This window comes from Pseudonocardia terrae, from assembly GCF_021343995.1.
Classification (GTDB): Bacteria; Actinomycetota; Actinomycetes; order Mycobacteriales; family Pseudonocardiaceae; genus Pseudonocardia; species Pseudonocardia terrae.
This window is the reverse complement of sequence record NZ_JAJTTE010000011.1, coordinates 1-112,065: the sequence shown is the minus strand read 5'-3', so window position 1 is coordinate 112,065 and position 112,065 is coordinate 1. Positions and strand designations below refer to the sequence as shown.

The window sequence follows — 112,065 nt, the reverse complement described above, 5'->3', positions numbered from 1 at the left end:
CACGGGCCACCCGGCAGCCCGAAGCATGCTCGGCCAGGTACTCCAGTAGCGCAGTCTTACCGACGCCTGCTTCCCCGTGCAGTACCAGGGCCTGACTTGTTCCGACGTGCGCAACCGTCTCCACCAGCCGGTCGAGCACGCCGCACTCGTTGCGGCGGCCGGTGAGTCCCGTCCCCGGCCGCCGTACCGGCGAGCTGTCGGGCACCTGCACCGACTCACGCTATCGCGCTGGGCGGTGACGAACTACCCGTCGTGGCTACTCACCAGGGGATTCGGCCGGCCCGCCGGCCGAGGCAGGCTTCACCTCGGGCCCGCGGCTGGCAGCTATCCAGTGGAACGGCTTTCCAGAGCTGCTCTCGCCCGGGCGGCGAGTTCGGAGGAGGCAGAGATGGCACGGGTCCACCACCGTCATGCCACCGTGGACGGCCAACGCTTGTTCTACCGGGACGCGGGCCCGCTCGAGGCTCCGGCCGTCGTGCTGCTGCACGGCTTCCCTGCCAGCTCGTTCATGTTCCGGCACCTGATCCAGCTGCTGGCGGATCGGTACCGCGTCATTGCGCCCGACCACCTGGGATTCGGCCTGTCGGACGCGCCGTCTGTCGACGACTTCACCTACACCTTCGACGCCCTGGCCGGGCTCACGGCGGACCTGCTGAGTGAACTGGCGGTCGACCGGTACGCCCTCTACGTGCAGGACTACGGGGCGCCGGTGGGTTGGCGGCCGGACGCCTGGGAGCACGACTTCGCCCAGGTGTCCCGGCCGGGCAACGATCTCGTGCAGTTGGCGCTGTTCGCCGACTATGCCAGCAACCTGCCGCTGTACCCGAAGCTGCGCGCCTGGCGGGACATGGGTGTACCCGTGCTGGCGGTCTGGGGGCCCAACGACGAGATCTTCCGGCAGGAAGGCGCGTTGGCGTTCGCACAAGACGCCCCCAGCGCCGAGATCCACCTCTTGGACGGGGGGCACTTCCTGCTGGAAAGCCACCTGGATCCCGCCGCGAGCCTCATCCGTGGCTTCCTGGCCCGAACACTGTCGTGACCGGGCTGCTGCACAGTCAGGCCGTCCTGGTGATCGGCCGGGGCAGCGGCATCGCCCGCGCGGCGACGCTGACCGCCCGCGACGCCGGGGCGAAGGTCATCGTCGCCGATCGTGACAAGCACGCCTTGGCTGCCGCCTACCTCGGCGAGCCCGCCATCTGCACCGAGACCGTCGACCTGACCGACGACGACTCCATCCGCGCCCTCGGCGAACGGCTCGGCCAGGTCGACCACGTCGTGGTCACCGCATCCGCGCCGGCCCGGGGCCGCCTGCAGCAGTTGGAGCGAAGCGCGATGCGGCTGTCCTTCGACACCGAGGTGATCGGCCCGCTCCTGATGGCCAGGCATCTGGCGCCCAGGATGAACGAGGCCGGATCGTTCGTCCTCTTCTCCGGCGTGGCCGCAGTGAAGATCGCGGTCGGCGCGCTCGGGGTCGCCATCACCAATGGCGCCGTCGACGTCCTGACCCGTTCACTGGCACTGGAGCTGGCGCCCGTCCGGGTCAACGCCATCTCCCCCGGCGTGGTCGACACCGGCGCACGGGATGTCGTCGCTGACGACGCCGAGGCGGGCTACTCGGCCGAGAGGAGCGCCCGCAATCCGGTCCGGCGCATCGGCACCGCAGGCGACGTCGCCGATGCAGTCCTGTTCGCGATGACAAGCACGTTCCTCACCGGGCAGACCCTGCACATCGACGGCGGCGAACCCCTCACCTGAAGCTCGGAACGACCACCCCTCGAATGCATCGGAGGACTGGAGACGATGGGCCTGTCCTGGCAGCAAGGACCACTCGCCGTCGGCGCGGTCGGACGCTTCCTCGTCCCCGACCCGCTACCCGGACGCCTGCTCTACGCCGAGCCGCTACGCCGCCGGATGCGGGTCCGCTTCGGCGGCGAGTGGATCGCCGACAGCGACGACGTCGTGCTGCTGCACGAGCCCGGTCGCTACCCGGTGGCCTACTTCCCGCCCGGCGCCATCGCCGACGGCGTCCTGCTCTCCGGCGAGCACACGACCCGGCACCGCGACCTCGGGCTGACGACCTGGTACACCGTGCGCGCCGGCACCGGCGACAAGCAACGCGCGGCCTACCAACACGTCGAACTGCCCGATCACGCCGGCGAGCTCAAGGCCCGCGTGGCGTTCGCCTGGCGGGCCATGGACGCCTTCTACGAGGAGGACGAGCGGATCGTGGGCCACGCTGCGGACAGCTACCACCGTATCGACATCCGCCGGACCAGCCGCCATCTCACCGTGCACCACGCGGGCCAGGTCGTCGCCGATACCAGCCGGCCGCTGGCGCTGTACGAGTCCGGCTTCGCCCCGCGCTGGTACGTCCCGCGCGAGGACACCGACGAGTCCGCCCTGACCCCGGTGGAAGGCCAGACCTTCTGCCCCTACAAGGGGCTCTGCAGCTACTACGACATCGGCAGTGCTCGTCGCGCCGCCTGGTCCTACGAGAACGCCTGGACCGAGGTCCGGCGCGTCAGCGGGTTGATCTCGTTCGAGCCGGACAAGGCCGAGGTGCACATCGACGGCACCCGGCTACGGCCGGAACCCGGCCAATCCGTCGTCGCGCACGGCATCGACCGGGACCTCACCCCCGACGAACTCGCTCCCGGCAAAGACACATGATCGGCCACAGTAGGACGACCACACCTCCGGCACGGGTTTCACAGGTTCCCCGCGTCCTCTCGGTGAACGTCGGCATGCCGAAGGACGTCGCGTGGCAGGGCAGGACCGTGCACACCGGGATCTGGAAGGAACCGGTACACGGCCCGGTCATGGCTCGCCGGCTCAACATCGACGGCGATGGGCAGGGCGACCTGGCCGGTCACGGCGGCGAGCAGCGCGCCGTGCTCGTCTACCAGATCCAGTCCTACACACACTGGCAGCGCCATCTCGGACGCGACGACTTCGGTTTCGGCCAGTTCGGGGAGAACCTCACCGTCGACGGCCTGCCCGACGACGTAGTCTGCGTCGGCGACCGCTACCGCATCGGCGAGGCCGAGTTCGAGGTCACTCAGCCGCGGGTCACCTGCTATCGCGTCGGCATGCGTCTCGACGAGCCCCGGCTCCCCGCACTGCTCGTCAGCCACCACCGCCCCGGCTTCTACATGCGCGTCCTCACCGAGGGGCTTATCCAGGCCGGCGACCGCATCATCAAGACCCGCACCGGCCCCGGCGCGCTGAGCATCGCCGACACCGACGCGCTGCTCTACCTTCCCGGGCGGGACCCGGCGAAGCTCCACCTCGCAGCGCAACTTCCCGCCCTCAGCCCCGGCTGGCGGGACTCCTTCCGCGACCTGCTCACCGCCGACACCGACGGCGCCGGCGCACACCTCGAGTCCGTCGCCGCCGAGCCGGCCTGGGCCGGGTTCCGAAGCATGCGTGTTGCGGCCGTACGCCGCGAGACCACCACGGTCTCCTCCATTCACCTAGCCGCGACGGACGGCAGTCGCCTTCCCCCCACGCGAGCCGGCCAGTACCTGACGCTGCGGATCCCGGCGGCCGGGCAACCCGCCCCGGTACGCAGCTACTCATTGTCCTCCGCACCCGACGGCGGTACCTACCGGATCAGCGTCAAACACGAGCCCCACGGCATCGCCAGCGCCTTCCTGACGACGACGCTCCAGCCGGGAACCCTCCTCGAGGTGGCCGCGCCCCGCGGAGATTTCCTTCTCGCCGACGGCACCGGACCTGTTCTTCTGATCTCTGCCGGCATCGGCCTGACGCCGGTGCTGTCGATGCTGCACGAGCTCGCCACTCGGCACAGCGCACGGGAGGTCTGGTGGCTCCACGGCGCCCGACGACCGGGCGAGGATCCCTTGGCCGATGAGGCGCACGGCCTGCTCGCGTCGTTGCCGCACGCCCATGAACACGTGTTCTACAGCGCTGCCACGGTCGAGGAAAGCCGACAGCACAAGGCCCACAGGGGGCGACTCAGCTACGACGAGCTGGTCGCGCTCGCCCTTCCTGCCGCCGCGAACGCCTACGTCTGCGGGCCGTCCGCTTTCATGGCCGACATGCAGCGCGCACTCACCGCGCTCGGCATGGACCCCCGCGACATCCACACCGAGCTGTTCGGCGCCGTGCCGTCGCTCAACCCCGGCCTGATCGGGCAACCCCACCGATCACCCCACCCGCCCTCCGGTGCACCAGGAACCGGGCCACTGGTGACTTTTGCCCGCAGCGGTCTCTCCGCGCATTTCCCCACCAGCCTGCGCAACGTGCTCGAGCTCGCGGACGCCTGCGACGTCCCCACCCGCTGGAGCTGCCGGTCGGGTGTCTGCCACACCTGCATCACCACAGTGCTCTCGGGCGAGGTCTCCTACTCCCCGGACCCGCTCGATCCGCCGGACGGCGGGCAGGTGCTCATCTGCTGCGCCCAGCCCGACACCGACGTCGTCCTGGACATGTAGGACCAAGGAGCACGATGACAACAGGTGCCCCACGCTCGCACGGGAACTCGGCGATGACCAGATGGTTGCGGCCGCCACTCGCAACTCTCCGTGCCTTCGGAGGCAGGACGAACGCGGACCCGGCAGCGGCGCATCGTGAAACGGTACGGCTCGTCGCGCTCAGCGACGGCGTCTTCGCCATCACCGTCACCCTGCTCGTGTTGGAGATCCGGCCGCCCAGCGGAGATCAGAACTTACTGCACGGGCTCCTCGCGCTCTGGCCGTCCTATCTCGCCTATGCGGTCACCTTCCTGTTCATCGGACAGGTCTGGGCCAACCACCACGTCATGTTCGACCACATCCGAACTGCCGACCGGATCGTACTGCTCCTCAACACACTGCTCTTGATGGTTGTGGCGTTTCTGCCGTTCGCAACGTCCGTCCTCGCCGAAGCACTGCGCAGCACATACGAACAACGAACCGCAGTGGTCTTCTACGGCGTAGCCTTTGCGGTGACCGCGCTGATGTTCAACGCACTGTGGAGATACGCGCGCCGGCACCGACTCGTCCGCGAGGCGACCGATTCAGAGGCAATGACCGCTATCGGCAGCCGCTTCCTGCTCGCCCTCGTCTGGCTCACCGTCGCCACATTGCTCGGGGCTCTGATCCCGGCCTTGGGCGTGGTCCTGATCGTCGCCTTCAACGTCTTCTACTGGCTCCCGATCCGGGGCGAAAGCCCTCGACCGCAACCCTGAAGCGTCGTCGCGGCCCACATCGCGTCCTCCATGGCTGCCGGTAGCGGTCCCACGCCGCGGCGCCCTCCGTGTCACCGGCCACCGTGGCCTTCACCTGTTCAGCCTTGAAGGCGGTATGCAGCAGGGTGACCGACCTCTGAACGCTGAACGTGACACCCAGGAACGCGACCTGTCGTGAGAGGTTCGCTCGCTTCGTGTCATGTGGGCGATGCTGCGCTCGCCGACCAGCAGACCGCTGGCCGGGTCGACGTGGCGCCACCGCAGGGCGCACAGCCCGCCGCGGCGCGCACCCGTCGTCATCGCCACCCAGACGAACGCTCCGGAAGACCGGAAACCAGGCTGCATCGACGATGACACGCACCCGAAAAACGCCGCTCGGCAGCTGGCCGATGCTGCCTCGGAGGCGCTCGCGCCTGCCCGAGGAGGTCGCCATGGCGCGAACGGTAGCCCGGTTCGCGTCACGACTCGTGTCACGCGGACCCTGGGTCCACCGAAGCTACTCACGAAACCGCTGGTCAGGGAGTGGGGCAGGTCGGGCTCGAACCGACGACCTGACGGATTATGAGTCCGCTGCTCTGACCAACTGAGCTACTGCCCCTCGCGCGACAGGCTAGCGGCCCGCACCAGCGGCGACGCGCCGCCCACGGCCGCCTCCCGACTCGCACCACCAGAACTCCCGACTCGCGCCACCGGAACTCCCGACTCGCGCTCCCGGAGCTCCCCGACTCACGAGGGCCGGCATGCTTCACGGGACGGGGCATCCACGACGGTCTCCGCTTCGTTGAACGTTCAGCCGGCTCTCAGCAACCCTGGCTACGGTCGCTCGTTGAAGCTTCAACTGCGAGTTGGACGAGAGATCCGGGGGTGCCCGTGAAGCTGCGGACGTACTGGAAGCGCTACCTGCTCGGCGCGGTCGTGCTGGTGGTGGTGTCGGCGGTCGGCGGCCCGCTGTTCTACGCCAAGGTGATCGAGGGCGACGCCGCGGCGCCGCTCGCCGTCGCTACCGACCAGACCGCGGCGACCGGCGAGCTGGGCGGCGACTACACCGTGTCCAGCGGCTCCGAGTCCGGCTACCGGGTGCACGAGATCCTGGGCGGGCAGAGCATCGACGCCGTGGGCCGGACCCAGGACGTCTCGGGCTCGGCGACGGTGAGCGGGTCGCAGGTGACCGCCGGTGACGTCACCGTGCAGCTCGCCTCCGTGAAGAGCGACCAGGACCGCCGCGACGACCAGTTCACCGGGAACATCATGAACGTCGCGGAGTACCCGACCGCCACCTTCCGGCTCACCGATCCGCTGGACCTCGGCGCGGGCTTCACCGGCGGCGACCGCGCGACGGCAAACGCCACCGGTGAGCTGACCGTACGCGACGTGACCCGTCCGGTGACCTTCCCGATGACCGCCGTGCGCAACGGCACCGGGATCGACGTCTCCGGCTCCGTCCCGGTGACCTTCGCCGACTTCGGCGTGACCCCGCCGAGCATCGGCGACTTCGTGAAGGTCGATCCGACTGGTCAGATCGAGTTCCTGCTCAAGCTCGCACGCGCGGCCTGATCGGATCAGGCGAGCTTCGCGCGCAGGCCGTCGATGCCTCCCGCGTAGACGCCCTGCGCGAAGGTCTGGTTGAGGCCCTCCTCCTGCCCCGCGTCCGCGTCGTACTCCGACCACCACTCGACGAACGACTCGCCGGTGTCCGTGATCGGGGCGACGCGGACCGTGGAGACGTAGCGGCGCGCGTTGAAGGGGTTCGCGCCGGTGAAGGCATAGGTGAGGGTGCGGTCGGCGTCGTCCATCGCGAGCAGCTTCTCGTCGAAGGGGTCGCCGCCGTCGGCGAGGGTCAGCCTGCGGACCGCGCCGACGGCGCCGTCCGTGCCCTCGACGATCTCGCTCTTCGCGATCGCGGGGAGGAAGTCGGGCAGGCCGTTGAAGGCGCGCAGCAGTGCCCAGACCGTTTCGGCCGGTGCGGCGACGACTCCACTGGCGTAGGGACGGGGCATGGTCACTCCTGTGTGACGAGGGCGTTCTTGAAGGCGCGGGTCTGCTCGACCAGCGCGGTCTCGGTGGGCAGGCGCTCCATCGAGGACGCGCCGTAGAACCCGTGGCAGGCCGCGGTACGGCCGAGCACGTACGCCGCGTCCTCGGGCATGGCGATCGGGCCGCCGTGGCAGAGCACGAGGACATCCTCCCGCTCCTCCAGCGCCGCGGCGGACCACTCGTCGATCAGCGCCACGCAGTCGTCGAGCGTCTTCGCGGTCTCCGCGCCGATCGCGCCGCCGGTGGTGAGGCCCATGTGGCAGACGACGATGTCCGCGCCGGCCCGGGTCATCGCGCGGGCGTCGTCGGCCGAGAAGACGTACGGCGTGGTGAGCAGGTCGAGGCGGCGCGCCGCCTCCACGAGGTCGACCTCCAGCCCGTAGCCCATCCCCGTCTCCTCGAGGTTGGCCCGGAACACCCCGTCGATCAGGCCGACCGTCGGGAAGTTCTGGATCCCGGAGAAGCCGAGGTCGGCGAGCTCGCGCAGGAAACGGTCCGTGAGCATGAACGGGTCCGTGCCGTTGACGCCCGCGAGGACCGGGGTGCGGCGGACGACGGGCAACACCTCGGCGGCCATCTCGACGACGATGTCGTTGGCGTTGCCATAGGCCAGCAGGCCGGCGAGCGAGCCCCGGCCGGCCATGCGGTAGCGCCCGGAGTTGTAGATCACGATGAGGTCGATCCCCCCGGCCTCCTCGCACTTCGCCGACAGGCCCGTGCCCGCTCCCCCGCCGACGATCGGCTCGCCGCGGCGGGCCATGTCCCGGAACCGCTCGACGAGCTCCGCGCGGCCGAACCTCATGCCGCCACCTCCCGCTGTACGTCACGCCAGGCCGCGACGACGGCGTCGGCGAACTCGGGGTCGTTGATCGCCATCGGAAACTTCCGCAGCCGGGTGTGGCTGTCCAGTCCGGACTCCAGCGCGGCGAGCAGCGCGGCGTCGGCCTCCGGGTCGTGGAACGGCTGGCCGGGCACGTCGAGCAGCGACACCCCGCCGGTCGGGACGAGGAACAGCGCCGGCCCTGTGAAGGCGTTGATCTTGCGAGCGAGGAACGCGCCGATCTCGGCGTTCTCCTCCGGGGTGGTGCGCATGAGTGTGACCTGCGGGTTGTGCTCGTAGAACAGCCGGTCGGCGAAACGCGGCGGGACCGTGTCCCGGGCCCCGAAGTTGACCATGTCCACGGCGCCGACCGAGCCGACGTAGGGAACGCCGGTGCGGGCGATAGCGTCGAGGCGGTCCTCCCCCGCCGCCATGACCCCGCCGACGAGCAGGTCGGCGATCTCGGTGGTGGTCAGGTCGAGGACTGAGGAGACGAGACCGGAGTCGACGAGCTTCTCCATCGCCGTCCCGCCCGTACCGGTGGCGTGGAAGACCAGCGGGTCCACCTCGGTCCCCAGCCGCTCGAGGACGGCGGTGACCAGCGGGGTCGTCACGCCGAACATGGTCAGCCCGACGGCGGGCCGGTCCTCCCCCGGCGGGATCTCGCGGGTCAGCGCCCCGGCGAGCATGTGTGCGGCGTTGCCGAGGACGAGCCGGGAGATGCGGTTGATCCCGGCGACGTCGGTGACCGAGTAGACCATCGCGATGTCGGCGGCGCCGACGTACGGCGCGGTGTCGCCGGACGCGACCGTCGAGACCATCACCTTGGGCACGCCGACCGGCAACGCCCGCATCGCCGGGGTGACCAGGGCGGTCCCGCCGGAGCCGCCGAGGCCGAGCACCCCGCCGACCTCCTGCGCCGGCAGCCAGCGCTCGAGCGCGAGGGCCATCGCCGCGACCGCGCTGCCCCGGTCGCCGGTGAAGACGGCGTCGACGCCGTCGGGGTGCGCCGCGGCGACCTCGGCGGCGGACACGTCGGCGCGCGCGGCGCTCTTGTCGGAGGTGGACACGTCCACCGAGGTCACGGCGAGGCCCGCGGCGCGGAGAAGGTCCGCGACGTGGCGCAGCTCCGCGCCCTTGGTGTCGTGCGTGCCGATCACGTACGCAGGACCCACTCCTGGAGTCCTACCGCACGATCACTCCTCGCGCAGCCGGTACTCGCCGCCGTGTCCCGCGACCTCGTACAGGTCGTAGTGGTGGACGATCTTCGGTCCGCCGTGCAGGTGGATGTGCCGGACGACGGCCGGCGCCTCCTGCTCGGCCGGGCGGGTGCGGACCCGGCCGTCGAGCGGGCCGCCGACGAACCAGTAGGTGTCGGGCGGGGTCTCGTCGGCGGGGTCCGGCCGGGGCGTCCGGGCGGCGACCCAGTCGTCCCAGTCCTCCTCCGAGGCTGCGGGCATCCGGCCACGGTACGTGCCCGTCCCGCGACGGCGCACGGTCGGCGGGGTCACGCCGGGCGACTCGCGGAAGCCCCCAGCGCGACTCGCGGAAGCCCAGAGCGCGACTCGCGGGAGGGAGCACCGGCACGCACGGGACGGCCCCGCCACCGGGGCACGTCGGTGGCGGGGCCGGGGTCCGGCGCAGCTCGGGCGCTGCTCGGGCGCTGCTCAGATGACGATCACGCGTTGCTCAGGCGACGGCCTTGGCGCGTTTGCGCGCGTCCCGGGCGATCCCCTCGACGGCCTTCGCGCCGGCGGAACCTGCGGTCGAGCCGGCCTCGGCGGCGCGGTGGGCGACGTCGCTGCCGAACTTCGACACCTGCTCGCCGGCCTGCGCCGCGAGCGCGGTCAGCTGGTCGACGTAGCCGGGGGCCTGCTTGCGGGCCTTCTTGGCGGCCTTGCGCGCGCTCTTCTCCCACTCGGCGCGCTTCTTGTCGGCCGCCTTCTCCCACTGGGCCCGCTTCTTCGACGCGGCCTTCGCCCAGGCGTCGCCCTTCTGGTCGGCGAGCTTCTCCCAGGCCTTCCCGCGCCGGTCGAGCTCCTTCTGCCACTCCGCGCTGCGCTTGTCGACCTCCTTGCGCAGCGCCGCGCCGCGCTTCTCGGCCTTCTTCGCGGCCTTCGCGGCGCGCTTCGACAGGTCGTCGCCCCACGTCGACGCCTGGTCCGACGCCGTGGCGGCCCATTCGGAGGCGCGGTCGGACGCCGTCGCGGACAGCGCGGACGCGGTGGCCCCCAGGGCGGCGGCGCGCTCGGACGCGGCGGAGCCCAGCTCCGCGGCCCGCGCCTTCACGACCGGCGCCTTCTCGGCGACCGTGGCGGACAGCGACTCGGTCAAGGCCGACGCCTTGCCGGCCAGGTCCGACCCGGTCGACGCGCCCGATCCGCCGAGGCCCGAGACCAGCCCGCTCACCGAGTCGGTGGCGCTGTGCGCGGCGTCGGACAGCGCCTCGGCCCGCTTCTCCAACGCGGCGGAGGCGACCTCGGCGGCCTTGCGGCTGCGCCAGGCCACGGACGGCTTGCCGTGGGTGTCCGCGGCCGCGATCATCAGCCCGCCGAGCAGGCTGACGTTCTTGAGGAAGTGGACCTGCTGGGCCTGCTTGGCCTCGGGGTCGCTCTCCTCCCAGAAGCGGTGCCCGGCCAGAGTGGTCGGGATCAGGGTGGCGGCGAGCACGGCCGACGAGGTCCGGGGCAGCTTGCCGAGTGCCAGCAGCGTCCCGGCGGCCACCTTGGCGCCGGCCTCGACCTTCACCAGCGTCTCGTTGTCGGGGCGCTTCTCCAGCGGGGACATCTGCACGGCCTTGTCGATCGCGGGCGCGGCGTAGTCCAGGACGGGCTTGGCGGCCTCGGCGTGCGCCTGGGGTTGGCGCAACGCGTTGATTCCGCCCGAGATGAAGATGGCGGCCAGCATGGGGCGGGCCACACGACGCAACAGAGGCATGGGGCCGCGTTCCCCACGCTCGCGTGTGGCAAACACGGGTGCCGCTGGCGGGGGACCCGCGGGGTCGTCAATCATGCCGGGGTGGCGAGACACGCGATCGGGTTGGACATCGGCGGCACGAAGGTCGCCGGCGCGGTGGTGGCCGAGGACGGGACGGTCGTCGACGAGCTGACCGAGCCTACCCCCGCGACCTCGGACGCCCCCACGATGTCGCGCCTGCTGCTCGGCATGGTCGAGCGGCTGCGTGCGCGCAACCCCGAGGTGCTGGCCGTCGGGGTGGGCGCCGCCGGGACCGTGGAGTGGCCGGGCGGGCGGATCCTCTGGGCGCCGAACAACGCCTACCGGGACTGGGCCGTCCGGGCCGAGATCGAGGAGGCGACCGGCCTGCCCGCGGTCGTCGACAACGACGCCAACGTGGCCGGGCTGGCCGAGGCGCGCCTCGGCGACAGCCTCTACAAGGAGATGGTGCTGGTCACCGTCGGCACCGGGGTGGGCAGCGGGATCGTGCTGGGCGGGCACATCTACCGCGGCCCGCGCGGGCTCGGCGCCGAGCTGGGCCACATCATCGTGGACCCGGACGGCCCGCCGTGCGGCTGCGGCAACCACGGCTGCCTGGAGTCGCTGGCCTCGGGCACCGCGCTGACCCGCACCGGCCGCGAGGCCGCGGCCGCGGAGCCCGACGGCCTCATCGCGCGGCTGGCCCGCGAGAAGAACGCCGAGGTCACCGGGCAGGTCGTCACGGAGGCGGCGCTGCAGGGCGACCCCACGGCGCGGCGGCTGTTCCAGACCCTGGCCCGCTGGCTCGGCATCGGCATCGCGTCGGTCACGACGATCTTCGAGCTCGACGCCGTCGTGATCGGCGGTGGCGTCGTCGACACCGGCGAGCTGCTCCTCGCCCCGCTGCGCGAGGCGGCCGCCGAGTTCGCCTACGCGAAGACGGTCCGGCCGCTGGTCCCGGTGCTCCCCAGCACGTTCGGGAGCGCCGCCGGCAAGATCGGCGCGGCCCTGCTCGCACTGGATCACGCGGATGATCGGAGCACCCGTTAGCGTGACCGCGTGACCCTCCTCCTCGGTCCCGTCCTGCGGCACGTCGGCGAGACGACGGCGGTCGTGTGGGTGCAGACGGCGGGCCCGGCGACGGTCGAGGTGCTGGGCTGTCGCGCGCGGACGTTCGAGGTGGCCGGGCACCACTTCGCGCTGGTCGCGGTGACCGGGCTCGATCCCGACGCACGGATCCCGTACGAGGTCCACGTCGACGGCGAGCAGGCCTGGCCGTTGCCGCACAGCCCCTTCCCGCCGAGCGTGATCCCCACCCGGGGGCCGCGCTCCGCCGGGCGGGCGCGGATCGTGTTCGGCTCGTGCCGGTACGTCAAGGTCTCCGACCGGAAGCAGGCCGCGCTCTACGGCATCGACGCGCTCGACGCCTACGCCGCGCGGATGGCCCGCGCCCCCGCCGAGGAGTGGCCCTCGGCGCTGCTGCTGCTCGGCGACCAGGTCTACGCCGACGAGCTCACCCTGCAGACCCGCCGCCGGATCGCCGGCCGCCGGGAGCGGCACCCCGACTGGCCCGCGGACGAGATCGTGGGCTTCGACGAGTACGTCGGCCTCTACCGGGACTCGTGGATCGACCCGGAGATCCGCTGGGTGATGTCGACCGTGCCGACGGCGATGATCTTCGACGACCACGACGTGCGGGACGACTGGAACACCTCGGCCGCCTGGCGCGCGGAGACGGCCCGCACCCCGTGGTGGCGCGACCGCATCCGCTCGGCCCTGGCCTCGTACTGGGTGTACCAGCACCTGGGCAACCTCTCCCCGGAGGAGCTGGCCGCCGATCCGGACTGGACGAAGGTGCAGGCGGCGGAGGGCGACGTCTGGCCGCTGCTGGTGGATCTCGCCGACCGCGCCGACGCCGAGGTCGACGGGAGCAAGGGCCTGCGGTTCAGCTTCCGCTGGGACATGGGCCGAAGCCGGCTGGTGATGATCGACTCGCGCAACGCCCGCGTCCTCGAGGGCGGCGAGCACCTCATGCTCGGCGAGCGTGAGTTCGCGTGGGTGGAGAGGCAGGCGTCCGCCCCGGCGCCGGACGGCGGCGACGTCGACCACCTCCTGCTCGGCACGTCCGTGCCCTGGTTGCTCGCCCCAGCGCTGGGCGACCTGGAGACGGTCAACGAGATCGCCGCGAGCCGGCCCGGACTGCGCGGCCGCCTCGGCGAGGCCGTCCGGCAGGCCGCGGACATGGAGCACTGGCCGGCCTTCCGCGCGTCGTTCGACCGGCTGGCCGAGCTGGTCGGGCGGGCGGCCCGGGGTGCGGAGGGCCCGTCGGCCCCCGCGACGGTGACGGTATTGTCCGGTGACGTGCACCACAGCTACACCGCCCGGGCGGAGCTGCCCGGCGTGACCGCCGGCGCTGCGCGCGTCCACCAGGTCGTCTGCTCCCCGGTGCACAACCACGTGCCGGGGGCCGTCCGGGCCGCGTTCCGGCTCGCCTGGTCGCGGCCCGCCGCCGCGTGGGCCCGGGCCTGGGCCGCCCATCACGGCGCCCCGGCCCCCGGCCTGCGCTGGGACCGGGTCGGCACCCCCCTCTTCGGCAACCACATCGCGACCCTGCTCGTCGACGGCAGGCGTGCCGAGGTGATCTTCGAGAAGCCCCGGTCCGCCGCCGCGCTCGACGAACGGGCCCGCGTCACCCTCAGCGCGGAGGCTGCATGAGCACGCTCGGACATCCGGGACCCGGCGCGGTGCCGCTACGCGGCGACGAGCCGCCCGAGACGGACGGCACCGGCGCGCTCGCCGGGCAGACCGTGGTCCTGCGGCCCACCGAACCGCGGCACGTCGGCGAGTTCCTGCAGATCCTGCAGCACCCCGAGGTGGCGCGCTGGTGGGCCGGGTACGACCTGGAGCGGGTGCGCCGGGAGCTCCTCGGCCCGCACTGCTACGCGGTCGAGGCCTACCGCGAGACCGTCGGGCTGATCATGTTCCACGAGGAGGAGGACCCCGACTACCGGCACGCGGGCATCGACGTCGCCCTGCACCCGGACGCGCACGGGCAGGGCCTCGGCGCCGACGCCGTGCGCGCCCTCGCCCGGCACCTGTTCGACGTGCGCGGGCACCACCGGATCGTCATCGACCCGGCGGCGACGAACGAGCGCGCGATCCGCAGCTACGAGCGGGTCGGGTTCCGACGGGTCGGCGTGATGCGCGCGTACGAGCGCGCCGCCGACGGCACCTGGCACGACGGGCTGCTCATGGACCTGCTTCCCGAGGACCTGTAGCCAGCGCGGCGAGGCCGCTCACCAGCAGCTCCAGCCCGAACCGGAACCGCTCCTCCTCCGTGCCCGACGTCAGGTGCGGCAGCAACGAGACGAAGGTCGGGAACCGGTCGGCGGGCAGCGACGCGAGGAACTCCTGCGTCTGCCCGGCCTCGTCGTCCCACTGGCCGCGCCCCTCCTCGCGCTGCGCCCGCATCGCGCCCTCGACCGCGCTCGCGCTGACGTAGAGGCCCACGACGTCGGCCGACCAGGCCGCCGCCTGCTCCGGGACACCCCCGAGGCGCAGCAGCTGCAGGGTCGTCTCCGTGACGCGCAGGGCATTCGGCCCGAAGGGGACCGAGCCGAGCGCGGCACGGGCGATGTCGCGGTAGCGCAGCAGGGTGGCCCGCGAGTCGACCCACAGCTGCGTGACCTGCTCGCGCCACCGCGCGGGGTCCGGCTCGGGCAGCGGGATCTCCCCCGCGACCTCGTCGAACAGCAGCTCGACGAGCTCGTCCTTGTTCGCGACGTGCGCGTAGAGGGACGCCGCGCCGGTCGACAGCTCGGTTGCGACACGGCGCATGCTCACGCCGTCGATCCCCTCCTTGCGCAACACCCCCATCGCGGCCTCGACGATCGTCTCCCGCGACAGGGAGCGTCGTGCCGGCTGCTTGCGCGGGGTGCGCCAGGGCGGCTCGGGCAATTCGTGCTCCACGCGTTCGATTCTATTTGACACGAACGCCGTTCGTGGATAGAAACAGCGTTCGTTCGAACGCCGTTCGTTCTGAAGAATCGTGGAGACGCTCTACCGGTGGCCCTGGCTCGCGCTCGTGGCGGTGCTGATCGCCGAGGGCGGCCGGCGCGGGGATGACCGCCGACTTCCGGGTGGTCCTGGCCGCCGTCGCGGTGACGACCGCGCTGGCGGGTGTGCTCACCGTGCTGCTCCCCGGCGTACCGCGGCCTCGGAGGAGGCCGCGGGGACACCGGAGCCGGCCGCGGCCTGAAGAGGCTCAGAAGGGGGTGCCGGCGAGCCAGGCGTCGAGGACCGCGGCGTCGCCGAACACCTCCAGGCGGGAGTCGTCCGCCGGCAACCGGCGCAGGGCGGCGAGGTAGAGGACGGTGGCGGGCCCGCGGACGGCGACGGTCCCCTTCGCGTGCCCGTGCTCCCAGGCGATCCCGGCCCGCTCGCCGACGCCGTCGGGACGGACCGTCCACTCCCCCGCCGGGCCGAGGTCGCCGTCCGTGGCGTGCAGGTGCAGTGTGACGCCCTCGGGCAGCAGCTCGCGGCCGCGGCGGGCGGCGAGGAGGTCGAGCCACTCGGACAGGCCGTCGGCGGCGAGCGCCGGGTCGAGGTCGCTGTCCTGCCCCAGCGCGAGCTGCACGTCCGCGCGGTGCGCCGTCTCCTCGTGCAGCCGGCGGCGGATCCACCAGGCGGAGGGCTTCGGGCCGGTGAAGGTCCAGGCCGGGGCCTCCGGCCCGACCGCGTCGACGGCGTCGAGCACGGCCTGCGCACCCTCGCGCAGCCACGCCGCGGTGCCGTCGAGGTCGGCGGGCGGCTTGCCGCCGGGGACCTGCCGCGGGTCGAGCGGCTCCGTCACGCGCTCGGTGATCATCGTGGCGGCCCACCGGTGGCCGCGCCCGACGTGGCGCAGCAGCTGGGTCAACGTCCATCCGGGGCAGGTCGGGATCTCCGTGCCGTGATCGGCGGTACGCACCAGCTCGGCCAGCCGCGCGTTCTCGTCGAGCAGGGCGGTCCGGACGTCGATCACGGGCGTGGTGGGGGCGGCGTCACTGCTCATGACCGGAACCTAGCCCACGCCGGCGAGGCCGCCGGGTCCCGCGCTCCCGGGCGGATCGCGGGTCACAGGCATGATCCGTGATCGCACCGGGTAAGGGACCTTCATGGCGCCCGAGCATCACGACTGGACGCGCCACGGTGCGGGTCGAACCCTGCTGTGGTGGCCACTCTCCTCGTTCGTGCTCATGGCGGTCTTCCCCGACGCAGGGATCCTGCCGATCGTGCTGTCCGGTGCCGCCCTCGCCGTGGTCGGTGTCGCGGGCACGGTGGCCGCACGGGTGCTGCGCGGGCGGATCCGGGCGCGGCGCGCCGCGGGCGCCCCGGCCTCGCTCACCGATGCCGTCGGCGACGTGGTGGACGAGGCCGTGGAGTCGGTCGAGTCCGTCCTCGACCCGGCCGTCGACGCGATCCCCGAGCGCCGCGCGGCCTGACCTCCTGCAGCCCGATCCCCTGCAGCCCGATCCCCTGCAGCCCGATCCACTGCAGCCCGATCCCCTGCAGCCCGATCCCCTGCAGCCCGATCCCCCGCAGCCCGATCCCCCGCGGCCCGACGTCGCCGAACCTCGTGCATTCCGGCGCCCCGCCCGCGCAGCGTGACCGAGCGGGACGTCTCGAGCGGCTGGGTGCGATCGTCGTGATCGCATTCACAGCGCACGAACGCGAGCTCCGGTGCGCGCGGTGACCGATCACGGTGCGATCACATCACCCGACCGGGCGGCGCTCGCCCGGACGTCCCACGCCTGCCGTTCACCGGCTGTTTAACTCGATCGAGTGGCGTGTCGAGAACGTCGCAACCTCTTTCCCGCTCGCGCTTTAGGCGAGGTACGCGGTGCGCATCAGCGGATCGCGTGTCACCCGAGAAGGAGTAGTCATGCCTTTCGCGAACCTGCTGCCGCTGCCCGGCGCCCCGAAGAAGCCGGCGAAGAAGCACGACAAGTGCTCGCAGTCGAAGAAGTCGTGGAGCAAGTCGCACGGCAAGAAGAAGCACGGGCACAAGTGAGCCGGGTGCTCTGATGTCCGTGCGGCGGCCCCTCCCGCGCTGCGGTGGGAGGGGCCGTCGTCGTCTTCCCGACCGGTCTTCTCGCCCGACGTTCCGGCCCCCGCACTCCCCCGTTCTCTCCCGGACCACCGGAGGCACGTGACGATGCCGTCCCCCACCGCCCGTCACCGCGCGACGAGGCGCGGCTCCCGCCGCGCGACCCGACCGCTCACCGAGACCGCCGAGACCACCGAGACCACCGAGACCCCGGACGCCCTCGATCCGGACCCCGGACCGGAGCCGACCCCGGAGTCGTTCCCGGCCGTGACACTGCCGTCCGCCGACCTCGTGACCAGCGACGACGACTCCCGGGCAGTCGCGGTCGAGCCTCACCGCGAGGCCGACGCCCAGCCCGGAGCCGAGCCCGGAGCCGAGCCCGACACCGGGCCCGGGCCGGGCGCCCCGGACCGCTCCGCCGGCGCCCTGCTGCCCGAGGCCCCGCACCTCACGGTGCGGCAGATCTTCCGCCGCTTCTGGCCCTACACCGCCGGGTTCCGCGGCCGCTTCGCGGTCGGCCTGATCCTGTCGGCGCTCAGCCCGCTCACGATCGCCGCCAGCCTCTGGCTGTTCATGATCCTGATCGACGACGTGCTCACCCCGCAGAACTACACGTTGCTGCCGTGGGTGATCGGTGCCTATCTGGCCGTCTCGGTCGTCGGTGCGGTGGTCGACTATTTCGACTCGTACGTCTCCGCGTGGGTCGGTGAGCGATTCGTCCTCGTCCTGCGCACCCGCGTGTTCGCACATCTGCAGCGCCTCTCGCTCGGATTCTTCGAACGGCGCCAGCTCGGTGACGTGATGTCACGGTTGTCGAGCGACATCGGCGCCATCGAGGAGCTCGTCCTGACGGGCGTCGCGATGGCCGTGACGTACGGCGTCCAGGTGATCGTCTTCACGGCGCTGCTCTTCTTCCTGAACTGGCAGCTGGCCCTGATCGCGATCGCGGCCGCGCCGGTGTTCGGCCTGGCGTCGCGGTTCTTCGCGCGCCGGATCAAGAGCGCGTCGCGGGAGAAGCGGCGGCGCACCGGCGGCATCGCGGCCGTGGCGGAGGAGAGCCTGGGCAACGTCGCCCTCGTGCAGGCGTACGGCCGGCAGGCGGCCGAGACCGAGCGGTTCCACCGGGAGAGCCGCGGCGCCTTCGCCGCGCAGATGGTGGCGGTGCGGCTCAAGTCGTTGTTCGGCCCGCTGGTCGGGATGCTCGAGGTCGTCGGCGTGCTGACCGTCCTGGGCGTGGGCATCTGGCAGATGGCCCGCGGCAACCTGACCCTCGGCGGCCTGCTCGTGTTCACCGGCTATCTGAGCCAGCTGTTCGGCCCCGTCCGCGGGTTCGGCGAGATGGGCAACACCGTCTACGCCGCGGCCGCGGGCGCCGAGCGCGTGATCGAGCTGCTCGACGAGCAGCCCCGGGTCACCGACCGGCCGGATCCGGTGCGGATCGAACGGGCGCGCGGCGACCTGCGGCTCGAGGACGTCACCTTCACCTACCCGGGCACGACCGGGACCGCGCTGGAGCGGGTGTCGATCCTGGTCCCGCGGGGGCACACCGTGGCGGTGGTCGGGCCCAGCGGCGCCGGCAAGACCACGCTGACCAAGCTGCTGCTGCGCTTCTACGACCCCGATGCCGGAGCCGTGGTGCTCGACGGGCACGACCTGCGCGACCTCGCCCTCGCCGACGTCCGGCGCAACGTCGCGGCGGTGCTGCAGGAGACGCTCGTGTTCGACGGCACGGTGCGCGACAACATCCTCTGGGGCCGCCCCGACGCGAGCGAGGCCGAGATCGTCGAGGCCGCACGGGCCGCCGACGCGCACGAGTTCATCAGCGCGCTGCCCGACGGCTACGACACCCGGGTCGGCCAGCGCGGACGGCTGCTCTCCGGCGGTCAGCGGCAGCGGCTGGCGATCGCGCGGGCGATGGTCCGCGACGCGCCCGTGCTGATCCTCGACGAGCCGACCACGGGGCTCGACGCCGGCGCCACCGAGCGCATCCTCACGCCGCTGCGCCGGCTGATGGCGGGCCGCACCACGCTGGTGATCAGCCACAACCTGCTCACGGTCACCGACGCCGACCAGATCGTCTACCTGGAGAACGGCCGGATCACCGCCTCCGGGCGGCACCGCGAGCTGCTCACGCGCAGCCCCGGCTACGCCGAGCTGTACCGGCTGCACCACCCCGGCGCGGAGCCCCTGGCGGAGCGGCTGCCCGCCACCCTGCACAGCGGGTTCGGGGAGTTCGGGGACGGCTTCGGGATCGGGATCGAGGACGGCTACGGGGACGGCTACGGGGACGACCTCGCGGCGGACCTCGACGCGGACCTCGCCGCCCTGGAGACCTCCTCGTGGCCGGCCGACCCGTGGGCCGAGACCGCCCTGCTCCCCACGTTCCGCACGGCGGGAGCGCACGTCGGCCTCTCCGAGCTCGCCCCGGTGTCCGGCCCGGAGGCGTTGTCCCGCTGGGCGTTGCCCGCGCGCTGTACGGGCGTGACCGAGTTCCGGCCGGCCCCGGTGGCCGGGGCCACCTCCGGACCGGACGTCGCTCCCACCGAGCGTTTCGCCGCCGTCACCCGGACCTCCGAGGTGCCGGGCGGGCGGCATCGCGCGAGGATCGACGGCGTGGAGTTCGACGGTGTGGGGGTCGACGACGTGGACGGCGACCGGACGGGCTGGAGCGTGCGCCCCGGCGGTCCGCGGTGAGTGACGCCGGGCGCCCCCACGGGGGCGCGCGATGAGTGCGGCCGTCGTGGAGCCGGATCCCCGCCCGGATCCGGCTCCCGACGACCTGCGGTTCGCGGTCCCGGCGACCGACCCGGGTCTCGACGGGCCGCCGCCGCTCCCGCCGGGCCACGAGGTCGCGCCGGGCTACAGCGTGGTGCAGCACCTGCGTCGCGGCGAGGACTTCGACACCTACGACGCGTGGAGCGCCGTCCACCACTGCCACACGGTGGCGAAGGTGCTGCGCCCGGACCTGGTGGGCGACGTCCGGACCCGGCGCGAGCTGCTGCGCGAGGCCAAGCTGCTGCGCGCGCTGCGCCACCCCTACATCGTGCGGCTGCTCGACCTGGTCGACGAGCGCGGCCCGAACCCGGTGATGGTGCTGGAGTCGCTGCCCGGCGGCACCCTGTCCGACGCGCTCGACAGCTACGGCCGCTTCCCGGAGACCGCCCTCGCGCACCTGGGGCAGCAGCTCGGCGCGGCGCTGCGGTACCTGCACGAGCACGGCCGGGTGCACTGCGACGTCAAGCCCAGCAACATCGTCGTCAGCGCCGGCGTGACCCGCGTGATCGACCTGGCGCTCGCCCGCGCACCCGGCCCGGCGCCGGCCGAGGTCGGCAGCGCCCGGTACATGGCACCCGAGCAGATCCTGGGCGGGATCGTCACCCCCGCCACGGACGTCTGGGCGGTCGGCGTGGTCCTGCACGAGGCCGCGACGGGCGTCCGCCCCTTCCCCGACGGCGTCGCGGACCCGGAGCAGACCGGCTCGCACAGCCTCTCGCGCACCGACTCGACGCACCCCCGCGCAGAGCTGGGCCGGCTCTACCCGCAGCTGCTCAAGGGCGCGCCCCGGCTGCGGTCCCGGCGCCGGCTGCCGGTGCGGGTGGCGAGCGTCCTCGACGGCTGCCTGCTCACCGATCCGGGCTCCCGGCCCACCCTCGCGGAGGTGCACGCCGCCCTCGACACCCTGCTCTGAGCAACGGCCCGGCGCGGCCACCCTTCCCGAGCTGCGGAAACGTCGTCCGACGGACGTCACATCACGATCTCTTGCAAGCCCGATACTAGGACGTCAAACTAAATGGGTCCGTCGTCGTGCAGGAGGATCCGTGGGCGAGCTCTACGTTCCCAAGAACCCCATCCGTTTCGTGACGGCCGCGAGCCTGTTCGACGGGCACGACGCGGCCATCAACATCATGCGGCGCATCCTGCAGCGGCAGGGCGCCGAGGTGATCCACCTGGGCCACAACCGCTCGGTCGACGAGGTCGTCACCGCCGCGATCCAGGAGGACGTGCAGGGCGTCGCCATCAGCTCGTACCAGGGCGGGCACGTCGAGTACTTCTCCTACCTGGTCGAGCTGCTGCGCGAGCGCGGCGCCGGGCACGTCAAGGTGTACGGCGGCGGGGGCGGCGTGATCGTCCACGAGGAGATCGAGCTGCTGCACTCCCGCGGCGTCTCGCGCATCTTCTCCCCGGACGACGGCCAGCGCCTGGGCCTGCCCGGCATGATCAACCTGATGATCCGGGAGACCGACCAGGACCTCTCGGAGCAGCCCCCGGCGTCGTACGACGGGGTGTTCACCGGCGAGACCGCCACCCTCGCCCGGGCGCTGACCCTGGCCGAGTCCGGGAAGCTGCCGGCCGACGTGCTGGAGCGGGTCAAGGCCTCCGAGAAGCAGGTCCCGGTCCTCGGCATCACCGGCACCGGCGGCTCCGGCAAGTCCTCGCTGACCGACGAGCTGGTCCGCCGCTTCCGCCTCGACCAGGAGGACAAGCTCCGGATCGCGGTCCTGGCCGTGGACCCGACCCGGCGCAAGGGCGGCGGAGCGCTGCTCGGCGACCGGATCCGGATGAACTCGCTCAAGGGCGACCAGGTCTACTTCCGCTCGCTCGCCACCCGCGGCAACGACGGGGTCATCCCGGAGAACCTGGGCGACGTGATCTCGGTGCTCAAGGCGGCCGGGTTCGACCTGGTCATCGTCGAGACCCCCGGCATCGGCCAGGGCGACGCGGGCATCGTGCCCTTCGTCGACCGCTCGCTGTACGTGATGACGCCGGAGTTCGGCGCCGCGTCGCAGCTCGAGAAGATCGACATGCTGGACTTCGCCGACGTCGTGGCGATCAACAAGTTCGAGCGTCGCGGAGCGGAGGACGCGCGCCGCGACGTCGGGCGCCAGCTGGTGCGCAACCGCGAGGCGTTCGGCGAGAGCTGGGAGGACATGCCGGTCTACGGCACCTCCGCGGCCACGTTCAACGACGACGGCGTGACCGCGCTCTACCACGAGCTGGGCGCGCTGCTCTCCGAGAACGGCCTCACACTGCACGAGGGCCGGCTGCCGAAGGTGGACCGCAAGACCTCCACCGAGTACGCGGCCGTCATCCCGCCGGAGCGGGTGCGCTACCTGGCCGAGATCGCCGAGACGGTGCGCGGCTACCACGCCGAGACCGAGTCCGAGGCCACGAAGGCCCGCGTCCGCCAGCACCTGCGCACTGCGAAGGAGCTGGTCGGCGAGTCGGTCGACGACGCGCTGCGCAAGGCCGAGCAGGACCTGTCGTCGGACTCCGCCCAGCTGCTCGACACCTGGCCCCAGGTCGTCGAGGACTACTCGGGCGACGAGCTCGTGGTGAAGGTCCGGGACTCCGAGCTGCGCACGCAGCTGACCCGGGAGACGCTGTCCGGCAACAAGGTCCCGCGGGTGTCGCTGCCGCGCTACACCGAGGACGCCGAGCTGCTGCGCTTCCTGCGCCGGGAGAACCTGCCCGGGAAGTTCCCGTTCACCGCCGGCGTCTTCCCGTTCAAGCGCGAGGGCGAGGACCCGGCCCGCATGTTCGCGGGCGAGGGCGACCCGTTCCGCACCAACCGCCGGTTCAAGTACCTCTCCGAGGACTCCGAGGCCAAGCGGCTGTCCACGGCGTTCGACTCGGTGACCCTCTACGGGCACGACCCGGACACCCGCCCGGACATCTACGGCAAGGTCGGCACGTCCGGCGTCTCGATCGCGACGCTCGACGACATGAAGGAGCTCTACTCGGGCTTCGACCTCTGCTCGCCCACCACCTCGGTGTCCATGACGATCAACGGCCCGGCGCCGACGATCCTGGCGTTCTTCCTCAACACCGCGGTGGACCAGCAGGTCGAGAGGTTCCGCGAGGAGGAGGGCCGCGAGCCCGACGAGGCCGAGCGCGAGGAGCTGACGGCGTTCGCCTACGCGAACGTCCGCGGCACGGTGCAGGCCGACATCCTCAAGGAGGACCAGGGCCAGAACACCTGCATCTTCTCCACCGAGTTCTCGCTCCGGATGATGGCCGACATCCAGGAGTGGTTCATCCGGCACAAGGTGCGGAACTTCTACTCCGTCTCGATCTCCGGCTACCACATCGCCGAGGCCGGGGCGAACCCGATCAGCCAGCTCGCGTTCACGCTGTCCAACGGCTTCACCTTCGTGGAGAGCTACCTCGCGCGCGGCATGGACATCGACGACTTCGCGCCGAACCTGTCGTTCTTCTTCTCCAACGGCATGGACGCCGAGTACACGGTCATCGGCCGGGTCGCGCGGCGGATCTGGTCGGTGGCGATGCGGGACAAGTACGGCGCCAACGAGCGCTCGCAGAAGCTGAAGTACCACGTCCAGACGTCGGGCCGGTCCCTGCACGCGCAGGAGATGAACTTCAACGACATCCGGACCACGCTGCAGGCCCTCTGCGCCCTGTACGACAACGCGAACTCGTTGCACACCAACGCCTACGACGAGGCGATCACCACCCCGACCGAGTCCTCGGTGCGGCGCGCGATGGCGATCCAGCTGATCATCAACCGTGAGTGGGGCCTGTCCATGAACGAGAACCCGCTGCAGGGCTCGTTCGTCGTCGACGAGCTGACCGACCTCGTCGAGGAGGCGGTGCTCGCCGAGTTCGACCGGATCGCCGAGCGCGGCGGCGTGCTGGGCGCCATGGAGACCGGCTACCAGCGCGGCAAGATCCAGGACGAGTCGATGCTCTACGAGCACCGCAAGCACGAGGGCACGCTGCCGATCGTCGGTGTGAACACCTTCCTCAAGCCCGGCGCGGACGACGAGGAGCCGGTCGAGATCGAGCTGGCCCGCGGTACCGAGGCCGAGAAGAAGTCGCAGCTGGACCGGCTGGCCGACTTCCAGGGCCGGCACAAGTCCGAGGCCGAGCAGGCGATCCGCCGGCTGCAGGACGTCGCCACCGGTGAGGGCAACGTGTTCGACGAGCTGATGAAGGCCGCCCGGGTCTGCTCGCTGGGGCAGCTCACGGACGCCTTCTTCGAGGTGGGGGGCCAGTACCGGCGCAACATGTAGCCGGTCCGCACCCGCCGCACCCCCGTCGCCCCGCACCTGGTCAGTGCGGGGCGACGTCGTTCCCGGGGCATGCGGTCGCCGTCCGCCGGGTACGTGGGGACTGGACGACGTGCGTGGAGAGGGGACCCGATGGGCCGGGCGAAGGTGGTCGTGGTCGGCGGCGGGTTCGGCGGGGTCTACGCGGCCCGCCGGCTCGCGCGGGCCGACGCGGACGTCACGCTGCTCGACCGCACCACGACCTCGCTGTTCCAGCCGCTGCTCTACCAGTGCGCCACGGGACTGCTGTCCGAGGGCCAGATCACGTCGCCGTTGCGCACCCTGATGCGCCGGCACCGGAACGTGCGCGTGGTCCTCGGGGAGGCCTGCGACCTCGACGCGACGGCGCGGGTGCTCACCGCCCGCCGGCCCGACGAGACGACCTTCGACCTGCCCTACGACCAGCTGATCGTCGCCGCCGGGATGCGCCAGTCCTACCTCGGCCGCCCGGAGTTCGCGGTGCACGCGCCCGGGATGAAGACCATCGACGACGCGCTCGCCATCCGACGCAGGGTCTTCGGCGCCTTCGAGATGGCCGAGACCCTCCCCGACCCGGAGGACCGGGCGGAGTGGCTGACCTTCGCCGTGGCCGGCGCCGGCCCGACCGGGGTGGAGCTCGCCGGGCAGATCCGCGAGCTCGCGCTGCACGCCATCGAGCACGAGTACCGGCACATCGACCCGCGGGAGGCGCGGGTGCTGCTGTTCGACGGCGGCGACCGGGTGCTCAAGTCGTTCGGGCACAACCTCACCGAGAAGGCGCAGCAGGCGCTGGACCGGCTCGGCGTCGAGACGGTGTTCGGGGTGCACGTCACGGAGGTCGACGAGCGCGGGGTGGTCACGACCGCGAAGAGGCCGGGTCCCGACGGCACGCGGGAACAGCGGCGGTACGACGCGCGCACGGTGCTGTGGACCGCGGGTGTCGAGGCGGTGCCGTTCCTGCAGAACGTGGCGAAGGAGACCGGCGTGACGCAGGACCGGCAGGGCCGGATCCCCGTCGAGCCGGACCTCACCGTCGCCGGTCACCCCGAGATCCGCGTCGTCGGCGACGTGATGAGCCTCGACGACCTGCCGGGTATCGCGGAGGTCGCGATGCAGTCCGGGCGGCACGCCGGCGAGGACGTCCGGCGGGTCCTGACCGGGCAGCCGACGCGGCCGTTCCGCTACCTCGACCTCGGGAACGCCGCCTACATCTCGCGGCGGCACGCGCTGCTGGAGAAGGGCCCGGTGCGGCTCGACGGGTTCGTCGGCTGGCTGCTCTGGGGCGCGATCCACATCGCGTTCCTGGCGGGCGTGCACAACCGGTTCACCACACTGCTCAACTGGACGACCGCGCTGGCCGCCAACCGGCGCGGGGAACGCGTGTACCCGTTCGGCGACCCCACGACGGCCGAGCGCTCGTACAGCGAGGACTACGTCTCCCGGCGCTGACCCTCCCGGCGCCGGCCCTTCCCGACGCGGGGCGGACGTCGCCCGGCGCCGGCTCACGCCGGGGCCGGGATCCGGCGCAGCGTCAGGGCCAGGACGAGGGCGCCGGCGAGCAGCACGGTCAGGTAACCGACCACCCCGGTCCAGCCCGCGTGGTCGAACACCACCCCGCCGACGGTGCCGCCGACGCTGCTGCCCGCGTAGTAGCCGAACAGGTACAGCGACGAGGCGATGCCGGGTGACCCCTCCGCGAGCATCGACGACCGGCGGCCCACCCAGCTGCTGGCGAGCGAGTGCCCGGCGAAGAACCCGACGGTGACGAGGATCAGCCCGAGCAGGACGGTCGGCAGCCGGGCCGGCGCGGTGACCCAGGCGCCGGCGACGGCGACGACGATGCCGATCCACATGACCTTCCGGCGGCCGAACCGGTCGCCGAGCCGACCCGCCGCCGTGGAGGCGTAGGACCCGGCCAGGTAGCCGAGGAAGATCAGCGCGACCAGCGCCGCGGGCAGCCCGAACGGGGCGCGCAGCAGCCGGAAGCCCAGGTAGTTGTACATCGTCACGAACGCGCCCATCAGCAGGAGGCCGATGCCGAACAGGCACAGCAGGCCCGGGTCGCGCAGGTGCCGCAGGATCGGCACACCGAGCTCGCCGAGCCGGACCCGCGGGGCGGCCGGGGCGATCGACGGCGGCAGCAGCAGCCGGAAGGCCACGGTGCAGAGCAGCGACACGAGGCCGACGGCCAGGAGCGCGAGCCGCCAGCCCGCGACGTCGGCGACCCCGGTGGCGATGAGCCGCCCGGAGAGCCCGCCGATGGTGTTGCCGGCGATCAGCAGCCCGACCGCGCCGCCGAGGTGCCGCGGCGCCACTTCCCGGGTGACGTGGGACATCGCCAACGCCGGCAGCGCGGCCAGCGCGACCCCCTCCAGCGCGCGGATCCCCACGAGCACCGCGAAGGTCGGCGCGAGCGGGGCGAGCAGCCCGAGGACCGCCGACGCGGTCAACGCGACGGTCATCACGCGGGCGCGGCCCCAGGCCTCGGCCACCGCGGAGAGCGGGACGACCGCGAGCGCGAGGGTCAGCGTGGTCGCGGAGAGCGCGAGGCTGGAGGTCCCGGACGAGACGCCGAACTCGTCGGAGAGCGTGGGCAGCAGCCCCTGCACGGCGTAGACCAGCACGAACGTCGCCAGCCCGGTGCACCACATGGCCAGCCCGAGGCGGCGGTAGCCCGGGCTGCCGCGCTCGTGGCCGAGGGCGGACGTGGTGGGGGACGGCGCGGTCGTTGTCATCGCCAACGACCGTACGACCAGGACCAGCATGCGTCCAATGCATCTGATCTGCTGCGATAATGCATAAATGGATGAGTCGCAGGTCCTCGCCGCGCTCGCACCCCGGTTGCGCTGGTTCGTCGCCGTCGGGCGGGCCGAGCACGTCACGCACGCCGCGGACGAGCTCGGTGTGCCGCAGTCCACACTCTCCCGCGGGGTCGCCCGCCTCGAGCAGGAGCTGGGGACCTCGCTGTTCGTCCGCAGCGGCCGCACCGTGCGGCTGACCCGCGAGGGCCGGCTGCTGCTGCGCTACGCCGAGCGCTCCCTCGCCGAGCTGGCCACGGGCGCCCGCGAGCTGGCCGGCGAGGTGGACAGCGTGCACGGCCGGATCACGCTGGCCTTCCTGCCGACCCTGGGCGCCGACGTCGTCCCGCGAGTGATCGGCGAGTTCCGCGCGCGGCACCCCGGCATCCGGTTCGACCTGGTCCAGGACGCGCACGCGGTCCTGCTGCAACGGCTGCGCGCCGGCGAGGCGGACCTCGCGCTCACCTCCCCGCTGCCCGAGGAGGCCGGGCTCGCCGCCCAGCCCCTCGGCGAGGAGGAGCTGCGGCTCGTGGTGCCCGCCGACCATCCGCTCGCCGACCGGCGCGAGGGCATTCCGCTGGCCGAGGCCGCGGGCGAGGCCTTCGTCGGCTTCCTGCCCGGCTACGGCCTGCGCACCATCGTCGACGCCTGGTGCCGGGAGGCCGGGTTCACCCCGCGGCTGGCCTTCGAGGGCGGCGACACGGCGACGCTGCGCGGGTTCGTCGGGGCGGGCCTCGGTGTGGCCCTGCTGCCGGTCTCGCACCGCGAGCCGCCGCCCGGCGTCGTCGAGCTGCCGTTGACGAGCCCGCGCACCAGCCGCGTGATCGGCGTGGCCTGGCCGCGGGACCGGCCCGCCAGCTCGCCGGTGCGGGCGCTGCGGCGATTCCTGCTGGACCGGGACGCTCCGCTGTTCCCCGCGTGACGGTTCCCCGTGTGAGCGCGGGCCGGCGGCACCGTGCGCGTCAGGACGGGTCGCCGTGCCTGCCGAGCGTCTCGACGGGGGTCGCACCGGGACGCGTCCACTGCGGCACGGGGCGGCTCGTCGGCCCCCAGGTGGCGTTCCCGTCCGCGTCCGTCCGCCAGGACCAGCACGCGTGGCGTCCCCCGGGCCAGCCCTCGGGGGTGTCCTCCCAGGCCTCGCCGCGGCCGTAGGGCGTCATGTCGAGCAGGCCGAGGGACGCGTTGACCCGCTCGTTGCCGCGGCCCGTCGTGGAGTAGGTGAGGAAGGTGCGGTCGCCGTCGCGCAGGTAGCTGGTGAGGTACCCCATGTGGCCGCCGGCGGGCCCGGCCACGCCGCGCACCGAGTACCAGGGCTGGGTGTAGCCCATGAACTCGACGTAGGCCGCCACCTCGTCCCACCGGCCCGTGGTCAGGACGGCGAACGAGACGCCACGGGCATGGAGGTAGGACGCGTCCTGCAGGTGCCAGGCCGTGGTGGTGCAGCCCTCGCACTGGCCCTGGTGCGGCGCGTCGTCCCACCACATGTGCTTATAGACCACGAGCTCCTCGCGGCCCTGGAACAGGTCCAGGAACGGGACGGGGCCGTCGGCCCCCACGACCTCGACCGTCCCGTCGAACTCCACCATCGGCAGCCGACGGCGGGCCGCTGCGAGAGCGTCGCCCTCGCGCGTGTGGGCCTTCTCGCGGACCAGGAGCTCGTCGCGGGCGGTCTGCCAGGTGGCGAGGTCGACGACGGGCGGGCGGCCGGGCGGCGCGGTGGTCGGGTCGCTCGGGGTGGTCGTCATGGCGTCCTCCGTGGTGTCTCGTGCCGGGCGGCATCGTGCGGCGTCGTGCTCCAGCAGGACAGACCGGTGACGTCGCCGGTACTCATCGCCCGGGCACTGGATGTACCGGCCATGGGCCGACGAGTGGGCGGGCCGCATGAGAGGCTCGGGGCCATGGTGATCGACGACGAGGGCCGCGAGGTCGACGTCCCCACGAAGGTCGCGCGCATCGCGTCGATCGTGCCCTCGCTGACCGAGGCGGTCGGGGCCACCGACCGCTCGACGCTCGTCGCCGCCACGGACTGGTGCACGCACCCCGCGGACCTCGACGTGCCGCGGGTGCGCGGCACCAAGAACCCGGACGTCGAGGCGATCGTCGCGCTCGCGCCGGACCTGGTGCTGGCCAACCAGGAGGAGAACAAGCCCGGCGACCTGCAGCGGCTGCGCGACGCCGGGCTCGCCGTCTACGTCACCGACATCCGGACCGTCGACGGCGGGCTGGACTCGCTCGGCCGCATGCTCGCCGCCTGCGGGTTCGACGAGCCGGCGTGGCTCGCCGAGGCCCGCCGCCTGTGGGCCGCGCTCCCGGAGCCGACCGAGCGGCGCCGCGCGCTGGTGCCGATCTGGCGCAAGCCGTGGATGGCCTGCGGCTCCGACACGTTCACCGGCGCGGTGCTCGCCCGGCTCGGCGTGGACAACGTGCTGGCCGACTCCCCCGAGCGCTACCCGCGCTTCGACCCGGCCGACCTCCCCTCACACGATCTCGTGGTGCTCCCCGACGAGCCCTACCTCTTCACCGCCGACGACGGCCCGGAGGCCTTCGCCGCCCCGTCCGTCCTGGTCAGCGGGCGCCTGCTGACCTGGTACGGGCCCAGCCTGGTCGAAGCGGCGCGGGTGCTGCCTGAGGCGCTGCGGGGCTGAGGCCCCAGGCAGAGCTTTCCACTCAGTGAGTCCTTCGGAAGTGGTCCTGAGCTGCGAACTTTACCTTGTGTTCGAAGTGGTGTTCGAGTAGGGTCGATGCATGCTCCCCAGCCCGATCGCCAACGCGTGGCGCCTGCTCGACGACGCCGTCGACGCGCTCGCCGCCGCGACCGGACCGGGCGCAAGTGCCGCCGAGCTGGTGGAGACGCTGCGGGTACGCGAATCGGTCACCCGGCGCCTGGAGCAGCTCGGCGTGCAGACAGTGGCCGAGCTGGACCGGCGCGGCACCTTCGCCGAGCACGGCTACGCCTCGCCCACCCGGGCGCTGCAGGATCTGCTGCGCCTCGACCACGGGCCCGCCGCGCAGCGGGTCGCAGTCGCCGACGCGGTGTGCCCGCGGATCGGGCTCGACGGCGCGGTCTTACCCGCGAAACTCCCGGCCACGGCGGAAGTGTTCGCCGCCGGGACCACCTCGCTGGCCCACGTCGCGGTGCTCACCCGGCTGCTGGCCTCCCCGCCCGCGGGCCGACTCACCCCGGAGATTTGGGCCGGCGCGGAGATCCAGCTCGCCGACGCCGCCACCAGCTACACCCCCGCGAGCTGCAGCAGTGGGGCACCGCGCTGCTCGAGGCCCTCGACGAGGACGGCCCCGAACCCGACGACACCCCAACCCCCGCCGCTCAACGAACTGCGCCTGACCCGCCCAGCTGGCGTGTGACTGCGGCGTCGTCCCCATGGTGCTCGACGGCGCCGGGCAACCCCTCGACGTCGGCCGGCTCACCCGCACCATCCCCGACGGGCTCCGCCGGGCGGTGACCTCCCGCGACGGCGGCTGCGCGCATCCCGGCTGCGACCGCCCACCCTCCTGGTGCGAAATCCACCACGTCCTCCCCTGGGAACACGGCGGCCATACGGCGCTCGGCAACCTGGTCATGCTGTGCAAGGCCCACCACCACCAGATCCACACCACCGACTGGGTCGCCCTGCTGCGCGACGGGATCCCGGAGTTCGTGCCCCCGGTCTGGATCGACCCCGAGCAACGACCACGAAGTCGGCCACGGACCTGGGACCTCACGCACACCCTCGGCGGGCAGCCACTCGTCGCCCAACCCGTCTGAGGGCTCGCCCCTGCACCGAGGGCTCGCCCCTGCACGCACATCCTCACTCATGCGGGCAAACGCGGGCGTCCGGTTGCCGGTCCGGCCATCGGGACACGGCGAGGCGCCTGGCGAGCCGAACGGCTGCCAGGCGCCTCGTCCGTCGTGCGGTGGCGCGCTACTTCTTGAACACGTCCTTGGCCGCGTCCTTGACCTTCTCGCCGGCCTGCTTGACCTTGCCCGAGGCCTGGTCACCGCGGCCCTCGGCCTCGAGACCCTCGTCGTCCGTCGCCCGGCCGACGCCCTCCTTGGCCTTGCCCTTCAGCTCCTCGGCCTTGTTGTCGATCTTGTCGTCCATCGCCATGGCGCACTCCTTCGCGTCGCTCACCACGACCCTCGATGGGCCCTACATGAGGGGGCTTACCCACCGGACCCGCTCTCGGAACCTCGTCGGCCGGCGGCCTTCCGCAGGCGCCGGCACCGGCCGCTACGGCCCGCTTCCGCACGAGCCGGCACCGGCCGGCACGAGCCGTCCACGGTCACCGCTGCGACAGCTCTCGCCGGATCCGGTGTTTACTCCGGCGCGGTCTCGGGTAGGGAGCCCGATGCCGTACGGAGCCGCCGGGGCTCGGTGGCTGGTGCTGACCGCCAGCATGGGCGCGGGACACGATCAGGTCGCCCGCGAGCTCGGCGCCGGGCTGCGCCGCCGGTTCCACGAGGTCCTGGTCGTCGACCTGATGCAGGTGCTCCCGGGGGGCGCGGCGCTGCGTGCGGGCTACGCGGGGATGCTGCGCCATGCGCCGTGGCTCTACGAGGCGATCTTCCGCGCGTTCTTCAGCGAACGACGCCACTGCCGGCCAGGGGTCTTCCCACTGGACCAGCTCGCGGCGTGGCGGCTGCGGGACCTGGTCGCGGGCTACCGGCCGGACGTGGTCGTCTCGACCTTCCACCTGGCCGCCCAGGTCGCGGGGCACATGCGGGTCGCCGGCCTGCTCACGGTGCCGTCGGTCGTCGTGATCACCGAGCCCGCCGCTCACCGGCAGTGGCTGCACCCCGCGACCGACGCGTTCTTCTGCCCGTACCCCTGGGTCGCCGCGCACGCCCGCGCCCGCACCGGCCTGCCGGCGCTGGCCCCGGGACCGGTCGTGGCCGACGGGTTCCACCTGGGCCGGGACCCGGCAGCGGGCCGGGCCGCGCTCGGGCTCGCCCCCGGCGACCGCGCGGTCCTGGTGTCGGCCGGGTCCTGGGGAGTCGGCTCGACGGCCCGCACGACCAGAGCCCTGTCGGCGCTGCGCGGCGTGCGCACGGTGGTGCTCTGCGGGCGCAATCCCGAGCTGCGCCGCGAGATCGGCCGGCTCCCGGGCTGCCTGGCCCTCGGCTGGCGCGACGACGTCGGCGATCTCCTCGCCGCGGTGTCGGTCCTCGTCGACCAGTCCGGGGGCACCGCCTGCGCCGAGGCGTTCGCGACCGGGATCCCCGTGGTGTTGCACCGGCCGTTGCCGGGCCACGGTCGCCTCGGCGCGGCCGCGCTCGCCGCCCACGGGGTGGCGTCGTTCGCGCCCGACACGGACGCGTTGCGTGAGCAGGTGCTGCGCCTGTCGGCGCCGGGGCGGGACCGGGAGGACCAGGTGGCGCGGGCCCGCTCGGTGTTCGTCGAGGATCCCGTCGACGCCCTCCTGGCCTGGCGGGAGGGCACGGGGTTCACCCGCCGTCCGGTTGCGCCTCCGCCAGCGGGGAGTGCGCCAGCGCCACGGTCCCCCCGATCGCGATCGCAGCCCCGATGAGCGTCGGCACCAGCCAGATCCCGGCGCGCAGCTGCTCGCCGAACATCAGCACCCCGTAGGCGATGGCCGCCAGCGGGTCGCACGTGGTGATCGCCGGCTGGGCGGCGACGATCGGGCCCGCCTGCAGGGCGTTCTGGGTCAGGAAGACGCTGCCGATCCCGGCCGCGACCATCGCGTAGACCGGCCAGTCGGACAGGAGTGCGGCGACGCCGCCGTCGAGCACCCGCAACGCCTCGTCCATCAGCGCCGCGGTGAACCCGAACCCGATCCCGGCCCCCACCCCGAACAGGGCGGCCCGGCGGCTGCCCCGCGTGCGGAGCCCCACCAGGACCAGCGCGGCCACGACGACGAGGGTGACGGCGATGACGAGTACCCAGCTGGCCCCGGTCGAGGCCGGTCCCGGGCGGGGCTCGAGGGCGATCAGCACCAGCGTCAGCCCGGCGCTGACGGCGAGGGTGCCCCAGACCGCGTTCCGGTCGACGCGCCGGCCGAACACCACGGCCGCGACCGCCAGCGTGAGCGGGAGCTCGAACACGACGATCGGCTGCACGAGGGTGAGCGGGGCGAAGTGCAGCGCCGCGGCCTGGCAGAGGAACCCGCCGATCATCCCGGCGATCCCGACCAGCCATGGTGGTCGCCGCATGAGGTCCCACAGCAGCGCGGGCCGCATGGTCTCGCTGTCCGGCGCGGCCCGTGCGGCCTTGCGCTGGAACACCGTTCCCACCGCGTTGCACGCCGCTGCGCACACCGCCAGGACGACGCCGAGCACTACAGCCCCCTGTGCAGGTGCAGAGTTCTGCTGCGCGCCACCACCACGACCCCGGCGATCATGACGGCGAGCCCGGCCGCCGCACCCACCAACCAGCCGGGCGCCAGTCGGATGCGCTCACCGTAGACGCCGAGGCCGAACGCGATGCCGGTGAGCGGCTCCGCGGCGGTGATGACCGGCAGGGAGGAGCGCAGCGGCGCGCTCCCGAACGCGTTCTGCATGAGCAGGATCCCGGTGATCGCCACGAGGACCAGCGCGTAGAACGGCCAGGAGGCGAACAGGCGGTCCGGGCCCCGCCCCAGCGCGCCCACCACACTGCGTGTCAGCCCGTCCTGCACGCCGAACAGCAGGCCGGCGCCCAGGGCGAGCATGCCGGCCCGGGTCGGCCCGTCCCGGGACCGCGACAGGAGGACGAGCACCGCGACGACCACGGCGACGACGCCCAGGAACACCGCGCTCGCCGGGTCCGCGTGCGTGGCGGCGGCGTTCCGGGCCTGTCTCGGTGCGGCGCAGACCAGGAACAGGACGACACCGCCGACGAGCGCGACCGACCCGATCCAGTCCTCGGCGCGCAGCGGGGCGACGGACAGCGCCCGGGTGAACAACAGCGCGAACAGCAGGTTGGTCGTCAGGAGCGGCTCGACCAGGGTGACGTCCCCGACGCCGAGGGCGGCGGCGCCCAGCAGCTGGCCCGCGATCATCGCGGCGAGGCCGGCCAGCCACATCGGCGTGCCGATCAGGTCGCCGAGCAGCCGGAACGACACGGCCGCGTCGGGCACCGAGCGGGCCCGGGCCGCCCGTTGCTGCAGCACGAACCCGAGGCCGAGGAGCACCGCCGCGCCGAGCCCGAGGCCCGCGACGTCCGCCCACCGGCTCACCGCCGCACCGTCACGAGGGCACGCCGTGCTCGCCGAGCGGGCCGAGCGTGAGCGCGCGCTCGGCGGCGAGCGCGGCGAGCCTCGGCAGGGCCGCGGCCGTGACCGGACCCGGGACCACGTCGTGCAGGAGCAGCGTGGCACCCCCGACGAGCCCCGGCTCGAGCCGTCGGACGACCGAGTCCGCGGTCGCCGTGGCCGTCCAGTCCTTCCCCCACGCCGTCCAGAGGACCGGGCGCAGGCCCAGTTCGTGCGCCGCGCACACCGCCGGACCGGTGAGGACCCCGAACGCCGGACGGAACCACCGCGGTGTCGTGCCGCAGGTCTCGCCGATCAGGTCCCGGGTGTGGGCCAGCTCGTCGCGCACCCGGCGCCGCCCGCGGCCGAGCAGGTACCCGTGGTCCCACCCGTGGACGGCGATCTCGTGGCCCGCGGCGGCCAGCTCCCGGCCCAGGTCCGGGTTCCGGGCCAGCTCGCGTCCCAGGACGAAGAAGGTCGCCCGTACTCCGAGCCCGGCCAGCGCGTCCCGCACGGCCGCCGTGCCCGGCGGCGAGGGTCCGTCGTCGAAGGTCAGCGCCACGTGGCCGGCGGCGCCCCGCCCGGACAGACCGGGCAGCAGCCGCCGTACCGGTGGCAGCCAGCTCGCGGCCGGGAGAAGGTGCGAGCCCGCGGCCGCCCCCGCGCCGAGCAGCGACCACCGCAGGGTGGTCCTGCGGACGGTGGCATTCACCCGGTCACCTGCCTTCCCGGGGCGAGATCCGGCCTCCCCCGGCCCGGCGGCAGGCTCCTGCTCGTACCCGCCGACGCGCCGCCGAAACCGGCAGGCCGCCGGCCGTGGAGCCCTGGTCCGGCGCTCTCCCGGGGCCTCAGGAGGCGCGCGGGAGGCGGGCCTCCCGCAGCGCGCTGCGGCGGACCTTGCCGGCGTCGTCGCGCAGGGGGTCGGTGGTCAGCTCGACGGTACGCGGCACCTTGTACGGGGCGAGCCTGCCGCGCACGAACTCACGCAGCTCCTCCTCCCCCACCGGGCCGCCGACCTGCACGATCGCGTGCACGACGCTGCCGTAGTCCTCGTCGGGCAGCCCGATCACCGCGGCCGAGAGCACCGCGGGGTGCGCGGAGAGCGCGGACTCGACCTCCGCCGGGTACACGTTGGCCCCGCCGACGAGGATCATGTCGGTCTGCCGGTCGGCGAGGTAGAGGTAGCCCTCGGCGTCGAAGGACCCCATGTCCCCCAGCGACTCCCACCCGTCGCGCTCGCGGGCCTCCGCGCCGATGTAGCGGTAGGTCGGCGCCTCGCCGTCGCGCCGCATCCAGATCTCGCCGACCTCGCCGGGCGGCAGCTCCCGGAAGTCCTCGCCGCGCACGCTCATCCGGCCGCGCTGCACCCGCCCCACCGAGCCGGGCCGGTCGAGCCACTCCCGGCCGTCGATCATGCAGTTGGCCTGCGCCTCCGTGCCCGAGTACAGCTCGATCACGATCTCCGGCCGGTCGACCCAGTCCAGCCAGCCCCGCTTGACGTGCGGCGGGCAGGGCGCGCCGACGTGCAGCACGGTCCGCAGCGAGGACAGGTCCGCCGCGGCCCGCACCTCGGCGGGCAGCCGCAGCATCCGCCCCATCATCGTGGGCACCACGTACAGCCACGTGGCCCGGTGCCGGGCGACGAGGTCGAGCGCGCGGGCGGCGTCGAACCGTCCCATGAGGACGACGTGGTGCCCCTGCAGCAGCGCCATCAGCGAGAACATGTACGGCGCGTTGTGGTAGAGCGGTGCGGTCGACAGGAACACCCCGTCCCGGCCGATGCGCAGCAACGGGGCGCGCGCGAGCACGGCCTCCACACTCGCCTGCTGCCCCGCGACGATCAGCTTCGGGCGGCCCGTGCTGCCGCCCGAGGTCGGCGCCTTCCACGAGGGCCCGACGAGGTCGGGCAACGGCGTGGCGTCGCCGGTCGAGAGGTCCTCGTCGCCGCTCGACCACGAGCGCCCGTCGCCCGGGTCGAGCCCCACCACCAGCGCGGGATCGGCGATCTCCACCAGCGCGGCGAGCTCCGTGGGCGGCAGCCGGTGGGACAGCGGCTGCGGCACCGCCCCGAGCTTCCACGCGGCCAACGAGCACTCGACGTGCCGGATCCCGTTGGGCAGCGCGATCGAGACGAAGTCCCCGTACCCGACCCCCAGCGCGGCGAACCGCCGGGCGAGACGGGTGGAACGCTCGTCGAGCTCCCGGCGCGTCACCCCGCCGTGGTCGTCGGTGAGCGCGGGGGCGTCGGGCGCCGCGGCGGCGAGCTCCCGCAGCCGGACGGCGAGGGCGGTGGGGGCGACGGTGCTCGGCATCGTTCTGAGCATTGCTCACGACACGGCGCCACGGCAAGGTGACCGACGGCGTCCGGCCGCCCCGCGCGGGTATGGTCACGATCATGACCGACGACGCGGGGGTCCTCGTCCGCCGGCAGGGACCGGTCGGGCGGCTGACGCTGGACCGGCCCGGCGCGCTCAACGCGCTCACCGCCGGCATGATCCACACCCTGCTCGGCACGCTCGAGGGCTGGGCGGAGGACCCGGCGGTGGCCGCCGTCGTCGTCGACGGGGCGGGGCCGAAGGGGCTGTGCGCGGGCGGCGACGTCCGGTTCCTGGTCGACGACGCCCGCGACCCGGCGAGCCGCGGCCGGGCGGGCGCGGCGATGCTCGCCGAGGAGTACCGGCTCGACGCCCTGGTCGCGCGGTACCCGAAGCCGTACGTGGCGCTGATGGACGGCGTGGTCATGGGCGGCGGCGTCGGGATCTCGGCGCACGGCTCGGTCCGGGTCGTCACCGAGCGGACGATGCTGGCGATGCCGGAGGTGACGATCGGCTACGTACCCGACGTCGGCGGCACCTGGCTGCTCTCGCACACCCCCGGCGAGCTGGGCACGCACGTCGCGCTGACCTCGGCCCGGCTCGGGGCGGCCGAGGCGATCGCGTGCGGGCTCGCCGACCGGCAGGTGCCGTCCGACCGGCACTCGGAGCTGGTCGACGCGCTGGTCGCGGGCGGCGATCCCGCCGAGGTCGTCGACGCGCTGGCCGTGGACCCGGGCCCTGCGCCCCTGCTCGCCGACCGTGGCTGGATCGACGCCTGCTACGGCGCGGACACCGTCCCGGGGATCCTCGCCGCGCTCCGGCAGTGCGACGAGCCCGGGGCGCGCAAGGCGGCCGACGCGATCGGCCGGGCGGCACCGCTCGCCCTCGTGATGACCCTGCGCGCGCTGCGGGCGGCCCGCGCCGCGACGGTCGAGGAGGCCCTGAGCGCGGAGTACGTGACCAGCCGGTGCAGCATGCGCTGGCCGGACTTTCCCGAGGGTGTGCGAGCGCTGCTGGTGGACCGCGACGGCGCGCCCCGCTGGTCGCCCCCGACGCTCGACGAGGTCACCGGCGAGGTCGTGGAGCGGTTCCTCGCCGGCGCCCTCGACACCGATCCCGAGCTGCGCCTCTAACGGCTCGCCTTCAGCAGGTCGGCGCACTTCTCGCCGACCATCATCGTGGTGATGTTGGGGTTGATCGCGGGCAGGAAGGGCAGCACCGACGCGTCGGCGACCCGCAGGTTCTCCACCCCGCGCACCCGCAGCTGCGGGTCGAGCGGCGCCTTCGGGTCCGTCGCCGGGCCCATCTTCACGGTGCACGCCGGGTGGTAGACGGTGTTGTGGGTCCTGACGATGTAGTCCTCGATCTCGTCGTCGCGCACCGCCTCCGGTCCCGGTGCCAGCTCGGCCGCCACCCACTCCTTGAGCGCGGGCTGCTCCGCGATCCGCCGGGCCAGCCGGACGCCCTCCGTCATGACCCGCATGTCGTGGCCGTCGGGGTCGGTGAAGTAGCGCGGGTCCACCCGGGCGCGGTCGCGGAAGTCCCGGCTGCGCAGCCGCACCGTCCCCCGGGACCGACCGCGGGTGACGTTCGGGGTGAGGCAGAAGCCGTTGTCGGTCGTCGGGTAGCCCCAACGCACGGTGTTGAGGTCGAACGGCACCGAGCCGTAGTGCATCATCAGGTCGGGCCGGTCCAGCCCGGGCAGCGTGCAGTGGAACAGCCCGATCTCCCACCACTGCGTCGAGTGCTCGACCATCGGCCGCCCGGCGTCCCACATGACGAGGCCCTCGACGTGGTCGTCGAGGTTGGCCCCGACGCCCGGCGCGTCGACCAGGACCTCCACGCCGAAGTCCTTGAGGTGCTCGGCGGGGCCGATGCCCGAGAGCATCAGCAGCTTGGGCGTGTCGATCGCCCCCGTCGAGAGGATCACCTCGCGGCCCGCGCGCACGATCTGCCGGCCCGGCCCGATGCCGCGCTGGTACTCGACGCCGGTCGCCCGCGTGCCGTCGAAGAGCACTCTGGAGGCCCACGAGTCGGTGCGGACCTCGAGGTTCGGGCGCGTGGCCATCACGGGGTGGAGGTAGCTGACCGATGCCGAGGACCGCGTTCCGTCCGGGAACGAGTTGATCTGGAAGAAGCCGGCGCCCTCGGTGATCGTGACGCCCTCGTTGAACCGCACGGTCGGCAGCCCGACGGCCGCGCACGCCTCCAGCACCGCGACGCCGCACGGGTCGTCCGGCGGGACCTGCATGATGTTGACCGGGCCGGAGCGGCCGTGCCCCTCCCACGGCCCGTCGTTGGTCTCCAGGCGGCGGATCAGCGGCCAGCACTCGTCGGCCGACCAGCCCTCGCAGCCCTGGGACGCCCACTCGTCGAGGTCCTCGCGCGGGGTCCAGAACGCGATGCAGGAGTTGTGCGAGGAGCAGCCGCCGAGCACCTTGGCCCGGGCGTGCCGCAGGAAGGAGTTGCCGTGCTCCTGGGGCTCGACGAGGTAGTCCCAGTCGTAGCCCGAGTCGAGCAGGTACATCCAGTCCTCGAGGCGCAGGATCGCCGGGTCCCCGACGTCGGACGGGCCTGCCTCCAGCAGGCACACCGTCACGGACAGGTCCTCGGACAGCCGGGCCGCGAGCGCGCAACCCGCGGATCCGCCTCCCACCACCACGTAGTCGAACGTGTCGGCCCCGCCCGTGCCCGGCGCCTCCCCGATGTGTGCTCCCGTCACGGCAGCTCCCCCTCCATCTGCTCCATCTGCTGGGCCATGTGCTCGGGCAGCGTGCCGAGCCGGTGGCGGCCCTTGAGCCGGAACCACACCAGCCCGACGAGTGCGACCGCCCCGATGAAGATGAACGCGATCCAACGCAGGACACCCGAGCCGTAGACGTCGGCGCGCGGCCAGGCCAGGTTCAGCGCCATCGCCGCGCCCCACAGCACGGCCAGGACGTTGATCGGCAGGCCCAGTTTGCCGAGCGAGAAGTAGCCGGTCGTGGCCCCCTCGGACCCCGGCCACTGCCCGCGGAACCGCTTGACGAGCATCGGCACCGTCACGAGCAGGTAGGCGACGTAGATCATGATGACCGCGACGCTGGTGACCGCGGTGAAGATCGCCGGGGTCCCGATGTTCACGGCCAGGATCAGGATCGCGACGACGCCGATGAGGATCGCGGGGATGACCGGCGTCTTGCGCTTGGGATCGATCCGCGCCAGGCGGGCTCCGGCCGGCAGCGCGTTGTCGCGGGCCATGGCGAACATCAGCCGGATGCCCGCGGTGTGGACGGCCAGCGCGCAGACCGTGATCGCGACGACGATGCAGATCAGGAACACCTTGCCGAGCGGGCCGCCGAGGGCCTGCAGCACGATGAGCTGCAGCCCGCCCGACGCCATCCCGAGCGCCGGGTCGTCGAGGTTCGGGGCGGCCAGGATGCCGAACAGCAGGATGCACCCGCCGATGACGAACGACGCGATCACGGCGCGGAGGATCGCGGTCGGCGCCGTCTTGCGCGGGTCGACCGTCTCCTCTCCCAGCGAGCTGGCCGTGTCGAAGCCGTACATGACGTAGGCCGAGGCGATGGAGGCCACCAGGAACACGCCGAAGTAGCCGCCCGGCTGGCCCGCGCCGATGTCCTTGGTGTCGAAGAAGACCGACGGCGGGTTCATGATGTTGAACGCGAGGACGACCACCAGCAGGATCGCGGCGATCAGCTCGATGAACACGCCCGTGCTGTTGATCCGCGCCATCAGCTTCACGCCGAACGCGTTGACGAGCGTCGTGAACAGGATGAGGATCGTGCCCCAGATCACGGCGCTGTACCCGAAGTCCGTCGTGTTGCTGCCGTCCCCCACCAGCTGGAAGCCGGACCAGATCTGCGGCAGTGTGACCTGGTAGGCCAGCACCACGGCGGCGAGGGTGACCACGGACGCGGTGAACATCATCCAGCCCGCCAGCCAGGAGACCGTCGGGCCGGCCAGGCGTTTGGACCAGTTGTAGACCGACCCCGCCACGGGGTAGCGGCCGGCGAGCTCGGCGAAGCAGAGGGCCACCATCAGCTGGCCGACGAACACCATCGGCCAGGACCACCAGTACACGGGCCCGCCGAGGCCGAACCCGAAGTAGAACAGCTGGAAGGTGCCGGTGAGGATCGAGATGTAGCTGACGCCGGCGGCGAAGCTGGCGAACTTTCCGATGCTGCGGTCGAGCGACTGGCTGTAGCCGAACTCGGAGAGCCCGTGATCGTGCTCGGACGTACTCAACTCACCCTCCCGACCTATCCCGTGAACCACCCCTGCGGTGCGGGGGCGGTGTTCTGCCAGACGTGCTTGGCCTCCTGGTACTCACGGAGACCGGCGTGCCCGAGCTCCCGGCCGTTGCCGGAGCGCTTCATCCCGCCCCACTCCGCACCGGGCACGTACGGGTGGTAGTCGTTGATCCACACGGTCCCGTGCCGCAACGCGGAGGCGACCCGGTGCGCACGGCCCATGTCCTGCGTGAAGACCGCGCCGGCGAGGCCGTACTCGGTGTCGTTGCCCAGCTCGACGGCCTGGGCCTCGGTGGTGAAGCGCTCCACGGTGAGGATCGGGCCGAAGGTCTCCTCCCGGATCACCCGTATGTCACGCGTGACGTCGGTGATCACCGTGGGCAGGTAGAAGTAGCCCTTGGCCAGCGCGGGGTCGTCCGGGCGGGCACCCCCGCAGACGACCGTCGCGCCCTCCTGCCGCGCCGCGGCCACGAAGCCCTCGATCTTGGCCCGGTGCGCCTCGGACACCAGCGGCCCGACCTCGACGCCCTCCTCCAGGCCGTTGCCCAGCCGGATCCGGCCGGCACGCCGGGCGACCTCGGCGACCAGGTCGTCGTGCAGGGAGTCCTCGACGATCAGCCGGGCGCCGGCCGAGCACACCTGCCCGGAGTGCAGGAACACCGCGAGCATCGCGTAGTCCACGGCGAGCTCGAAGTCCGTGTCGGCGAAGACGATGTTCGGGTTCTTGCCGCCGAGCTCCACGGCGGTGCGCTTGATCGTCTCGGCCGAGGCGCGGATGATCGCGCGGCCGGTGGCGAGGCCGCCGGTGAAGCTGACCATGTCGACGTCGGGATGGCCGGTCAGCGGGGCGCCCACCGTGGGCCCGTCGCCCAGCACGATGTTCACGACGCCGGCGGGTACCCCTGCCTCCTCGCACAGCTTCACGAGGTGGATCGACGTCAGCGGGGTGACCTCGCTGGGCTTGATCACCATCGTGTTGCCGGCGGCCAGCGCGGGCGCGACCTTCCACGACAGCTGCAGCAGCGGGTAGTTCCACGGCGTGACCAGCGCACACACACCCACCGGCTCGTGCACCACCCGGCTGACGACGGTCGGGATGCCGGTCTCGACCAGCCGTCCGGCGTCCTTGTCGGCCAGGTCGGCGTAGTAGCGGAAGACGGCCGCGACGTCGTCGACGTCGATGCGGCTCTCGGTCAGCGTCTTGCCGGTGTCGAGGGTCTCGGTGTGCGCGATGTCCTCCTTGTCGCGCACGAGGAGGTCGGCGATCCGGCGCAGCAGCGCACCGCGCGCGGGCGCCCCGGTGGTGCGCCAGGGGCCGGCGGTGTCGTCGAACGCGCGCCGGGCGGCGGCCACCGCACGGTCCACATCGGCCGCCGAGGCCTGGTCCACCGACCGCACCACCGAGGCGTCGAAGGGGTTCACCACCTGGGCGGACCCAGCCGAACCGGAGGTCCACCCGCCGTCGACGAAGAGGTCTGGCACGGCGGTGAGAGTGCTCCGAACCCGGTGCATGGTCAAGCAGATCGGACAGAACGGCGCGTATGGTTCCGTCATGAGCAACCCGGAGCGGCCTCGGGACGGGGGCGTGCAGTCCGTGGACCGCGCGATCACCGTCCTCGAGATCCTGGCCCGCCGCGGGGAAGCCGGGGTCAGCGAGGTGGCCGCCGAGCTCGAGGTCCACAAGTCCACCGCCTTCCGGCTGCTCGGCGCGCTCGAGGACCGGGGGCTCGTCGAACAGGCCACGGACCGCGGCAAGTACACCCTCGGGTTTGGGCTCATCCCGCTGGCCGGGGCCGTCTCCGGGCGGCTCGACGTCACGCGGCTGGGGCGGGAGGCCTGCGAGCGGCTGGCCCAGGAGTTCGGCGAGACGGTGAACATCGCCGTGCTGCAGGACGCGCACGCCGTCAACGTGCACCAGGCCCGCGGCCCGTCGACCGTGCTGAGCTACAACTGGATCGGCCGCATCACCCCGCTGCACTGCACCTCCAGTGGCAAGGCGCTGATCGCCTGGCTCGGCCCGGCCGACCTGGACCCGCTGCTCAAGGAGGTCCTCGACCGTCCGGAGCGCTTCACCGAGAACACCCTGACCACCCCCGAGACGGTCGACGCCGACCTCGGCCGGATCCGCGAGACGGGGTACGCGGTCGTCGTCGAGGAGTACGAGATCGGGCTGAACGCCGTCGCCGCCCCGATCCGCGACCAGACCGGCGGAGTGTGCGCCGCGCTGTCCCTCTCCGGGCCCAGCTACCGCCTCCCGCCCGAGCGCCTCGACGACCTCGCCCCCACCGTCGTCGCCGCCGCCCGCGACATCAGCCGGCGGATGGGGTGGTGGGAGACGGGGTGAAATGAGCATCAGCGCTGTTCGATCATGGTTCGGCAGCGCTGGTGCTCATCGCAGAGCCGCACGGACCAGTGCGACGACGCGCTCGGGGTCGTCGAGCCTCGTGAAGCGGAACATGCGCCAGCCCGCGGCGACGAGGGTCGTGAAGCGCGCGGTGTCGCGGAGGACCTGGTCCGGCCTGGTGTGATCGGCGCCCTCGTACTCGAGCCCCACCCGCCGGTCCGGGTAGGCCAGGTCCACCCACAACGCCCGGCGCGCGACCGGGTCCTGGACCACCCACTGCACCTCCGGCCGCGGCAGGCCCGCCCGGATCAGCGCCAGACGCATGCGAGTCTCTGGCGGCGACCCGGCACGTCGGTCCGCGAGGTCCACCGCGTCGGGAACACGCCCGCCGCCGCGTGCCCGCGGGTACCGCCGCGCCGGCTTCAGGATCTCCTCGGGCAGGAACCCGCCGACGTTGGCCAGGGCGTCGAGCGCGACGACGGCCTCGACGAGCGTGGGCGCCCAGCGCACCAGGTCGAAGGCGGTCCGGCGCGCGGTGGTGGCGAGCGTCCCGCCGGCCTCGCCGACCTCGTCGTCCCCGAGCCTGTCGCGATGCAGGACCAGGCCTGGGCGCGGGCGCACGCCGCCGCGCAGCAGCGTGACGTCCGCGGGTGCGCCGAGAGGGCCGCAGTCCGCGCCGTGCAGGAGCGCGGCGGCGTACCCGGCGAGCACGCCCCGCCCCTCGACCAGGGCGTACGCGGCCCGGGCCCGCAGCTCGGCGTCACCGATCCGGGCGGTCCGGGCGGCACCCGGACACACGTACACGTCCGGGAAGACCCGGCGGAACCGTGGCCCGCGCAGCATGCCGGGCGTCACGAGGCCCGCCGCCACCGCGGCCGACCCGCGGAAGGCCACCGGCCAGCCCGAGACCTCGGTCCGGACCTCCACACTCACCATGGCGCGAGCCTGCCGGGCAGGGGCGGATCTTCGAGGCGTTTCCGCGAGATCGACCGCCAGCGATCAGCACCAGCGCTGTTCGATCATGGTTCGACAGCGCTGGTGCTCATCTCACGCCGAGGATCAGGCCAGGCGGGCCTGGACCCAGTGGTGGAACTCGGCGATGTGGTGCTCGCTGGGGACCAGCGCGCCGCCGCGGGCGTAGACGCGGCTGGACATGGCGGGCTGGGTGCGCTCGCAGGCGGCGAAGTCCTGGGCGTTGACCCGGCGGAACAGCTCCACCGAGCGGTCCAGGTCCGCACCGGACCGCACGACGTCGGGCAGGAACAGCCAGTCGCACTCGACCAGCGTGCGGTCCGCGGCGACCGGGGTCATCCGGTGCACGATCACGTGGTCCGGTACGAGGTTCACGAACACGCCCGGGCGGATCGTGATGGCGTAGTACCTGCGGTCCTGGTCCTCGGCGATCCCGGGGATCCGGCCGTGGCCGGCCGAGCCGTCGACCGTGAAGCCCTGCACCTGCTCCCCGAACTCCGCGCCGTGCCCCACGTAGTACTGCGCGGCGTACCCGTCGGCGAACTCCGGGAGTACCTCGGTGAGCTCCGGGTGGATCGTCGCGCAGTGGTAGCACTCCATGAAGTTCTCGACGATCAGCTTCCAGTTGGCAGCGACGTCGTAGGAGATCCGCCGGCCGAGCACCAGGTTCTCGGTGCCGTAGTGGTCGATCGACTCGACGTCGCCGAGCCGCGTCACCACCGCCCCGATCACCTCGTCCTCGAACGACGGCGGCTCCTCCGCCACGCACACCCACACGTAGCCGAGCCACTCCCGCACGGCCACGGGCGCGAGGCCGCGGGTGACCCGGTCGACGTCGGGCATCTGCGTGAGGTTCGGCGCGGCGATCAGCTTGCCGGTGAGGTCGTAGGTCCAGGCGTGGTACGGGCACTGCAGCTTGTTCCGCACCTGCCCCGCGGGCTCCACGCACAGCCGGGCGCCGCGGTGCCGGCAGACGTTGAAGAAGGCGCGGATCTGCTTGTCCCGCCCCTTCACGACGACGACCGACTCCCGGCCGACCTGCACCGTCCGGTAGGCGCCGGGCGCGTCGAGGTCCGCGGCGAGGGCGACGCACACCCACCCCGCCTCGACGATCCGCTCCTGCTCGGCCGCGAAGATCGCGGGGTCGGTGTACCAGTGCCCCGGGAGGGTGGCGACCAGGCTGCTCGTGAGGGTTTCTTCGACGGCGGTCATGAACGGAGGCACTTTCCCTCGGGATCGAACAGGGGCTCGGCGGCGACGACGCCGGGCAGGCGGGCACCGAAGTACTCGACGGACACGGCGGTGCCGGGCACGGCGAGCTCGGCCGGCAGCCACGCGTAGGCGATGCCGGCGTCGATCGTCGGGCCGTAGGCCGCGCTGGTCACGTACCCGACGGCGGTGTCGCCGGCGTAGACCGGCTCGGCCCCCATGACCACGTCGGCCGGGTCGTCCATCAGCACCGGGACCAGCCGTCGGCGGGGCCCGGTCGACGATTCGGCCGACACCGCCGCCGCACCCGGGTACTCCCCCGACTTGACCGCGAACGCGAGCCCGGCCTCGGCGGGCAGGTCCTCGCTGGTCATGTCCACGCCGCTGGCCCGGTAGCCCTTCTCCAGCCGCAGGCTGGTGAACGCGTGCCGGCCTGCGGCGACCATCCCGTGTTCGGCACCGGCGGCCCACAGCGTGTCCCACAGCGCGAGGCCCTGGTCGGCGGTGGTGTACAGCTCCCAGCCCAGCTCGCCGACGTAGGACACGCGTAGCGCGAGCACCGGGACCGCACCGACGTGGATCCTCTTCGAACGGAAGTAGCCGAAGGAGAGATCGTCGGAGCTCACCGACGAGAGGACGTCGAGCGCCCGTGGGCCCCACAGCCCGACGCCGCAGGTCCCGGCGGTGACGTCCCGGACCGAGACGCCCGCGGGCGCGAGCCGGCGCAACCGGTCGACGTCCACCTCGCCGTTGGCCCCGACCTGGAACAGCTCCTCCCCCAGCCGCGTCACCGTGAGGTCGGAGAGCACACCACCGGCCTCCGTGAGCATCAGGGTGTAGACGACCCGGCCCACGGCGACGTCGACCTTGTTGCTGGTCAGGCCGTCGAGGAAGGCGCAGGCACCGGGCCCGGAGACGTCCACGCGCGTCAGGGGCGTCATGTCGTAGAGCCCCACGGCGTCCCGCGTCGCGAGGGCCTCCGCGCCCGCGATCGGCGACCAGTGCCTCGCGGCCCAGCCCTCGCGGGTGGGGATCCGGGCGACGTCGGGCAACCCGGCGTTGGCCTGGAACCACAGCGGCCGCTCCCAGCCGCCGATCTCGGTGAACACCGCACCGAGCTCCTGCTGGCGCAGGTGGAACGGGCTGGTGCGCATCGGGCGCGGCCCGGCCGGCGGGTCCAGCGGGTGCACGATGTCGTACACCTCGACGAAGTTCCGCGCGGCCCGCTGCGCGACGTAGGCCGGCGAGCGCTGGGCCTCGGTGAATCGGTTGAGGTCGCAGGCGTGGACGTCGAGCGACGGGTGCCCGTCGACCAGCCACTCCGCGAGCGCCCGCGCGACGCCGCAGGAATGCGTGACCCACACGGCCTCCGCGACCCAGTAGCCCTCCAGGTCGGGGTGCTCGCCGAGCAGCGGCATGCCGTCGGCGGTGAAGGAGAACACGCCGTTGAACCCGTGCTCGACCGGGACGCCCTCGAGCGCCGGGAGGAGCTTCTGCGCGTCGGCGTAGGCGGGCGCCCAGTCCTCCGGGGTGAAGTCGAACGACGACGGCATCTCCGTGTGCGTCGGCAGGTTCGCCGGGTCGATCGGGATCGGCCGGTGGGCGTAGGAGCCGATGCCGAGCCGCTCGCCGTGCTCGCGGAAGTACAGGTCGCGGTCCTGGTGGCGCAGGATCGGCGCGGCGGCCTCCCGCTCGCCGAGGTCCCGCAGCCCGGGAACCGGGACGGTGCGGGCGTACTGGTGCGCCATCGGCAGCAGCGGCGTGGGCAGGTCGACCAGCGCGCCGGTCAGCGGGCCCCAGAACCCCGTGCACTGGACGACGACGTCGGCCGGGAACTCGTGCTCGCCCCGCCCGCCGGCGGCCGAGGCCGTCTCGGTGCGCACCCCGGTGACCCGCCCCTTGTCGCGGAGGATCTCCACGACCCGCTGCTCGCCGAGGAACCGGGCGCCGCGGGCGATCGCCCGCCGGGCCTGGGCCTCGACGGCGCGCGGGGCCTTGGCGAGGCCGTCCGTCGGGATGTGCAGGCCGGCCAGCACGTTCCCGGGCGGCACGAGCGGGTGCAGCGCGGCGCACTCGTCCGGCCCGACGACGGCCGACTCGACGCCCACCGAGCTCAGGAACCCGTGCCGGCGCCACAGCTCGTCGACACGGGCGGGCTCGGTCGCCACCTCCAGGCCCCCGACCTGGTTGAAGCACCACTTCCCGTCGAGGTCGAGGGAGCTCAGCTTCTCGACGGTGTACCGCGCGAACCGGGCCATCGTCCGCGAGGGGCTGGCCTGGAACACCAGCCCGGGCGCGTGCGAGGAGGAGCCGCCGGGCAGGAACAGCGCGCCCCGGTCGAGCACCGTGACGTCCGTCCAGCCGCGCTCGGTCAGCTCGTCCGCGACGGCGGCCCCGACGACACCCGAGCCGATGACGACCACACGAGGGCTCACGCGAGGGCTCATGAGGCGACGTACCGGCGCGTGGCCGCGGGCAGGTGCGGGATCTTCTCCGACAGCTGGAGGTAGACCGCTCCGTCCTCGATCACCACGGTGTGCGTGCGGACCGGGTACTGCGCGACGAGCCCGTCGGCCTCGCCGGTCCGCAGGTCGAAGATCGCCGCGTGCAGCGGGCACTCGACGGCGCAGTCCTCCACGAACCCGTCGGCGAGGGAGGCGTCGGCGTGGGTGCAGGTGTCGTCGACGGCGAAGAACTCGCCGTCGTCGGTGTGGAAGAGCGCGACGGGCGGACTGCCGGGCAGGTCCGTGAGTCGCAGGGCGGCGCCGCGCGGGAGATCGGCGAGCTGGCAGGCGTAGTTCATGGTGCCGCGTCCTCGAATGCGGGTGTGGGGGCTGTGCGTACTGCGGAACACTCAGCACGACTCGCAACAAGGTGGGGCGAGACCCAGCCCACTGTCAAGGACGGACGACGGCCGTTGACGCGGTTGTCCGGATCGGTTCCGAACCCGAAAAGTGGCCGTAACAGAAGTCACGCCGACGGCCGTGCGAGGTCACGGGACGACGCGCCTGGTGGAGCCGGGCGCGGTCGATGCGGCGGAGCGAGCGACAGGGAAGAGGAGTGGTGATTGGTGTCACACGAAGCGGGATCGACGGGGGCGTGTCTCCGTCCGGGCGTGTCGCCGAGGAAAGCGTGTCGCTGGAGAGCGTGTCGCGGTGGGGAGCGTGTCGCTGCGGGGTGTGTCGCTGCGGGGTGTGTCGCGGTGGGGAGCGTGTCGCTGCAGGGCGTGTCGCGGCAGGGAGCGCGTCGCGACCGGGGAGTGCGGCTCGGTGGGGCGCCGCGTTCGGAGGCTTCCGGACGCGTGGTTTCCGGGGGCGCCGCTGTCGGGGGGTGTCGCTCTCGGGGGGCGCCGCTCTCGGGGGGCGCCGCTCTCGGGGGGCGCCGCTCTCGGGGGCGGCCTGAGAGGGACGGACCGGGACCGCCCGGCCGGTCGAGGGGCCGGGCCGGGCGGGTCGCCGCGGTCAGCGGGCGCGGCGGCCCCGGTTCCAGCCGCCCAGGATGCCCAGGGCGTCGAGGAGGCCGGAGCTGAACTTGCCGAGTGCGCGTCCGAGGTTCTTCACGTGCTTCCTCCGAGATACGTACGGACCGGGGGGCGGACACCCACACGGTGTCAAAAGGGTGACCACCGTGCACGGGTGGGGGCCACGGGTGGGTGAACGCCGTGATCGGCGGCCTACGCTCCGACACCGCTGGTCGCCGGGCTCGCGGCGGGCCTTGAGTGCCGTCGCCCGGCCCCCGACGGCCGTGCGGCCGCTGCGGTGGACGCGCGCCTCGGATCGGTGGGCGGTGGTCCGTGTGTCGCGGAGGAGGGCGCGGAGGAGGGCGCCGACGTGGCGCGGCGGACCGCGCAGGAGGCGGCGCGCAGGCCCGCCGGGATGCGATGCTGGCCCTCGACACCCGGAGATCGAGAGCAGGAGCGCACGTGACCGTCACCGTCGTCGTCGGCAACCCGAAGCCCGCCAGCCGCACCCTCCAGGCCGGCACCGCGCTGGCCGAGAAGCTCACCGGCGCCGCGCCCGACCACGTGATCGACCTCGTCGAGCTGGGCCCGGGCCTGCTCGGCTGGGGCGACGAGGCCGTCGCGGCCGCCGTGAAGACGGTCCAGGAGTCCTCGCTGGTCGTGTTCGCGAGCCCGACCTTCAAGGCGACCTACACCGGGCTGCTCAAGCTCTTCCTCGACCAGTTCGCGGGCGGCACCGGCCTGCAGGACGTCGTCGCCGTGCCCCTGATGCTGGGCGCCGGGCCGGGGCACGCCATGGCGCCCGACCTGACCCTCAAGCCGGTGCTGTCCGAGCTCGGCGGCACCTGCGCGCTGCCCGGCCTCTACCTGATCGACGCGACGTGGTCCGAGGCGCCGGAGCTCGACGCCTACACCGAGCGCTGGAAGCCGGTGGCGACCGCCCTCATGGCCCTGCGGTGACCGCTCCGGCCGACCCCGCGGTAGCCGCCCTGCGCGAGCTCGGCTCCCAGCTCGACCGCACGCTCGCCGACCTCGCCGAGGCCCGCCGGCGCGTCGAGCAGCTCGAACGCCTGCGCACCGGTGGCCTGAGCTGGCACGAGATCGTCACGCAGGAGGAGCGACCGCTGGTCGTCGAGGCCGTGACCCGGGCGCTCGACGACCTCGGCAGCGTCGGCGGGCGGTTCCGCCGCGAGGAGGCGCGGGCGCTGCAGCGCGAGGAGGTGTCGATCACCCGGATCGGCAAGCTCTTCGGGGTGAGCCGGCAGCGGGTGTCGGCGATCCTGCACGAGCCGCCGCGCGCCCCGCGGTCGGACGGGGGCGTCAGCGCCCGTCGGTGATCTCCACCCCGAGCGCCGCGAGGAGCAGGGCCCCGACCGGCACCAGCTGGTCGGGCCCGATCCGGCAGCCACGAAGGGCGAGCGGGCCGCGCAGGTCGTCGACGGTCGAGCCGTGCAGGTCCGTGCCGGTCAGCCGGGCGTCCTCCAGGGAGGCCTCGCCGAGGTCGCAGCGCAGGAACGCGCAGTCCTGCGCGCTGAAGCGGTAGAGGTCCGCACCGCGCAGCGACGTGTCCTCGACGTGCAGGAACGTTCCCTTCGCCATCCGGAACCGGGCGAGATCGGCGCGGCAGCCGGAGATCCGGACGTCGTTGAGCCCGGCGCCGTTGAGCTCCGCGCCGGTGAACCGGCAGTCGGTGAACGTGACGCGGGTGAACACGGCGTCGTCGAGCACCGCGCCGGAGAGGTCGCAGCGGTGGAACTCGGTGTCGCGGCAGTGCAGCCCGCTGAGCGTGCGGCCGGAGAGGTCGACGCCGGAGAACCGGCACTCGTGCAGCCGCAGGTCCGCGACGTGCTCGGGAAGGACCAGATCCGACCCGGCCTCGATCCCGTCCCACAGGTCCCCGGTGTCCGGCGGCCCGGGCACCGCGTCGTACGACGACGGCAGGTCGGGCGGGTCGGGGCGGGTCTTGGTCGTGCGGGTCGTGCGGGTCCGGCGAGCCACGCGGCGACGCTACCGGGGCGGCCCGCCCCCGCCAGGCGGTCCCCGCAGTGGGCCCGGCGGGAGCGTCTGCTCTCACGGCCCCCGGGTCCGACACACCCGCCCCGGCCGGTCGGCCCACCTGCCCCGGTCGGCCCACCCACTCGAACGGGTACGGAGCGGGAGTCGGGACCGAGACGCCTCCGTCCGACCCTTGACCGGCCCGACCGCCCGCGAGGACGGTGGACGCCCTCGTGCGTCAGCACCCGGCTCCATCATCCGACCCACAGGGGGTGTCATGTCCTCGCAGACCGACTTCTTCTCCCGTTTCGGCGATGTGTGGCGGACGGGGAAGGTCGACGTCCTCGACGAGCTGCTGCCCGCCGACGTCGCCTACCACATGCCGCCGTTCGAGGACATGGACCGGGCGGGCCTGAAGCAGGTCGTCACCGCCTTCCGCCAGGCCTTCCCCGACTTCGCCCTGACTGTCCACGAGGAGTCGCACGACGGCGACACGACCGCTGCGCGATGGAGCTGCACCGCGACCTTCACCGGCGCCTCGCCGCTCCTGCCGCTCGCTCCCACCGGGCTCGCCACCGCGGCGAGCGGCGGGCACTTCATCCACTGGCATGACGGCGTGCCGATCGAGGTGTGGCACTTCGGGGACTGGCTGGGCTGGCTGCAGCGCTGCGGTGTGATGCCGCCGCTCGGGTAGCCCCTCCGCGAGGGCGGGCCGTCAGCGCCGGCGGCCGGCCCGCCGGTGGCGCAGCACGGCGAGCGGCCGGACGAGCAGGGCGGCCACGCAGAGGCCCAGCACGAGGGCGACCGGCGCACCGGCGGAGACGGCCGCGAGGACGCCTCCGGCGAGCACCACCATGACCACCGCGGCGACCACGGCGAGCCGCACGGAGCGGTCGTCCGCGGCGCGGGCGCCCAGCCGCCGGACGGGGCGGGTGGACGGTGCCAGGCAGGCCCGGCGGAGCACCCGGAACTCCCGGACCGCCGGCCTCGCGTTAGCCATGTCTAACAGCTACCTCGTGCCTGCCCTACGAAACAAGCGGAATCTCAAACTCAGACACGTCTCACACCCCGGGAACGCCCAGCACACGGTCCAGATACGCGTTGCGGAAGCGACCTTCGGGGTCGAGCCGGTCCCGGAGGGCGACGAAGGCGGCGAAGCCGGGGTAGAGCCCGCGGAGCTCGGCGGCGGTCCGGCTGTGCAGCTTGCCCCAGTGCGGACGTCCGTCGAGCGCGGTCATCACCGACTCGACGGCCCCGAAGTACGCCTCGTGCGGGCGGCCGCGGGCGACGTGCACGGCCAGGTACGCGGTGTCGCGGCCGGACGCCGTGGACAGCGGGACGTCGTCGGCCGCGGTCACGCGGACCTCGACGGGCACCGTGACCTCCCGGGCGTGCCGCGCGGCGGCCGCCCGCAGTCCCGCGAACGCCTCCCCCAGCGTCTCGCGCGGCACCGCGTACTCCATCTCCAGGAAACGCACCCGCCGCGGGCTGCAGAACACGCGGTAGGAGCGGTCGACGTACTCCGGGGCGGCCATCTGCCCGGCCATCAGCCGGTTGAGCCGAGGCACCAGCGCCGGTACCCGCGCGCCCAGCCCACAGGCCGCGGCGAAGCCGGCGTTGCCGAGCAGCTCGTCGCCGATCCATTCGGCCGCCCGCCCGCGCCGGGGCCCGGAGGCCCCCGTGCGGTTGTTGCGCTTGAGCACTGCGAGCTCGGTGTGCGGGAACCAGTAGAACTCGACGTGGTCGTTCGCGGTGGCGAGCTCGTCGAGGCCGTCCAGGACCTCGGCCAGCGGCAGCGCCCGCTCGACGGCGTGCAGCCGGAACGCGGGCACGGTCTCCAGGGTCACCGAGGTGAGCACGCCCAACGCGCCGAGCCCGACGCGGGCGGCGTGCAGGACCTCCGGGTTCTCGTCGGCGGCGCAGCGCAGCAGCGACCCGTCGGCCAACACCATCTCCAGGCCGCGGACCTGTGCGGCGATGCCGTGGTGGGCGGCGCCGGTGCCGTGGGTGCCGGTGGAGATCGCGCCGGAGATCGTCTGGGCGTCGATGTCGCCCAGGTTCGGCAGGGCCCGGCCCTGCTCCCACAGGAGTGCGTTGAGCGACCGCAACGTCAGCCCGGCCGGCACCGTCGCGAGGTCGCCGTCGAGGACCACCGACGGCGTGGAGGGCGGCCGGATCGCGACGCCGTCGGGCACCCCGATCCCGGTGAACGAGTGGCCGCTGCCGAGCGCCTTGACCCGCAGCCCCTCCCGGGCGGCGACCTTCACGGCCTCGGCGACCTCGCCGGCGTCGCGCGCCGCGACGACCCGGACGGGCCGGGTCCGCTGATTGCCGGCCCAGTTCCGCCAGGTCACGGGCGTGCTCAGGCGACCGTGCCGGCCAGCAGCGGCTCGAAGGCGACGTCCGGGAACTTGCGGATCACGACGTCCATGCGCCACTTGTTGCTGAACACCGCCAGCCGCACCCCGTCGCTGCGCATGAGCACCTCGCACTCGGACTGCGACGCCAGGGCCTGCTCGCCGGCCTCGTCAGTCACCCGGGCGATCTGGTAGGGCAGGTGCTCGAGGGTGATCGGGGCGGAGAACTCCGACGCCATCCGCGCGGCCACCACGTCGAACTGCAGCGGGCCGACGGCGGCGAGCACCGGCGCCTGGTCGCCGCGGCGCTCCGAGCGCAGCACCTGGATCACGCCCTCGCCGTCGAGCTGCTCGATGCCGCGGCGGAACTGCTTGCTCTTGCCCGCGTCGGCGCAGCGGGCCACGGAGAAGTGCTCGGGCGCGAAGCTCGGGATCGCCGGGTAGTGCACCGGTTCGGCGGCGTAGAGGGTGTCGCCGGGGCGCAGGGCGTTGGCGTTGACCAGCCCCACGATGTCGCCGGGGAAGGCCTCCTCGACGGTGGTGCGCTGGTTGCCGAACACCGACTGCGCGTACTTGGTGGCGAAGGGCTTGCCGGTGGCGGCGTGGGTGAGCACCATGCCACGCTCGAACCGCCCGGAGTGGATCCGCAGGAACGCCATCCGGTCGCGGTGCGCCTTGTCCATGCCCGCCTGGACCTTGAACACCAGGCCCGACAGCGGGGCGTCGAGCGCGCGGGGCCGGCCCTCGGCGTCCTCGCGCTCCGACGGCGAGGGGGCCAGCTCGACCAGCGCGTCGAGCAGCCGGGCGACGCCGATGTTCGACAGCGCCGCCCCGAACAGGACCGGGGTGGCGGTGCCGGCGAGGAAGCCCTTCTCGTCGAACTGCGCGCCGATCTCCTCCAGCAGGGCGATCTCGTCCTGCGCGGTCTGCCAGAACTGCGGCTCCTCGGCGGCGATCACCTCGGCCGGCACGACCTCGGCGGTGGCCCGGGTCGCCCCGCCGGCCGCGCGCGTGTAGCGGGTGAACTCCCCGGTGGCGACCTCGATCAGCCCGCGCAGCTCCCCCGCGACGCCGAGCGGCCACGTGACGGGCATGGGCCGCAGCCCGATCGTCTGCTCCACCTCGTCGAGCAGCTCCAGCGGCTCGCGGCCGGGGCGGTCCCACTTGTTCACGAACGTGAGGACGGGGATCTTGCGCGAGCGGCAGACGTCGAACAGCTTCAACGTCTGCGGCTCGAGGCCCTTGGCGGCGTCGAGCAGCATCACCGCGGCGTCGACGGCGGCGAGCACGCGGTAGGTGTCCTCGGAGAAGTCGCCGTGGCCCGGGGTGTCGAGCAGGTTGACGACCGCGTCCTTGTACGCGAACTGCAGCACCGCGCTGGACACCGAGATGCCGCGCTGGCGCTCCATCTCCATCCAGTCCGAGGTGACGCCCTTGCGCCCGGACTTGCCGTGCACCGCGCCCGCCGAGTCGATGACCTCGGCGTGGAGGGCGAGCGCCTCGGTGAGCGTCGACTTGCCGGCGTCGGGATGGCTGATCACCGCGAACGACCGGCGCCGTCCGGCCTCCGCGAGCACGTCCCCCGCCACGGCCGATCCGACCTGCACCACCTGCGCACTCCCTCCGCCGCGGCCCCGTGGCACGCGCCGTGATCCAGGGTAACCACCGGTGCGGGGTGCCCGGCCGGTGCGGGGACGGGGCGGAACGTGTCGTCGCGCACCGCGGGTCCGTCGCGGGTGCCACCGTGGCCGCGACCTCGTACGAGGTGCTGGCCCTGGGCTGCGCCGGGCTGGCCGGTGGGGTCCTTCTCGCCGTGCTCCGCTGCGCACGCCCCGGCGTCCGGCCTGCTGCGGGGTGACCGGGACCCAAGACGAGCGCCTCGATGAGCGCCGACCCGCTCCCTGAACGGCCGTTCGGCTGTTAGGGTCGAGCGATGTGACATAGACGTCACATTCGAGGAGGCTGCTCATGCCGGGACTCCCGTCCCCCGCGCACCGGACGGTCGGGTACGCGTTCGACCGCGTGCTCGACCGGTCGCCCGACGCGCTCGCCCAGGTCGACGCGACCGGCCGCTACACCTTCGCCGAGGCCCATGCCCGGGCCCTGCGGATCGCCGGCGGGCTGCGCGCGCTCGGCGTCGGCCGGGGTGACGCGGTGGCCCTGCTGCTGGACAACACCCTGGACTTCGTGCACACCTGGCTCGGGCTGTCACTGACCGGCGCGGTCGAGGTCCCGGTGAACACCGCCTACAAGGGACGGTTCCTGGCGCACGTGCTCAACGACTCGGCCGCGGAGACCCTCGTCGTCGAGGAGGCCTACCTGCCGCGGCTGGCGGCGGTCGCCGGGGAGCTGACCCGGCTGCGCACGGTGGTGGTGCGCGGCACGGGCACGCTCGCGGGGTTCCGGACAGTCACGTTCGGCGAGCTGCTCACGGCAGCCGCGGCGGCGCCGGAGCCGGTCACCGGCCGGGACCTCGTCGCGATCATGTACACCTCCGGCACCACCGGCGCCTCGAAGGGCGTCCTGACCTCGCACGCGCACGCCTACACCTACGCCTCCCGCGAGGACTTCCTGCCGCCGGGGCCCGACGACCGGGTACTCGTCACGCTGCCGCTGTTCCACCTCGCCGGCCAGTGGGCCGGGGTGTACGCCGCGCTGATCCACGGTTGCCGGTGCGTGGTCGAGCCGGGCTTCTCCGTCTCCCGGTTCTGGGACACCGTCCGCGAGCACGGCATCACGCTCACGAGCATGCTCGGCACGATCGCCCAGCTCCTCGCGCAGGCCCCGCCCCGCCCGGACGACCAGGACAACCCGCTGCGCCAGGCCGGGATGTCGCCGCTGCCCGGCGACGTCGACGCCTTCCGCCGGCGGTTCGGCGTCGAGGCCACGACCGCCTACGGGATGAGCGAGATCGGCTGCGTGATCCTCGGTCCGCCCGACCGGATCCGGCCCGGCCAGGCGGGGTTCGCCCGGGCCGGCTACGACCTGCGGGTCGTCGACGAGCAGGGGCGCGACGTCCCGCCCGGGCAGGTCGGCGAACTGATCGTGCGGCCGGAGGTGCCGGAGACGGTGATGCTGGGCTACCACGGGCTCCCGGAGAAGACCGCCGAGATGTGGCGGGACGGGTGGCTGCACACCGGCGACGCGTTCACCGTCGACGAGGAGGGCCGCTACTACTTCCGGGACCGGATCAAGGACGCCCTGCGCAAGGGCGGTGAGAACGTCTCCTCCATGGAGGTGGAGCGGGTGCTCGACGAGTTCCCGGCCGTGGCCGAGAGCGCGGTCGTGGCCGTGCCCTCCGAGCTGGCCGAGGACGAGATCAAGGCCGTGGTCGTGCTCCGCGAGGGGCACGCGTTCGACCCGGCCGAGCTGATCGCGTTCTGCGTGGACCGGATGCCGTACTTCATGGTCCCCCGGTACGTCGAGGTCGCGGACGCGTTGCCGCGCACGCCCACGCAGAAGGTGCAGAAGGCGGTGCTGCGGGACCGCGGGGCGGGCGGGGCCTGGGACCGGACCGCCGCCGGGATCGTCGTGGGGAGGCGCTCGTGACCGTCCTGCTCGTGGCCAACCGCGGCGAGATCGCCGTCCGGATCGTCCGGGCGGCCGCCGACCTCGGATACACGACCGTGGCGGTGACCACGGCCGACGAGCCGGGGGCCCTGCACGCGGAGCTGGCCGACCGGCGGGTGCCGTTGCCCGGCACCGGGACCGCCGCCTACCTCGACGCCGCCGCGCTCGTCGCCGCGGCCCGCACGGCCGGGGCCGACACCGTCCATCCCGGTTACGGCTTCCTCGCCGAGGACCCGGGCTTCGCGTGGGCCTGCGCCGACGCCGGGCTGACGCTCGTCGGGCCGGGCCCCGAGGTGCTGGAGACCTTCGGGGACAAGGTACGCGCACGGGCGGCCGCGGCGGCCCGCGGGCTGCCGGTCCTGCCCGCGTCGGACGGGCCGGTCGACCTCGCCGGGGCGCGGGAGTTCCTGGAGTCCCTCGGCCCGGGTGCCGCGGTGATGGTCAAGGCGCTGGCGGGAGGCGGCGGGCGCGGCATGCGGCCGGTGCACACCCCGGACGAGCTGGCCGGGGCGCTGGAGCGGTGCCGCTCGGAGGCCGAGCAGGCCTTCGGCGACGGACGGGTCTACGTCGAGCGGCTGCTGCCCGACGCCCGGCACGTCGAGGTGCAGGTCGTCGGGGACGGGTCCGGGGTCGTCGCCCTCGGCGAGCGGGACTGCACGCTGCAGCGCCGCCGGCAGAAGCTCGTCGAGTTCGCCCCCAGCCCGTGGCTGCCCGACGACCTGCGGGCCCGGCTCCTCGCCCACGCCCGGGACCTGCTCGAGGGCTACCGCGGGCTGGGCACGGTGGAGTTCCTCGTGGCCGGGGACGACATCGCGTTCCTCGAGGTCAACCCGCGGCTGCAGGTGGAGCACACGGTGACCGAGGAGGTCACCGGGGTGGACCTGGTCGAGGCCGCGCTGCGGATCGCGGCCGGGGCGACGCTGTCCGAACTCGGGTTGGACCCTGCGCACCCGCCGGCACCGCGCGGGCTCGCGGTGCAGGCCCGGGTGAACACCGAGACCCTGCTGCCCGACGGCGGCGTGCGGCCGGGGGTGGGCGAGCTGCGCCGGTTCCGTCCGCCGGGCGGCCGCGACGTTCGCGTCGACACCCACGGCCACGCCGGCTACGTCGTCGGCCCACGGTTCGACTCGTTGCTGGCCAAGGTCGTCGTCACCGAGCCGGGCGGCGACCTGACCCGGCTGCTGCGTCGGCTCGACCGCGCCCTCGGCGAGTTCGACGTGGCCGGGCCGCCGACCACGATCCCCGCGCTGCGCGCGCTCGTCGCCCGGCCGGAGCTGGAGGAGGGGCGCATCCACACCGGGTTCGTCGAGGAGGTCCTGCCCGCGATCGCGCCCGACGGGCCCGTCCCCGGCGCCGACGGGAACGCCGGCACCGACGCGGGCAAGGTCCTGGCTCCGATGGCCGGCGTGGTGGTGGCGGTCGAGGCGGCGCGCGGCGACGCGCTGGCCCGCGGGCGCACCGTGCTCGTCCTCGAGTCGATGAAGATGGAGCACCTGGTCACCGCCCCGGCCGACGGCGTGCTCGGCGAGATCGGCGTGGCCGTCGGCGACGTCGTCGACGAGGGCTCGGTGCTGGCCGACTTCACCCCGGGCGAGCTCGACGCGGCCGCGCACGCCGCCGACGAGGAGGGCGACCCGGACGCGATCCGCCGCGACCTCGCCGAGGTCCGCCGGCGGCGCGGGTTCGGGCTCGACGAGAACCGGCCCGCGGCCGTCGCGAAGCGGCGGCGGACCGGGCACCGCACCGCTCGGGAGAACATCGCCGACCTGTGCGAGCCCGGGTCGTTCGTCGAGTACGGGGCGCTGTCGATCGCGGCCCAGACGCGCCGGCACCCCCTCGACGACCTGATCGAGAACACCACCGGGGACGGCATGGTGACCGGCATCGGGGTCGTCGACGGCCGTCGCTGTGTGGTGATGGCCTACGACTACATGGTCCTCGCCGGCACCCAGGGCAAGCGCAACCACGCCAAGACCGACCGGATGATCGACCTGGCCGAGCGCGGCGGCCTCCCCGTCGTGCTGTTCGCCGAGGGTGGCGGCGGTCGGCCGGGCGACACGGACACCGCGCAGATCAGCGGCCTCGACGTGCCGACCTTCCGGGACTTCGCGCGGCTGTCCGGGCGGGTACCGCTGATCGGGATCGTCTCGGGCCGCTGCTTCGCCGGCAACGCCGCGCTCGCGGGCTGCTGCGACGTGCTGATCTCCACCGAGGACGCGAACCTCGGCATGGGTGGGCCGGCCATGATCGAGGGCGGCGGCCTGGGCGTCGTGGCGCCCGAGGACATCGGGCCCATGACGGTGCAGGACGCCAACGGCGTGGTCGACGTCCTGGTCCGCGACGAGGCCGAGGCCGTCCGGGTCGCCCGCCGGTACCTGCGGTACCTGCGCGAGGCGGACGCGCCCGGCGGTGTCCCCTGCCCGGACCAGCGGCTGCTGCGCCGGGCCGTGCCGGAGAACCGCCTGCGCGCCTACGACGTCCGCGCCGTGGTCGAGGGGTTGTTCGACACGGACAGCGTGCTGGAGCTGCGCCCCCGGTTCGGGATCGGCGTGCTCACGGTGCTGGCCGAGCTCGACGGTCGTCCGGTCGGGGTGCTGGCCAACAACCCGCGCCACCTCGGCGGGGCGATCGACTCCCCCGCGGCGGACAAGGCGGCGCGGTTCCTGCAGCTGTGCGACGCCTACGGCCTCCCGGTCCTCTCGCTCTGCGACACGCCGGGGTTCATGGTCGGTCCGGCGTCCGAGGAGACGGCGACCGTGCGGCACTTCTCGCGGATGTTCGTGGCGGGCGCGAACCTGTCGGTGCCGGTGGTGGCGTTGGTGTTGCGCAAGGCCTACGGGCTCGGCGCGATGGCCATGCTGGGCGGCAGCATCAAGGCGCCGTACGCGACGTTCGCCTGGCCCACCGCCGAGTTCGGCGGCATGGGCCTGGAGGGCTCGGTCGACCTCGCCCACCGCAAGGAACTGGCCGCCATCGCGGACCCGGACGCGCGGGCCGCCCGGCGGGCGGAGCTCATCGCGGCGCTCTACGAGCGGGGCAAGGGGCTGAGCGTGGCGTCGGTGTTCGAGGTCGACGACGTCGTCGACCCGGCCGACACCCGGGCGCTGATCGGGGCGACCCTCGACGCCGCCCCGCGGCGGCTCGGCGAGCGGCGCCCCTTCGTCGACACCTGGTGAGGTCGGGGCCGCTCAGCGCCGGGCGGACACCGCGGCCTCGAGGGCCCGGACCATCGGGCCCAGCCGGGCCCGGTCGGGCTGGACGTTCGGCACGCCGTGGGCCTCCAGCGGCGCGGCGGTGACCGGCCCGACACAGGCCACGAGGGTCCGCTGCAGCGCCTCGACCACGCGTTCCCGCAAGTCGCGCTCATCGGCGCGGCGGAGCAGGCCGGCCACCGCAGGCGCGCTGGTGAATGTCAGGGCGTCGAGCCCGCCGGCCAGCAGCCGGTCGGTGAGGTGGTCCACCGGGCCGAGGTCGGCGGGCAGCTCCCACCGGTACACCGGCACCGTGACGACCTCGGCGCCGGCGGCGGTCAGCGCGTCGACCAGCTCGGTCAACGGGTCCCCGTGCAGCTGCACCGCGATGCGCAGGCCGGCGACGCCCCGGTCCAGCAGGTGCTCCAGCACCTCGGCCGAGGACTCGGTGGCCGGGGACCAGGCGTCGGTCAGGCCGGCGCCGCGGATCGCCCCGCGCGCCTTCGGCCCGCGCGCCAGGATCTCCCCGCGCCCCAGCGTCGCGACGAGCTCCTCCCGCAGGCCCCAGCGCTCGGCCCCGGCCAGCCAGCCGCTGAACCCGACCCCGGTCGTCGCCACGACGATGTCCGGCGGGGCCGCGAGCAGGCCACGGGTGCGGTCGACGACCCGGTCGTCGTCCTCGACCGCGACGATCCGCACCGCCGCGCCGTGCAGCACGCGGGCGCCGCGCCGCTCGAGGAGCCCGGCGAGCTCCTCGGCCTTGCGCGCGGCCGTCACCCCCACGGTGAGGCCGTGCAGGGGCCCGTCCTCCGCGGTGGCCGTGTCCGGTCCCGACGCTGCTGTCATCCCCGCATGGTGACCGGCCGGGGGCCGGAACGCCGAATCGGGCACGGCATCGTCACGTGACGGTCACACGGCGCCCGCGAGTGGACGCGGGGCGGCCCGGGTAGCTCCCCCGCATGACCCGTGACGACGACCCGCGACCCGAGCGGGTGCGCACCCTGCACGACACGAGGACCGAGGAGCGGTCGCCGGCCGCGCCGCCCGGGTCCGAGCCCGACGACCAGGCCCAGGGCGTCGAGCCCATGGCCGAGGTGCCCGGCGGCCCGCAGGTCGACGTGCCGGCCGCCCAGGGCCACATGCCCGCCTCCACGGACGACGACACCACCGAGCGGGGTCGCGACTGAGGCACCACCGCACCGCCGCGGCGCCGGGATCCGCACGGGTGCCCGGCGCCGCGGCGTGCCGGGGACGCGTGAGATCCGCCCGGCATCGGGTACCGGCCTCTCATGACCACGCAGCAGACCCCGCTCGACGCCCCGCCCCGCCACACCGGCGAGCCCGGCCTGCCGCTCGCCTCCGGCCGCGACACCCTGCGGGCCGCAGGGGCGATCCTGCCGATCGTCGCGCAGGGGGTGATCGCCCGGCGCCGCCACGTCGTCGCCCTGGCCGGCAAGGCCGATCTCGACGGCCGCGGCGTGCGGGTCCTGCAGGACCTCTCGACCCGCTACGGTCACGGCCCGGTGCGGCTGCGGCTGCCCGGGCGCAGGGCCGCGCTGGTGCTCGACGCCGACGACGTCCGGCGGATCCTCGACGAGACCCCCGAGCCCTTCGCGCCGGACACCTGGGAGAAGCGCAAGGCGCTCGGCCAGTTCCAGCCGCACGGCGTGCTCGTCTCGCACGGCGAGGCCCGCGCCGAACGCCGACGGTTCAACGAGGCCGTACTCGACACCGGGCACCCGTTGCACCGCAACGCCGCCGTGATGGCCCGCGCTGTCGCTCAGGAGGCCGGGGTCCTCGGCGCGGAGATGGACCGGACCGGTGAGCTCGACTGGGACGCCTTCGTCCGCGCCTGGTGGCGGGTGGTGCGCCGGGTGGTGCTCGGCGACGGCGCCCGCGACGACCACGACCTCACCGACGAGCTGACCCGGCTGCGCAACGCGGCCAACTGGTCCTTCCTGCTGCCACGGCGACGGGCCCGCCGCGAGCGGTTCCGCGCGCGGGTGCGCGAGCACCTGGAGCGTGCCGAGCCGGGCAGCCTGGCCGAGATGATCGCCCGGACGCCCGCGGACCCGGAGGTCGACCCCGTCGACCAGGTGCCGCAGTGGCTCTTCGCCTACGACCCCGCGGGCGCGGTCGCCCTGCGGGCCCTCGCCGCGCTCGTCGCCCATCCCGCGGAGCTGACCCGGGCCCGGGAGGAGATCGGCGACCGCGACCTCGCCCTGCCCCAGGACCTGCCGCGGCTGCGTGCGACCGTCCTGGAGTCGGTGCGGCTGTGGCCGACGACGCCGCTCCTGCTCCGCGAGACCACGCGGCCGGTGCGCTGGGATGGCGGCGAGCTCGACGCGCGGACCGCGATGATCATCCCGACCTGGTACCTGCACCGCGACGGCCGCACGCGCGCCGACGCGAACCGCTTCGACCCGCAGCAGTGGCTCGACGGCGCCGCGCAGGAGGACCCGGCCCTGGTCCCGTTCAGCGCCGGTCCGGGCCGCTGCCCCGGCCGGGAGCTGGTCCTGTTCACCACGTCGTCGTTCCTGGCGCACCTGCTGCGCGGCCGGGAGCTGGAGCTCGCCGCTCCGGTGATCGACCCGCAGGCGCCGCTCCCGGCCGGCGTGGACCCCTTCGCCGTGCGGCTACGGGTGCGACCGACCGGGTGACACCCGGTGTGTACTGCTCGGGCCCGGGGGTAGCCGAGAGTCATGACCAGCTCACTCCACCCAGAGCAGCGCGACGGGACCGCGCGGCCGGACCCGGCCGAGTTGTCGACCGCCGACCTCCTGCGGCAGCTGTCCGACCAGGTCCGCACCCTCGTGACCGACGAGGTCCAGCTCGCCAAGGCGGAGGTGACGCGCAAGGGCAAGGCGTTCGGCATCGGGGCCGGGCTGGCCGGCGCCGGCACGGTGCTCGCGCTCGCCGGCGGCCTGGCGTTCGTCGCCGCCGCCATCGCCGCCCTCTCCCTCGTGCTGCCGGTGTGGGCGTCGGCGCTGATCGTCGGCGGGGTGCTCGTGGCGCTGGGCGGCATCCTCGCCCTCGTGGCGAAGAAGGAGATCAGCAACGCCTCCCCGCCGGTGCCGGAGCAGGCGATCAGCAGCACGAAGGCGGACGTCGAGACGATCAAGCGAGAGGTTCACCGGTGACCGATCCGACCCCCGAGGAGCTGCGGGAGCGGATCGGTGCCGAGCGCGCCGAGCTGGGCCGGACGGCCTCGGCACTCGCCGACCGGGTCGACGTCGGCTCCCGCGCCCGGGCCGCCCGCGACCAGGCGACCGAGCAGGTCAAAACCGGGGTGGCGCAGGCGACCGAGCAGGTCAAGACGGGCGTGGCACAAGCGACCGAGCAGGTCAGGACGGGAGTGGGGCAGGCGCAGCAGCTCGGGGGCGAGGTGCTGAACCGGACCGCCGGGACGGCGAAGCAGGCGGTCGACACCCTCGACTCCGCGCTGGGCGGCCGCGGCCGCACCACTCTGGCCGCCGCAGGCCTCGGCGCGGCCCTGCTCACGGCGCTCCTGGTGGTGCTGCGCCGGCGACGGAAGTGACGTCGTCGACGAACGGGATGAGGGGCGCGATCCGTGGGGTCGCGCCCCTTCTGTTCGCGGAGTGCCGATTCCATCTGCTCGTGGAGTGCCGGATCCATGAACGCCGTTGGTGACCGAAGACCGACGATTTTGTCGGCTCAGCGGTCCGAAACGACGATCATGAGTGGGGATGCGGCCGTGGTGCTGCACCGAGCGACCGTGCGGCCGAGCACCTTGGTCTTCAGCGACTCGTACCCGTCCGAGGTGATCGCGCACCGGTCGGGCAGGCGCTTCGCCTCGGAGGTCTGGGCGGTGGGTCCGCCGGTGTCGCCGTTCGCGGTGGCTCGCCCGCGGCGACGGCACCCCGCTCTACGCGATCCGGCGCACGTCGTGCTCCCGGGCTTGCGGGCCCCTGCCTCCTCTCGGCCGCCTTCCGACCCTCGCGATCAGGTCGACCAGCGATCGCAGGGCGGCAGACGATCGAGGAATTCCGCCCACCCACCGGCCCGGCCTCGCCGGCTGCTCCAGCGAGCCCGACGGCCGTCCGTCGCCCGGGCCCGGTCGCAAGCGCCACCCAGTCGAGCACGGACGGCTTGCGTGGAGGTCGTGGCCGGTCAGCGCGGACCGGGCGGCCCTGAATCGGCAGGTGCTGCGCCCGGTCGTCAACGAGAGGGGACGTCGGGGGAGGGCCCGGCATTCAGATAAGGCGCGGTCGTTCATGGCGGGCGGTGGGTGGATCGCGACGAGTGGTTGTGGCCTCCGACGCGGCATGCGCTGGGGATCTCGTGCTGCGCCAAAAGGTTCCTGACCTGCGACCATCAACCCTCGCTCGAACATCTGTTCGACTATGATCCACGCATGGACGCAGGTCCGGTCGGCACCGCGCGCGAACGCCTCCAGCAGGCGATCGCGCACCTGGTCGACGCCGCCGGACCCACCGCGACGGCCGACGCGGTCGTCGATGGGCTGCGTGCCTTCGAAGAGGCCCGACGGGCGCTGGACCGGGCGATGGTCGAGGCGACCGCGGATCTGCAGCGGCGCGGGGTGTTCGCCGAGCGCGGCTACCGCTCCCCCACCGGGGCGCTGTCGGACCTGCTCGGCTGGGAACGCTTCGAGGCCCGCCGCCGGGTGATCGCCGCCGAGAACGTGTGCGCACAGATCGGGCTCGACGGCGCGGCCCTGGCCGCCCGGCTCCCGGCCACCGCCACCGTGTTCGCCGCCGGCGAGGCCGGGCTACGCCACGTCGAGGTCATCGCCCGCCTCCTCGACAGCGGCCCCGCCCGCCGGCTGTCGCCGGAGACCTGGGCCAGCGCCGAGGTCCAACTCGCCGCCAAAGCCGCCCTCTACCCGCCTTCCGAGCTGCACACCTGGGGCACCCAGCTGATCGAGCTCCTCATCCACCACGTCCACGAATGGCAACACGGCGGCCCCACCACGCTGCACAACCTCGTCATGCTCTGCGCGGTCCACCACCGGCTCATCCACCACTCCCACTGGGAAGCCCGCATCCTCGACGGCCTACCGGAGTTCATCCCACCGTCCTGGATCGACCTCAGCCGCACCCCCCGCCGACGACCGCCACCGCTCCTGCAGCCGGTCAGCTGACACGCGCGGCACTCGACGTAGCGCCCACCCGTCGACCGGCGGGACCAGCGCCTGCATCGTCCCCACGCCCGCCGAGCCAGGCCAGCCCGATCGGGGCCTGCCCGTGTGCACCGGAGACCTGGACCGGCAGCACTGCGCGGTCACGGCTGCGCTGAATTCCAGGATCGCCGCTGCCGACACCTCTCGGCCGCTCATGGCCGCGATCCGTCCCACCTGGCGATCACAGCGAGACACCTGCTGCGGGAGCACCCATGATCGTCGCCGCGGACACCTCCCGGCCGCTCATGGCCGCGATCGGTCCCGCCCGGCGATCAGCGGGCGTGCTGCGGCAGCGCTTTTGATCGTTCCGCGCAGCGCCCTCCCGGGCTCACCGCGCTCGGACGCCGACGGCGTTAGCCGCATCGGGTCGACGGGGTCGGCGACGCGGCGGTCGAAGGCCTCGGGCTCGTCGGCCCGTCAGCCGGCGACCCGCCGCCTTCTCCGGGGTGCCGTGCACGATCGTGCTGGCGCCCTCCGGCGGCAGCGAGGCGTGGCGGCCGTGATCGATCCCGCCCGGCGATCACCGCGACGCACCTGCTGCGGATGCGCACATGATCCGTCGCCGCGGACACCTCCCGGCCACTCATGGCCGCGATCGGTCACGTCCGGCGATCACCGGAGGTACGTGCTGCGCGGAACTCCCATGATCGTCGCCGCGGACACGTCCCGGCCACTCATGACCGCAATCGGTCATGAGTGGCGATCACAGCGAGACACCTGCTGCGGGAGCGCCCGTGATCGTCCCGCCCATCGCCTTCCCGGCCGCCGACCACGATCACGCTCACAGCCGCTGCCAAACGAGCCCGGCGCCCCCCCAGCACGGACTCCTGTCACGTCCATGCCGGACCGCACCTTCGGCACGTTCCACCGGGACCGGACCGGCTCGGTATCAGGCGCGTTGAACACTTCTGTCGCGCGGCAGGTGTTCCGACGGCCCCGCGTCCCTACCGTCCCCGACGGCCGGACGCCGCGACCGGAGGGGTGTCGTGGCTCCGGCAGTCCTCGCCGGGTCACGTCAACCGAATGACGCTTTGGCGTGCACCGCTCCCTCGGCCCTTCGTCGTCCTGGCCGACGTGCAGGCGCTCGGCCTCGAGGCACGCCGCCCACGTCCTCGAGGCCTCCGCCCTGGCCCTCCTGGACTCCTCCGCGGCGTCTTGACGCGACGAGGGGCGCGATCCGGTGTGGATCGCGCCCCTTCCGACCGGACCGGCTCAGCGCCGATGCTCGCTCCGCAGGCTCCGCTCAGCGCCGATGCTCGCTCCGCTCAGCGGTCGGCGTCGACCTGACGCCGCTCGTGCTCGGTGCGGGCCTCGAGCTCGTCGTCGTCGACGGGGTGCGGCGTCTTGGCATGCTCGCGGTGGTCCGGGTGGGCCTGCTCCTCGGGGACCATGACGTCGCGCAGCTCGGGATCGTTCTCTCGGGGAGTGCTCATGCGACGGGGATTCCCGCCTCGGCCGTTTCCACACCAGACACCTCCGCGTCCCCACCGGACACCCCGGTGAGCGCCGGGCGGGCGAGGTCGAGGGCGGCGGAGACGACCTCGTCGGGCGGCACGTCGAGGCACTCCAGCGCGAACGGGCAGCGGAACTGCCGGCACGGGCTGCACGAGACCGGGCGGCCCAGGACGGCGGCGGGCACGGACCGCGGCCGGTACTGGTCGACGTCCTCGGTGCCGGCGAACAGCACGGCCACCGGCGCGCCCACGGCGTCGGCGAGGTGCATGCCGCCGCTGTTGTTGGTCACGGCCACCGCCGCCCCGGCGAGCAGGCCGGCCAGGCCCGGCACGTCGAGCGCCCCGGCCAGCGGATAGACCCCGGCCAGCCCGTCGGCGACCGACCGCACCAGCTCCTCCTCCGCCGCCGGTCCGGAAACGACGACCGGGAGCCGGCTCCCGAGCCCGCCCGCGACCTCCCGGAACCCGAGGTACCGCCGCGACGGGCAGGAGGCGCCGGGCAGCAGCACGGCGTACGGACCCGCCGGCAGCCCGAGCCCGGCGAGCGCGGCGCGCGCACGGCAGCGGCCGGTCGCGGGGACCGCGGCGTGCAGGGTGCGGGCGGCCGCGGGGATCCCGAGCCGTCCGAGCAGGTGGAGGGCCCGGTCGACCTGGTGCAGGGCGTCGGCGGGGGCGGGCACCCAGTGCGTGAGCGCGGTCCCGCCGAACTCCTTCGACAGTCCGGCGCGGACCGGGATCCCCGCCCTCCGGCAGACCTCGGCGGCGGGCCAGGGCGACTGGGAGAACGAGGTCAGCAGCACCGCGGCGTCGTAGCGGCGGCCCGTGAGCTCGGCGACGAGGTCGCCGTCCGGGTCGCGGTCGTCGGCTGTCGGCCCGTCGATCTGCTGCCACGACACCCGCGCGACCACGGTGTCGTCGATCTCGGGCAGCAGGGCGGCCGCCGCGGCGCCGCCCGGCGAGGCGAGCAGCTCGATCCGGGCGTGCGGGGCCGCGGCCCGCAGCGCGGCGAGGGCCGGCCCGGTGAGCAGGACGTCGCCCAGGTTGTCCGGCCGCACGACGAGGATCCGGCGCAGGGCCGGCCAGTTCACGGGGGCGCCCGCCAGGGCCGCCGGGTGCTCGAACACGATCAGGTGTGTTCCCGCGCAGGCGTTGATCAACCCTGGATCAATCCTGCTCACCGTTTCGCGGCCTGCTCCTCGGGAACCGTCCCCCCGTGATCGTGATGGTGCAGGGCGGGGCCGATCCCGCCCGCGACGGCGTGGCCGACTACACCGCCCACCTGGTCGAGACGCTCCGGAAGGCCGGCGAGGACGTCGAGCCCGTGAGCGTGGCCCGGTCGCCGGCGGACGTCGCCCGCGCGGCGCGGCGGATCCGCGCGCTCGGACCCGAGGTGGTGCACGTGCAGTTCGCGCCCTCGGCGTTCGGCTTCTCCCCCTGGCCCGGCCTGCTCCCCGACCTGGTTGGCGCCCCCGTCGTGACGACGGTGCACGAGTACGGCTGGTGGGCCTCCCCGTCCTGGGTACCCGAGAGGACCTGGCGCGCGGTCGAGCGCCGCGGGTTCGACCGCGAGACCTGGCGGCTCGTGCCCCGCAGCGCCGCCGTGCTGACCACCAACGCCGGCCACGAACGGGCGCTGCGGGAGCGCATGCGCATCGCCCCGGTGCTCGTACCGCTGGCGCCGAACGTGCCGGACCTCGGGCCGGCGCCACGCACCGACACCCGTCGCCGGCTCGGGGTCCCGGACGACGCCGAGGTCGTCGCCTTCTTCGGGTTCGTGCACCCCGTCAAGGGCGTCCGGTACCTGGCCGAGGCGCTCGCGCGGCTCCGCGCCGAGGGCCGGGACCGGCTGCACCTGCTCGTCGTCGGCGGGTTCACCTCGCTCGCGCTGCCGGAGGACGAGGCGCAGGCCTTCCGGGCCGAGCTGCTCGGCCAGATCGAGGCGGCGGGCGTCGCCAAGCACGTCACGGTGACCGGGCACCTGCCCGAGAAGGAGGTCTCCGCCGCCCTGCACGCCGCCGACCTCGCGGCCTTCCCGCTCACGGCCGGCGCCACCACGAAGAGCGGCGCGCTGCTGTCCGCCTTCGCGCACGGCCTGCCGACGGTCGTCACCCGGGCCGACCCGCCCGATCCCGAACTGGTCGACGGCGAGACCGTGGTGGTCGCCCCGAAGGTCCGCGACGGTGCCGTGCTGGCCGACGCCCTGCGCCGGCTGCTCGACGACCCGGCCCTGCGGCTGCGGGTGGCCGCGGGCGGGGAGGCGGTCGGGGCCGCGCGGAGCTGGGAGCGGATCGCCGACCTGCACCGCGACGTCTACGCCGGGGTCCGCGGGCGTGCCTGACGACATCCTCGTCATCGACCTGCTCGGCGGGCTGGGCGACCTCGTCATGGCGCTGCCGGTGGTGCACGGGCTCGCGGAGCGCTTCCCGCACGCCGCCCTGCGCGTGCTCACCCACGATCCGGGCGCCACCCTGCTCGACACCGATCCGACGGTGACCGAGGTGCTCCGGGCGGAGAAGGGCCACGAGCGGGAGGCGGTCGGGGCCGCGCTGGACCACACCGACCTCGTCGTGAGCACCACCCGGCTGCACGGGATCCCGGATCTCGTCGCCGAGCGCGGTGTCCCCGGCGTCACGAACCTGTGGCGGTCTCCCCCGCCCGACGAGCCCGTCTCGCGCCGGTACGTCCGGATCCTCGCCGAGGAGGGCCTCGCCGGGCCGGGGTACCGGCCGTCGCGGATCCACCTCACCGACACCGAGGTCGACGACGCCGCGGCGGACCTGCCCGACGACGTGCCGGTCGTGCTCGTACCGGGCGCCGGGATGGCGGTGAAGCTCTGGCCGCACTGGGCCGCGCTGGTGGAACTGCTGCCCGACGTCCCGGTGGTGGCCGTGGGCCCGGGCGCACCGGCCCCCGAGCTGCCGCCGACGGACCTGCGCGGGCTCGCGGCCCGGTTCACCGCCGTCGCGCGGCGCGGCGGGGTCGTGGTGGGCGGCGACACCGGGCCGGCGCGGGTCGCGGCGGCGGTCGGCGCCCGCACCGTCGGCCTGTTCGGTCCCACCCTCGCGGCCCGCTACGGGCTCGATGACCCGGCCACCAACCTGCAGGGTCTGCCGGAGTGCCCGCACCGGCGTCCCACCGCGATCACCGAGCAGGTGTGCTGGTGGGAGGCCCGGTGCCCGCTGAGCCCGCCGGCCGGGGGCCCGGCCTGCATGGCCGACGTCCCTCCGGCCGACGTGGCCGCGGCGGTGCGGGCGGCCCTCCCGGCGCCCGTCCCGTCGTCGCTCAGCCCCTGAGCAGGCCGTCGGCGGTCACCGGGCGGTCCGGGATCGTGGTGTCCGACTCCAGGTGCACAGCGCCGGACGGCAGGATCCCGGCCCCGCCGAACTTGGCCATGACCCGCTGCTCGGCCACGACGTCCTCGCCGACGGCCTCCTCGGGCACGTCGCGCCAGAAGTCGAAACCGCCGGCCGCCACGAGCGCCTCGCGGTCGTAGAGCACGCAGCCCGCGACCCAGGCGATCTTGTACGCGAACCACCGCTCCCCCGGTCGCAGGTGCCGGCGGGCGAGGTGGATCGGGGTGGCCGCGTTGTGCAGCCGCCAGCGCTCCCACTCGGGGGTGTCGGGGTGCAGCGTCTCCGGGACCGGCGCCCCGGCCCAGCGCGCGAACGGCTCCTGCTCGGCGGGCCGCTCGTCGTCGACGTGGGAAAGGCCCTGCATGGCCGCGCCGACCATCCCGCAGCCCAGCTCCGTGATCGCCTCGTGCAGGAGGGCGATCGTGCCCGGGGCGAGCCAGACGTCGTCGTCGAGGAAGAGCACGTACGGCGCCGTCGAGGCGGCCAGGAGCGCGGCCCGGTGTTCGATGACCCCGCGGCGGGGCAGGTGGCGCCGGGTGCGGACCCGGTGCCCGCCCAGCTCCAGCACCCGGATCATCGCCCGGGCCGGCTCGGTGTCGTAGGACGCGGCGTCATCGGACTGGTCCGAGACGACGACGTCGAACGGGTGGTCCTGGGCGGCCAGGCCGGCAAGCGTGGTGGCCAGCTCCACCGGGCGGTTGCGGGTGGGCACCAGCACCTCGACCACCGCCGCGGCTGCGGGCTCGTTTCCAGGGTCGGCCTCGATCCGCCCCGGGCGGGTCGGGCCGCTCACGCCGCCGGGTCCACGACGACCTTGCCGGGCCCGTTCGACACGACGGCCTTCATGCTCTCGTCCACCTTCCGGTCGGGATCGTTCACGCCCGCGGCTACCCGGTCGGCACCGACGCATGCGCTCCGACCCGTGTCGCCCGGGCCCACCACGGCCCGTTGTTGCGGTACGCGCTCGAGCCGTGGCGCGACGACGGCGCGACGCCCGGGTTGGAACTGCTCCCCCGGTACGCCGTGCGGCGGCTGCGGCTCCCCGGAGCCGTGCTGCAGCGCAAGGAGCGGGGCCGTCGCCGACCTCGCGGCGGGACGGGCGGACACCGGGCCCGGGTGTGCCGACGCGGAGCTGTTCCTGGCCTGAGGTGTTCCCGGTCCGACGCGGAGGTGTTCCTGGTCCGAGGTGTTCACGGTCCGGCGCGGAGCTGTCCCTGGTCCGAGGTGTTCACGGTCCGGCGCGGAGCTGTTCCCGGCCTGGGGTATTCCTGGTTCGGCGGAGCTGTTTCCGGTCCGAAGTGTGAAGTGTCCCGGAGTGTCGACGGCGCGGTGCCGGGCATCCCTCCTCCATGGCCCTCTCCCCCACGGCCCGGTCCGACGCACCGGACCGCCCCGTCGCCCTGGTCACCGGCGCCAGCCGCGGACTGGGCTACCTGATCGCCCGCGAGCTCGCCGACCGCGGCCACGACCTGCTGCTGTGCGCGCGCGACGGCGACGGCCTGCAGCCCGCCCGCGCGGAGCTGGAGGCCCGTGGCGCACGGGTGGTCGCCATGGCGGCCGACGTCGGTCGTCCCGAGGCCGCCCGCGAGCTCGTCGGGACCGCCGAGCGCGAGTTCGGCCGGCTCGACGTCCTGGTGGCCAACGCCGGGATCATCCAGGTCGGACCCCAGGCGGACCTGCGCGAGGAGGACTACGCCCGGGCCATGGACGTCATGTTCTGGGGTCTGGTCCGGCCCGCGCTGGAGGCGCTGCCGCTGCTGGCCCGCACCCGGGGCCGGATCCTCGCCGTGACCTCCATCGGCGGGAAGCTGCCCGCTCCGCACCTGTTGCCCTACGGCGCCGCCAAGCACGCGGCCGTCGGCTTCGCGGAGGGGCTGCGGCTGGAGGCGGGTCGGCAGGGCGTCTCGGTGACCGTCGGGGTGCCGGGGCTGATGCGGACGGGCTCCTCGCGCAACGCGCTGGTCACCGGGAAGGCACGGGCGGAGCGGTCCTGGTTCACCGTGGGCGCCTCGCTGCCGCTGGTGTCGATGGACGCCGAGCGGGCCGCCCGCCGCCTGGTCCGCGCGACCCTGCGCGGCACCCCCGAGATCATCCTGACGCCGCTGGCGAACATCGGCTCCCGCGTGCACGCCCTCGCGCCCTCGACGACGTTGCGGCTGCTCACGGTCGTCGAACGGCTGCTGCCCGGGCCGACCGGCAGCGGTGAGCCGCCGCGTCCGGCGCACACCGCTCCGCTGCCCGGATGGCTGCGCCGGCTGACCGGCCTGGACGCGGCCGCCGCCGAGCGCTGGCACGAGCACACCGATCCCGCGCCCGACCCGGCGGGCGGTGTCGGTCCTCAGCGGACGGGTACTCCGGGACGATGACGCCCACCCGTGCCCTCGTGACCAACGACGACGGCATCGACTCCCCCGGCCTGGCCGCCCTGGCCGAGGCCGCGAGCGGGGCCGGGCTCGACGTCGTGATCGCCGCACCCGAGCACCAGTTCTCCGGGGCCGGCGCCGCCATCACCGCCGTACAGGAGGACGGCCGCACGGTGGTGCGCGAAGTGGAGGGCCCGGCCGGGCTGCCGTCGTACGCCGTGCGGGCCGCGCCCGCCCACATCGTGGTCGCCGGCCTGCAGGGCTGGTTCGACCCCGCCCCCGACGTCGTCCTGTCCGGGATCAACCGGGGCGGGAACGTCGGGCGGGCGGTGCTGCACTCCGGCACGGTCGGCGCCGCCCTCACCGCCGGCCTGCACGACCGCCGCGGCCTGGCCGTCTCGCTCGACGTCGCGCTGGGCGTCGCGGAGGACGAGCACTGGGGCGCCGTGACCACGTACCTCCCGCGCGTGCTGGAGCTGCTGCTCGACAGCCCGCTCGGCACCACGCTGTCGCTCAACGTGCCCGACCGGCCCGTCGAGGAGCACCGCGAGCTGCGGCTCGCCCCGCTGGACCCGCGCGGCGTCGTGCAGACCCTGGTGGAGGAGGCCGACGGCCAGGGCCTGCTGCTGCGCGAGGTCGAGACCGGCCAGCGGGCCGCCCCGGACAGCGACCGCGCCCTGCTGGCCGCCGGCCACCCCACCCTGACCGCCCTGCGCGGGCTGTGCGAGGACCCCGATCTGCTCGTGCCCGAGCGCCTCGCCCGCTCCGCGCGCCGGACCGACGAGAGGACGCACGCATGAACACCACGCAGGCCCGCGAGAAGCTGACGGCCGAGCTCGAGAGGCTCGACCACGAGGCCGGCGAGGAGGCCCGCGAGCAGGAGGAGCAGCGGGACCCCGACCAGCTCTCCGGCGGCATGGACTTCGGCGACCGCGGCTCGCGCGAGACCGAGGCGATGGAGGACGACCTGGCCCGGGGCACGTTGCGGATGCAGCGCGCCGAGGTCGTCGCCGCGCTGGAGCGGATCGACGCCGGGGAGTACGGCCGGTGCGTCGTGTGCGGCAAGGAGATCGACGACGAGCGGCTGGAGGCCCGGCCCGAGACGGACAAGTGCCGCGACCACGCCGACACCACGTCGCCGAGCCAGCCGGGCAGCGTCCCGCGCGTCGACACCTGAGTACGCGCGCCGAAGGCCGAGTACGAGTCCGGTATGTCGGATTCGTGCCCGCTCGTTGTCGTGTTCGCCCCGTCCTGGCCGACCGGGCCCACCTCGCCCCCCTGAAGTAGCGCGAGTCGGGCTCTGGGCTCCCGCGAGTCGGGGCCAGGGCTCCCGCGAGTCGGGACTTCCAGCACCGCGAGTCGGCAGTTCCGGGAGCGCGAGTCGGCAGTTCAGGGAGCGCGGCAACCGCTATCAGCTCGATCCTCGAGGAGGTTGGCAGGGCGGGGAGCGGGTAGTCGATCTCCGTGGCGGCCCCCGTCCTGCTCGCGCTGCGGGCGTTGAACCTCGGTGACCTGCTGACCGTCGTGCCCGCGCTGCGCGCGCTGCGCCGTCATCACCGCGACCACCGGATCGTGCTGGCCACCGCGGGCCTGCTCGAACCGCTGGCCGCGCTCACCGGCGCGGTCGACGAGGTGCTGCCCACCCCGACGTCTGACGCACTGGTCTTCTCCGGCCCCGTCGACGTCGCCGTGAACCTGCACGGTGCCGGCCCGCAGAGCCATCGCGCCCTCGACGCCCTCCGCCCCCGGCGTCGGATCGGGCTGGGGCGGCCCGAGCTGGGCTGGCCCGGTCCGCCGCCCGCGGAACTCGACGCGCTCCACGAGCGGGTCCGCTGGTGCGCGATGCTCGCCGACCACGGGATCGCGGCCGATCCCGAGGACCTCCGCCTCCCCCCGCCGGCCGACGCCCCCCCGGGCCCCGCACGTCCCGTGGTGGTCCACCCCGGCGCGGCGTTCGGTGCCAAGTGCTGGCCCGCCGACCGCTTCGCCGCCCTCGCACACCGGCTCGCGCCGCTCGGCCCCGTCGTGGTGACGGGCGGGCCGCCGGAGCGGCCTCTCGCCGAGCAGGTCGCCGCCGCAGCCGATCTGTCCGAGGACCGCGTCCTCGCCGGCCGGACCTCGATCGGCGAGCTGGCCGCCCTGGTCGCCGGCGCCGCGCTGGTCGTCAGCGGGGACACCGGGATCGCGCATCTCGCCGCGGCGTTCGGGCGGCCGTCGGTCGTGCTGTTCGGGCCGGTCGGGCCGGAGCGCTGGGGCCCGCCCGAAGGTCCGCACCGTGCCCTCACGCACGCGGAGGTCCGGCGGGGCGACCCGTTCGCCGAGGACCCGGATCCCGCGCTGCTCGCGATCGAGGTCGACGAGGTCGAGGCCGCCTGCCTCGAGGTCGTCGGTATGGGCGGGTGTGTCGCCACCGCTGCGAGGGGTACGGAAACCCCATGAACGAGCCGACCGGCAGCAGGGCCCCGGACGACGACGTCGCCCGGCCCGACATGATCGCCCAGGACGAGATCGCGACCGACCCCGCCGCCGACCTCGAGGACGTGACCGACCGCGGTACCGGCCTCGACGCGGAGGAGATCGACCCGAACACCGAGGCCGACCCGTACGACGTGCTGGAGCAGCACCGCGAGGTCCCGGTCGACGACGACGAGGCGCCGCGCGGCTGACAGGTTCCGAAGCGAGACCTCAGCTGGCATGATCGCTGTCCCGGACCCCTCTGTGCCCTATCCGGCCGAAAGTGGTCCCGGACGGCGATCACAGCCTCCGAAGACGGTCCCCGGCGACGATCATGGCCTCCCCCTGGACGACTCACGGGAGCCCCCCCACCGCGACTCGCCGAAGCCCAGAGCCCGACTCGCGGGAGCCCAGACCCCGACTCGCGCTCCCAGAACTCCCGACTCGCGGGGGGTCGTCGGCATGCGTGAGCGCGAAGTGCCGCACCCCGCAGCACGTCGCGCTCGTGGCCGACTTCTACGTCGCCCTCTCTACCTCGCCCTCGCTACGCCGACCCCCCTACGACGCTCGCTCGGACACCCCGGCCCCGACCTGCGTCCACCGGCCCTCCACGCAGCGGACGGTCGCGGCGCCGCCGGCCTCGACGAACCGCCCGGCCGTCTCGACGGCGCTCTGGACCGCCGCGGGCAGGGAAGCCCCGGCCGCGAGGGCGGCCGCGAGCCGGCCCGCGAACGCGTCGCCGGCACCGCAGGGGTCGCCGCCGGTCACGTCCAGGGCGGGCACCGCAACCCGCTCCGACGCGGTCACCAGCACCGCGCCCCGATCCCCCCGCGTGACGACGACGGCGCGGCTCTTCCGGCGTCGGCGCAGCTCCGCCGCGCAGCCGACCGGGTCGCCGCCCGGCAGCCCGAGCGCGCCCGCGGCCTCCTTGGCGTTGGGCGTCATGATCACGCCGGGCACGGGATCGGTGCCCTTGGGGTGCGGGTCCCACACGACCGGTGTGCCGGCCGCGACGGCGTCGGCGAGCATCCGGCGCACCTGCGGATCGGCGGTGACGCCGCGGCCGTAGTCCGAGACGAGCACCGCCCCCGCATCGTCGAGCGCCCGGCGCAGGCCGGTGCGGACCGCCGCGCCGAACTCGTCGGCGGGGCGGCCGCTGCCCGTGTCGGTGCGCAGCAGCGGGCCGTCGGGCGAGTGCCACCGGCATTTCACCGGGGTCCCGCCGGTCGCGGGCCCGGCGACGAGGTCGAGCGTCGGGGCGAGGAGCTCCCGCACCCGGTCGCCGTCCTCGGCGAGGGCCGTGACCAGCGTCGTCCGTACGCCGGTTCCGGCCAGCAGCACCGCCGCCAGGCCGGCCCCGCCCGGTCGTGCCACCTCCCCGGTGACATCGAGGACGGGGACGGGCGCGTCGGGACAGAGCCGCTCGACCGTCCCGTGCACGTCGAGGTCGAGCAGCACGTCGCCGACCACCACCACGGAGCCCCCCGGCACCACGGAGCCCCCCGGCACCACCGAGCCCCCCCGCACGACCGAGCTCCCCGGCCGGACGGAACCCCCCGGCCCCACGGAGCTCACCGGCCCGCCCCCTCGGCCGCCCGCGCCACGATGGCGCTGGTGGAGTGGTCGGCGAGATAGCCGAGGATCCGGACCTCGCCGCCCATCCGCTCCACGACGGGCGTCTCCGGCAGCATCTCCGGGGTGTAGTCCCCGCCCTTGCAGTAGACGTCCGGCCGCACCAGGTCGAGCAGCTCGACCGGGCTGTCGGTGTCGAACGAGGTCACCAGGTCCACGGCCGCCAGGGCGCCGATCACCCCGGCCCGGTCCTCGAGCGGGTTGACCGGGCGCGTCGGGCCCTTGAGCCGGGACACGCAGTCGTCGCTGTTCAGGGCCACGACCAGCACGTCCCCGAGCTCGGCGGCCTCCCGCAGGTAGGCCACGTGCCCGCGGTGCAGCACGTCGAAGCAGCCGTTGGTGAACACCACCCGGTGGCCGGCCGCCCGGTGCTCGGCGAGCACGGTCAGCAGGTCCCGGTGCGACAGCACGCTGCCCGGGTCCCCGGCGGCGAGCCGGCAGGTCAGCGCCGCGGCCGTGCACACGGCGGTACCCGGCAACGTGACGACGACGTCGGCGGCGGTCTGTGCCAGCGACAGCGCCTCCTCCCGCGGCGTCCCCGACGCGACCGCGGCGGTCCAGGCCCCGGCGAACACGTCGCCGGCCCCGCAAGCGCCCGACGGCGGTGCGTGCTCCCCCGCCGGCCGCCGGAGCGGCGTGCCGTCCGCGGGGAGCCGCACGGAACCGTCGACGTCCAGGGTGAGCAGCACCTCCGACGCCCCGGTGGCCGCGCGCAGTGCCGACGCGTGCTCGAACCCCCACGCCAGCCGGTCGTGCTCGGGCAGGTCGACGCCGAGCACGGCGGCGGCCTCCTCGACACTCGGCGTGACGGCGTCGGGCCGCAGCTCGGCCCACGGCGCGAGATCGTGGGCGTCGACGACCAGGAGCGGGATGCGCCCTCGCGCCCGCGCGATCCGCCGGCGCACCGCCGGCGACAGCGCGCCGAGGCCGTAGTCGGCGACCAGCACCGCGTCGGGCGCGTCGGCCAGCGCCGCGGTGGTCTGGTCGGCGAGCGCACGGACGGTCGCGCTGCCCGGGAGGCCCGGCGGCACCACGTCGTAGCGGGCGACGGGCTGGCCGGGCGGGTCGCCGGCGACGATGCGCCGCTTGGCCGCCGTCGCGCGGGCCGGGTCGAGCACGCACCGGTCCGTGCGCACGCCGGCCTTCGCGAGCGCCGAGCGCAGGGTCCGGCCGTCCGGGTCGTCGCCGACCGTGCAGACGATCTCGACGTCGGCGCCCAGCGCGGCCAGCGCCACCGCGGCGTTGCCCGCGCCGCCGGGCGCGACCTCCTCGGACGACGGCTCGACGACCGGCACGGGCCCGTCGCGGGCGACCCGGCGGGCGCTGCCGCGCACCCAGCCGTCGAGCACGACGTCGCCCAGGACCAGCACCCGGGGCCGCCGGTCGGGGATCCGCGCGGCCGCGGTCACGGAGGCGACCGGGGCGCACGCCGCGGGGATCACGGCCACGAGGGCTCCTCGGACTGGCACACCACCAGTTCGCGGACCTCGCACCCCTCGGGCCTGGTCAGCGCGAACAGGACGGTGGCGGCGACGTTGCGCGGGTCGTTGAGCTTGGCGTCCGGGCCGGGCCGGTACTGCTCGGTCCGGCCGTCGAAGAACGCGGTGTTCATGCCGCCGGGCACGAGCGTGGTCAGCCCGACCTCGCCGGCCAGCTCCGCCGCCAGCGCGCGGCTCATGCCGAGCACGCCGAACTTGGAGGCGCAGTAGGCCGAGGCGTCGGACAGGGCACGCAGGCCGAGCGTGGAGGCGACCGTGACGATCCGCCCCCGGCGCTCCTTCAGGCTCGGCAGCGCGGCCCGGATGACCGCGGCGGTGCCGAGCAGGTTCACCTTGATGACGCGTTCCCAGTCCTCGGCGGACACGTCGTCGATCCGGCCGCAGGCATCGGTCCCCGCACAGGTGACGACGCCGTCGACGCCGCCGGCCCGCTCGACGAGCCCGCGGACGGCCTCCTCGGCGGCGCGGGTGTCGGCGAGGTCCGCGAGCGCGTGGGCGGCGTCGGCGGCCTCGGTCAGACCCGGCGTCGGATCCACCCGGTCGATCAGCAGCGGCGTGCCGCCCGCCGTGGCGACGGCCTCGGCGACGGCCCGGCCCAGGCCGGACGCGGCGCCGGTGACGAGCACCGTGCCGAGCGGGCGGGAGGTGGGGAGCCGGTCGCGGGGGTCCGCGGCGGAGGTGGGCGCCGTGGTGTCGGTCAGGGTCATGCGGGTCTCCTCACGGTCGTCGGGGCGATCGTCGGGTCGAGGGTGGGTGTCCTGCGGTGGGTCCGGTGGTATCGGCCCACCAGCTCGGCCGGGGCGCCCGGCGCAGCGGGGAGCTGCGCCTCGAGGGCGCGGCAGAGCATGTGCACCGCGGCGAGGTGCGACTCCTGCACCGTCGCGGTGTCACCCGGCAGGCAGACGGCGTCGGTGGCGCGCCCCACCAGCGGGTTCGGGCCGGGCCCGGTGAGGGCCCAGCAGTCCATGTCGAGCTCGCGGGCGGCGTCGGCCGCCGCGAGCAGGTTGGGGCTGCGGCCGCTGGTGGACAGCAGCAGGAGCACGTCGCCGGGCCGGCCGTGCGCGCGGACCTGCCGGGCGAACACCTCCTCGTAGCCGTAGTCGTTACCGATCGCGGTCATCGAGGAGGTGTCGGCGTGCAGGGCGATCGCGGACAGCGCCTGGCGCTCACCCTCGAACCGGCCGACCAGCTCCGCGGTGAGGTGCTGGGCCTCCGCGGCGCTCCCGCCGTTGCCCGCGGCGAGCAGGCGCCCGCCGGTCGGCAGCAGCCCCGCGAGGGTGTTGCCCCAGCGCACCAGCGTCGGCGCCGCGGCCCGCAACGCGGGCAGCGCCGCCTCCAGCCGGTCGACGTGGCCGCCCAGCACCTGGTGTGGGGTCACGTCGGTCATCACCGCACCCCCGTCCGCGCCTCACGGGCACCGGACGCCGGGGCCACGCCGCCCTCCCGGCCGGCGATCGCCTCGCGGTAGGCCACCGTGGTGGAGCCGGCGATCTTCGCCCAGGTGTAGCGGGACAGCACCCGGCGACGCCCGGCCGCGCCGAGGTCGGCCACCGCCTGCGGGTCCGCCAGGAGCGCCCGCAGCGCCGCACCCAGCGCCTCCGGGTCGCGCGGCGGCACCAGCAGCCCGGTCTCGCCGTCGACGACGGTGTCCTTCATGCCGCCCACGGCCGTCGCGACGACGGGCCGGCCGCAGGACATGGCCTCCAGGGGCACGATGCCGAAGGGCTCGTACCAGGGCGCGCAGACCACGGCGTCGGCGGAGCGGATCAGCGCCGGTACGTCGGGACGGCGGACCGCCCCGAGGAAGCGCACCCGTCCCGCGACCCGCATCCGGCGCGCCAGCTCGCGCAGCCGGTTCAGCTCCGGGTCGGCCATCAGGTCCATCCCGGCGGGCGGGCCGCCGGCCACCACGAGCTCGGTGTCCGGGACGTCGCGCAGCGCCTCGACGACCTCGTCGACGCCCTTGCGCCGCACCACCCGGCCGAGCGCGAGCAGCCGCTTGCGCCGCCCGCGCCGCGGGGCCGGGCCCTCCGGGGCGAACTCCTCGGCGTCCACCCCGCACGGCACCACCGAGATGCGCCGGCGATTGGCGCCCAGGCGCAGCAGCTCGAACAGTTCGTCCTCACAGGACGCCGTGAGGCGGTCCGCGGTGCGCACCAACGTCTTCTCGGCCGCGATGCGGCCGGCTGGGCTGGTGTCGTCCGCTCCCTGTTCGCGCTTCTTCACGTGGCCGAGCGCGTGGAAGGTCTGCACCAGCGGCAGGCCGAGCAGGCCGGCAGCGCCCCGGGCGGCGAGCCCGGACATCCAGAAGTGCGCGTGGGCGACGTCCGGCGGGTCGGCCCGCCAGGCCCGTTCCAGCTGCTGGGCCAGCAGCGGCACGAACGGCACCAGGTCGTCCTTCGGCACCGGCCGGGCCGGACCTGCGGTGAGGTGCCGGACCCGGACACCCGGGCCGAACGCGACGACCTCCGGGAGGTCCGCGTCGTCGCGGCGGGTGTACACCGTGACGTCGTGGCCCGCCCGGCCGAGCGCCAGGCTCAGCTCCCGGACGTGCACGTTCTGCCCTCCCGAGTCCGGTCCGCCGGGCTCGGCGAGGGGGCTGGCGTGTTCGGACACCATGGCGATCCGCATGGGTCAGCTCCTTCCGGTGAGAGCGGGTCGTGAGGCGGGGGCGGGAGCGGTGTCGGCGACCTGGGCGAGCACGGCCTCCCAGTCGCGCAGGAAGCGCTCCACCCCGAACTGCGCGAGCGCGGCCTCGCGGGCGGCGCGGCCCGCGGCCGCGGCGGCCTGGGGGTCGGCGACGAACTCGACGAGGCCGCGGCGCAGCCGTCGCAGATCGGTGGAGCACACGCCGGCGGCGGGCGGCACCCGTTCCGGGGCCTCGGTGGTGCCGACCACCACCACCGGCATCCCGAGCATCATCGCCTCGATCAGCGACAGCCCGAGCGAGGTCCAGCGGGCGGTGTGCAGGTAGACGCGGCGGCGCGCCAGTTCGGTGTGCATCCGGTCCTGGGGCAGGTCGCCGCCGCTCCGGACCCCCGGTAGATCGAGGTCGTCCGCACCGATCCCGAAGACGTCGACGGGAACGTCGGCGGCCAATCGCGCGACGATGTCCGTGCCCGTGATCCGGTTGCGCCGCAACGGTTCGTTGATGCAGGCGGCCGCCGAGGCCACCTCGCCGGTGTACCGGTGCCCCGGGTCGAGGACGCCGTGCTCCACCACCGCGGTGGGGGTGCTCCCGGCGTCCCACATCAATGCGTTGAAGTGGGTGACGTGCACCAGCAGGAGATCGTCGCGATCGGCCATCGGGTGCCGCGACGTGGCCGCACCCTCCCGCGGCGCGTTGTGCTCCAGGAAGATCGCCGGCACATCGCGACCTGGCACCCGGCCGAGCCACTCGGTGGCCAGCTCGAGCTCCTCCGGCCGCTGCAGCACGACCAGGTCCACGTCGGACTCCGCGAGCTCCGCGGGCGAGCACTCCACAGCGGACGCAGGCCAGTCCCAGGCCGCGGGCCGCCCGCCGCCCCAGGGCCCGCGCTCGGGCAGGGTCGGCAGCAGGTAGCGGTGCGGGCCCTGGACGAACGCGGTCGTCCAGGAGCCGTGCACGTGCCAGATCAGGATGTTCACGCGGGGATCTCCTCCGTGAGGGGGCCGGTGAGGGGAACGGACGGACGGGTGAGCCGCCGGACGGCCGCGACGACGTCGTCGGGACGGACGGAGGCGAGGCAGGGATGCCCGGCGACGGGGCACTCGCGCGCCCGGGTGCCGCGGCAGGGGGCGTCCTGGTCGCCGAGCAGGACCTGCGGGACTCGGTAGGGTCGCCAGCGCACGGCGGGGACGACCGGCGCGAACAGCGAGACGACGGGGGTGCCGACGGCGGCGGCGAGGTGGGCAGCCGCGGTGTTGCCGACGACGGTCGCCGACGCTCCCGCGATCACCGCAGCCAGCTCTGCCATCGACGTGCGTCCGCCCAGGTCGAGGGCATGGTCGCCGGCGACCTGCGCGGTGAGCTCGCGCTCCCCCGGGCCACCGGTCACCGCCACGCGCCACCCCTCGCCGACCAGTCGGCGGACGGCCTCGGCGGCGTGGCCGGCGGGCCAGCGCCGGGCGTCGACGGCCGCGCCGGGGTGCACGACCACGTCGGCGACGGGCTCGGGGAGCGGCGCCGGCAGCCGTACGTGCAGCCGGCCGTCGTCGTCGGGCGGGAGGGGGTACCCGGCGGCCTCGGCGATCGCGCACATCCGCTCCGGCTCGGGCTGGTCCTCCTCGAGCGTCTCGCCCGGCCGCAACCGGACGTCGAGGAGAGCACCCGGATAGTCCACGGACGCACCGGCGATCCGCGGCACGCCCGCCATCCGGAGCACCAGGGCCAACGGCAGCGGCGACTGGTGGAAGGACGTCAGCACGACGGCCTCGTCGAAACCGGCCAGCCCGTCGGCCAGCGCGTCGATCTCGGTGCGCCGGACCGGCGGCGGGTCGCCCAGCACCCAGGGGCAGGACCACACGCGGACCTCGGTGACGCCGGGCAGCAGCCGGGCGGCCTCCTCCCCCGCGGGCCCGACCAGCATCGTCACGCGCGCCGAGCGCGCGATCGCCCGCACCGCCGGGCCGGCGAGGAGCACGTCCCCCGCGCCGTCGAGCCTGGCGACCAGCACCTCCCTCACGCAGCGGCTCCGAGGGGGCCGTACAGCAGGTGGTCGACGGCCCGGACCAGGTCGGGGGCGACGACGGGCGCAGCCTGGATCTCCTCGATCCGCGTCACCGGCGTCGGGACCAGCACGGCGAGGGCGCCGGCGGCGTGGGCCGCCCCGACGTCGGCACCGATGTCGCCGACGACGGCGACCCGGCTCGCCGGAACGCCCAGCTCGGCGGCCGCGGCGAGCACCATGCCCGGGGCCGGCTTGCGGCAGGCGCAGCCGTCGCGGGGCGCGTGCGGGCACACCTGCCAGGTGGCGAAAGGGCCGAGCAGGCGCTCGACCTCCCGGTTCACCGCGTCGACGTCCGACCGGCGCAACAGGCCCCGCCCGATGCCGGACTGGTTGGACACGACGCCGACCGGGATCCCGGCGGCGCGCACCATCCCCAGCGCGCGGCGCGCACCGGGCATCGGCCGCACGGCGGACGGGTCGTCGCAGTACGGCACGTCCACCACGAGCGTGCCGTCGCGGTCGAAGAGGACCGCGGCGGGCGGTGTCCAAGCCGGAGTCATGGTGGACGAATCACCGCTGGCGAACCGAGCAAACTCCTCGGCCAGGACTACTACTCTCCGTAATTCCCGTGACACGGAGTGACTGAGCGGAGTTCGTGACCCGGGTCACGGGTACCCGGCCCGGATGTTCGAGAAGCTGAGGTCCCTGTTCGGCCGTCCGCCCACCGCCGAGGACGACGTGCGCCCCGATCCGGCCGCCGCGCGGTCGCGCGAGACGGGCGGACGGCCCACCGAGCGGGGCGACGCCGCGACAACGACCGGGACCGGCACGACCGAGGACTTCGTCGGCCGGACCGCCGGTCAGGACGAGGGGACGGCCGGCGAGTCCGGCGCAGAGGCCCGGCGGGACGGGTAGCTCACCGCGCCATCCCAGCGGCGGTGTCGGGCGACCGGCGGCGCCGTGCACCCGACCAGGCCAGCAGGGCGGCGAGGACGTCCTCGGCGAGCGCGCCCGGCAGGTCGGAGCCGAAGCGGCGCGCGGCGGCGGCGCGGGCACGCACCCCGAGCACCGCGGCCCCGGCCGCGCCCGCCAGCCCCGCGAGCGCGGGCAGGGCGGGGTCCTCGCCGTCGCGCCGGGCCATCGCGGCGGCGCTGGTCGAGCCCAGGGTGAGCCGCGGGGCCAGGCCCGGCGCCCCGAGCCGGCCGGGGACGGCCGGCTGCTTGTCCGCCACCGCCTCGGCTGCGGCCATCAGACCCGTGAGCGTGGTGCCGGCGCGCCCGCCGATCCGCCCCGCGAGGCCGGCGTCGCCCGGGCGGGAGGTCAACGCGAGGGCGGCGGTGCCGGCCGTGCTGCGGGAGCCCGTCGCGGCCCCGAGAGCGACGGCCCGGATCAGGGTCGAGGGGCGCGCGGGCGGTGCCGCGGGCCCCGCGTCGGGCGCGCCGCGCTCGAGCCGGACCAGGGTCGCGTGGGTGGCGATGCCGTAGGCGAGGTGCGGGAGCACGCCGGCCGTCCAGTCGGCGGCCGACCAGGTGCGGGGGTCCGAGACGCGGGTGAGGGCCAGCGGGCCGTCCGTCGCGAGCATGGCGGCCGCGCCGAGCAGCGGGCCGCCGACCGCGGTGGGCAGCCGCAGCCCGGCCGCCCGCAGCCCGCCGGCGACGGCCCCGACGGCCAGCCCCGCCGCCGAGCCGGCCAGCGGGCCCAGGGCGGCGAGCCGGTTGCGGCGCTCCGACCGGCCACCCGGCACCGCGACGCCGGCCCGGTCCGCGACCGCGGCCACCAGCTGCTCGGGCGCCCGGCTCGCGGGCCGGGCCCGCAGCACCGCGTCGGCGCCGCTGACCACGTTGAGCGCCGTGGTGCCCGCGGCACCGGCCGTCACCCCGTTCAGGAGACCTCTCGTGACCTTCACCGGCCGGGAGTACCCGAGGCCCGGACGGCGAACCGGTTCCCCGGAGGCCCTATCCGGCGTTCGCCTCCCGGACGGCCCGCTCACCCTCGTGGGCCGCGAGTGCCGCCGCCACCGCCCGCTTGGCGTCGGTGTCGGACAGCAGGCCGAGGTGGCTGCCGCCGATCTCGACGTTCCTCGCGTGCGGGTCCTGCGAGGAGCGCCAGGGCACCACGCGGTCGCGGCGGGTGAAGACGGAGGTGAACGGCACCCCGACCGCCCCGCGCAGTGCCGTGCGGAAGTCCGCGCAGCACGGTCCGCGCAGGCAGCCGAGGGTGGCGGCGCCGGGCACCCCCAGCGTGCCGGCCGTGCCGAGCACTGCGGCGAGGCCCAGCACGGGTAGCCCGAGCCGGTAGAGGTCGAAACCGGAGCCGAGCGTGACCAGCCCGCGCACCGGTGCGCCGGCGGCGATCGCCGCGCGGGCGAACTGACCGCCGCGGCTGTGCGCCACCACGTGCACGCCCTCGCCGGTGTCGGCGCGTTCGAGGGAGCGCCGCAACGCCTCGACGCTGCGCCCGCCACAGGCCATGCCCACGCCGACCGTGTGCGGCGTGACGTCGTAGCCGAGCCGGCCGAGCCACCGCTGCATCGGGCGCAGCCCGGCGTCGGTGGTGCCGAAGCCGCCCACCAGCACGAGCGGACCGCCGCCCAGCCACGCCCGGCGCAGCGGCGGATCGGGCTGCCCGCGGTGCAGCAGGGCGCCGCTGACCAGGCTCAGCCGGGTTCCGAGGGCGGCGAGAGCGTCGAGCACGCCGGCCCCAGGCGACTCCGCGACGGAACCGCCCGCGGCCGCCTCGAGGGTGCTCACCACGTCAGGCCGTGCTCCCCGTGTCCTCCTTGCCGGAGAGCTCGCGCAGGAGCTCGTGGCAGCGGGCGGCGCGGCGCGAGTCCTCGGCCATGACGTCCTCGAAGAAGGACGCGACATCGTCGTACCCGGCGTTGCGGGCGTCGCGGACGTACTGGCCGTAGTCGTGCCCGGCCTTGAGCGCGTGGTACTGCACCGACACGAGGTCGTACATCACGTCGCTGAAGCCGGTCTCCCCGGTGGCCATCGGGGCTCACCTCCCGGTCGTCGGATCGTGCGGACCGGGGCCGCGTACCCGCCGGGAAGGGCTCGAACCGCGGTGTGGCGCACCGGATGCCGGGGCCTGACGTGGAGGAGCCCTGCGGGGCGCACGCGCCCGCAGGGCTCCTCGTGCACCGGGAGCACCACCTCCCGGCGCGCGGGGCGCCCACCACGGCTGTCCAGCGCCCGCCGGTCCTGTGCCCCCGGGGCGGCCGGTCAAACCCGCCGTTCGGCCTCCAACCGCGCGGGCGGCGGCTCACGGGGCACGGCACCCGTCGCGACGAAGAACTCGGCGACCGTGCGCAGCTTCGTGTTGAGCCGCTGCGAGGTGCGGCGCAGCTCCTCGAAGGCGGCATCGCGCGTCATCCGCCGGCCGGCCATCAGGATGCCCATCGCGACCCCGATGTCGCGGCTGCTCTCCAGCGCCCGGTCCAGGTCGCGCGCATGCTCCCTCTCCCGGGCCGCCGCCATCGCCAACGCGGCGTGCCCGGCCAGCAGGGCGCCCACCGCGTAGGACCGGTGGTCGAACGCCTCGACCTCGCGGGAGTAGAGGTTGAGCGCGCCGGTGGTGTCCTCGCGCACGAACAGCCGGAAGGACAGCATGCTGCGCACACCCGTCTCCTCGACCGCGGCCTTCGCGAAGTCCGGCCAGCGCTCCTCCGACGCGAGGTCGCCGGTGCGGTACGACCCCTGTGTCTCGATCGCCTCCAGGCACGGCCCCTGCCCGGTCCGGTACTGCACCTCGTCGACCAGTTCGGGCAGCTCGTCCGTGGCGGCCACGGTCCGGATCGGGCCCTGCGCCCGGACGAGCGACATCGCCGCGTGCCGGCACCCGGGGACGGTGCCGAGGGCGACGCGGGTGATGCGCTCCTGCGTCGCGAGGCGCCCGTCCTCGGCCTCGAGCTGGCGCCCGACCTGGAGGAACAACCGTGCCAGGGTTTCCTGTTCCGTCTCGGCCACGGACCTGTGTACCCGGTGGCGTCCCGCCGACACGTCGCCCTCGGTAGCGACCGGCCCGCCCACCGCGATCTCCTCCGCGGACGACCGATGAGATCGGTGACGGGCGGCGGTCCACCGCTCGACGACACGACGGGCCGGGCGCCGCCGGCACGGCCCGAGGAGCAGGAGGAGCCATGGGGCGCATCAAGGTCCACGAGTTCACCACCCTCGACGGCGTGATCGGCGCCCCGATGTGGACGATGGACTACGGGTTCACCGACCAGCTCGGCGCCGAGATCGGCGGCTTCATGACCTCGTGCACGGCGATCCTGCTGGGCCGCACCACCTTCCAGGAGTTCGCGCCCGCCTGGTCCGGCCGCACGGCCGAGGACGACCCGGGTGCGCCGTTCTTCAACGAGTCCCCCAAGTACGTCGTGTCCGGCACCCTGCAGACGGCCGACTGGAACAACTCCACGATCGTCGGCAAGTACGACCCGGACACCATCCGCGACCTCAAGGCCCGCGTCGACGGCGACCTCTACGTCAGCGGCAGCGGTACCCTCGTGCGCGCCCTGCTCGCCGACGGCCTGCTCGACGAGCTGCACCTGTTCGTCTACCCGCTCGCCGTGGGCGAGGGCCCGCGGCTGTTCCCCGAGAACGGGCCGCGGCATGGGCTCTCCCTGGCCGGCTGCACCGGCCTGGACAACGGCGTGGTGCACCTGACCTACGGGCCGGCGGCGGGCTGAACCCCGCCCCTCGCCTCCGCCCCCTCGCCTCAGCCCGGACGCCCCAGCTCGACGAACCGGAGCACCAGGGCCAGCTGCGAGCGGTAGTCCACGGTGTGCGGCGCCCGCTCGTGCCTGCGCCACAGCGTGTTCAGCTCCTCGCGGCCGAACCCGTCGGCCCTCTCGAGCACCGCCCGCACCTCGGTGTCGTCGACCGGCCTGCCCCGGAGCGCGGCGAAGGCACGCACGAGCGCCGCTCGGTCGGGGTCCATCCCGTGCGGCGGGCGCGACGAGTCGCGGGGGCGGGCGTCCACGACATCCAGGTTAGGCCGGGGGTACGACGAAAACGGCTGCGCGACACCGGCCGTCGGGTACCTCCCGACCCCCGCCGAGGGGTTGCCGGGGCCGGGAGGTCCCGTCGTACGGCCGAGCACGACGGCTCGGCGGCGACACCGACAGGAGATCATGACGCCCGGCCCGCCCGCAGCCGGCCGCGCCCGGCTCACAGCGAGTCCATAAGGGCGTCGCGCCGACCGGAACCGATGTGCCGCACGAGGACGGGCCGGGTGTGGGCGGAGGGGCGCGCCACGCCCGGCCCGAGGTCGGGCGCCGAGATCAGGGCCGGTCGAGGAACGTCTCCACGACCTCGTCGAACGCGGCCGGGTTCTGCAGGAACGGGAAGTGCGAGCTCGCGATCTCGCGGGGGAAGACGTGCAGCTCGGCGCCGGGGACGCGGTCGGCGATGTAGCGCTGCGAGGCCGGGTCGACGTGGCTGCCCTCGCAGCCGATCACGAGGGTGGGCCGGTCGAGGCGGGGCAGGACGTCGCGCCAGTCCTGCGCGCAGTGGTCCCACAGCAGCGGGACGCCGGCGTACGGCGGCGTGAGCGCGATCTGCTCCTCGACGAACGCCCACAGCTCCGGGTCCACGTCGCCGCTGAACATGCCGCGCACGAACTCCGCGGTGGCCTTGGCCCCCTCGGGCCCGTGCAGCGCCTCGCACAGCGACAGCAGGGCGGCCACGTCGAAGATCGCGCCGCTGTCGGCCTGCGCCTGCGGGGACATCCACGGGACGGCGGCGACCGCGGCCGGCTGGTCGACGGCCACGAACCGGCGGATGCGGCCGGTGCCGTACTGGTCGACGAAGCTCCACCACACGGACACGCCCATCGACCAGCCCAGGACGTCGGCGCGGTCGACACCGAGGTGGTCGAGCAGCTCGTGGGCGTCGCGGGCGAGGCGGGCGATCCGGTAGCCGTGGTGCGGCTTCTCCGACGTGCCGTGCCCGCGCTGGTCGAGCGTCACGACCCGGCGCCGCGGGGCGAGGTCCTCGACCTGGTGGCGGAACATCGCCTGGGTCTGCCCCCAGCCGTGCAGCATCACCAGCGGCGGGGCGTCCCCGGCCGGCCCCGTGTCGCGGTAGGCCAGCTCGACGCCGTCGGACGTGCGGAAGGTGCTCATGGGTCGCTCCTGCAGCGGTGAGGGAGGGCCAGGGCCTCGGTGGCGGGGGTCAGGCGGCCCGGACGTGCAGCCCGCCGTCGACGGGGAGCAGCGTGCCGGTGATGTAGGCGGCCTCGTCCGAGGCGAGGAACAGGGCGGCGTGGGCGATGTCGTAGGGGCTGCCCATCGCGCCGGTCGGGCTCAGCGCCGCACGCTCGGCCCGGACGTCGGCGACCGTCCGGCCGCCGGCGAGCTGGCGGTACACGAGCGGAGTGTCGATCAATCCCGCGAGGATCGCGTTCACCCGGATCCCGCGGTCGGCGTACTGCACGGCCAGGCTGCGGGTCAGCTGGTTGACGGCGGCCTTCGCGGCCGCGTAGGCGGGATAGGGGTAGCCGGTCCAGCGGATCGAGGCCGTCGACGAGACGTTCACGATCGCGCCGCCGTGCCGCAGCAGGTGCGGGATCGTCTTCTGGGCACTGAGGAAGACACTGTCCAGGTTGACGGCGAGGGTGGCCCGCCACTGGTCGAGGGTGAGCTCCTCGGGCCCGCCGAGACAGGTCACGCCCACGTTGTTGTGCACCACGTCGAGCCGGCCGGTCAGCCGCAGGGTCTCTGCCACCGCCGCCCCGACCTGGTCCGGGTCGGTCGCGTCGGCGACGACGCCGTGGCCCGTGCCGCCGCACCGCCGGATCTCCTCGACGGTCCGGGCGGCGGCGTCGGCGTCCCGGTCGACGACGACGGTCGCGGCCCCGTGCCGGGCGAACGTCGTCGCGGTGGCGAACCCGATGCCGACGGTGTCCACGGTGGCGAGGGTGTCCACAGCGCCGACGGCGCCGTCGGTGCCGTTCTCGGGGCTCCCGTGCCCACCGCCGAGCACGAGCGCCGTCCGACCGGCCAGTCGAGGTGATCCGACCGGTCCGGTCCCGTGCACCGTCATCGCTGTCGCCGCCTCCTCGCGTGCCGGGCCCCGGGGGCGGGCCCGCTCCGGACGAGTCTCGCGGCGCCGCCGCACCGCCCGCTACGGACGGGCGCCGGAACTCACGCCGCCGAATTCCACGGTCCGTAGGAAGATCAGCCGTCGGGCCCGGTCAGCTCGGCGACCAGCAGCCCCGTGTGCAAAAGCAGCCGGTTGCCGCCGTCCTGCAGGTCCAGCCCGGTGATCTCGGTGATCCGCTCGAGCCGGTAGTAGAGCGAGGTGCGGTGCAGGTGCAGCGCCTCGGCCGTGCGGGGCATCGAGCCGCCGTGGTCGAGGAAGGCGCGCAGCGTCGCCACCAGCCGTGCCGCACTCCGGTGCCGGAGCAGGCGCCCCACGGGCTCGGGGACCAGGTCCGGCCCCAGCACGTCGTCGGGCAGCTGCAGCAGGAACGCGTAGGGGCCCAACGCCTCCCAGCGCGCGACCGGGCCCAGCCCCCGCACCGCACGGGCGCCGCGGGCCGCCGCCCGGGCCTGCCTGCCGGAACGGAACGCCGCGCGCAGGCCGGGCACGACCTCGCCCACACCCGCCACGACCCCACCCGCCCCGTCCGGGCCACCGAGGAGCCGGCCCGCGGCCGCGACCATCCGCTCGGCCGTGCCGACGACCTCGGTGGGATCGAGGTGGGCGCCGACCTGGAGCAGCGTGCCGCCGCCCGGGGCGAGCGCCGCGAGCGAGCGGTGCGGGTGGCGGTGGGCGGCGGAGTCGAGCACCACGCGCAGCGCCGTCGCCACCTCCGGGCGCGCGGAACCGGGTGCGAGCAGCACGGTCACGACGGCCTGCGCCACGTCGGCCGGCAGCCCCGCGGACTCGGCGGTGGACACGGCCGCGTCGCGGTCGGCGACGTCGTCGCCGAGCAAGCGGGCGACGAGTCGGTCGCGCCCGGCGCGGTCCTCCTCGGACTCCTCGTCGCGGGCCAGCAGCGCCGCCGCGGCCGCCGCGACCTCCTCGATGCGCCGGACCTGCGACCCGGCGAGGCTCCGGTCGGCGTCGATCACCATGAGCAGGCCCAGGAGCTCGCCGGCGTGCCGCATCGGGACGCACAGCCGTGCCCGCAGCCCCAGGTCCGGCCGCTCCGGCACGACGCCCGCCCGGGACCACCCGGCGACCCCCTGGTCCAGGACGTGCCGGGCGACGTCCGCGCCGGCGTCGCGCTGCAGGACGGCCCGGACCCGCACCTCGTCCTCGTCGCCGAAGTGCCGGCTGGTGACGAGCATCCGCACGACCGGGTCGTTCACGACCACCGAGCGGCCCAGCTCGTCGGCCAGCTCGTCGACGACGGCCTGCAGGTCCGCCCCGGCCCGGCGTCCCCCGCTCTCCGCCATCCGCGCCTCCACCTTCCCGCCGGGTCGCCACGGCCCGCCGCCGGGCGTCAGGATGCCGGACCGGCCCGGCGCGGTCCGCGCCACGTCGACTCGAACTGATGTTCGAGCTTCTGCTACCGTCGGCGGGCGCGCGGCGGCCGGGGTAGGGGAAGTACGCCGGCCGCCGCGCCACCGTCCGGAAGAGTCCGCGATCAATGCACCACGTGCATCAATGCACGACGTGCATCCTCGTGGGTAACCTGGGGTCACCCGGACGACGGGTGCCGCCCGGCGGCACCCGGGAACAGGACGCGCCCATGAGTGCCCCGAGCGAGCAGGACACCGCCGCCGCCATCCCCGCCACCGACGGTGCCGCCGCCGACCCCGCCGACCCCGCGGCCGTCTCGGCGGCCACGGAGAGCTCCCCCACCGCGATGACCCGGCTGATGCCGGCGGACATGCTGGAGCGCCGCGCCGAGTGCCCCTTCGAGCCCGCCCCCGGCCTGGAGCGCCGCCGCGGCGAGGGCGCGGTGCAGCCGTTGCCGCTGCTCAACGGCGCGCAGGCGTGGCTGGTGACCGGCTTCGAGGAGGCCCGCGCGGTGCTGGCGGACCGCCGGTTCAGCTCTGACCGGGTCCGCTACCGCGACGCCACCCGGATGCAGCCGCACGAGGTCGCCGCGCAGGCCGCGGCAGCCGAGCGGGGCGAGCCGCTCTGCCCGGCCCCGATCGAGGCCCGCACGGACGGGATGTTCGTCTTCATGGACCCGCCGGAGCACACCCGGCTGCGGCGGCTGCTCACCGGGCAGTTCACCGTGCGCCGGATGAAGGCCCTCGAGGAGCGGGTCACCGAGATCGCCGTCGAGCACATCGAGGCGATGCGGGCGGCCGGGACCGAAGCGGACCTGGTCCCCGCCTACGCGCTGCCGCTGCCGTCGCTGCTGATCTGCGAGCTGCTCGGCGTCGACTACGCCGACCGTGCGCCGTTCCAGGAGAACACCGCCGTCGCACTGAACTCCACCTCCACGCCCGAGGAGCGCGCCCGCGCGGGCGGTGAGCTCTACCGGTTCATCTCCGGGCTCGTGGCCGCCAAGCGGGCCGCCCCGGCGGACGACATCCTCTCCGGCCTGATCCACGAGGCGGACCCGCCGCTCACCGACGCGCAGCTGGTCGACGTCGCCCTCGTGCTGCTCGGCGCCGGGCACGAGACCACGGCGAACATGCTGGCCCTGGGCACGTTCGCGCTGCTGGAGAACCCCGAGCAGCTCGCGGCGCTGCGCGCCGACCCCGCCCTGATCGACACCGCGGTCGAGGAGCTGCTGCGCTACCTGAGCATCATCCAGCTCGGCGTCAGCCGGATCGCCACGGAGACCGTGACGGTCGGCGGCGTCGAGATCCCGGCGGGGTCCTCCGTCGTCGTAACGACCCCGGAGGTGAACCGCGACACGCGGCACTGGAGCGACCCCGACCGGCTCGACCTCGGCCGCGAGCGTGCCCCGCACCTGGCCTTCGGCCACGGCATCCACCAGTGCCTCGGCCAGCAGCTGGCTCGCATCGAGATGCGGGTGGGCTTCGGCGAGCTGGTCGCACGGCTGCCGAACCTGCGGCTCGCCGCGAAGGCCGAGGAGGTGCCGCTGCGCAACGACATGCTGATCTTCGGCGTGCACTCGCTGCCGGTGACCTGGGCCTGACCGGGCCTCGCTGCGGATGATCGGCCTGCCCGGCCGCCCCGGGCCCGCCGTCATAATGGGCCGCCACGACGACGGGCCGGCGAGGGGGAACGTGATGGCAGGGACGGCTCCGCCCACACCACCCGTCGCCGCCGCGCTCCCCGAAGTGGGCCGCCGGGAGCGCAAGAAGCTCGCCACCCGTGCGGCCGTGCGTGACGCGGCGTTGCGGCTGGCGGTCCGGCACGGCGTCGAGAACATCACCGTCGAGCAGATCGCCACCGAGGCGGACATCGCCCTGCGCACCTTCTTCAACCACTACTCCAGCAAGGAGGAGGCGGTCGTCGCGGCCGCGGCGGCCGGGGCGGAGGCGCTCGTCGTCGAGTTCCGGGCCCGGCCGGCCGCGGAGTCCGTCCTGCAGGCGCTGCGCGAGGCGGTCCTCGTGGTGATGGACCGGCACGACGCCGCAGGCCGTGACCACCTCCGTGCGTTGCGCCTCATGCGGGAGAGTCCCTCGCTGATGCCGCAGCAGATGGCGGTGCTCACGGCGCAGGAGCAGGCGCTCGCCCGGGCCGTCGCCGACCGCGTCGGGCCGCCGGCGGTGGAGGGCGGCCCGACGTCGATCTACCCGCAGCTCTGCGCGGCGGCGGCGCTGGCCGCGCTGCGGGTCGTCCTCGACCGCTGGCTCGGCCACGCCACCGACCCCGACGACGCGCCACCCCTCGCCGTGCTGCGTCGGGAGGTCGACGAGGCCCTGGCCCACCTCGCCACGGGACTGGACACGGTCGCGGGGACCTGACCCCGGACCGTGCGCTGCGTCAGCCGACCGCGCCGGCCTCCACCAGCGAGTCGGCGATGTCGAACCCGTCGATCAGCGCGAGCACCCGCCGCACCGGGCCCGCGTCCGGCGACACCACCAGCTGCAGGGTGTGGCCTTTCGCGGCCAGCCGCATCCGCAGCCCCACCAGGCAGCGCACCCCGCACGCCGCGAGGAACCCGACGCTCGTCAGATCGACGATCACCCGCTCGATCCCGGGATCCGCCGCGAGGCGGGCCACCACGACCTCGAGCTCCGGGCAGTTGGCCAGGTCGATCTCGCCCGTCAACGCCACCACGGCGACCGGGGCGCGCTGCACCATCAGCAGCAGGCCTCCCGGCAAGGACCTCTCCCACGCTTCCACGGCGCACCCCCGCCAGTCGCGCCCACCGTGGCCTCCGATGCGGTCCGGCAAGGGGGTGAGTGTCGCCCCGGGACGGACGGTCCCGCAACGGCCATCCGAGGCACCCCGCCGGCCCACCGGACCGTCAGGACGGTCAGGATGACGACGGCGTGTCGGCGGTGTCCTCCGACTGCCCGTACCGCGCCCAGCGCAGGGCCTCCTCGCGCTCGTGCCGGGCCGACTCGCGGGCGTGCGCGGCGAGGTCACGAAGCCGGGAGGCGTCGGCCGGCCGCACCTCGGCCGTGTGGTCCAACGTCGACGCCACGGCGTCCTCGACGCTCGCCCGCTGCTCGGCGAGCGCCGCCACCTGCGCCGCGACGCGTTCCCCCTGCGCCCGCAGCCGGTCCGTCTGCCGTCTCAGCGAGGCGCCCCGCTCCGCCTGCCCCTCGTCACCGTCCATCGCAACCTCCTCCGCACCTTCTGTGGCGGCCCGACCGCACGGCCCCCTTCCCCGGGTACCTCCGCCGTCGCGGGCCATTCAGCGCCGGCGTCCCCTCGACCGCTGCTGTGTGCGGGTCAGCACGGCCCGGCTCTGCGCGATCTGTTCTTCGCTACCCCGAACGGCCCGGGCCACCGCCGTCGTCACCTCCACCATGCAGGCGTGGGCCGCCACGCTCCCGCGACGCGCGGCCGCGGCCTCGGCCTCGGCCTCCGTGCGGGCGTCCACCTGCTCCCGGTCGACCGCCGCCTGTTCCCGATCTGCCGCCGACCCCTCACGATCCACGGCGGAGTCCTGGCGGTCCTGTGCGGCGGCGGTCCGGTCCCGAGCCGACGCCCGCCGGTCACCTGCGGCCTCCTGCCACGCGAACTCGCTGTGCGCCACGAGGGCGATCGCCTCGTCGAGGAGGACGTCGACCTTGTTCCGGTCCCGCCGCCAGGCCGCGGCGTGCTCGGCCGAACGGGACGGGCCGGTCCCGTCGTCGCACGCCTGCTCCGCACTGGCCAGCCGGTCCATCGACTCCAGGAGGTCCCGCCGGATCTCCCACAGGCGGGTCAGCACTCCCTGCACCCGGCCCGCCGCCTGCACGTCGCGGGTCCCGGCCCGGCCGTCCCGCCGGTCGGCCTCGGCGTCGCGCTCGTGGGAGGCGTGGTCCCGCAGCTCGGCGGCGTCGTCCCGGGCGCAGGCCGCGACGTCCCGTCGGTCGGCGGCGGGCCGCGGGTCCCGCGAGCCGTTCCACTCGCCCATCGCGACCAGCTCCTCGCACGCCACGAGGCGTGGCGGTGCCGGTTCAGACGGTACGGGTTCGGAGGCCTCGGAGCACCCCCCGCACACGTCCGGACCGGGGACACGACGATCGGCACGTACGCGCTCGCCCCGATGGGCCGTACCGAGGCGGGGGTGAACCCCGTGCGGCGCCGAGCGGGGAGGACCGTCAGTCGTCGATCAGCGGCAGCTTGAAGGTCAGGTGCCGGGTCGCCGACGGGGGCCGCAGCATGGGCGGGTAGTGCATCTCCGCCTGCACCCAGGCGATGATGTCCCGCGCCCGCCGGCGGCTGTTGGCGGTTCCCGAGACGACGAAGCCGTCCTCGTCGACGACGGTCCACGTCCACTCGCGGGCGCCGGTCCGCCTCGTCACCGTCAGCTGCACCGAGACACCCTATGCACCCGCCCGGGGGACCCGCGCACCGCCCACCGGTCACACCGGGCAGAGCTGTCGGAACCGCATGATCCAGACGCCGGGAAGGGCGGTTCCGTCGCAGGTGAACCGGGTCGCTCAGCCGTCGGACCGGCGCGCCCGGACCAGGAACGAGGCGGTGACTGCCACGCCGCGGTCGGGATCGTCGACGAGGCCGGCCAGCATCGCCTCTGCCCGTGGTCCGGGGACGTCCGCGAGCGCGGACGCCAGTCGTCGGCGGACCGCGCCGGTGGCGCCCGCCAGTGCGCCCGCGATCGCGCCGGCGATCTCGTCGGCCAGGCCGTGCCGGGACGCGAGCCCTCCGAGGGCGTCGGCGGCCTCCACGTCGTCCCGTCCCTCGACGACGAGGGCGACGAGCGCGGGGACGGTGTCCGCCGCGCCCCGGGAGGCGCGCACGAGCGTGGCGCGTCCCCTCACCACCGGGTCGGGGTGCCGGAACGCGTCGGCCAGCACGGCGGAGGCGTCCGGCGAGCCGATCTTCACCAGAGCCGCGAGCGCACGGTGCCGCCGAGCAGCGATCGGCGAGTCCAGCGCCTCCGCCAGGACCGGGACCGCGCCGTCCCCGGTCCGGGCCAGGGCCCAGTCGAGCGCGCCGGCGACGTTGGGGTCGGACTCCTTCAGCGCCGCCTCGGCGAGGGGCACGGCGTCGCGGTCCCCCTCGCCGGAGAGCGAGAGGGCGACGCGCTGACGTGCCGAGGGATCGCCGGCATCGAGCCCTCGCATCAGCCCGATGGTGCGCAGCACGTCGGACCACTCGGCGGGCTCGGTCGCCCGGACCCGGCCGAGTCGGCGCAGGAGCTCCTCCTCCCGTGCGAGGCGATCGCGGGTACGGGCGACGAGCTGCTCGACCATCGCGGCCGGGCTGAACGACAGGTCGGTGAGGACGTCCGCGATGTCCCGCAGGCTCAGCCCCAGCGAGCGGAGGCCTTCCACGTGGAACAGGCGACGGACGTCCTCCTCCGAGTACCGCCGGTACCCGCCCTGCGTGCGCCCGGTCGGCGACACGAGCCCGATCGAGTCGTAGTGGCGCAGCATCCGCGCGCTGATCCCGGACCGTTCGGCGACCTCACCGATGAGCATCCCGCTCACTCCTCCACGAGCGGCGCCCCGCGGAGCGCGACGGTCCGGCGTGCCTCCGCGATCGCGGCGTCGAACCCCTCGTCGGGGTGCTGCATGAGCCGCTTCGTGGCGAGCGCGTGCGTGCGCACGCCCGCGTCCCGCGCGGTGATCGCGCGCTCGACGACGGGCAGGACCGCCGCTCCGAGGGCGACGAAGGCACGGCTGAGGCTCCGCTGCACCTCGCCGTCCCCGCGGTCGAACTGCGTGGCCAACGTCTCGGCGAGGCCGGTCTCACGACCCTCCGGGACGAGCCCGGCCGCGGTCCGCCAGGCCGTCCGGGCGACCTCGTCGTCCTCGTCCGTCAGGAGTGCGGTGGTGATCGCGGGCCACGTCCGGGCGTCGCCGATCTTCGAGAGCGTGTGGAGGGCCTGGCTCCGCCCCTGAGGGACGTCCGATCCGAGCTCGTCCAGCAACCGCTCCACCGTGAGCGCGACGTCGTGCCGGGTGAGCGCCCAGCTCAGCATGTCGCGGACGAAGAAGTCGGGCTCCACCGCGCACCGCCGGACCAGGACCTCGACGTGCTCGGGGTCCGGGCGTATCCCGGCGTTCAGCGCCGCGTGCAGACGCGCCGAGGCGGCAGGACTCTCCAGGGCGGACCTCAGCTCGAGGCCCGCCCCCTCACGTACACCGGTCATGCCCACGATCCAAAGCCTTGTCACGGTGTCAAGGTCAAGCTCGCGGACCCACGGGACCGAGGACGGCTGCACCCCGGGGCTCGGCCACCTCGCCCGCGCGGGGTTCTCCCGCCGCCTCCTCCGGTTGTTCTCGCCGCCGTGGGTATCCCCTGGGTCACGTCGCACGTGTGTCGGAGGACGGTCGCGACCGCGGCGGGACGCTGCCGACGACCGAGGAGGGGTGTTCATGGCCGGGCGACACGCGTCGCGGTTGGCGGTGCGGGACCTGCTCGAGGCGGTGGAGGCGGCAGCCCCGGCGGACGCGGTCGAGGAGGTTTCGAACCAGCTCGCGGAGCTGTTCGGGGCGAGCCGGGTCGCGTTCCTCATCGCCGACTTGAGCGGCCGGGCGGTCGTCCGGCTGACCCGCGGCCCCGGCGAGGGCGAGGGCGGGGACGGCCCCGGGCCCGACGGCTCCGAGAGGATTCCCCTGGAGAGCACCGTCTACGACCGCGTGCTGCAGTTCCAGGAACCCGTCGTCGAGCACGAGGAGGCGGCGGCCGGCGAGGTCCGCGTCGTCGTCCCGGTCACCGACCGCGGCGACGCGATCGGCGTCCTCGAGATGACCCTCCCGAACCGCCCCGGGGCCGAGGTGCTCGCCGAGCTCGCCGCCGCCGGGCACGCGCTGGCCTTCATCGTCATCGCCAACCGCCGCTTCACCGACCTCTACGCCTGGGGGCAGCGCACCACGCCGCTGTCGGTCCCGGCGGAGATCCAGCACCGGCTGCTGCCCGACGCCTACACCTGCGAGGCCAGCCAGTTCACCCTCGCCGGCTGGCTGGAGCCCTCCGCGCGCATGGCCGGCGACACTTTCGACTACGTGCTCGACCGGGACAGCGTGCAGCTGTCGATGACCGACGCCGTGGGTCACGGGCTGGAGGCCGCGATGCTCGCCACGCTGGCGGTGAACAGCCTGCGCAACAGCCGCCGTACCGGGCGGACCCTCGCGCAGCAGGCCGACGACGTCAACCGCGACCTGGTCCGGCACACCGGGACAGGAGAGCTGGTCACCGGCCAGATCGCGCGGATCGACCTGATAGCGGAACGGGCCGGGATCGTCAACGCCGGCCACCCTCGTCCCCTGCGCGTGCGCGACGGGCTGGTCGAGGAGGTCGAGCTCGCCGTGGACATCCCGTTCGGGATCGACCCCGAGTGGCGGTACCGGGTCCAGGAGCTCGTGCTGGAACCGGGCGACAGGATCGTGTTCCTCACCGACGGCATGCTCGAACGCGACGCCGCTCACCTGCCCCTGATCGACATGCTGCTCAAGACCCGCAGCGCCCATCCCCGGGAGGTCGTGCAGGCCCTCGGGGCGGCCCTCCTGGACGCCACGGACGGCGACCTGCGCGACGACGCCACGGTGATGTGTCTCGACTGGTACGGCGGCCCGCCCCGGCGGCGGCGCAGTCGTGGCGGCGCCGACGAGAGCACGGGCTCCGGGTCCGTCGTCGGGTGACGAATCCACTGCTCCTCGGCCGCGACGTCGTGGGCGTCGTCGGCCGCCTCGCAGTTCTCCCGGGCCGCCCGACGAGGGACGTGGGCACGAGCCGGCCCAGGTCTGGCAGCGGCGCGGCCGGCACGGTCGTGCTCGTCGAGTTCGGATGGTGTCGAGTGCGGTCGACGGCCGCTACGCTTCCGTCCGCACAGCCACTGGTCGAAGTGTGCCGGGACGGTGCCCCTGTGGCCGGCTTCGATCCTGGGAGGCGGGCATGGCCTCGCTCGATCCGCATCACCGCGTCGGTCCCGGTCACGACGACTTCCGGGATGCGCTGATCGAGCGTCTCGCCGAGGTCCGGGCGCGGCTGGCGGAGCTGAGCGCACGGGAAGGGGCACTCGCGGACGGACCTCCGCGATCGACACCGGTTCTGGTCTCGGAAGCCCAGGCGCATGCGGTGAAGGCGCACGAGTGCGCGCTGCAGGCCCACAGGCGGGCGGCTGAGCGCTATCGACGCGCTGCGGACACGCATGCGCACCTGGCCGGCGTGTTCGAGGCCCGGGCCGATGCGCTCGGGGACAGGTAGAGGCCGCCGACGCCTGTCGACGCGCCGGGGCGCGCGAGCACGGGGCCGCGAGCGAAGGCCGCCCTGGCCCGGGATCTGCGGACCCGGTCGACCGGGCGCCGTGACCCCTGGAGCGAGTAGGACGGCGCGCAGCGGGAACTGCCGGCGGAGCACACCGCTTCCCGTGCCGACGGAGGGCCGGTCATGCGCCCGGAACAGCCCTGGGCCGCCCAGCTCGAGATCCTCGCGAGCCGCCAGAAGACGACCGAGCGAGAACTCCTCCGGGCTCTCGAGGCGGCGCGCGCCCGCACCGAGCACCTGGAGTGCGCTGTCGAGAACGCCAGGACGACCGGCATCGCGATCGGCATACTCGTCGAGCGGCACCGCATCACACCCGACGAGGCGTTCGCCGCGATCGTCCGTGCCGGCCGGGCGAGCAACCGGACGGTCCGGGAGGTCGCGCAGGCGCTCGTCGAGAGCGGTGAGCTGCTTTCGTGAGGTCGGGATCGACCGGCCTTCCCTGCACGGCCGGGCAAGGGGCGTACTCGGCCGCGGGCGGCAGCGCCGCCAGGCGCGATCTGGGCGCGAAGACCGCGATCAGGGACTTCTTGAACACGGCCTAGTCGCGTGGGTCCGCCGCGGCGGCGCGATACGCAGCGTCGGCCGCCTCGCGGGCCAGCTCGGCCTCCCGGCGATGCGCCTGCGCGCGGTCCGCTCGGCCGAGCTCGTCGAGCAACGCGGCGACGCGTTCGTGCACCTCGGCGGACTTCTCGTGACGCTCTGCCGCCCGCTGGTGCGCCTCCACGGAGTACTCGTGCGACCGGTCGGCGTTGGCCTGCGCCTCCGCAGCGGCCTCGGCCGTCGAGCCGTGTCCGTGCCTGTTCTGCCGCTCGATCTCGCCCAGCCGTTCGTGCAGCTGCGCGAGGCGCTCCACGATCTGCTCCCGACGACGTCGCAGCGCCGCCGCCCGCGCGTCCTCCTCGGCAGTCGGGGACTCGGGCTCGGCCCGGTCGTCGTGCGCCATCCGACCAGGCAACGCCGTCGAGTCGATCTGCACAACCGCCACACGAAGCGCCACGGCCCGCGGCAGATGTGGGTCACGCGGAGGCTGATCGTGAAAACAGGCCGTATCAGGCCCGTGAGCTGGGGAGAAGCTCCTCCTCCGACTGGACTCGAACCGTAACCCTGCGAACCAAGATCGACTTTTGTGGTGAGTCGGCCTCGTTGAGCTGCGAAATTTCCGTTGTCGGGCGGCCTTCAACGGCCCGGCGACGGCCCGGAGGAGCCAGCGATGATCTTCGGAGCCGCTGAACGGGTCTGTGCTCGCGTACCTCCCGACAACGCCGTGAGGTGAAGGACCGGGCACCTCCGACGCGGTCCCCGCACCTCTGTGTCACTGTGAAGTCGAGGCGAGCGGGCGGACAGCAGGGAGACCAGGTGCTGAGCCAGATCGGCCAGGCCGCCGGGATGTTCGCCGTCACGAACATCGACGACATCCTGGTCCTCGCCCTGTTCTTCGGGCAGGCCGCCGGGCGTCGCTCCGCCGAGATCCGGGTCGCAGCCGGGCAGTACCTCGGCTTCCTTGCCATCCTGGCCGCGTCCGTCGTCGGGGCGCTCGGTGCCGGGCTCCTCCCGGATTCGGTCATCCCCTACCTCGGCCTGCTGCCCCTGCTGCTCGGCATCCGGGCCGCCTGGCAGGTCTGGCGCCATCACGACGACGCCGACGAGGACGCCCGAGGGACAGACTCCAGCGCCGGACCGTCGATCCTCGCGGTGGCCGCCGTGACCTTCGCCAACGGCGGCGACAACATCGGCGTCTACGTCCCGGTGTTCACCACCAGCGGCATCGGCGGCATGGTCGTCCACTGCCTGGTGTTCCTCGTCCTCGTCGCCGTGTGGTGTGCCCTGGGTCGCTTCTTCGCCACGCGCCCGCTCGTCGCCAGGGCGCTCAGCCGCTGGGGCCACATCGTGCTGCCGATCGTCCTGATCGGGATCGGCCTGCTCATCCTTGTCGAAGGCGGAGCCTTCGGCCTCTGATCCGCCGGACGGCTTCGACACCTGCCTACGCGGCGCCTGCCGAGCCGTGGGTCCTCGGCGCCGCCTCGCGGTGGACCTCAGCGAGGTGTCCTGCTTCCCGGTGTGGCCTACGCTCGCACCGATGCGTCGGGCGGTGTCGACGTGGCTGGTCGACCTGAACTGGCCGGAGCGCAGCCGAATGGCCCGTCCTCGCGCTCGACGAGGCGTGCACGAACGCGATCCTGCAGAATCGCCAGACTGGACCGCTCGTGCTGCACGCCGAGGTGCATTCGAACGACGTCCTGCGCCACGCGGTCAGCAGCCCCCATGGACAAGGCGGCGGCACCGGCTGGCTCGGCGCTTACTCGGGTGGCCTCGGGCTCCCCGACGGCGACGCCGCCCTGCGGTAGCAGGGGCACGACTACTCCTCTCGAGCTGCCTCACGCATCTCGACCCCCGCCTCACGGTCCTTCCCGGCCGCCCGGCGATGTGCCTGACTGCGACCAGCACGATCGTGCTCGTCCAACACCTCGGCCACGTACTCGTGCACGGCCGCTGACTCCTCGTGGCGCTCGGCCGCCCTCTGGTGCGCGTCCGCGGCCTTCTCGTGTGCCCGCTCGGCATGCGCATGCGCTTCCGCCGCCTGCTCTGCCGTGGAGCCGTGGCCCTGCTCTGCGCGATGCTCGATCTCGGCCCGGCGTTCCTTCAACTGGTCGATGCGCTCGTCGATCTCCTCCCTGCGACGCCGCAAGGAAGCCGTCAGATCGTCCGGCTCCTCGACGGAATCTGACGACCGGGCGCTGTGGTCGGAGTCGGACGTCACAGGGACAGCGAACGCCGCGAGCCACTCGCCCGCAACTGCTGGGACTTCAGACCCGTCGTAACCGTGGCTGATCTTCCGAACGGCCGTCAAACGTGGGGATAAGGTGGGGCCGTGATCTTCCTGGCAGGCCGGATCAGGCCTGTGAGCTGGGGAGAAAGCTCCTCCGACTGGACTCGAACCAGTAACCCTGCGATTAACAGTCGCATGCTCTGCCAATTGAGCTACGGAGGACCGCCGGCCGGCGAGCGGCGCCCCGCTCGCTGACAAGCGAAACCCTACAACACGGGTTCCGGGCCCCCGGCACCCCCCTCCCCCGCCCTGGGCGAGCCGGCGGCCGGGATGCTGAGGCAGGATGGGGGCACCGATCACGACCGTCCTGCCGTGGAGGCGACATGCTCAAGTTCCTGCTGGGTGCCGCGGTCGGCTACGTGCTGGGCGCGAAGGCCGGTCACGAGCGCTACGAACAGTTGCACCGCACCTACCAGCGCGTGGCCGACCACCCCGCGGTCCAGGGGGCCGCCGGCGTGGTACGGGCCCGCGTCGAGGACGTCGTGAAGGGCGGCTCGCAGAGCTCCGGCTCGAACGGGCCGGCGCGCTGACCCGAGTCCGTCCCCCGCGCGGGGCGGGGCTGTATGTACGGCGCGTCGAGATCGACGAGCCCGAGGCGGGCTGGGACCGCTACCCGTTCGCCCTGCCCGTGGTCGCCGCCCTGCGCGGACGACGGCTGGAGTTCGGTCCGGGCGTCACGTTCCTGGTGGGCGAGAACGGGTCCGGCAAGTCGACGCTGGTCGAGGCGATCGCCGTCGCGGCCGGGTTCAACGCCGAGGGCGGCTCGCGGAACTTCGCCTTCGCCACCCGCGCGAGCGAGTCCGCGCTGGGCGGGTCGCTGCGGATCGGGCGGGCGCCGGGCAGGGAACGCTCCTCCTTCTTCCTGCGCGCCGAGTCGTACTACAACGTCGCCACGGAGATCGAACGCCTCGACCGCGAGCCCGGAGCCGCGCCGCTGATGCCGGCCTACGGCGGTGTGTCCCCGCACGAGCGCTCGCACGGCCAGTCCTTCCTCGACCTGCTCACCCACCGCTTCCACCCGCGCGGGCTCTACCTGCTCGACGAGCCCGAGGCCGCGCTCTCCACGAGCGGTCAGCTCGCGGCGCTCGCCCGCATCCACGACCTGACCGCCCGAGGCTCGCAGTTCCTCGTTGCCACCCACTCGCCGATCCTGCTGGCCCTGCCCGGCGCCCGGATCCTCGAGATCGGCGACGACGGCGGCCTGGGCACCGTCTCCTACGACGACGCCCTGCCCGTCCGCACCACCCGCGACTTCCTCGCCGACCCCGACCGGGTCCTGCGTCACCTGCTCGGCTGAGCCACCCGGCTGCGGAAGGTCCGCCGGTACGCGGTCGGTGAGACGCCGAGCTCCGCCTGCAGGTGCAGCCGCATCGAGCCGGCGGTGCCGAACCCGGCCCGATCCGCGACGTCGTCGACGGACAGGTCGCTCTCCTCCAGCAGTGCACGGGCCCGCTCGACGCGTTGCCGGGTGAGCCACTGCCCCGGCGAGGTGCCCATCTCGTCGCGGAACCGCCGGGTGAAGGTGCGGGTGCTGGTGGACTCGCGCGCGGCCAGCTCCCGCAGCGTGACGGGACGGTGCAGGTTCTCCAGCGCCCACGCCCGCGCCCGGGCCGTCGACGACACCGCCGGCTCGGGCACCGGGCGCCGCAGGTACTGGGCCTGCCCGCCGTCGCGGTGCGGCGGGACGACGGTGCCGCGGGCGACCTCGTTGGCCACCGCCGCGCCGTGGTCGGAGCGGATCATGTGCAGGCAGAGGTCGATACCGGCGGCCTCGCCCGCCGACGTCAGGACGCCGTCCGCATCGGTGTAGAGGACGTCGGGATCGAGGTCGACCTCCGGGTACAGCTCGCGGAACCGGGCGGCGCACTTCCAGTGCGTGGTGGCCGGGCGCCCGTCGAGCAGGCCCGCCGCGGCCAGGACGAACGAGCCCGTGCAGATCGACGCGATCCGGGTGCCCGGCCGGATCCGGGCGAGCGCCTCGGCGAGCCCCGGGGGCGGCGGCGACGGCGCGTAGTCGAGGTCCGACGCCGGGACGATCACGGTGTCCGCCGTGTCGAGCACCTCGGGCCCGTGCTCCACGAGGACGGGGAAGTCGGCGTCCGTGCGGACGGCCCCGGGAACGAGCGCGCAGGTCAGGACCTCGTACAGCGGCCGGTCGGCGGCATCGCGGGCCTGCCCGAACAGCCGGTGGACGATGCCGAGCTCCATGGGCAGGAGCCCGTCCCGCACGAGGACCGCCACCCGGTGCCGCTCGGTCGCCATGGCCCGATCTTCGCACATGCTGTCCATCCGGCCACTGGTCCGTGGGGCCGGCGGTCCTCAGGATCGGGGCATGGACGTTCTGTGGGTGGTCGCGCATCCGGAGCCGCGCTCGTTGACCGGCGTGCTGGCGGCGGAGGGCCGGACCGCGCTGGTGGAGCAGGGGCACGAGGTCGAGGTGTCCGATCTGTACGCGATGCGGTGGGACCCGGTGCTGACCAGGTCGGACTACGGGCTCGACGCCGACGAGCGGCTGTCGGTCTCCACCGCGTCCCGGCGGGCGTTCGACGCCGGGACGCTGCCGCCGGAGATCCGGGCCGAACAGGCGAAGCTCCGCCGGGCGGACGCGCTGGTGCTGCAGTTCCCGCTGTGGTGGTTCGGGCTGCCCGCGATCCTCAAGGGCTGGGTGGACCGGGTGTTCGTCGAGGGGTTCGCCTACGGGGTGCGCGGTCCGGACGGGCGCACGCGCCGCTACGGCGACGGCGTGCTCGCCGGGAAGCGGGCCCTCGTCGTCACGACGACCGGGGGTCCGGACCCGGTGTTCGGGCCGCGCGGGATCAACGGGCACGCCGAGGAACTGCTGTTCCCGCTGTTGCACGGCACGCTCTTCTACGCCGGTGCCACCGTGCTGCCGCCGCTGCTGATCCCCGGGGCCGACCGGTTCACCGAGGCGGACGGCGCCCGGGCCGGGGCGGCGCTGCGCGAGCGGTTGGCCGGCCTCGGAACGGAGGCACCGCTCCCCTACCGCCCGCAGAACGGCGGCGACTACGACGAGAGCCTCGTGCTGCGCCCGCACCGTGCGCCCGGGCAGGCGGGGCTGTCCGTGCACACCGCCGACACCGCCGAGGTCCGCGCGGCCGGTTAGCCGGCCAGCGGGCGCGGTGGCTCGCCCGCGGCGGCGGACACCGCGGCGTCCGGGCCCAGCCGGCGGGCCTGCTCGCGCAGCCGGCCGAGCTCGCGCGCGACGTCGGCCGCCCCGGTCGGCAGCCCGGGCGGCTGGCGCAGCCAGGTCGTCGCGACCCGGGGTGCCCGGTGCGCAGTCAGCGCGGCGCGCAGGGCCGAGTCGAGCGCGGGCGGTGCGCCGAGGTCGGTGACGACGACGAGGTCGTCACCCGTCCCGTGCGCCGCGCTGCTGCCGGCGAAGCGGGGCAGCACGTCGCTCACCGCGCGGGCGACCCGGCGCAGCCCGTCGACGACGGCGTCGAACCCGCCGTGCAGGGTCAGCGCGCCCAGGTCGGCGCTGACCAGCCCGATCCCGGCACCCTGCCCGGCGAGCAGCCGCTGCTCGAGCGCCTCGGTCAGCGCGGGCACCCCGGGCAGACCGGTCACCGGGTGCAGGGCGAGCGCCCGGTCGTACTCGAGCGCCGCGACCGCCCGCAGCACGTCGCCGATCCGCGCGATGCCCCGGCAGCGCCCGTACCCGTCGACGAGCGCGATGTCGTCGTGGGCCCGGCGGGGGCCGCCGAGCTGCAGAGCCTCCCGGGGGTCCGCGTCGAGCGGCAGCACCCGCGCCGGATCGGCGAGGTCCCGGACCGGGCGTTCGGCGTGCAGGGCGTAGCCGAAGCGCGCGGAGACGGCGAGGAGGAAGCGGTTGCGCTCCAGCATCGCCACCGGCCGCTCCGACGCCGTGGTGAGCACGATGCCGCCGAGGTCCGGCGAGTCCTGGAACAGGATACGGGCCTCGGCGCCGGTCGCGGTGTCGCGCAGCATCACCGCCGGGCGGGCGAAGTCGCCGAGCACCGGCCCGGCCGGGTCGGCACGCACCCGCCGGACGTGCGGGGTCGGCGCGGGCAACGGGCCCGCGAGCCGATCGACGGGCCGGCGGCCGGGAGCGCCCAGCAGCGGGCCGCAGCCGCGGCGCACGCCGTGCCGGCGGAAGGCCTCCAGGTCCGCGGTCGTCGCGATCCCGCCGGCGACCAGCTCCGCACCGGCGCGGCCGCACAGGCGGGCGACCGCGTCGAGCACCACCTGGCCGCCCGGATCGGCATCGAGGGCGGCGGCGAGGTCCGGATCGAGGGCGACGACGTCGGGCGCCAGCCGGGCGATCAGGGCGAGCGGATGGTCGGCCGGCCCGACCTCCCCCACCCCGATGCCGTAGCCGCGGGACCGCAGCCCACGAGCGCCGGCCTCGACCTCGGCGTCGCCCGGGTCGCCGATCGGCGCCGCGATCCGGACGACGACGTCCCGCGGCGCGAACCCCGCGTCCCGCACGGCCGCGTGCAGCTCGTCGAGGGCGCCCTCGTCCGCGGCGACCGTGTCGGCCAGCAGCGTGACGTGCAGGGGCACGCCGAGACCGTAGCCGCCGGCCCGCCGGATCCCGGCGGCCGCGGCGCCGACGTCGAGCGCGGCCCGGCGGTCCGTCCGGGCGGCCGCCGCGACGACCCCGGCCATCGCCCCGTCCCGCGGCCGCGGCACCGCCTCGACGGCCACGACCGCACCGGTGGCCAGGTCCGCGATCGGTGCGAACAGCGGGCGGATGCCGTCGGACCGGCTGTACGACGCGGCCCACACCGCGGGGCCCTCCGGCCCGTCCTGCGCGATCGTCACGCCCGTCCCTCCGTCGGTCGAGCGGCCGGGTCGCGCTGGCGCACCGGTCGCGGGCGTCGCGACCGTCCCCGATGGACGGAACGGGGGCCGGGCCGGCCACCCCCCGGCGGGTGGCCGGAGGGTGAACGGACGGAGATCACATCAGGAGGGTGGGATGTTCTGGTTCACCCGGAAGAGGTTGCCGGGGTCGTAGCGGCGCTTGACCTCCTGCAGCCGCGGGAAGTTCTCCCGGTAGGAGGCGCGCACCCGGTCGGCGCCCTCGTCCATCATGAAGTTCACGTATGCCGCGCCCTCGGTCAGCGGGTGCAGCGCGTCGTAGTACTCCTTGGTCCAGTTCGTGATCAGCTCGGCGTTCGCGGGGTCGGGGTCGACGCCGACGATCACGCCGTTCCACCCGCCCCCGCGGTAGGCGAAGGCCGTCTCCTCCGCGCCGACCCGGGCCACGGCGCCGTCGATCGGGTACAGGTGCATGGTCGACTGGCCGGTGGGCAGGCGCACACCGAAGCGGCGGTGCACCTCGATCGCCTCGTCGGAGATCTCGCGCACGAAGTCCGCCCGCCAGTACCACTGGTGCCCCGGCGGGAAGAGGTCGTCGAAGACGCCCTGCAGGACGGCGTACGGCATCGCGTCCACGCCGAAGAGCAGCGGCGAGCCGAACTCCCGCACGGGCGCGAGGACCTCGTCGGCCATCGCGTGCGGCCCGCTGTAGCACCAGAGGATCATGCAGACGGTGCGGTTCCACAGCGCCTCGGGGAAGAGCGGGACCGGCGGGACGGCGGCGATGCCGAGCCAGCCGTTGACCTCCTCGGGCAGCGTCGGGAGCAGCTCGCGGTACCCGTGCATGACCTCGCCGAGGTCGTCCATGTCGTAGAACACGGGGCCGGCGATCACGGTGCCGTTCTCACCGATCTCGTGGCAGCGGAACACGAACGAGGTGACGACCCCGAAGTTCCCGCCGCCGCCGCGCAGTGCCCAGAACAGGTCCGGGTGCTCGTCCGCGCTCGCCCGGACGAAGGAACCGTCGGCGAGGACGACGTCGGCGGACAGCAGGTTGTCGATCGTCAGGCCGAAGCGCCGGGTGAGGTTGCCCGTGCCGCCGCCGAGGGTCAGCCCGGCGACGCCCGTGGTGCCGATGATCCCCGACGGCGTCGCCATGCCGAAGGCGGCGGTGGCGTGGTCGACGTCGCCCCAGGTGCAGCCGCCGTCGGCGCGCACCGTGCGGGCGACCGGGTCGACCGTGGTGCTGCGCAGGCCGGAGAGGTCGACGACGAGCGCGCCGTCGGCGACGCCGAGCCCGGCGGCGTTGTGCCCGCCGCCGCGCACCGCCAGCAGCAGCCCGTTCCCGCGGGCCGCCCGTACGCAGGCGATCACGTCGGCGACGTCGGCGACCCGCGCGATCGCCGCCGGCTTGCGGTCGATCATCGCGTTGTAGACGGCCCGGGCCTCGTCGTAGCCCGGGTCCCCGGGTCGGACCAACGGACCGCGGAGGGTGGCGGCGAGCTCGGGCGCCCATGCGGGGCCGGTGGTGTCGGTGCTGGTCATGGTTCCCCTCCCGGATCGTCGGGGGGTGCGGCCCGTGCCCTGGCCGCACCCGGGAACCGAGGCTAGGAACGCAGCGTTCGCGCAGCGTTCGCCCTGGGGTTCAGGGCTTGTGCGCGACCGCGAAGAGCCGGCGGAAGGGGAACCAGGTGCTGCCGTCGGCCGACGCCGGGTAGGCCGCCCGGAGGCGCGGGGCGAGCCGCGCCTCGAACCGGGCGTAGTCCTCCTCACCCAGCGCGTCGCGCACGGGGCGCAGGGCGGTGCCGCTGATCCAGCGCAGCACCGGGTCCTCCCCGGTGAGCCGCTGCAGGTAGGTCGTCTCCCAGACGTCGGCGGTCGCCCCGGTCGTGGCGAGCAGCTCGGCGTACTCCGCCGGCTCGGCCGCGGCGGGCTCGCTGCGCAGCACGATCGGCTGCTCCCACTCCGCCGCCAGCTCGCGCGCCAACGCGTGCGAGGGGGCGGAGAAGTTGCCCGGGATCTGCATCGCGAAGGTCGCCCCCGCCGGCAGCGCCGCGATCCACCGCGGGATCAGCTCGGTGTGGGTGGGCACCCACTGCAGCACCGCGTTCGTGACCACGAGGTCCGTGTCGGGGGCGGGAGTCCAGTCCTCGGCGCCCTGCAGCCGGGCGTCGACGCCGGCGGCGCGGGCCGCCTCGACCATGTCCGGCGAGGAGTCGAGGGCTTCGACGACGGCGGCCGGCCAGCGCGCGGCCAGCACCGGGGTGAGGTGGCCGGGGCCGCAGCCGAGGTCGACGACCCGGCGCGGGTCGGTGGTGCGCACCCGGGCCAGCAGGTCGTGGAAGGGCCGGGCGCGGTGGTCGTCGAAGTCGAGGTAGAGGGCGGGGTCCCAGGTGGTCGCCATGCGGTCCTCGCAGGTCGGCGGATGGCGTGAGGTGTCGTGGATGCTCACGGGTCGGGGTGGATCTGGCGGATCGTGCCGTCGCGCCCGGAGACGCGACGTTCGAGCACCCAAGCCTCGCGGCCGTCGGGCATCGTGGCGCGCTCGCGCGAGGCGATCGAGCCGGTGACGCGCTGGTGCACGGCCTGCGGCACCTTGCCGGGCTCGCCGAGCGGGAAGCGGCGGGGCGGCCCGTCGTGCAGCAGGAACGCCTGGCCGAGGTCCTCCTGCGTGGCCACGACGAAGGTCATCGCACCGTCCGCCCAGGTCGCCTTGCTGACGAGGTGCCATCCGACCCGCTCGGGCTCGCCGGGGAACCACACCCCCCGGTTGGTGACGACGAGGTGGCCGTCGCGCACGACGTCGGCCGTCGCGACCACGTGCTCCTCCGCCTCGAGCTCGCCGGCGAACCCCTCCGGCAGGTCCTCCTTGCCGAGCAGCCGCGCCAGGAGCATCAGCCCGCGGGATCGCATCATGGTTCCATGACGTCGGCGATGGGTCCGGAGAATCGCATTATGGTTCCATAGTGCCGGAAAGGGACCGGGCGAATCGCGTTATGGTTCCATAGTGCGTCATCGGTGGGCTCCGGACGCCTGTTCGCGCAGCGCGATCTTGTACTGCTCGAGCGGGACGAGGTCGCCGAAGAGCTCGTTGTACAGCTCCGGGTCCTCGGTCGGATTGGTGCGCTGAAGACGCGACTTGACCTCGGCGATCTGCGCCTCGACCAGCGCGAGCTTCACACCGGCGAGCACGCTGCCGACGTAGCGGGCCTCGTCGCCGAGCTTGCGCGGCAGCTCCAGCGGCTCCACGGCCAGCTCGCTGAGCAGCTTGCGTTCTTCGGGGCCGCACTCGGTGGTGACCGCCTCGATCCACGCCGGACCCTCGATCCCCGCGCACACCCCGCCGGCCTTCTGGATGGCGACGTGCACCGCGGCGAAGGCGGGATGGGTGAAGACCTGCTCGGGCAGCTCGTCGTAGGCCGGGCCGGCGACCGCCGGGATCTGCAGGGCCGACTTGAGCGCCTCGCGCTGCAGGTGCAGCCGCGGGTCGTCCCGGCGCGGCGCCGCGACCGGCTCCGGGCGTCGGCCCCGTGGGCGGTCGGGGGCGACCCCGGCCTCCTCACGCACCCGCCGCACGACCATCGCGATGTCCTCCCAGCCGGCCCAGCCCGCGAGCCGGCGGGCGTACTCGTCCCGCAGGTCCTCGCGCTTGATCTTCGCGACGACCGGGACGGCCCGCTGCAGCGCCTGGATGCGGCCCTCGGCCTGGTCCAGGTCGTGGTCCCGGAGGATCTGGCGGATCGCGAACTCGAACAGCGGCTCGCGGCGCGCGATGAGGTCCCGTACCGCCGTGTCGCCGTGCGCCTGCCGCAGCTCGCAGGGGTCCTGCCCGTCCGGCGCGATGCACACGAAGGTCTGCGCGGCGAAGGACTGGTCGCCGTCGAACGCCTTGAGCGCGGCCGCCTGGCCCGCCGCGTCCCCGTCGAAGGTGAAGATCACCTCGCCGCGGTCGAACGAGTCGTCCCCCATCAGCCGGCGCAGGACGTTGATGTGTTCGGCGCCGAAGGCCGTGCCGCAGGACGCGACGGCGGTGTGCTCACCGGCCAGGTGCATGGCCATGACGTCCGTGTAGCCCTCGACCACCACGACCCGCCGGGTCTTGGCGATCTCGCGCTTGGCGTGGTCCAGGCCGAACAGCACGTGGGTCTTGCGGTAGACCGGGGTCTCGGTGGTGTTGAGGTACTTGGCCTCGATGCCGTCGTCGTCGAACAGGCGGCGGGCGCCGAAGCCGACGACGTCGCCGCCCAGGTCCCGGATCGGCCACAGCAGTCGGCGGTGGAAGCGGTCGATGTGCCCGCGGCGACCCGGCTTCGACAGCCCGGCCTTCTCCAGCTCGTCGAGCGAGAAGCCCTGGGAGAGCAGGTGTTTGGTGAGCTTGTCCCAGCCGGCCGGGGCGTAGCCGCAGCCGAACTGCTCGGCCGCGTTCGCGCCGAACCCGCGGGCGGTGAGGAACTGCATCGCCGTGGCGCCCTCGGGCGTGCGCAGCTGCGCCGCGTAGAACTCCGCCGCCTTCTTGTTCGCCTCGAGCAGCCGGGTGCGGGTACCGCGGTCGCGCTGGACGCTCGACCCGCCACCCTCGTAGGTGAGCCGGACGCCGCAGCGCTCGGCGAGCCGCTCGACCGCCTCGACGAAGCCGATGTGCTCCATCTTCATGACGAAGTCGATCGCGCTGCCGCCCTCGCCGCAGCCGAAGCAGTGGAACGTGCCGTGCGTGGGCCGGACGTTGAACGACGGCGTCTTCTCGTCGTGGAAGGGGCACAACCCCTTCAGCGAGCCCGCGCCGGCCCGGCGGAGCGCGACGTACTCGCCGACGACCTCTTCGATCCGGGTGCGGTCGCGGACCTCCGCGATGTCGCTGTCCCGGATGCGGCCTGCCACGACCCCGAGTCTAGGCCGTGTCCCGTGAGGCCCGGGCCGCGGATTCCCCCACCGCAGCTCCGATCGCGTCGCGCCGAGCCCCAGGCAGTGCCGCCCCGCGTCCACAGACGCGCCTCCGCCGGACAAGATCATTGATCGTGGATGGGGAGCGACGATTTCCGACCCTCCGCGTCCACTCGCGACGATCACGGGCAGGGGGGGTGGGGCTCCGGCTGTCCCGTGCCGGGGAAGAACCGCGAGCCGCCGACACCCCGCTCCGACCACCGAGCTCCGGGACTGCCCGAGCACGATCAGCCCCGAGGCCGTCCCGAACCACGAGCAGCCCCCAGGCCGGCTCGAACCTGGACCAGCGCCGGAGCCCGCTCGAGTCAAGATCATCGCTTCAGGACGTGGACCGACGATTTCCGACCCTCCACGTCCACGAACCACGATCATGGGCAGAGCGG

General features: G+C 74.2%; 109 protein-coding genes, 2 tRNA genes and 1 pseudogene (1 of these 112 only partly in view). 50 read left to right on the top strand and 62 right to left on the bottom strand.

All coding sequences use genetic code 11. The annotated features are described in order from the left end of the window. A protein-coding gene (locus LWC33_RS09965) for an AAA family ATPase (RefSeq protein WP_233303987.1) crosses the window boundary here: on the bottom strand, nt 1-211 show its 5' portion. 2,573 nt of this gene lie to the left of the window's left edge; only the first 211 of its 2,784 coding nucleotides appear in the window; it begins with the start codon at nt 209-211; its stop codon lies beyond the left edge, outside the window. Between the two features lie 177 nt (nt 212-388). Between LWC33_RS09965 and LWC33_RS09960 the strand changes: the two genes are divergently transcribed. From LWC33_RS09960 to LWC33_RS09940, 5 genes are all read left to right on the top strand, one after another. After that, nucleotides 389-1,039 carry an alpha/beta fold hydrolase gene (locus LWC33_RS09960; protein ID WP_233303986.1) on the top strand — a complete coding sequence of 217 codons (651 nt, stop codon included), beginning with the start codon at nt 389-391 and terminating at the stop codon, nt 1,037-1,039. Then, on the top strand, nt 1,036-1,755 hold the full coding sequence (locus tag LWC33_RS09955) for an SDR family oxidoreductase (RefSeq protein ID WP_233303985.1): 720 nt from the start codon (nt 1,036-1,038) through the stop codon (nt 1,753-1,755). Before LWC33_RS09960 ends, LWC33_RS09955 begins: the two co-directional genes overlap by 4 nt. Before the next feature lie 45 nt (nt 1,756-1,800). Continuing rightward, nucleotides 1,801-2,670, top strand: coding sequence for a DUF427 domain-containing protein (locus LWC33_RS09950; protein WP_233303984.1), 870 nt, complete (start codon nt 1,801-1,803; stop codon nt 2,668-2,670). Nucleotides 2,671-2,777: 107 nt separating this feature from the next. Beyond that, complete coding sequence (locus LWC33_RS09945; protein ID WP_233303983.1) at nt 2,778-4,457, top strand: MOSC and FAD-binding oxidoreductase domain-containing protein; 1,680 nt, start codon at nt 2,778-2,780, stop codon at nt 4,455-4,457. A 53-nt stretch (nt 4,458-4,510) separates the two neighbouring features. Then, nucleotides 4,511-5,191 (top strand): TMEM175 family protein, encoded by a 681-nt coding sequence (locus tag LWC33_RS09940; protein WP_233303982.1) that lies wholly within the window; start codon nt 4,511-4,513, stop codon nt 5,189-5,191. 523 nt (nt 5,192-5,714) lie between these two features. On the opposite strand, the gene LWC33_RS09935 is transcribed toward LWC33_RS09940, so the two are convergent. After that, nucleotides 5,715-5,789: transfer RNA gene (locus tag LWC33_RS09935), tRNA-Ile, on the bottom strand. A gap of 272 nt (nt 5,790-6,061) precedes the next feature. Between LWC33_RS09935 and LWC33_RS09930 the strand changes: the two genes are divergently transcribed. After that, nucleotides 6,062-6,745 carry a YceI family protein gene (locus LWC33_RS09930; RefSeq protein WP_233303981.1) on the top strand — a complete coding sequence of 228 codons (684 nt, stop codon included), beginning with the start codon at nt 6,062-6,064 and terminating at the stop codon, nt 6,743-6,745. A 5-nt stretch (nt 6,746-6,750) separates the two neighbouring features. On the opposite strand, the gene LWC33_RS09925 is transcribed toward LWC33_RS09930, so the two are convergent. The 5 genes from LWC33_RS09925 to LWC33_RS09905 all read right to left on the bottom strand — a co-directional run bounded on the left by LWC33_RS09925 (nt 6,751) and on the right by LWC33_RS09905 (nt 10,982). After that, complete coding sequence (locus LWC33_RS09925; RefSeq protein ID WP_233303980.1) at nt 6,751-7,188, bottom strand: SRPBCC family protein; 438 nt, start codon at nt 7,186-7,188, stop codon at nt 6,751-6,753. A gap of 2 nt (nt 7,189-7,190) precedes the next feature. After that, entirely contained in the window at nt 7,191-8,027 is an 837-nt protein-coding gene (locus LWC33_RS09920) for a phosphoenolpyruvate hydrolase family protein (RefSeq protein WP_233303979.1), read from the bottom strand. Then, nucleotides 8,024-9,220, bottom strand: a complete 1,197-nt coding sequence (locus LWC33_RS09915) for a Tm-1-like ATP-binding domain-containing protein (RefSeq protein ID WP_233303978.1) — start codon at nt 9,218-9,220, stop codon at nt 8,024-8,026. Before LWC33_RS09915 ends, LWC33_RS09920 begins: the two co-directional genes overlap by 4 nt. Before the next feature lie 21 nt (nt 9,221-9,241). Beyond that, nucleotides 9,242-9,505, bottom strand: coding sequence for a DUF8847 domain-containing protein (locus tag LWC33_RS09910; RefSeq protein ID WP_233303977.1), 264 nt, complete (start codon nt 9,503-9,505; stop codon nt 9,242-9,244). 229 nt (nt 9,506-9,734) lie between these two features. Further along, the gene (locus LWC33_RS09905; RefSeq protein WP_233303976.1) at nt 9,735-10,982 is read right to left on the bottom strand and encodes a DoxX family membrane protein; all 1,248 of its coding nucleotides are present in this window, start codon (nt 10,980-10,982) and stop codon (nt 9,735-9,737) included. 81 nt (nt 10,983-11,063) lie between these two features. Here LWC33_RS09905 and LWC33_RS09900 point away from each other — a divergent pair, with 81 nt between their 5' ends. The 3 genes from LWC33_RS09900 to LWC33_RS09890 are packed head-to-tail and all read left to right on the top strand — an operon-like array spanning nt 11,064 to nt 14,257. Continuing rightward, on the top strand, nt 11,064-12,029 hold the full coding sequence (locus LWC33_RS09900; protein ID WP_233303975.1) for an ROK family protein: 966 nt from the start codon (nt 11,064-11,066) through the stop codon (nt 12,027-12,029). Nucleotides 12,030-12,038: 9 nt separating this feature from the next. Beyond that, entirely contained in the window at nt 12,039-13,694 is a 1,656-nt protein-coding gene (locus tag LWC33_RS09895; protein ID WP_233303974.1) for an alkaline phosphatase D family protein, read from the top strand. After that, nucleotides 13,691-14,257 (top strand): GNAT family N-acetyltransferase, encoded by a 567-nt coding sequence (locus tag LWC33_RS09890; protein ID WP_233303973.1) that lies wholly within the window; start codon nt 13,691-13,693, stop codon nt 14,255-14,257. The genes LWC33_RS09895 and LWC33_RS09890 overlap by 4 nt, the downstream gene beginning before the upstream one ends. Here LWC33_RS09890 and LWC33_RS09885 read toward each other — a convergent pair. Both LWC33_RS09885 and LWC33_RS09880 read right to left on the bottom strand, forming a co-directional pair. Then, a complete protein-coding gene (locus LWC33_RS09885) occupies nt 14,229-14,948 on the bottom strand; it encodes a TetR/AcrR family transcriptional regulator (RefSeq protein WP_233303972.1) in 720 nt (239 codons plus the stop codon). The two genes, LWC33_RS09890 and LWC33_RS09885, sit on opposite strands and share 29 nt — an antisense overlap. Before the next feature lie 295 nt (nt 14,949-15,243). Beyond that, nucleotides 15,244-16,032, bottom strand: coding sequence for a maleylpyruvate isomerase family mycothiol-dependent enzyme (locus LWC33_RS09880; RefSeq protein ID WP_233303971.1), 789 nt, complete (start codon nt 16,030-16,032; stop codon nt 15,244-15,246). Between the two features lie 103 nt (nt 16,033-16,135). Here LWC33_RS09880 and LWC33_RS09875 point away from each other — a divergent pair, with 103 nt between their 5' ends. The 6 genes from LWC33_RS09875 (at nt 16,136) to LWC33_RS09855 (ending at nt 25,562) form a co-directional block, all read left to right on the top strand. Next, nucleotides 16,136-16,462: a hypothetical protein gene (locus LWC33_RS09875; RefSeq protein WP_233303970.1), complete on the top strand. Its 327-nt coding sequence runs from the start codon at nt 16,136-16,138 to the stop codon at nt 16,460-16,462. A gap of 440 nt (nt 16,463-16,902) precedes the next feature. After that, nucleotides 16,903-17,031, top strand: a complete 129-nt coding sequence (locus LWC33_RS34995) for a hypothetical protein (RefSeq protein WP_255691416.1) — start codon at nt 16,903-16,905, stop codon at nt 17,029-17,031. Between the two features lie 144 nt (nt 17,032-17,175). Further along, on the top strand, nt 17,176-19,761 hold the full coding sequence (locus tag LWC33_RS09870; protein WP_233304028.1) for an ABC transporter ATP-binding protein: 2,586 nt from the start codon (nt 17,176-17,178) through the stop codon (nt 19,759-19,761). A gap of 31 nt (nt 19,762-19,792) precedes the next feature. Beyond that, nucleotides 19,793-20,755: a serine/threonine-protein kinase gene (locus tag LWC33_RS09865; RefSeq protein ID WP_233303969.1), complete on the top strand. Its 963-nt coding sequence runs from the start codon at nt 19,793-19,795 to the stop codon at nt 20,753-20,755. Nucleotides 20,756-20,885: 130 nt separating this feature from the next. After that, the gene (icmF, locus tag LWC33_RS09860; RefSeq protein WP_233303968.1) at nt 20,886-24,098 is read left to right on the top strand and encodes a fused isobutyryl-CoA mutase/GTPase IcmF; all 3,213 of its coding nucleotides are present in this window, start codon (nt 20,886-20,888) and stop codon (nt 24,096-24,098) included. Between the two features lie 129 nt (nt 24,099-24,227). Next, the gene (locus LWC33_RS09855; RefSeq protein WP_233303967.1) at nt 24,228-25,562 is read left to right on the top strand and encodes an NAD(P)/FAD-dependent oxidoreductase; all 1,335 of its coding nucleotides are present in this window, start codon (nt 24,228-24,230) and stop codon (nt 25,560-25,562) included. A 53-nt stretch (nt 25,563-25,615) separates the two neighbouring features. On the opposite strand, the gene LWC33_RS09850 is transcribed toward LWC33_RS09855, so the two are convergent. After that, nucleotides 25,616-26,848, bottom strand: coding sequence for an MFS transporter (locus tag LWC33_RS09850; RefSeq protein WP_233303966.1), 1,233 nt, complete (start codon nt 26,846-26,848; stop codon nt 25,616-25,618). A 67-nt stretch (nt 26,849-26,915) separates the two neighbouring features. On the opposite strand from LWC33_RS09850, the gene LWC33_RS09845 reads away from it, so the two are divergent. Continuing rightward, the gene (locus tag LWC33_RS09845; RefSeq protein ID WP_233303965.1) at nt 26,916-27,833 is read left to right on the top strand and encodes a LysR family transcriptional regulator; all 918 of its coding nucleotides are present in this window, start codon (nt 26,916-26,918) and stop codon (nt 27,831-27,833) included. A gap of 40 nt (nt 27,834-27,873) precedes the next feature. On the opposite strand, the gene LWC33_RS09840 is transcribed toward LWC33_RS09845, so the two are convergent. Further along, nucleotides 27,874-28,656, bottom strand: coding sequence for a DUF899 family protein (locus LWC33_RS09840; protein ID WP_233303964.1), 783 nt, complete (start codon nt 28,654-28,656; stop codon nt 27,874-27,876). 153 nt (nt 28,657-28,809) lie between these two features. Between LWC33_RS09840 and LWC33_RS09835 the strand changes: the two genes are divergently transcribed. The 3 genes from LWC33_RS09835 (at nt 28,810) to LWC33_RS09825 (ending at nt 30,674) form a co-directional block, all read left to right on the top strand. Continuing rightward, on the top strand, nt 28,810-29,556 hold the full coding sequence (locus LWC33_RS09835) for a helical backbone metal receptor (protein ID WP_233303963.1): 747 nt from the start codon (nt 28,810-28,812) through the stop codon (nt 29,554-29,556). A gap of 100 nt (nt 29,557-29,656) precedes the next feature. Continuing rightward, the gene (locus LWC33_RS09830; RefSeq protein ID WP_233303962.1) at nt 29,657-30,274 is read left to right on the top strand and encodes a DUF222 domain-containing protein; all 618 of its coding nucleotides are present in this window, start codon (nt 29,657-29,659) and stop codon (nt 30,272-30,274) included. 16 nt (nt 30,275-30,290) lie between these two features. After that, complete coding sequence (locus LWC33_RS09825; RefSeq protein ID WP_233303961.1) at nt 30,291-30,674, top strand: HNH endonuclease signature motif containing protein; 384 nt, start codon at nt 30,291-30,293, stop codon at nt 30,672-30,674. A gap of 157 nt (nt 30,675-30,831) precedes the next feature. Here the strand turns inward: LWC33_RS09825 and LWC33_RS09820 are convergent, their stop codons facing one another. Next, a complete protein-coding gene (locus LWC33_RS09820; RefSeq protein WP_233303960.1) occupies nt 30,832-31,017 on the bottom strand; it encodes a CsbD family protein in 186 nt (61 codons plus the stop codon). Nucleotides 31,018-31,258: 241 nt separating this feature from the next. Between LWC33_RS09820 and LWC33_RS09815 the strand changes: the two genes are divergently transcribed. Beyond that, complete coding sequence (locus LWC33_RS09815; RefSeq protein WP_233303959.1) at nt 31,259-32,437, top strand: MGDG synthase family glycosyltransferase; 1,179 nt, start codon at nt 31,259-31,261, stop codon at nt 32,435-32,437. Here the strand turns inward: LWC33_RS09815 and LWC33_RS09810 are convergent. From LWC33_RS09810 to LWC33_RS09795, 4 genes are all read right to left on the bottom strand, one after another. Then, a complete protein-coding gene (locus LWC33_RS09810; protein ID WP_233303958.1) occupies nt 32,355-33,206 on the bottom strand; it encodes a DMT family transporter in 852 nt (283 codons plus the stop codon). The genes LWC33_RS09815 and LWC33_RS09810 overlap by 83 nt on opposite strands. Further along, complete coding sequence (locus LWC33_RS09805) at nt 33,206-34,084, bottom strand: DMT family transporter (RefSeq protein ID WP_233303957.1); 879 nt, start codon at nt 34,082-34,084, stop codon at nt 33,206-33,208. Before LWC33_RS09805 ends, LWC33_RS09810 begins: the two co-directional genes overlap by 1 nt. Before the next feature lie 10 nt (nt 34,085-34,094). After that, entirely contained in the window at nt 34,095-34,811 is a 717-nt protein-coding gene (locus tag LWC33_RS09800) for a polysaccharide deacetylase family protein (protein WP_233303956.1), read from the bottom strand. A gap of 136 nt (nt 34,812-34,947) precedes the next feature. Next, complete coding sequence (locus LWC33_RS09795) at nt 34,948-36,411, bottom strand: AMP-binding protein (protein ID WP_233303955.1); 1,464 nt, start codon at nt 36,409-36,411, stop codon at nt 34,948-34,950. Between the two features lie 83 nt (nt 36,412-36,494). On the opposite strand from LWC33_RS09795, the gene LWC33_RS09790 reads away from it, so the two are divergent. Then, entirely contained in the window at nt 36,495-37,547 is a 1,053-nt protein-coding gene (locus LWC33_RS09790; RefSeq protein ID WP_233303954.1) for a 3-hydroxyisobutyryl-CoA hydrolase, read from the top strand. Here the strand turns inward: LWC33_RS09790 and LWC33_RS09785 are convergent. From LWC33_RS09785 to LWC33_RS09775, 3 genes are read right to left on the bottom strand one after another with little or no spacing between them, the layout of a single operon-like run. After that, nucleotides 37,544-39,136, bottom strand: a complete 1,593-nt coding sequence (locus LWC33_RS09785) for a GMC family oxidoreductase (protein ID WP_233303953.1) — start codon at nt 39,134-39,136, stop codon at nt 37,544-37,546. The genes LWC33_RS09790 and LWC33_RS09785 overlap by 4 nt on opposite strands. Beyond that, nucleotides 39,133-40,662 (bottom strand): APC family permease, encoded by a 1,530-nt coding sequence (locus tag LWC33_RS09780; RefSeq protein WP_233303952.1) that lies wholly within the window; start codon nt 40,660-40,662, stop codon nt 39,133-39,135. The genes LWC33_RS09785 and LWC33_RS09780 overlap by 4 nt, the downstream gene beginning before the upstream one ends. A 14-nt stretch (nt 40,663-40,676) precedes the next feature. Then, complete coding sequence (locus LWC33_RS09775; RefSeq protein WP_233303951.1) at nt 40,677-42,149, bottom strand: aldehyde dehydrogenase family protein; 1,473 nt, start codon at nt 42,147-42,149, stop codon at nt 40,677-40,679. Nucleotides 42,150-42,219: 70 nt separating this feature from the next. Here LWC33_RS09775 and LWC33_RS09770 point away from each other — a divergent pair, with 70 nt between their 5' ends. Further along, nucleotides 42,220-43,011: an IclR family transcriptional regulator gene (locus LWC33_RS09770; protein WP_233303950.1), complete on the top strand. Its 792-nt coding sequence runs from the start codon at nt 42,220-42,222 to the stop codon at nt 43,009-43,011. A 45-nt stretch (nt 43,012-43,056) separates the two neighbouring features. Here the strand turns inward: LWC33_RS09770 and LWC33_RS09765 are convergent, their stop codons facing one another. The 4 genes from LWC33_RS09765 to LWC33_RS09750 all read right to left on the bottom strand — a co-directional run bounded on the left by LWC33_RS09765 (nt 43,057) and on the right by LWC33_RS09750 (nt 47,995). Continuing rightward, nucleotides 43,057-43,947, bottom strand: a complete 891-nt coding sequence (locus LWC33_RS09765) for an endonuclease domain-containing protein (protein ID WP_233303949.1) — start codon at nt 43,945-43,947, stop codon at nt 43,057-43,059. Nucleotides 43,948-44,070: 123 nt separating this feature from the next. Then, a complete protein-coding gene (locus tag LWC33_RS09760; RefSeq protein WP_233303948.1) occupies nt 44,071-45,195 on the bottom strand; it encodes an aromatic ring-hydroxylating oxygenase subunit alpha in 1,125 nt (374 codons plus the stop codon). Then, nucleotides 45,192-47,639 carry a GcvT family protein gene (locus tag LWC33_RS09755; RefSeq protein ID WP_372476581.1) on the bottom strand — a complete coding sequence of 816 codons (2,448 nt, stop codon included), beginning with the start codon at nt 47,637-47,639 and terminating at the stop codon, nt 45,192-45,194. Before LWC33_RS09755 ends, LWC33_RS09760 begins: the two co-directional genes overlap by 4 nt. Beyond that, a complete protein-coding gene (locus LWC33_RS09750) occupies nt 47,636-47,995 on the bottom strand; it encodes a bifunctional 3-phenylpropionate/cinnamic acid dioxygenase ferredoxin subunit (RefSeq protein WP_233303946.1) in 360 nt (119 codons plus the stop codon). Before LWC33_RS09750 ends, LWC33_RS09755 begins: the two co-directional genes overlap by 4 nt. Nucleotides 47,996-49,114: 1,119 nt before the next feature. On the opposite strand from LWC33_RS09750, the gene LWC33_RS09745 reads away from it, so the two are divergent. Together LWC33_RS09745 and LWC33_RS09740 are read left to right on the top strand one after the other, a co-directional pair. Beyond that, nucleotides 49,115-49,612 carry an NADPH-dependent FMN reductase gene (locus tag LWC33_RS09745; RefSeq protein WP_233303945.1) on the top strand — a complete coding sequence of 166 codons (498 nt, stop codon included), beginning with the start codon at nt 49,115-49,117 and terminating at the stop codon, nt 49,610-49,612. After that, complete coding sequence (locus LWC33_RS09740) at nt 49,609-49,989, top strand: hypothetical protein (RefSeq protein ID WP_233303944.1); 381 nt, start codon at nt 49,609-49,611, stop codon at nt 49,987-49,989. Before LWC33_RS09745 ends, LWC33_RS09740 begins: the two co-directional genes overlap by 4 nt. On the opposite strand, the gene LWC33_RS09735 is transcribed toward LWC33_RS09740, so the two are convergent. After that, a complete protein-coding gene (locus LWC33_RS09735) occupies nt 49,973-50,650 on the bottom strand; it encodes a pentapeptide repeat-containing protein (RefSeq protein ID WP_233303943.1) in 678 nt (225 codons plus the stop codon). The two genes, LWC33_RS09740 and LWC33_RS09735, sit on opposite strands and share 17 nt — an antisense overlap. A gap of 274 nt (nt 50,651-50,924) precedes the next feature. Here LWC33_RS09735 and LWC33_RS09730 point away from each other — a divergent pair, with 274 nt between their 5' ends. Continuing rightward, nucleotides 50,925-51,341 carry an ester cyclase gene (locus LWC33_RS09730; protein ID WP_233303942.1) on the top strand — a complete coding sequence of 139 codons (417 nt, stop codon included), beginning with the start codon at nt 50,925-50,927 and terminating at the stop codon, nt 51,339-51,341. 21 nt (nt 51,342-51,362) lie between these two features. On the opposite strand, the gene LWC33_RS09725 is transcribed toward LWC33_RS09730, so the two are convergent. From LWC33_RS09725 to LWC33_RS09715, 3 genes are all read right to left on the bottom strand, one after another. After that, entirely contained in the window at nt 51,363-51,647 is a 285-nt protein-coding gene (locus LWC33_RS09725) for a hypothetical protein (protein WP_233303941.1), read from the bottom strand. 61 nt (nt 51,648-51,708) lie between these two features. Further along, complete coding sequence (locus LWC33_RS09720) at nt 51,709-53,001, bottom strand: D-arabinono-1,4-lactone oxidase (RefSeq protein ID WP_233303940.1); 1,293 nt, start codon at nt 52,999-53,001, stop codon at nt 51,709-51,711. An 8-nt stretch (nt 53,002-53,009) separates the two neighbouring features. After that, the gene (locus tag LWC33_RS09715; protein ID WP_233303939.1) at nt 53,010-54,614 is read right to left on the bottom strand and encodes a peptide chain release factor 3; all 1,605 of its coding nucleotides are present in this window, start codon (nt 54,612-54,614) and stop codon (nt 53,010-53,012) included. Nucleotides 54,615-54,972: 358 nt separating this feature from the next. On the opposite strand from LWC33_RS09715, the gene LWC33_RS09710 reads away from it, so the two are divergent. Beyond that, a complete protein-coding gene (locus tag LWC33_RS09710) occupies nt 54,973-56,553 on the top strand; it encodes an AMP-binding protein (protein ID WP_233303938.1) in 1,581 nt (526 codons plus the stop codon). Beyond that, on the top strand, nt 56,550-59,750 hold the full coding sequence (locus tag LWC33_RS09705) for an acetyl-CoA carboxylase family protein (protein WP_233303937.1): 3,201 nt from the start codon (nt 56,550-56,552) through the stop codon (nt 59,748-59,750). Before LWC33_RS09710 ends, LWC33_RS09705 begins: the two co-directional genes overlap by 4 nt. Before the next feature lie 12 nt (nt 59,751-59,762). Here the strand turns inward: LWC33_RS09705 and LWC33_RS09700 are convergent, their stop codons facing one another. Beyond that, nucleotides 59,763-60,611 carry a uroporphyrinogen-III synthase gene (locus LWC33_RS09700; protein WP_233303936.1) on the bottom strand — a complete coding sequence of 283 codons (849 nt, stop codon included), beginning with the start codon at nt 60,609-60,611 and terminating at the stop codon, nt 59,763-59,765. A gap of 113 nt (nt 60,612-60,724) precedes the next feature. Between LWC33_RS09700 and LWC33_RS09695 the strand changes: the two genes are divergently transcribed. The 5 genes from LWC33_RS09695 (at nt 60,725) to LWC33_RS09675 (ending at nt 64,887) form a co-directional block, all read left to right on the top strand. Next, on the top strand, nt 60,725-60,952 hold the full coding sequence (locus tag LWC33_RS09695) for a hypothetical protein (RefSeq protein ID WP_233303935.1): 228 nt from the start codon (nt 60,725-60,727) through the stop codon (nt 60,950-60,952). 102 nt (nt 60,953-61,054) lie between these two features. Then, nucleotides 61,055-62,425: a cytochrome P450 gene (locus tag LWC33_RS09690; RefSeq protein ID WP_233303934.1), complete on the top strand. Its 1,371-nt coding sequence runs from the start codon at nt 61,055-61,057 to the stop codon at nt 62,423-62,425. Between the two features lie 42 nt (nt 62,426-62,467). Then, the gene (locus LWC33_RS09685) at nt 62,468-62,905 is read left to right on the top strand and encodes a phage holin family protein (protein WP_233303933.1); all 438 of its coding nucleotides are present in this window, start codon (nt 62,468-62,470) and stop codon (nt 62,903-62,905) included. After that, nucleotides 62,902-63,303 carry a DUF3618 domain-containing protein gene (locus tag LWC33_RS09680; RefSeq protein ID WP_233303932.1) on the top strand — a complete coding sequence of 134 codons (402 nt, stop codon included), beginning with the start codon at nt 62,902-62,904 and terminating at the stop codon, nt 63,301-63,303. Before LWC33_RS09685 ends, LWC33_RS09680 begins: the two co-directional genes overlap by 4 nt. 837 nt (nt 63,304-64,140) lie before the next feature. Then, complete coding sequence (locus LWC33_RS09675) at nt 64,141-64,887, top strand: HNH endonuclease signature motif containing protein (RefSeq protein WP_233303931.1); 747 nt, start codon at nt 64,141-64,143, stop codon at nt 64,885-64,887. A 1,304-nt stretch (nt 64,888-66,191) separates the two neighbouring features. Here the strand turns inward: LWC33_RS09675 and LWC33_RS09670 are convergent. Together LWC33_RS09670 and LWC33_RS09665 are read right to left on the bottom strand one after the other, a co-directional pair. Then, nucleotides 66,192-66,359 carry a hypothetical protein gene (locus LWC33_RS09670; protein ID WP_233303930.1) on the bottom strand — a complete coding sequence of 56 codons (168 nt, stop codon included), beginning with the start codon at nt 66,357-66,359 and terminating at the stop codon, nt 66,192-66,194. Next, nucleotides 66,356-67,558 (bottom strand): glycosyltransferase family 9 protein, encoded by a 1,203-nt coding sequence (locus tag LWC33_RS09665; protein ID WP_233303929.1) that lies wholly within the window; start codon nt 67,556-67,558, stop codon nt 66,356-66,358. Before LWC33_RS09665 ends, LWC33_RS09670 begins: the two co-directional genes overlap by 4 nt. 44 nt (nt 67,559-67,602) lie before the next feature. On the opposite strand from LWC33_RS09665, the gene LWC33_RS09660 reads away from it, so the two are divergent. Beyond that, a complete protein-coding gene (locus LWC33_RS09660; protein ID WP_233304027.1) occupies nt 67,603-68,718 on the top strand; it encodes a glycosyltransferase in 1,116 nt (371 codons plus the stop codon). Then, nucleotides 68,711-69,673 carry a glycosyltransferase family 9 protein gene (locus LWC33_RS09655; protein ID WP_233303928.1) on the top strand — a complete coding sequence of 321 codons (963 nt, stop codon included), beginning with the start codon at nt 68,711-68,713 and terminating at the stop codon, nt 69,671-69,673. Before LWC33_RS09660 ends, LWC33_RS09655 begins: the two co-directional genes overlap by 8 nt. Here the strand turns inward: LWC33_RS09655 and LWC33_RS09650 are convergent. Continuing rightward, nucleotides 69,663-70,526 carry a glycosyltransferase family 2 protein gene (locus LWC33_RS09650; protein ID WP_233303927.1) on the bottom strand — a complete coding sequence of 288 codons (864 nt, stop codon included), beginning with the start codon at nt 70,524-70,526 and terminating at the stop codon, nt 69,663-69,665. The two genes, LWC33_RS09655 and LWC33_RS09650, sit on opposite strands and share 11 nt — an antisense overlap. A 556-nt stretch (nt 70,527-71,082) precedes the next feature. On the opposite strand from LWC33_RS09650, the gene LWC33_RS09645 reads away from it, so the two are divergent. The 5 genes from LWC33_RS09645 (at nt 71,083) to LWC33_RS09625 (ending at nt 74,762) form a co-directional block, all read left to right on the top strand. Further along, nucleotides 71,083-72,099 carry an SDR family NAD(P)-dependent oxidoreductase gene (locus LWC33_RS09645; protein ID WP_233303926.1) on the top strand — a complete coding sequence of 339 codons (1,017 nt, stop codon included), beginning with the start codon at nt 71,083-71,085 and terminating at the stop codon, nt 72,097-72,099. Next, nucleotides 72,096-72,896, top strand: coding sequence for a 5'/3'-nucleotidase SurE (gene surE / locus LWC33_RS09640; RefSeq protein ID WP_233303925.1), 801 nt, complete (start codon nt 72,096-72,098; stop codon nt 72,894-72,896). The genes LWC33_RS09645 and surE overlap by 4 nt, the downstream gene beginning before the upstream one ends. Continuing rightward, nucleotides 72,893-73,273: a TraR/DksA family transcriptional regulator gene (locus LWC33_RS09635; protein WP_233303924.1), complete on the top strand. Its 381-nt coding sequence runs from the start codon at nt 72,893-72,895 to the stop codon at nt 73,271-73,273. Before surE ends, LWC33_RS09635 begins: the two co-directional genes overlap by 4 nt. A gap of 287 nt (nt 73,274-73,560) precedes the next feature. Next, complete coding sequence (locus tag LWC33_RS09630; RefSeq protein WP_233303923.1) at nt 73,561-74,535, top strand: glycosyltransferase family 9 protein; 975 nt, start codon at nt 73,561-73,563, stop codon at nt 74,533-74,535. Further along, entirely contained in the window at nt 74,532-74,762 is a 231-nt protein-coding gene (locus tag LWC33_RS09625) for a hypothetical protein (RefSeq protein WP_233303922.1), read from the top strand. Before LWC33_RS09630 ends, LWC33_RS09625 begins: the two co-directional genes overlap by 4 nt. A gap of 346 nt (nt 74,763-75,108) precedes the next feature. On the opposite strand, the gene LWC33_RS35890 is transcribed toward LWC33_RS09625, so the two are convergent. The 8 genes and pseudogenes from LWC33_RS35890 to LWC33_RS09585 all read right to left on the bottom strand — a co-directional run bounded on the left by LWC33_RS35890 (nt 75,109) and on the right by LWC33_RS09585 (nt 82,890). Continuing rightward, on the bottom strand, nt 75,109-76,077 hold the full coding sequence (locus tag LWC33_RS35890; protein ID WP_233303921.1) for a bifunctional heptose 7-phosphate kinase/heptose 1-phosphate adenyltransferase: 969 nt from the start codon (nt 76,075-76,077) through the stop codon (nt 75,109-75,111). Between the two features lie 44 nt (nt 76,078-76,121). Continuing rightward, nucleotides 76,122-77,630, bottom strand: coding sequence for a D-glycero-beta-D-manno-heptose 1-phosphate adenylyltransferase (gene rfaE2, locus LWC33_RS09615; protein ID WP_233303920.1), 1,509 nt, complete (start codon nt 77,628-77,630; stop codon nt 76,122-76,124). Next, nucleotides 77,621-78,382, bottom strand: coding sequence for an SDR family oxidoreductase (locus LWC33_RS09610; protein ID WP_372476584.1), 762 nt, complete (start codon nt 78,380-78,382; stop codon nt 77,621-77,623). Before LWC33_RS09610 ends, rfaE2 begins: the two co-directional genes overlap by 10 nt. 104 nt (nt 78,383-78,486) lie before the next feature. Continuing rightward, nucleotides 78,487-79,068, bottom strand: a pseudogene (locus tag LWC33_RS09605) (D-sedoheptulose-7-phosphate isomerase); the annotation flags it as partial. Continuing rightward, nucleotides 79,068-80,312, bottom strand: a complete 1,245-nt coding sequence (locus LWC33_RS09600; protein ID WP_233303918.1) for a glycosyltransferase — start codon at nt 80,310-80,312, stop codon at nt 79,068-79,070. The gene LWC33_RS09600 and the pseudogene LWC33_RS09605, both read right to left, overlap by 1 nt. 3 nt (nt 80,313-80,315) lie before the next feature. Further along, nucleotides 80,316-81,308 (bottom strand): glycosyltransferase, encoded by a 993-nt coding sequence (locus LWC33_RS09595; RefSeq protein WP_233303917.1) that lies wholly within the window; start codon nt 81,306-81,308, stop codon nt 80,316-80,318. Then, nucleotides 81,305-82,345, bottom strand: coding sequence for a glycosyltransferase family 9 protein (locus tag LWC33_RS09590; RefSeq protein ID WP_233303916.1), 1,041 nt, complete (start codon nt 82,343-82,345; stop codon nt 81,305-81,307). Before LWC33_RS09590 ends, LWC33_RS09595 begins: the two co-directional genes overlap by 4 nt. Further along, nucleotides 82,342-82,890, bottom strand: coding sequence for a D-glycero-alpha-D-manno-heptose-1,7-bisphosphate 7-phosphatase (locus LWC33_RS09585; RefSeq protein WP_233303915.1), 549 nt, complete (start codon nt 82,888-82,890; stop codon nt 82,342-82,344). The genes LWC33_RS09590 and LWC33_RS09585 overlap by 4 nt, the downstream gene beginning before the upstream one ends. Before the next feature lie 124 nt (nt 82,891-83,014). Here LWC33_RS09585 and LWC33_RS09580 point away from each other — a divergent pair, with 124 nt between their 5' ends. Beyond that, complete coding sequence (locus LWC33_RS09580) at nt 83,015-83,245, top strand: hypothetical protein (RefSeq protein ID WP_233303914.1); 231 nt, start codon at nt 83,015-83,017, stop codon at nt 83,243-83,245. A gap of 1 nt (nt 83,246) precedes the next feature. On the opposite strand, the gene LWC33_RS09575 is transcribed toward LWC33_RS09580, so the two are convergent. The 4 genes from LWC33_RS09575 to LWC33_RS09560 form a co-directional block, all read right to left on the bottom strand. Further along, on the bottom strand, nt 83,247-84,206 hold the full coding sequence (locus LWC33_RS09575) for a hypothetical protein (RefSeq protein ID WP_233303913.1): 960 nt from the start codon (nt 84,204-84,206) through the stop codon (nt 83,247-83,249). A gap of 79 nt (nt 84,207-84,285) precedes the next feature. Continuing rightward, nucleotides 84,286-85,080, bottom strand: coding sequence for a lipase family protein (locus LWC33_RS09570; RefSeq protein ID WP_233303912.1), 795 nt, complete (start codon nt 85,078-85,080; stop codon nt 84,286-84,288). Between the two features lie 4 nt (nt 85,081-85,084). Next, nucleotides 85,085-85,324, bottom strand: a complete 240-nt coding sequence (locus LWC33_RS09565; protein WP_232874796.1) for an acyl carrier protein — start codon at nt 85,322-85,324, stop codon at nt 85,085-85,087. Nucleotides 85,325-85,554: 230 nt separating this feature from the next. After that, nucleotides 85,555-86,298, bottom strand: coding sequence for a GAF and ANTAR domain-containing protein (locus LWC33_RS09560; RefSeq protein WP_233303911.1), 744 nt, complete (start codon nt 86,296-86,298; stop codon nt 85,555-85,557). A 173-nt stretch (nt 86,299-86,471) separates the two neighbouring features. Between LWC33_RS09560 and LWC33_RS09555 the strand changes: the two genes are divergently transcribed. After that, nucleotides 86,472-87,023, top strand: a complete 552-nt coding sequence (locus tag LWC33_RS09555; RefSeq protein ID WP_233303910.1) for a dihydrofolate reductase family protein — start codon at nt 86,472-86,474, stop codon at nt 87,021-87,023. Between the two features lie 29 nt (nt 87,024-87,052). Here LWC33_RS09555 and LWC33_RS09550 read toward each other — a convergent pair whose 3' ends face one another. The 4 genes from LWC33_RS09550 to LWC33_RS09535 form a co-directional block, all read right to left on the bottom strand. Beyond that, on the bottom strand, nt 87,053-87,316 hold the full coding sequence (locus tag LWC33_RS09550; protein ID WP_233303909.1) for a hypothetical protein: 264 nt from the start codon (nt 87,314-87,316) through the stop codon (nt 87,053-87,055). A gap of 301 nt (nt 87,317-87,617) precedes the next feature. Further along, nucleotides 87,618-88,460 (bottom strand): alpha/beta fold hydrolase, encoded by an 843-nt coding sequence (locus LWC33_RS09545; RefSeq protein ID WP_233303908.1) that lies wholly within the window; start codon nt 88,458-88,460, stop codon nt 87,618-87,620. Nucleotides 88,461-88,509: 49 nt separating this feature from the next. Then, complete coding sequence (locus LWC33_RS09540) at nt 88,510-89,379, bottom strand: SDR family NAD(P)-dependent oxidoreductase (protein WP_233303907.1); 870 nt, start codon at nt 89,377-89,379, stop codon at nt 88,510-88,512. Nucleotides 89,380-89,513: 134 nt separating this feature from the next. Then, nucleotides 89,514-90,740: a PucR family transcriptional regulator gene (locus LWC33_RS09535; protein ID WP_233303906.1), complete on the bottom strand. Its 1,227-nt coding sequence runs from the start codon at nt 90,738-90,740 to the stop codon at nt 89,514-89,516. A gap of 296 nt (nt 90,741-91,036) precedes the next feature. Here LWC33_RS09535 and LWC33_RS09530 point away from each other — a divergent pair, with 296 nt between their 5' ends. Together LWC33_RS09530 and LWC33_RS09525 are read left to right on the top strand one after the other, a co-directional pair. Then, nucleotides 91,037-92,407 (top strand): cytochrome P450, encoded by a 1,371-nt coding sequence (locus LWC33_RS09530; RefSeq protein WP_233303905.1) that lies wholly within the window; start codon nt 91,037-91,039, stop codon nt 92,405-92,407. A gap of 94 nt (nt 92,408-92,501) precedes the next feature. Continuing rightward, nucleotides 92,502-93,182 carry a TetR/AcrR family transcriptional regulator gene (locus LWC33_RS09525; protein WP_233303904.1) on the top strand — a complete coding sequence of 227 codons (681 nt, stop codon included), beginning with the start codon at nt 92,502-92,504 and terminating at the stop codon, nt 93,180-93,182. A gap of 19 nt (nt 93,183-93,201) precedes the next feature. On the opposite strand, the gene LWC33_RS09520 is transcribed toward LWC33_RS09525, so the two are convergent. From LWC33_RS09520 to LWC33_RS09495, 6 genes are all read right to left on the bottom strand, one after another. After that, nucleotides 93,202-93,543, bottom strand: a complete 342-nt coding sequence (locus tag LWC33_RS09520) for an STAS domain-containing protein (RefSeq protein WP_233303903.1) — start codon at nt 93,541-93,543, stop codon at nt 93,202-93,204. A 154-nt stretch (nt 93,544-93,697) separates the two neighbouring features. Continuing rightward, nucleotides 93,698-94,003, bottom strand: a complete 306-nt coding sequence (locus tag LWC33_RS09515) for a hypothetical protein (RefSeq protein WP_233303902.1) — start codon at nt 94,001-94,003, stop codon at nt 93,698-93,700. 78 nt (nt 94,004-94,081) lie between these two features. Next, nucleotides 94,082-94,789 carry a hypothetical protein gene (locus tag LWC33_RS09510; RefSeq protein ID WP_233303901.1) on the bottom strand — a complete coding sequence of 236 codons (708 nt, stop codon included), beginning with the start codon at nt 94,787-94,789 and terminating at the stop codon, nt 94,082-94,084. A 187-nt stretch (nt 94,790-94,976) separates the two neighbouring features. Further along, nucleotides 94,977-95,192 (bottom strand): hypothetical protein, encoded by a 216-nt coding sequence (locus tag LWC33_RS09505; RefSeq protein WP_233303900.1) that lies wholly within the window; start codon nt 95,190-95,192, stop codon nt 94,977-94,979. A 126-nt stretch (nt 95,193-95,318) separates the two neighbouring features. Then, nucleotides 95,319-96,320: a MerR family transcriptional regulator gene (locus LWC33_RS09500; RefSeq protein WP_233303899.1), complete on the bottom strand. Its 1,002-nt coding sequence runs from the start codon at nt 96,318-96,320 to the stop codon at nt 95,319-95,321. A 5-nt stretch (nt 96,321-96,325) separates the two neighbouring features. After that, a complete protein-coding gene (locus LWC33_RS09495; protein ID WP_233303898.1) occupies nt 96,326-96,994 on the bottom strand; it encodes a HEAT repeat domain-containing protein in 669 nt (222 codons plus the stop codon). A gap of 226 nt (nt 96,995-97,220) precedes the next feature. Here LWC33_RS09495 and LWC33_RS09490 point away from each other — a divergent pair, with 226 nt between their 5' ends. From LWC33_RS09490 to LWC33_RS09480, 3 genes are all read left to right on the top strand, one after another. Continuing rightward, nucleotides 97,221-98,486 carry a PP2C family protein-serine/threonine phosphatase gene (locus tag LWC33_RS09490; protein WP_233303897.1) on the top strand — a complete coding sequence of 422 codons (1,266 nt, stop codon included), beginning with the start codon at nt 97,221-97,223 and terminating at the stop codon, nt 98,484-98,486. A 253-nt stretch (nt 98,487-98,739) separates the two neighbouring features. Further along, on the top strand, nt 98,740-99,051 hold the full coding sequence (locus LWC33_RS09485; protein WP_233303896.1) for a hypothetical protein: 312 nt from the start codon (nt 98,740-98,742) through the stop codon (nt 99,049-99,051). Nucleotides 99,052-99,234: 183 nt separating this feature from the next. Beyond that, nucleotides 99,235-99,528, top strand: a complete 294-nt coding sequence (locus LWC33_RS09480) for an ANTAR domain-containing protein (protein ID WP_233303895.1) — start codon at nt 99,235-99,237, stop codon at nt 99,526-99,528. 121 nt (nt 99,529-99,649) lie between these two features. Here the strand turns inward: LWC33_RS09480 and LWC33_RS09475 are convergent, their stop codons facing one another. Further along, nucleotides 99,650-100,054 carry a hypothetical protein gene (locus tag LWC33_RS09475; RefSeq protein WP_233303894.1) on the bottom strand — a complete coding sequence of 135 codons (405 nt, stop codon included), beginning with the start codon at nt 100,052-100,054 and terminating at the stop codon, nt 99,650-99,652. A gap of 443 nt (nt 100,055-100,497) precedes the next feature. Here LWC33_RS09475 and LWC33_RS09470 point away from each other — a divergent pair, with 443 nt between their 5' ends. Beyond that, on the top strand, nt 100,498-101,067 hold the full coding sequence (locus LWC33_RS09470; protein WP_233304026.1) for a cadmium resistance transporter: 570 nt from the start codon (nt 100,498-100,500) through the stop codon (nt 101,065-101,067). A gap of 400 nt (nt 101,068-101,467) precedes the next feature. Here the strand turns inward: LWC33_RS09470 and LWC33_RS09465 are convergent, their stop codons facing one another. Further along, the gene (locus LWC33_RS09465; protein WP_233303893.1) at nt 101,468-101,869 is read right to left on the bottom strand and encodes a hypothetical protein; all 402 of its coding nucleotides are present in this window, start codon (nt 101,867-101,869) and stop codon (nt 101,468-101,470) included. 158 nt (nt 101,870-102,027) lie between these two features. Then, nucleotides 102,028-102,100 (bottom strand) — tRNA-Asn (locus LWC33_RS09460). Between the two features lie 161 nt (nt 102,101-102,261). Here LWC33_RS09460 and LWC33_RS09455 point away from each other — a divergent pair. Together LWC33_RS09455 and LWC33_RS09450 are read left to right on the top strand one after the other, a co-directional pair. Beyond that, on the top strand, nt 102,262-102,468 hold the full coding sequence (locus LWC33_RS09455; RefSeq protein ID WP_233303892.1) for a hypothetical protein: 207 nt from the start codon (nt 102,262-102,264) through the stop codon (nt 102,466-102,468). 98 nt (nt 102,469-102,566) lie between these two features. Further along, nucleotides 102,567-103,235 (top strand): AAA family ATPase, encoded by a 669-nt coding sequence (locus LWC33_RS09450; RefSeq protein WP_233303891.1) that lies wholly within the window; start codon nt 102,567-102,569, stop codon nt 103,233-103,235. Here the strand turns inward: LWC33_RS09450 and LWC33_RS09445 are convergent. Next, complete coding sequence (locus LWC33_RS09445) at nt 103,220-104,227, bottom strand: GlxA family transcriptional regulator (RefSeq protein ID WP_233303890.1); 1,008 nt, start codon at nt 104,225-104,227, stop codon at nt 103,220-103,222. The two genes, LWC33_RS09450 and LWC33_RS09445, sit on opposite strands and share 16 nt — an antisense overlap. Nucleotides 104,228-104,270: 43 nt before the next feature. Here LWC33_RS09445 and LWC33_RS09440 point away from each other — a divergent pair, with 43 nt between their 5' ends. Beyond that, nucleotides 104,271-105,062 (top strand): NAD(P)H-dependent oxidoreductase, encoded by a 792-nt coding sequence (locus LWC33_RS09440; protein ID WP_233303889.1) that lies wholly within the window; start codon nt 104,271-104,273, stop codon nt 105,060-105,062. Here the strand turns inward: LWC33_RS09440 and LWC33_RS09435 are convergent. The 5 genes from LWC33_RS09435 to dnaG form a co-directional block, all read right to left on the bottom strand. Continuing rightward, nucleotides 105,059-106,744, bottom strand: coding sequence for an EAL domain-containing protein (locus LWC33_RS09435; protein WP_233303888.1), 1,686 nt, complete (start codon nt 106,742-106,744; stop codon nt 105,059-105,061). The genes LWC33_RS09440 and LWC33_RS09435 overlap by 4 nt on opposite strands. Nucleotides 106,745-106,885: 141 nt before the next feature. Then, nucleotides 106,886-108,286 (bottom strand): FAD-binding oxidoreductase, encoded by a 1,401-nt coding sequence (locus LWC33_RS09430; RefSeq protein ID WP_233303887.1) that lies wholly within the window; start codon nt 108,284-108,286, stop codon nt 106,886-106,888. 100 nt (nt 108,287-108,386) lie between these two features. Continuing rightward, nucleotides 108,387-109,145 carry a trans-aconitate 2-methyltransferase gene (locus tag LWC33_RS09425; RefSeq protein WP_233303886.1) on the bottom strand — a complete coding sequence of 253 codons (759 nt, stop codon included), beginning with the start codon at nt 109,143-109,145 and terminating at the stop codon, nt 108,387-108,389. Nucleotides 109,146-109,189: 44 nt separating this feature from the next. Next, nucleotides 109,190-109,657, bottom strand: coding sequence for a hypothetical protein (locus tag LWC33_RS09420; RefSeq protein ID WP_233303885.1), 468 nt, complete (start codon nt 109,655-109,657; stop codon nt 109,190-109,192). 96 nt (nt 109,658-109,753) lie between these two features. After that, complete coding sequence (gene dnaG, locus LWC33_RS09415) at nt 109,754-111,619, bottom strand: DNA primase (protein WP_233303884.1); 1,866 nt, start codon at nt 111,617-111,619, stop codon at nt 109,754-109,756. Between the last annotated feature and the right edge of the window lie 446 nt (nt 111,620-112,065).

Bases quoted from the DNA above. Each gene is read 5' to 3' on its own strand.
- LWC33_RS09960 (WP_233303986.1), top strand. From the start codon at position 389: ATGGCACGGGTCCACCACCGTCATGCCACCGTGGACGGCCAACGCTTG.
- LWC33_RS09950 (WP_233303984.1), top strand. From the start codon at position 1,801: ATGGGCCTGTCCTGGCAGCAAGGACCACTCGCCGTCGGCGCGGTCGGA.
- LWC33_RS09940 (WP_233303982.1), top strand. From the start codon at position 4,511: ATGACCAGATGGTTGCGGCCGCCACTCGCAACTCTCCGTGCCTTCGGA.
- LWC33_RS09925 (WP_233303980.1), bottom strand. From the start codon at position 7,188: ATGCCCCGTCCCTACGCCAGTGGAGTCGTCGCCGCACCGGCCGAAACG.
- LWC33_RS09920 (WP_233303979.1), bottom strand. From the start codon at position 8,027: ATGAGGTTCGGCCGCGCGGAGCTCGTCGAGCGGTTCCGGGACATGGCC.
- LWC33_RS09910 (WP_233303977.1), bottom strand. From the start codon at position 9,505: ATGCCCGCAGCCTCGGAGGAGGACTGGGACGACTGGGTCGCCGCCCGG.
- LWC33_RS09905 (WP_233303976.1), bottom strand. From the start codon at position 10,982: ATGCCTCTGTTGCGTCGTGTGGCCCGCCCCATGCTGGCCGCCATCTTC.
- LWC33_RS09890 (WP_233303973.1), top strand. From the start codon at position 13,691: ATGAGCACGCTCGGACATCCGGGACCCGGCGCGGTGCCGCTACGCGGC.
- LWC33_RS09880 (WP_233303971.1), bottom strand. From the start codon at position 16,032: ATGAGCAGTGACGCCGCCCCCACCACGCCCGTGATCGACGTCCGGACC.
- LWC33_RS09875 (WP_233303970.1), top strand. From the start codon at position 16,136: ATGGCGCCCGAGCATCACGACTGGACGCGCCACGGTGCGGGTCGAACC.
- LWC33_RS34995 (WP_255691416.1), top strand. From the start codon at position 16,903: ATGCCTTTCGCGAACCTGCTGCCGCTGCCCGGCGCCCCGAAGAAGCCG.
- LWC33_RS09870 (WP_233304028.1), top strand. From the start codon at position 17,176: ATGCCGTCCCCCACCGCCCGTCACCGCGCGACGAGGCGCGGCTCCCGC.
- LWC33_RS09865 (WP_233303969.1), top strand. From the start codon at position 19,793: ATGAGTGCGGCCGTCGTGGAGCCGGATCCCCGCCCGGATCCGGCTCCC.
- LWC33_RS09855 (WP_233303967.1), top strand. From the start codon at position 24,228: ATGGGCCGGGCGAAGGTGGTCGTGGTCGGCGGCGGGTTCGGCGGGGTC.
- LWC33_RS09850 (WP_233303966.1), bottom strand. From the start codon at position 26,848: ATGACAACGACCGCGCCGTCCCCCACCACGTCCGCCCTCGGCCACGAG.
- LWC33_RS09845 (WP_233303965.1), top strand. From the start codon at position 26,916: ATGGATGAGTCGCAGGTCCTCGCCGCGCTCGCACCCCGGTTGCGCTGG.
- LWC33_RS09840 (WP_233303964.1), bottom strand. From the start codon at position 28,656: ATGACGACCACCCCGAGCGACCCGACCACCGCGCCGCCCGGCCGCCCG.
- LWC33_RS09835 (WP_233303963.1), top strand. From the start codon at position 28,810: ATGGTGATCGACGACGAGGGCCGCGAGGTCGACGTCCCCACGAAGGTC.
- LWC33_RS09830 (WP_233303962.1), top strand. From the start codon at position 29,657: ATGCTCCCCAGCCCGATCGCCAACGCGTGGCGCCTGCTCGACGACGCC.
- LWC33_RS09825 (WP_233303961.1), top strand. From the start codon at position 30,291: ATGGTGCTCGACGGCGCCGGGCAACCCCTCGACGTCGGCCGGCTCACC.
- LWC33_RS09820 (WP_233303960.1), bottom strand. From the start codon at position 31,017: ATGGCGATGGACGACAAGATCGACAACAAGGCCGAGGAGCTGAAGGGC.
- LWC33_RS09815 (WP_233303959.1), top strand. From the start codon at position 31,259: ATGCCGTACGGAGCCGCCGGGGCTCGGTGGCTGGTGCTGACCGCCAGC.
- LWC33_RS09795 (WP_233303955.1), bottom strand. From the start codon at position 36,411: ATGCCGAGCACCGTCGCCCCCACCGCCCTCGCCGTCCGGCTGCGGGAG.
- LWC33_RS09790 (WP_233303954.1), top strand. From the start codon at position 36,495: ATGACCGACGACGCGGGGGTCCTCGTCCGCCGGCAGGGACCGGTCGGG.
- LWC33_RS09770 (WP_233303950.1), top strand. From the start codon at position 42,220: ATGAGCAACCCGGAGCGGCCTCGGGACGGGGGCGTGCAGTCCGTGGAC.
- LWC33_RS09765 (WP_233303949.1), bottom strand. From the start codon at position 43,947: ATGGTGAGTGTGGAGGTCCGGACCGAGGTCTCGGGCTGGCCGGTGGCC.
- LWC33_RS09760 (WP_233303948.1), bottom strand. From the start codon at position 45,195: ATGACCGCCGTCGAAGAAACCCTCACGAGCAGCCTGGTCGCCACCCTC.
- LWC33_RS09755 (WP_372476581.1), bottom strand. From the start codon at position 47,639: ATGAGCCCTCGCGTGAGCCCTCGTGTGGTCGTCATCGGCTCGGGTGTC.
- LWC33_RS09750 (WP_233303946.1), bottom strand. From the start codon at position 47,995: ATGAACTACGCCTGCCAGCTCGCCGATCTCCCGCGCGGCGCCGCCCTG.
- LWC33_RS09730 (WP_233303942.1), top strand. From the start codon at position 50,925: ATGTCCTCGCAGACCGACTTCTTCTCCCGTTTCGGCGATGTGTGGCGG.
- LWC33_RS09725 (WP_233303941.1), bottom strand. From the start codon at position 51,647: ATGGCTAACGCGAGGCCGGCGGTCCGGGAGTTCCGGGTGCTCCGCCGG.
- LWC33_RS09710 (WP_233303938.1), top strand. From the start codon at position 54,973: ATGCCGGGACTCCCGTCCCCCGCGCACCGGACGGTCGGGTACGCGTTC.
- LWC33_RS09700 (WP_233303936.1), bottom strand. From the start codon at position 60,611: ATGACAGCAGCGTCGGGACCGGACACGGCCACCGCGGAGGACGGGCCC.
- LWC33_RS09695 (WP_233303935.1), top strand. From the start codon at position 60,725: ATGACCCGTGACGACGACCCGCGACCCGAGCGGGTGCGCACCCTGCAC.
- LWC33_RS09690 (WP_233303934.1), top strand. From the start codon at position 61,055: ATGACCACGCAGCAGACCCCGCTCGACGCCCCGCCCCGCCACACCGGC.
- LWC33_RS09685 (WP_233303933.1), top strand. From the start codon at position 62,468: ATGACCAGCTCACTCCACCCAGAGCAGCGCGACGGGACCGCGCGGCCG.
- LWC33_RS09675 (WP_233303931.1), top strand. From the start codon at position 64,141: ATGGACGCAGGTCCGGTCGGCACCGCGCGCGAACGCCTCCAGCAGGCG.
- LWC33_RS09670 (WP_233303930.1), bottom strand. From the start codon at position 66,359: ATGAGCACTCCCCGAGAGAACGATCCCGAGCTGCGCGACGTCATGGTC.
- LWC33_RS09660 (WP_233304027.1), top strand. From the start codon at position 67,603: ATGGTGCAGGGCGGGGCCGATCCCGCCCGCGACGGCGTGGCCGACTAC.
- LWC33_RS09645 (WP_233303926.1), top strand. From the start codon at position 71,083: ATGGCCCTCTCCCCCACGGCCCGGTCCGACGCACCGGACCGCCCCGTC.
- surE (WP_233303925.1), top strand. From the start codon at position 72,096: ATGACGCCCACCCGTGCCCTCGTGACCAACGACGACGGCATCGACTCC.
- LWC33_RS09635 (WP_233303924.1), top strand. From the start codon at position 72,893: ATGAACACCACGCAGGCCCGCGAGAAGCTGACGGCCGAGCTCGAGAGG.
- LWC33_RS09625 (WP_233303922.1), top strand. From the start codon at position 74,532: ATGAACGAGCCGACCGGCAGCAGGGCCCCGGACGACGACGTCGCCCGG.
- LWC33_RS09600 (WP_233303918.1), bottom strand. From the start codon at position 80,312: ATGCGGATCGCCATGGTGTCCGAACACGCCAGCCCCCTCGCCGAGCCC.
- LWC33_RS09585 (WP_233303915.1), bottom strand. From the start codon at position 82,890: ATGACTCCGGCTTGGACACCGCCCGCCGCGGTCCTCTTCGACCGCGAC.
- LWC33_RS09580 (WP_233303914.1), top strand. From the start codon at position 83,015: ATGTTCGAGAAGCTGAGGTCCCTGTTCGGCCGTCCGCCCACCGCCGAG.
- LWC33_RS09565 (WP_232874796.1), bottom strand. From the start codon at position 85,324: ATGGCCACCGGGGAGACCGGCTTCAGCGACGTGATGTACGACCTCGTG.
- LWC33_RS09555 (WP_233303910.1), top strand. From the start codon at position 86,472: ATGGGGCGCATCAAGGTCCACGAGTTCACCACCCTCGACGGCGTGATC.
- LWC33_RS09545 (WP_233303908.1), bottom strand. From the start codon at position 88,460: ATGAGCACCTTCCGCACGTCCGACGGCGTCGAGCTGGCCTACCGCGAC.
- LWC33_RS09540 (WP_233303907.1), bottom strand. From the start codon at position 89,379: ATGACGGTGCACGGGACCGGACCGGTCGGATCACCTCGACTGGCCGGT.
- LWC33_RS09535 (WP_233303906.1), bottom strand. From the start codon at position 90,740: ATGGCGGAGAGCGGGGGACGCCGGGCCGGGGCGGACCTGCAGGCCGTC.
- LWC33_RS09530 (WP_233303905.1), top strand. From the start codon at position 91,037: ATGAGTGCCCCGAGCGAGCAGGACACCGCCGCCGCCATCCCCGCCACC.
- LWC33_RS09525 (WP_233303904.1), top strand. From the start codon at position 92,502: ATGGCAGGGACGGCTCCGCCCACACCACCCGTCGCCGCCGCGCTCCCC.
- LWC33_RS09515 (WP_233303902.1), bottom strand. From the start codon at position 94,003: ATGGACGGTGACGAGGGGCAGGCGGAGCGGGGCGCCTCGCTGAGACGG.
- LWC33_RS09510 (WP_233303901.1), bottom strand. From the start codon at position 94,789: ATGGGCGAGTGGAACGGCTCGCGGGACCCGCGGCCCGCCGCCGACCGA.
- LWC33_RS09500 (WP_233303899.1), bottom strand. From the start codon at position 96,320: ATGCTCATCGGTGAGGTCGCCGAACGGTCCGGGATCAGCGCGCGGATG.
- LWC33_RS09495 (WP_233303898.1), bottom strand. From the start codon at position 96,994: ATGACCGGTGTACGTGAGGGGGCGGGCCTCGAGCTGAGGTCCGCCCTG.
- LWC33_RS09490 (WP_233303897.1), top strand. From the start codon at position 97,221: ATGGCCGGGCGACACGCGTCGCGGTTGGCGGTGCGGGACCTGCTCGAG.
- LWC33_RS09485 (WP_233303896.1), top strand. From the start codon at position 98,740: ATGGCCTCGCTCGATCCGCATCACCGCGTCGGTCCCGGTCACGACGAC.
- LWC33_RS09480 (WP_233303895.1), top strand. From the start codon at position 99,235: ATGCGCCCGGAACAGCCCTGGGCCGCCCAGCTCGAGATCCTCGCGAGC.
- LWC33_RS09475 (WP_233303894.1), bottom strand. From the start codon at position 100,054: ATGGCGCACGACGACCGGGCCGAGCCCGAGTCCCCGACTGCCGAGGAG.
- LWC33_RS09470 (WP_233304026.1), top strand. From the start codon at position 100,498: ATGTTCGCCGTCACGAACATCGACGACATCCTGGTCCTCGCCCTGTTC.
- LWC33_RS09455 (WP_233303892.1), top strand. From the start codon at position 102,262: ATGCTCAAGTTCCTGCTGGGTGCCGCGGTCGGCTACGTGCTGGGCGCG.
- LWC33_RS09445 (WP_233303890.1), bottom strand. From the start codon at position 104,227: ATGGACAGCATGTGCGAAGATCGGGCCATGGCGACCGAGCGGCACCGG.
- LWC33_RS09440 (WP_233303889.1), top strand. From the start codon at position 104,271: ATGGACGTTCTGTGGGTGGTCGCGCATCCGGAGCCGCGCTCGTTGACC.
- LWC33_RS09430 (WP_233303887.1), bottom strand. From the start codon at position 108,286: ATGACCAGCACCGACACCACCGGCCCCGCATGGGCGCCCGAGCTCGCC.
- LWC33_RS09425 (WP_233303886.1), bottom strand. From the start codon at position 109,145: ATGGCGACCACCTGGGACCCCGCCCTCTACCTCGACTTCGACGACCAC.
- LWC33_RS09420 (WP_233303885.1), bottom strand. From the start codon at position 109,657: ATGATGCGATCCCGCGGGCTGATGCTCCTGGCGCGGCTGCTCGGCAAG.